At 42.4% G+C, this 115,343-nt stretch carries 112 protein-coding genes and 2 tRNA genes (2 of these 114 only partly in view); 41 read left to right on the top strand and 73 right to left on the bottom strand.

Annotated features, from left to right (window positions below):
* The 25 genes from E2K93_RS17235 to E2K93_RS17115 form a co-directional block, all read right to left on the bottom strand.
* Positions 1–535, bottom strand: the 5' portion of a protein-coding gene (locus E2K93_RS17235; RefSeq protein WP_189637806.1) for a M28 family peptidase. Its footprint begins 386 nt before the window's first position; only the first 535 of its 921 coding nucleotides appear in the window; it begins with the start codon at positions 533–535; the stop codon falls past the left edge of the window.
* A 2-nt stretch (positions 536–537) separates the two neighbouring features.
* Positions 538–1,698: a tetratricopeptide repeat protein gene (locus E2K93_RS17230; RefSeq protein WP_135440274.1), complete on the bottom strand. Its 1,161-nt coding sequence runs from the start codon at positions 1,696–1,698 to the stop codon at positions 538–540.
* Between the two features lie 581 nt (positions 1,699–2,279).
* Positions 2,280–2,370 (bottom strand) — tRNA-Ser (locus E2K93_RS17225).
* A gap of 180 nt (positions 2,371–2,550) precedes the next feature.
* On the bottom strand, positions 2,551–3,099 hold the full coding sequence (locus E2K93_RS17220; RefSeq protein WP_135440273.1) for a GNAT family N-acetyltransferase: 549 nt from the start codon (positions 3,097–3,099) through the stop codon (positions 2,551–2,553).
* A gap of 99 nt (positions 3,100–3,198) precedes the next feature.
* Positions 3,199–3,552 carry a DUF1428 domain-containing protein gene (locus E2K93_RS17215; protein ID WP_135440272.1) on the bottom strand — a complete coding sequence of 118 codons (354 nt, stop codon included), beginning with the start codon at positions 3,550–3,552 and terminating at the stop codon, positions 3,199–3,201.
* Between the two features lie 54 nt (positions 3,553–3,606).
* On the bottom strand, positions 3,607–4,587 hold the full coding sequence (locus tag E2K93_RS17210; protein WP_135440271.1) for an MBL fold metallo-hydrolase: 981 nt from the start codon (positions 4,585–4,587) through the stop codon (positions 3,607–3,609).
* A 51-nt stretch (positions 4,588–4,638) separates the two neighbouring features.
* A complete protein-coding gene (locus E2K93_RS17205) occupies positions 4,639–5,691 on the bottom strand; it encodes a serine hydrolase domain-containing protein (protein ID WP_135440270.1) in 1,053 nt (350 codons plus the stop codon).
* Positions 5,692–5,797: 106 nt separating this feature from the next.
* A complete protein-coding gene (locus E2K93_RS17200; RefSeq protein ID WP_135440269.1) occupies positions 5,798–6,004 on the bottom strand; it encodes a hypothetical protein in 207 nt (68 codons plus the stop codon).
* Between the two features lie 206 nt (positions 6,005–6,210).
* Entirely contained in the window at positions 6,211–6,570 is a 360-nt protein-coding gene (locus E2K93_RS17195) for a hypothetical protein (protein ID WP_135440268.1), read from the bottom strand.
* 21 nt (positions 6,571–6,591) lie between these two features.
* Entirely contained in the window at positions 6,592–7,236 is a 645-nt protein-coding gene (locus E2K93_RS17190; RefSeq protein ID WP_135440267.1) for a DUF4386 family protein, read from the bottom strand.
* A 47-nt stretch (positions 7,237–7,283) separates the two neighbouring features.
* Entirely contained in the window at positions 7,284–7,754 is a 471-nt protein-coding gene (locus tag E2K93_RS17185; RefSeq protein WP_135440266.1) for a GNAT family N-acetyltransferase, read from the bottom strand.
* Positions 7,755–7,874: 120 nt separating this feature from the next.
* The gene (locus tag E2K93_RS17180; RefSeq protein ID WP_135440265.1) at positions 7,875–8,297 is read right to left on the bottom strand and encodes a hypothetical protein; all 423 of its coding nucleotides are present in this window, start codon (positions 8,295–8,297) and stop codon (positions 7,875–7,877) included.
* 94 nt (positions 8,298–8,391) lie between these two features.
* On the bottom strand, positions 8,392–8,838 hold the full coding sequence (locus E2K93_RS17175) for a hypothetical protein (protein ID WP_135440264.1): 447 nt from the start codon (positions 8,836–8,838) through the stop codon (positions 8,392–8,394).
* 113 nt (positions 8,839–8,951) lie between these two features.
* On the bottom strand, positions 8,952–9,362 hold the full coding sequence (locus E2K93_RS17170) for a hypothetical protein (RefSeq protein WP_135440263.1): 411 nt from the start codon (positions 9,360–9,362) through the stop codon (positions 8,952–8,954).
* A gap of 114 nt (positions 9,363–9,476) precedes the next feature.
* The gene (locus tag E2K93_RS17165; RefSeq protein WP_135440262.1) at positions 9,477–9,776 is read right to left on the bottom strand and encodes a hypothetical protein; all 300 of its coding nucleotides are present in this window, start codon (positions 9,774–9,776) and stop codon (positions 9,477–9,479) included.
* A 105-nt stretch (positions 9,777–9,881) separates the two neighbouring features.
* Positions 9,882–10,121, bottom strand: a complete 240-nt coding sequence (locus E2K93_RS17160) for a hypothetical protein (RefSeq protein WP_135440261.1) — start codon at positions 10,119–10,121, stop codon at positions 9,882–9,884.
* Between the two features lie 109 nt (positions 10,122–10,230).
* Positions 10,231–10,518, bottom strand: coding sequence for a hypothetical protein (locus E2K93_RS17155; RefSeq protein ID WP_135439306.1), 288 nt, complete (start codon positions 10,516–10,518; stop codon positions 10,231–10,233).
* Between the two features lie 106 nt (positions 10,519–10,624).
* Entirely contained in the window at positions 10,625–10,960 is a 336-nt protein-coding gene (locus tag E2K93_RS17150) for a hypothetical protein (protein ID WP_189637805.1), read from the bottom strand.
* 120 nt (positions 10,961–11,080) lie between these two features.
* Positions 11,081–11,482, bottom strand: a complete 402-nt coding sequence (locus E2K93_RS17145; RefSeq protein WP_135440260.1) for a colicin immunity domain-containing protein — start codon at positions 11,480–11,482, stop codon at positions 11,081–11,083.
* The gene (locus E2K93_RS17140; protein ID WP_135439306.1) at positions 11,466–11,753 is read right to left on the bottom strand and encodes a hypothetical protein; all 288 of its coding nucleotides are present in this window, start codon (positions 11,751–11,753) and stop codon (positions 11,466–11,468) included. Before E2K93_RS17140 ends, E2K93_RS17145 begins: the two co-directional genes overlap by 17 nt.
* 100 nt (positions 11,754–11,853) lie before the next feature.
* The gene (locus E2K93_RS17135; protein ID WP_135439300.1) at positions 11,854–12,255 is read right to left on the bottom strand and encodes a hypothetical protein; all 402 of its coding nucleotides are present in this window, start codon (positions 12,253–12,255) and stop codon (positions 11,854–11,856) included.
* Positions 12,256–12,375: 120 nt separating this feature from the next.
* Positions 12,376–12,747 (bottom strand): SMI1/KNR4 family protein, encoded by a 372-nt coding sequence (locus E2K93_RS17130; RefSeq protein ID WP_135440259.1) that lies wholly within the window; start codon positions 12,745–12,747, stop codon positions 12,376–12,378.
* Between the two features lie 121 nt (positions 12,748–12,868).
* Positions 12,869–13,150, bottom strand: a complete 282-nt coding sequence (locus E2K93_RS17125; RefSeq protein WP_135440258.1) for a hypothetical protein — start codon at positions 13,148–13,150, stop codon at positions 12,869–12,871.
* Positions 13,151–13,246: 96 nt separating this feature from the next.
* Positions 13,247–13,651 carry a hypothetical protein gene (locus E2K93_RS17120; protein ID WP_135440257.1) on the bottom strand — a complete coding sequence of 135 codons (405 nt, stop codon included), beginning with the start codon at positions 13,649–13,651 and terminating at the stop codon, positions 13,247–13,249.
* 342 nt (positions 13,652–13,993) lie between these two features.
* Positions 13,994–14,084, bottom strand: a tRNA-Ser gene (locus E2K93_RS17115).
* Positions 14,085–14,235: 151 nt separating this feature from the next.
* Here E2K93_RS17115 and E2K93_RS17110 point away from each other — a divergent pair.
* The 8 genes from E2K93_RS17110 to E2K93_RS17075 all read left to right on the top strand — a co-directional run bounded on the left by E2K93_RS17110 (position 14,236) and on the right by E2K93_RS17075 (position 20,026).
* Positions 14,236–14,823, top strand: a complete 588-nt coding sequence (locus E2K93_RS17110) for a DNA-3-methyladenine glycosylase I (RefSeq protein ID WP_135440256.1) — start codon at positions 14,236–14,238, stop codon at positions 14,821–14,823.
* Between the two features lie 196 nt (positions 14,824–15,019).
* A complete protein-coding gene (locus tag E2K93_RS17105; protein WP_135440255.1) occupies positions 15,020–15,688 on the top strand; it encodes a Bax inhibitor-1/YccA family protein in 669 nt (222 codons plus the stop codon).
* An 86-nt stretch (positions 15,689–15,774) separates the two neighbouring features.
* A complete protein-coding gene (gene tusD, locus E2K93_RS17100; RefSeq protein WP_169127499.1) occupies positions 15,775–16,149 on the top strand; it encodes a sulfurtransferase complex subunit TusD in 375 nt (124 codons plus the stop codon).
* On the top strand, positions 16,146–16,514 hold the full coding sequence (gene tusC, locus E2K93_RS17095) for a sulfurtransferase complex subunit TusC (RefSeq protein ID WP_135440253.1): 369 nt from the start codon (positions 16,146–16,148) through the stop codon (positions 16,512–16,514). The genes tusD and tusC overlap by 4 nt, the downstream gene beginning before the upstream one ends.
* 8 nt (positions 16,515–16,522) lie before the next feature.
* Positions 16,523–16,810 (top strand): sulfurtransferase complex subunit TusB, encoded by a 288-nt coding sequence (gene tusB / locus E2K93_RS17090; protein WP_135440252.1) that lies wholly within the window; start codon positions 16,523–16,525, stop codon positions 16,808–16,810.
* Entirely contained in the window at positions 16,801–17,133 is a 333-nt protein-coding gene (locus E2K93_RS17085) for a TusE/DsrC/DsvC family sulfur relay protein (RefSeq protein WP_135440251.1), read from the top strand. Before tusB ends, E2K93_RS17085 begins: the two co-directional genes overlap by 10 nt.
* 185 nt (positions 17,134–17,318) lie before the next feature.
* Entirely contained in the window at positions 17,319–17,789 is a 471-nt protein-coding gene (locus E2K93_RS17080) for a (2Fe-2S)-binding protein (RefSeq protein ID WP_135440250.1), read from the top strand.
* Entirely contained in the window at positions 17,789–20,026 is a 2,238-nt protein-coding gene (locus E2K93_RS17075; RefSeq protein ID WP_135440249.1) for a xanthine dehydrogenase family protein molybdopterin-binding subunit, read from the top strand. Before E2K93_RS17080 ends, E2K93_RS17075 begins: the two co-directional genes overlap by 1 nt.
* Positions 20,027–20,268: 242 nt before the next feature.
* Here E2K93_RS17075 and E2K93_RS17070 read toward each other — a convergent pair whose 3' ends face one another.
* The 8 genes from E2K93_RS17070 to lrp form a co-directional block, all read right to left on the bottom strand.
* Positions 20,269–21,066, bottom strand: a complete 798-nt coding sequence (locus E2K93_RS17070; RefSeq protein ID WP_135440248.1) for a hypothetical protein — start codon at positions 21,064–21,066, stop codon at positions 20,269–20,271.
* A 90-nt stretch (positions 21,067–21,156) separates the two neighbouring features.
* Positions 21,157–21,885: a DNA alkylation repair protein gene (locus E2K93_RS17065; protein ID WP_135440247.1), complete on the bottom strand. Its 729-nt coding sequence runs from the start codon at positions 21,883–21,885 to the stop codon at positions 21,157–21,159.
* A gap of 183 nt (positions 21,886–22,068) precedes the next feature.
* Positions 22,069–23,349 (bottom strand): serine--tRNA ligase, encoded by a 1,281-nt coding sequence (gene serS / locus E2K93_RS17060; protein WP_135440246.1) that lies wholly within the window; start codon positions 23,347–23,349, stop codon positions 22,069–22,071.
* 13 nt (positions 23,350–23,362) lie between these two features.
* On the bottom strand, positions 23,363–23,746 hold the full coding sequence (crcB, locus tag E2K93_RS17055) for a fluoride efflux transporter CrcB (RefSeq protein WP_135440245.1): 384 nt from the start codon (positions 23,744–23,746) through the stop codon (positions 23,363–23,365).
* Positions 23,739–25,097, bottom strand: coding sequence for a replication-associated recombination protein A (locus tag E2K93_RS17050; RefSeq protein WP_135440244.1), 1,359 nt, complete (start codon positions 25,095–25,097; stop codon positions 23,739–23,741). The genes crcB and E2K93_RS17050 overlap by 8 nt, the downstream gene beginning before the upstream one ends.
* Complete coding sequence (gene lolA, locus E2K93_RS17045) at positions 25,084–25,725, bottom strand: outer membrane lipoprotein chaperone LolA (protein WP_135440243.1); 642 nt, start codon at positions 25,723–25,725, stop codon at positions 25,084–25,086. Before lolA ends, E2K93_RS17050 begins: the two co-directional genes overlap by 14 nt.
* A 7-nt stretch (positions 25,726–25,732) precedes the next feature.
* A complete protein-coding gene (locus E2K93_RS17040; RefSeq protein WP_135440242.1) occupies positions 25,733–28,420 on the bottom strand; it encodes a DNA translocase FtsK in 2,688 nt (895 codons plus the stop codon).
* A 140-nt stretch (positions 28,421–28,560) separates the two neighbouring features.
* Positions 28,561–29,043, bottom strand: coding sequence for a leucine-responsive transcriptional regulator Lrp (lrp, locus tag E2K93_RS17035; RefSeq protein ID WP_135440241.1), 483 nt, complete (start codon positions 29,041–29,043; stop codon positions 28,561–28,563).
* Positions 29,044–29,227: 184 nt separating this feature from the next.
* Here lrp and ald point away from each other — a divergent pair, with 184 nt between their 5' ends.
* The 5 genes from ald (at position 29,228) to infA (ending at position 33,444) form a co-directional block, all read left to right on the top strand.
* Positions 29,228–30,349 (top strand): alanine dehydrogenase, encoded by a 1,122-nt coding sequence (ald, locus tag E2K93_RS17030; protein ID WP_135440240.1) that lies wholly within the window; start codon positions 29,228–29,230, stop codon positions 30,347–30,349.
* 218 nt (positions 30,350–30,567) lie between these two features.
* On the top strand, positions 30,568–31,530 hold the full coding sequence (trxB, locus tag E2K93_RS17025; protein WP_135440239.1) for a thioredoxin-disulfide reductase: 963 nt from the start codon (positions 30,568–30,570) through the stop codon (positions 31,528–31,530).
* Between the two features lie 21 nt (positions 31,531–31,551).
* On the top strand, positions 31,552–32,262 hold the full coding sequence (gene aat / locus E2K93_RS17020; protein WP_135440238.1) for a leucyl/phenylalanyl-tRNA--protein transferase: 711 nt from the start codon (positions 31,552–31,554) through the stop codon (positions 32,260–32,262).
* A gap of 89 nt (positions 32,263–32,351) precedes the next feature.
* The gene (locus tag E2K93_RS17015; RefSeq protein WP_135440237.1) at positions 32,352–33,068 is read left to right on the top strand and encodes an arginyltransferase; all 717 of its coding nucleotides are present in this window, start codon (positions 32,352–32,354) and stop codon (positions 33,066–33,068) included.
* A 157-nt stretch (positions 33,069–33,225) separates the two neighbouring features.
* Positions 33,226–33,444: a translation initiation factor IF-1 gene (gene infA, locus E2K93_RS17010; protein WP_011043571.1), complete on the top strand. Its 219-nt coding sequence runs from the start codon at positions 33,226–33,228 to the stop codon at positions 33,442–33,444.
* A gap of 206 nt (positions 33,445–33,650) precedes the next feature.
* Here the strand turns inward: infA and E2K93_RS17005 are convergent, their stop codons facing one another.
* Positions 33,651–34,823: a multidrug effflux MFS transporter gene (locus E2K93_RS17005; protein WP_135440236.1), complete on the bottom strand. Its 1,173-nt coding sequence runs from the start codon at positions 34,821–34,823 to the stop codon at positions 33,651–33,653.
* A gap of 559 nt (positions 34,824–35,382) precedes the next feature.
* Between E2K93_RS17005 and E2K93_RS17000 the strand changes: the two genes are divergently transcribed.
* Positions 35,383–35,724 carry a hypothetical protein gene (locus tag E2K93_RS17000; RefSeq protein ID WP_135440235.1) on the top strand — a complete coding sequence of 114 codons (342 nt, stop codon included), beginning with the start codon at positions 35,383–35,385 and terminating at the stop codon, positions 35,722–35,724.
* 169 nt (positions 35,725–35,893) lie between these two features.
* Here the strand turns inward: E2K93_RS17000 and clpA are convergent, their stop codons facing one another.
* Complete coding sequence (gene clpA, locus E2K93_RS16995) at positions 35,894–38,155, bottom strand: ATP-dependent Clp protease ATP-binding subunit ClpA (protein ID WP_135440234.1); 2,262 nt, start codon at positions 38,153–38,155, stop codon at positions 35,894–35,896.
* Positions 38,156–38,224: 69 nt separating this feature from the next.
* Positions 38,225–38,545, bottom strand: coding sequence for an ATP-dependent Clp protease adapter ClpS (gene clpS / locus E2K93_RS16990; protein WP_135440233.1), 321 nt, complete (start codon positions 38,543–38,545; stop codon positions 38,225–38,227).
* Between the two features lie 300 nt (positions 38,546–38,845).
* Here clpS and cspD point away from each other — a divergent pair, with 300 nt between their 5' ends.
* Positions 38,846–39,058: a cold shock domain-containing protein CspD gene (gene cspD / locus E2K93_RS16985; RefSeq protein ID WP_135440232.1), complete on the top strand. Its 213-nt coding sequence runs from the start codon at positions 38,846–38,848 to the stop codon at positions 39,056–39,058.
* Positions 39,059–39,310: 252 nt separating this feature from the next.
* Here the strand turns inward: cspD and E2K93_RS16980 are convergent, their stop codons facing one another.
* Positions 39,311–41,539: an NADP-dependent isocitrate dehydrogenase gene (locus E2K93_RS16980; RefSeq protein ID WP_135440231.1), complete on the bottom strand. Its 2,229-nt coding sequence runs from the start codon at positions 41,537–41,539 to the stop codon at positions 39,311–39,313.
* A 354-nt stretch (positions 41,540–41,893) separates the two neighbouring features.
* On the opposite strand from E2K93_RS16980, the gene E2K93_RS16975 reads away from it, so the two are divergent.
* The 7 genes from E2K93_RS16975 (at position 41,894) to E2K93_RS16945 (ending at position 48,332) form a co-directional block, all read left to right on the top strand.
* Positions 41,894–42,601: a pseudouridine synthase gene (locus tag E2K93_RS16975; RefSeq protein ID WP_135440230.1), complete on the top strand. Its 708-nt coding sequence runs from the start codon at positions 41,894–41,896 to the stop codon at positions 42,599–42,601.
* A gap of 11 nt (positions 42,602–42,612) precedes the next feature.
* Positions 42,613–43,065 carry an NUDIX hydrolase gene (locus E2K93_RS16970; RefSeq protein ID WP_135440229.1) on the top strand — a complete coding sequence of 151 codons (453 nt, stop codon included), beginning with the start codon at positions 42,613–42,615 and terminating at the stop codon, positions 43,063–43,065.
* A 147-nt stretch (positions 43,066–43,212) separates the two neighbouring features.
* Positions 43,213–44,334: a tRNA 2-thiouridine(34) synthase MnmA gene (gene mnmA / locus E2K93_RS16965; protein WP_267128082.1), complete on the top strand. Its 1,122-nt coding sequence runs from the start codon at positions 43,213–43,215 to the stop codon at positions 44,332–44,334.
* 18 nt (positions 44,335–44,352) lie between these two features.
* Positions 44,353–44,976 (top strand): high frequency lysogenization protein HflD, encoded by a 624-nt coding sequence (hflD, locus tag E2K93_RS16960; protein WP_135440228.1) that lies wholly within the window; start codon positions 44,353–44,355, stop codon positions 44,974–44,976.
* Positions 44,977–44,992: 16 nt separating this feature from the next.
* Positions 44,993–46,360, top strand: coding sequence for an adenylosuccinate lyase (gene purB / locus E2K93_RS16955; protein WP_135440227.1), 1,368 nt, complete (start codon positions 44,993–44,995; stop codon positions 46,358–46,360).
* Positions 46,361–46,597: 237 nt separating this feature from the next.
* Entirely contained in the window at positions 46,598–47,740 is a 1,143-nt protein-coding gene (locus E2K93_RS16950; protein ID WP_135440226.1) for a cupin domain-containing protein, read from the top strand.
* A gap of 130 nt (positions 47,741–47,870) precedes the next feature.
* Positions 47,871–48,332, top strand: coding sequence for a GNAT family N-acetyltransferase (locus E2K93_RS16945; protein ID WP_135440225.1), 462 nt, complete (start codon positions 47,871–47,873; stop codon positions 48,330–48,332).
* Positions 48,333–48,384: 52 nt separating this feature from the next.
* Here E2K93_RS16945 and E2K93_RS16940 read toward each other — a convergent pair whose 3' ends face one another.
* The gene (locus tag E2K93_RS16940) at positions 48,385–48,807 is read right to left on the bottom strand and encodes a DUF4826 family protein (protein ID WP_135440224.1); all 423 of its coding nucleotides are present in this window, start codon (positions 48,805–48,807) and stop codon (positions 48,385–48,387) included.
* Positions 48,808–49,058: 251 nt separating this feature from the next.
* Between E2K93_RS16940 and E2K93_RS16935 the strand changes: the two genes are divergently transcribed.
* Positions 49,059–50,102 carry a Glu/Leu/Phe/Val family dehydrogenase gene (locus tag E2K93_RS16935; protein WP_135440223.1) on the top strand — a complete coding sequence of 348 codons (1,044 nt, stop codon included), beginning with the start codon at positions 49,059–49,061 and terminating at the stop codon, positions 50,100–50,102.
* A 90-nt stretch (positions 50,103–50,192) separates the two neighbouring features.
* On the opposite strand, the gene E2K93_RS16930 is transcribed toward E2K93_RS16935, so the two are convergent.
* From E2K93_RS16930 to ppsA, 4 genes are all read right to left on the bottom strand, one after another.
* Positions 50,193–51,176 carry an alcohol dehydrogenase catalytic domain-containing protein gene (locus E2K93_RS16930; RefSeq protein WP_135440222.1) on the bottom strand — a complete coding sequence of 328 codons (984 nt, stop codon included), beginning with the start codon at positions 51,174–51,176 and terminating at the stop codon, positions 50,193–50,195.
* 221 nt (positions 51,177–51,397) lie between these two features.
* On the bottom strand, positions 51,398–51,919 hold the full coding sequence (locus E2K93_RS16925) for a GNAT family N-acetyltransferase (protein WP_135440221.1): 522 nt from the start codon (positions 51,917–51,919) through the stop codon (positions 51,398–51,400).
* 18 nt (positions 51,920–51,937) lie between these two features.
* Positions 51,938–54,988 carry an FAD-binding and (Fe-S)-binding domain-containing protein gene (locus E2K93_RS16920; RefSeq protein WP_135440220.1) on the bottom strand — a complete coding sequence of 1,017 codons (3,051 nt, stop codon included), beginning with the start codon at positions 54,986–54,988 and terminating at the stop codon, positions 51,938–51,940.
* Positions 54,989–55,187: 199 nt separating this feature from the next.
* Positions 55,188–57,563 carry a phosphoenolpyruvate synthase gene (gene ppsA, locus E2K93_RS16915; RefSeq protein ID WP_135440219.1) on the bottom strand — a complete coding sequence of 792 codons (2,376 nt, stop codon included), beginning with the start codon at positions 57,561–57,563 and terminating at the stop codon, positions 55,188–55,190.
* Positions 57,564–57,717: 154 nt separating this feature from the next.
* Here ppsA and E2K93_RS16910 point away from each other — a divergent pair, with 154 nt between their 5' ends.
* Together E2K93_RS16910 and E2K93_RS16905 are read left to right on the top strand one after the other, a co-directional pair.
* The gene (locus E2K93_RS16910; protein ID WP_135440218.1) at positions 57,718–58,527 is read left to right on the top strand and encodes a pyruvate, water dikinase regulatory protein; all 810 of its coding nucleotides are present in this window, start codon (positions 57,718–57,720) and stop codon (positions 58,525–58,527) included.
* Between the two features lie 134 nt (positions 58,528–58,661).
* Positions 58,662–59,708, top strand: a complete 1,047-nt coding sequence (locus E2K93_RS16905) for a 3-deoxy-7-phosphoheptulonate synthase (RefSeq protein WP_135440217.1) — start codon at positions 58,662–58,664, stop codon at positions 59,706–59,708.
* A gap of 77 nt (positions 59,709–59,785) precedes the next feature.
* Here the strand turns inward: E2K93_RS16905 and E2K93_RS16900 are convergent, their stop codons facing one another.
* Positions 59,786–61,198 (bottom strand): PLP-dependent aminotransferase family protein, encoded by a 1,413-nt coding sequence (locus E2K93_RS16900; protein WP_135440216.1) that lies wholly within the window; start codon positions 61,196–61,198, stop codon positions 59,786–59,788.
* Positions 61,199–61,446: 248 nt separating this feature from the next.
* On the opposite strand from E2K93_RS16900, the gene ccoG reads away from it, so the two are divergent.
* Positions 61,447–62,859: a cytochrome c oxidase accessory protein CcoG gene (ccoG, locus tag E2K93_RS16895; protein ID WP_135440215.1), complete on the top strand. Its 1,413-nt coding sequence runs from the start codon at positions 61,447–61,449 to the stop codon at positions 62,857–62,859.
* A 46-nt stretch (positions 62,860–62,905) separates the two neighbouring features.
* Here ccoG and E2K93_RS16890 read toward each other — a convergent pair whose 3' ends face one another.
* The 3 genes from E2K93_RS16890 to E2K93_RS16880 form a co-directional block, all read right to left on the bottom strand.
* Positions 62,906–63,139, bottom strand: coding sequence for a hypothetical protein (locus tag E2K93_RS16890; protein WP_135440214.1), 234 nt, complete (start codon positions 63,137–63,139; stop codon positions 62,906–62,908).
* Between the two features lie 13 nt (positions 63,140–63,152).
* Positions 63,153–63,626 (bottom strand): low molecular weight protein-tyrosine-phosphatase, encoded by a 474-nt coding sequence (locus tag E2K93_RS16885; protein WP_135440213.1) that lies wholly within the window; start codon positions 63,624–63,626, stop codon positions 63,153–63,155.
* 196 nt (positions 63,627–63,822) lie between these two features.
* Positions 63,823–65,385 carry a Na/Pi cotransporter family protein gene (locus E2K93_RS16880; protein WP_228445388.1) on the bottom strand — a complete coding sequence of 521 codons (1,563 nt, stop codon included), beginning with the start codon at positions 65,383–65,385 and terminating at the stop codon, positions 63,823–63,825.
* Positions 65,386–65,500: 115 nt separating this feature from the next.
* Between E2K93_RS16880 and E2K93_RS16875 the strand changes: the two genes are divergently transcribed.
* On the top strand, positions 65,501–66,682 hold the full coding sequence (locus tag E2K93_RS16875; protein ID WP_135440212.1) for a cation:proton antiporter: 1,182 nt from the start codon (positions 65,501–65,503) through the stop codon (positions 66,680–66,682).
* 72 nt (positions 66,683–66,754) lie between these two features.
* Here E2K93_RS16875 and E2K93_RS16870 read toward each other — a convergent pair whose 3' ends face one another.
* The 5 genes from E2K93_RS16870 to imuA form a co-directional block, all read right to left on the bottom strand.
* Positions 66,755–67,039 (bottom strand): DUF1294 domain-containing protein, encoded by a 285-nt coding sequence (locus E2K93_RS16870; RefSeq protein ID WP_228445386.1) that lies wholly within the window; start codon positions 67,037–67,039, stop codon positions 66,755–66,757.
* Positions 67,040–67,066: 27 nt separating this feature from the next.
* Positions 67,067–67,468, bottom strand: a complete 402-nt coding sequence (locus tag E2K93_RS16865; RefSeq protein WP_135440210.1) for a hypothetical protein — start codon at positions 67,466–67,468, stop codon at positions 67,067–67,069.
* A gap of 102 nt (positions 67,469–67,570) precedes the next feature.
* Entirely contained in the window at positions 67,571–70,744 is a 3,174-nt protein-coding gene (locus E2K93_RS16860; protein WP_135440209.1) for an error-prone DNA polymerase, read from the bottom strand.
* Positions 70,745–70,787: 43 nt separating this feature from the next.
* On the bottom strand, positions 70,788–72,269 hold the full coding sequence (locus E2K93_RS16855; RefSeq protein ID WP_228445384.1) for a Y-family DNA polymerase: 1,482 nt from the start codon (positions 72,267–72,269) through the stop codon (positions 70,788–70,790).
* Positions 72,266–72,952, bottom strand: coding sequence for a translesion DNA synthesis-associated protein ImuA (gene imuA, locus E2K93_RS16850; RefSeq protein ID WP_135440208.1), 687 nt, complete (start codon positions 72,950–72,952; stop codon positions 72,266–72,268). The genes E2K93_RS16855 and imuA overlap by 4 nt, the downstream gene beginning before the upstream one ends.
* 306 nt (positions 72,953–73,258) lie before the next feature.
* On the opposite strand from imuA, the gene E2K93_RS16845 reads away from it, so the two are divergent.
* Complete coding sequence (locus E2K93_RS16845) at positions 73,259–73,954, top strand: SOS response-associated peptidase family protein (protein WP_135440207.1); 696 nt, start codon at positions 73,259–73,261, stop codon at positions 73,952–73,954.
* A 37-nt stretch (positions 73,955–73,991) separates the two neighbouring features.
* On the opposite strand, the gene udp is transcribed toward E2K93_RS16845, so the two are convergent.
* From udp to aroG, 3 genes are all read right to left on the bottom strand, one after another.
* Positions 73,992–74,762 carry a uridine phosphorylase gene (gene udp, locus E2K93_RS16840; RefSeq protein WP_135440206.1) on the bottom strand — a complete coding sequence of 257 codons (771 nt, stop codon included), beginning with the start codon at positions 74,760–74,762 and terminating at the stop codon, positions 73,992–73,994.
* A gap of 65 nt (positions 74,763–74,827) precedes the next feature.
* Positions 74,828–75,214, bottom strand: a complete 387-nt coding sequence (locus tag E2K93_RS16835; protein WP_135440205.1) for a DUF2750 domain-containing protein — start codon at positions 75,212–75,214, stop codon at positions 74,828–74,830.
* 52 nt (positions 75,215–75,266) lie between these two features.
* Entirely contained in the window at positions 75,267–76,328 is a 1,062-nt protein-coding gene (aroG, locus tag E2K93_RS16830; protein WP_135440204.1) for a 3-deoxy-7-phosphoheptulonate synthase AroG, read from the bottom strand.
* 217 nt (positions 76,329–76,545) lie between these two features.
* Here aroG and add point away from each other — a divergent pair, with 217 nt between their 5' ends.
* Positions 76,546–77,553 (top strand): adenosine deaminase, encoded by a 1,008-nt coding sequence (add, locus tag E2K93_RS16825; protein ID WP_135440203.1) that lies wholly within the window; start codon positions 76,546–76,548, stop codon positions 77,551–77,553.
* An 18-nt stretch (positions 77,554–77,571) separates the two neighbouring features.
* Positions 77,572–78,279: a purine-nucleoside phosphorylase gene (gene deoD, locus E2K93_RS16820; protein ID WP_135440202.1), complete on the top strand. Its 708-nt coding sequence runs from the start codon at positions 77,572–77,574 to the stop codon at positions 78,277–78,279.
* Between the two features lie 299 nt (positions 78,280–78,578).
* On the opposite strand, the gene E2K93_RS16815 is transcribed toward deoD, so the two are convergent.
* On the bottom strand, positions 78,579–79,793 hold the full coding sequence (locus tag E2K93_RS16815; protein WP_135440201.1) for a phosphopentomutase: 1,215 nt from the start codon (positions 79,791–79,793) through the stop codon (positions 78,579–78,581).
* Positions 79,794–79,977: 184 nt separating this feature from the next.
* On the opposite strand from E2K93_RS16815, the gene udk reads away from it, so the two are divergent.
* From udk to E2K93_RS16785, 6 genes are all read left to right on the top strand, one after another.
* Entirely contained in the window at positions 79,978–80,607 is a 630-nt protein-coding gene (gene udk / locus E2K93_RS16810) for a uridine kinase (protein ID WP_135440544.1), read from the top strand.
* A 33-nt stretch (positions 80,608–80,640) separates the two neighbouring features.
* Complete coding sequence (locus tag E2K93_RS16805; protein ID WP_135440200.1) at positions 80,641–81,891, top strand: NupC/NupG family nucleoside CNT transporter; 1,251 nt, start codon at positions 80,641–80,643, stop codon at positions 81,889–81,891.
* 46 nt (positions 81,892–81,937) lie between these two features.
* The gene (deoC, locus tag E2K93_RS16800; RefSeq protein WP_135440199.1) at positions 81,938–82,705 is read left to right on the top strand and encodes a deoxyribose-phosphate aldolase; all 768 of its coding nucleotides are present in this window, start codon (positions 81,938–81,940) and stop codon (positions 82,703–82,705) included.
* A gap of 103 nt (positions 82,706–82,808) precedes the next feature.
* Positions 82,809–83,393 carry a thymidine kinase gene (locus E2K93_RS16795; RefSeq protein ID WP_135440198.1) on the top strand — a complete coding sequence of 195 codons (585 nt, stop codon included), beginning with the start codon at positions 82,809–82,811 and terminating at the stop codon, positions 83,391–83,393.
* A 309-nt stretch (positions 83,394–83,702) separates the two neighbouring features.
* Entirely contained in the window at positions 83,703–85,010 is a 1,308-nt protein-coding gene (locus tag E2K93_RS16790) for an alkaline phosphatase (protein ID WP_228445382.1), read from the top strand.
* A 187-nt stretch (positions 85,011–85,197) separates the two neighbouring features.
* Positions 85,198–86,916, top strand: coding sequence for an IS1 family transposase (locus E2K93_RS16785; protein ID WP_135440196.1), 1,719 nt, complete (start codon positions 85,198–85,200; stop codon positions 86,914–86,916).
* Between the two features lie 225 nt (positions 86,917–87,141).
* On the opposite strand, the gene E2K93_RS16780 is transcribed toward E2K93_RS16785, so the two are convergent.
* The 5 genes from E2K93_RS16780 to E2K93_RS16755 form a co-directional block, all read right to left on the bottom strand.
* Entirely contained in the window at positions 87,142–90,342 is a 3,201-nt protein-coding gene (locus E2K93_RS16780; protein ID WP_135440195.1) for an efflux RND transporter permease subunit, read from the bottom strand.
* Positions 90,343–90,353: 11 nt separating this feature from the next.
* On the bottom strand, positions 90,354–91,643 hold the full coding sequence (locus E2K93_RS16775) for an efflux RND transporter periplasmic adaptor subunit (RefSeq protein WP_135440194.1): 1,290 nt from the start codon (positions 91,641–91,643) through the stop codon (positions 90,354–90,356).
* Between the two features lie 487 nt (positions 91,644–92,130).
* Positions 92,131–93,030, bottom strand: coding sequence for a cation diffusion facilitator family transporter (locus E2K93_RS16765; RefSeq protein ID WP_135440192.1), 900 nt, complete (start codon positions 93,028–93,030; stop codon positions 92,131–92,133).
* 1 nt (position 93,031) lies between these two features.
* On the bottom strand, positions 93,032–93,748 hold the full coding sequence (locus E2K93_RS16760; protein ID WP_135440191.1) for a transglutaminase-like domain-containing protein: 717 nt from the start codon (positions 93,746–93,748) through the stop codon (positions 93,032–93,034).
* Positions 93,749–93,758: 10 nt separating this feature from the next.
* On the bottom strand, positions 93,759–94,418 hold the full coding sequence (locus E2K93_RS16755) for a cation transporter (RefSeq protein WP_135440190.1): 660 nt from the start codon (positions 94,416–94,418) through the stop codon (positions 93,759–93,761).
* A 78-nt stretch (positions 94,419–94,496) separates the two neighbouring features.
* On the opposite strand from E2K93_RS16755, the gene cadR reads away from it, so the two are divergent.
* Positions 94,497–94,886 (top strand): Cd(II)/Pb(II)-responsive transcriptional regulator, encoded by a 390-nt coding sequence (gene cadR, locus E2K93_RS16750; RefSeq protein ID WP_135440189.1) that lies wholly within the window; start codon positions 94,497–94,499, stop codon positions 94,884–94,886.
* A gap of 231 nt (positions 94,887–95,117) precedes the next feature.
* Here the strand turns inward: cadR and nhaA are convergent, their stop codons facing one another.
* From nhaA to E2K93_RS16735, 3 genes are all read right to left on the bottom strand, one after another.
* The gene (gene nhaA, locus E2K93_RS16745; protein ID WP_135440188.1) at positions 95,118–96,338 is read right to left on the bottom strand and encodes a Na+/H+ antiporter NhaA; all 1,221 of its coding nucleotides are present in this window, start codon (positions 96,336–96,338) and stop codon (positions 95,118–95,120) included.
* Positions 96,339–96,556: 218 nt separating this feature from the next.
* Positions 96,557–97,735, bottom strand: coding sequence for a cystathionine beta-lyase (locus E2K93_RS16740; protein WP_135440187.1), 1,179 nt, complete (start codon positions 97,733–97,735; stop codon positions 96,557–96,559).
* Between the two features lie 232 nt (positions 97,736–97,967).
* Positions 97,968–100,361: a DNA polymerase II gene (locus E2K93_RS16735; RefSeq protein WP_135440186.1), complete on the bottom strand. Its 2,394-nt coding sequence runs from the start codon at positions 100,359–100,361 to the stop codon at positions 97,968–97,970.
* Positions 100,362–100,441: 80 nt separating this feature from the next.
* Here E2K93_RS16735 and dinG point away from each other — a divergent pair, with 80 nt between their 5' ends.
* Positions 100,442–102,526, top strand: coding sequence for an ATP-dependent DNA helicase DinG (dinG, locus tag E2K93_RS16730; RefSeq protein WP_135440185.1), 2,085 nt, complete (start codon positions 100,442–100,444; stop codon positions 102,524–102,526).
* Here the strand turns inward: dinG and E2K93_RS16725 are convergent.
* From E2K93_RS16725 to queE, 3 genes are read right to left on the bottom strand one after another with little or no spacing between them, the layout of a single operon-like run.
* On the bottom strand, positions 102,523–102,858 hold the full coding sequence (locus E2K93_RS16725) for a hypothetical protein (protein ID WP_135440184.1): 336 nt from the start codon (positions 102,856–102,858) through the stop codon (positions 102,523–102,525). The genes dinG and E2K93_RS16725 overlap by 4 nt on opposite strands.
* Before the next feature lie 46 nt (positions 102,859–102,904).
* The gene (locus E2K93_RS16720; protein ID WP_135440183.1) at positions 102,905–103,708 is read right to left on the bottom strand and encodes a sulfite exporter TauE/SafE family protein; all 804 of its coding nucleotides are present in this window, start codon (positions 103,706–103,708) and stop codon (positions 102,905–102,907) included.
* 44 nt (positions 103,709–103,752) lie between these two features.
* Complete coding sequence (queE, locus tag E2K93_RS16715) at positions 103,753–104,424, bottom strand: 7-carboxy-7-deazaguanine synthase QueE (RefSeq protein ID WP_135440182.1); 672 nt, start codon at positions 104,422–104,424, stop codon at positions 103,753–103,755.
* 96 nt (positions 104,425–104,520) lie between these two features.
* Here queE and queC point away from each other — a divergent pair, with 96 nt between their 5' ends.
* The 3 genes from queC to E2K93_RS16700 all read left to right on the top strand — a co-directional run bounded on the left by queC (position 104,521) and on the right by E2K93_RS16700 (position 108,279).
* Positions 104,521–105,189 carry a 7-cyano-7-deazaguanine synthase QueC gene (gene queC, locus E2K93_RS16710; RefSeq protein WP_267128076.1) on the top strand — a complete coding sequence of 223 codons (669 nt, stop codon included), beginning with the start codon at positions 104,521–104,523 and terminating at the stop codon, positions 105,187–105,189.
* 239 nt (positions 105,190–105,428) lie between these two features.
* Positions 105,429–106,421 carry a DUF4382 domain-containing protein gene (locus E2K93_RS16705; RefSeq protein ID WP_135440181.1) on the top strand — a complete coding sequence of 331 codons (993 nt, stop codon included), beginning with the start codon at positions 105,429–105,431 and terminating at the stop codon, positions 106,419–106,421.
* A 286-nt stretch (positions 106,422–106,707) separates the two neighbouring features.
* Positions 106,708–108,279, top strand: coding sequence for a hypothetical protein (locus E2K93_RS16700; RefSeq protein WP_135440180.1), 1,572 nt, complete (start codon positions 106,708–106,710; stop codon positions 108,277–108,279).
* A 240-nt stretch (positions 108,280–108,519) separates the two neighbouring features.
* Here E2K93_RS16700 and E2K93_RS16695 read toward each other — a convergent pair whose 3' ends face one another.
* The 7 genes from E2K93_RS16695 to E2K93_RS16665 form a co-directional block, all read right to left on the bottom strand.
* Positions 108,520–109,716, bottom strand: coding sequence for a hypothetical protein (locus tag E2K93_RS16695; RefSeq protein WP_135440179.1), 1,197 nt, complete (start codon positions 109,714–109,716; stop codon positions 108,520–108,522).
* Entirely contained in the window at positions 109,685–112,117 is a 2,433-nt protein-coding gene (locus tag E2K93_RS16690) for an EAL domain-containing protein (protein WP_135440178.1), read from the bottom strand. Before E2K93_RS16690 ends, E2K93_RS16695 begins: the two co-directional genes overlap by 32 nt.
* A complete protein-coding gene (locus E2K93_RS16685; RefSeq protein WP_135440177.1) occupies positions 112,118–112,765 on the bottom strand; it encodes a hypothetical protein in 648 nt (215 codons plus the stop codon).
* Positions 112,766–112,972: 207 nt separating this feature from the next.
* Positions 112,973–113,608, bottom strand: coding sequence for a class I SAM-dependent methyltransferase (locus E2K93_RS16680; RefSeq protein WP_135440176.1), 636 nt, complete (start codon positions 113,606–113,608; stop codon positions 112,973–112,975).
* Positions 113,608–114,150 carry a GNAT family N-acetyltransferase gene (locus E2K93_RS16675; protein ID WP_135440175.1) on the bottom strand — a complete coding sequence of 181 codons (543 nt, stop codon included), beginning with the start codon at positions 114,148–114,150 and terminating at the stop codon, positions 113,608–113,610. Before E2K93_RS16675 ends, E2K93_RS16680 begins: the two co-directional genes overlap by 1 nt.
* A gap of 363 nt (positions 114,151–114,513) precedes the next feature.
* The gene (locus E2K93_RS16670) at positions 114,514–114,747 is read right to left on the bottom strand and encodes a hypothetical protein (RefSeq protein ID WP_135440174.1); all 234 of its coding nucleotides are present in this window, start codon (positions 114,745–114,747) and stop codon (positions 114,514–114,516) included.
* A 247-nt stretch (positions 114,748–114,994) separates the two neighbouring features.
* Positions 114,995–115,343, bottom strand: the 3' portion of a protein-coding gene (locus E2K93_RS16665; protein ID WP_135440173.1) for a hypothetical protein. The gene runs 215 nt beyond the window's last position; only the last 349 of its 564 coding nucleotides appear in the window; its start codon lies beyond the right edge, outside the window; the stop codon is at positions 114,995–114,997.

Below are 115,343 nucleotides of genomic sequence, written 5' to 3'. Positions count from 1 at the left end.
TTTGATTAGGATCTATTACCGCATCATTTAAAAATGCCTTAGCGCCATGCATGCCCTTTTCTTCAGCGTCTGTAGCCAAAAACACCATGGAGTAACGTGTGTATTGATGCGCAAAGTAATGTGCTAACTCTAACAGTACCGATACGCCGGAGGCGTTATCATCAGCGCCATAATATACTTTGCCACCTTTAGTGCCTAAATGATCATAATGGGCAGTGATAACAATAAATTTATCGGCAAACACATTGCCTTTTTTAACGGCATAGATGTTTTGGCCAACATGTTCTGAAAAGCCATAATCAAAGCTGAAGTGGTGGTTAAATGTCGGTAGGTCGTTTTCCAAAGCGGCAAATATATACTGTTGCGCCTTACGATAGCCGTCACTATCGGCTTTTCGTCCTGCAAATTCTTTTGAGGCTAAAATATTTAAATGCTGAACGACACTCGAGACTTGTTTGGCTTCAGCCACTGTGAATGATGCGAGCACCACCCATAAAGCGACCACTATCCATAAAATAAGACGCGTTATTGTCACGTTTATAATTTACTCAGTAATTTTAACTTGCTCTGATATTGCTCTTTGATGTCTTTATAAGCCGCATGTTTTTTAGCTTTTGAAAGATAAAACTCAGCCAGTTCATAATCACCCATCATGTAAAACGAACGAGACAAGCCAAAATAAAACTCATGCTGATCATCTAACATCGATTTAGCGCGTTTATAGTAACGAATAGACTCTTCGTAATTGCCATTATGATAGGCTTCATCACCTAACAGTGCATAGTAATATGGGTTTTGGCGACGTTCCTTTTCAATAAAGCGATAAATTTTCGCGGCTTCAACGCTACGCCCTTGCTCACCGACCAAAATAGCTAGGTTATTCCATGCATTGTAATTTTTACCATCTAAGGTTACGGACGCCAAGTACGCTTGCTCTGCATGACTCTCATAGCCAACCTTCTTATATAACAAGCCTAAGTTGCCCCACACTGGCGCGAATGATTTATCTGCTTCAATGGATTTTTTAAAATAGGCATAAGACAAGTCATAGTCACCGCTAACCAGTGCTTGCGCGCCTTTGTTGTTGTAGAACATTGATGTCACTCTTTTGCGACCGATGACATCTTTAGGGAAATGTTTTTTAACAACGTACGGGTCAAAATCTATGGTGGTGGTTTTACCGCCCCACACCACACGGTAGCCATTATGGCTATCTCCTACGACCTTAAGGTTGACGTGCCCAGTCAGTAAGTTGAAATCGCCTTCTCGGATCCAATACTCGGGTATCTCTATCTCTTGAAATTGTATCTGTAAATGCGCTTCTCTGGCCAAGGCATAGGCCAAAATAGTTAATGATAAGCAATTAGCGGTGTTTTGATGAAACGCTTCTCTGGCAGTTAAATTGGCGCCATTCATGTAGCGTAAATCTGTTGGAGAGCTGTGAAACAGTTTTTTTAATAGTTTTCTAGAACGAGCAAACGGATCTTGTTCAGCCATTAAACTGCCGTGAACAAAATTGATCATGTCTTGATCTAAGGCATAGATATCTTTTTCTGACTCAATTTGATAAGTCTGGTAATTCGCAAAGGGTTGGTCATTCAGTAGCTTTGCTACCTCGATGTCGTTAACTTTGTCATCGTTAAAGGCACAGGCCGTTAATAAAATCGTGGATAGAACAATAATAACTTTCGTATACATAGCTTCCCCATATTTAAACGCTCCCTCATTTAAGCATAATCTGAATTCACGTATATTTCACATATATCGGTCTGATAGACATAGAATTTTACAAATTACTGATGTATTCGCTTGTTTAACAAAAGTGCATTACGTCGATAGGTAGAAGATACTGAGAATTACTGCGATTTAAGGCGTTAAACTCTTCAGTGTAAAGTAAGCCAATGGCATGCTTAAGCTTGCGAGCCAAAGCAGCAAATTCCAGACAAGAAAAAGCCCAGCGTAATGCTGGGCTTATCTTATATGTCTTTTTTAAGGATTTAATTCGCTTACGTCCGTGTAAACGACCTGACACTTAATGTCAGGCGCTAGGCGATTCAAATTGTTCCAAACAATTTGTGTACCAAATCCCAAAAAAGAAAAAGCCCAGCATAATGCTGGGCTTATCTTATATGTCTTTTTTAAGGATTTAATTCGCTTACGTCCGTGTAAACGACCTGACACCTAATGTCAGGCGCTAGGCGATTCAAATTCTTCCAAATAATTTGTGTACCAAATCCCAAAAAAGAAAAAGCCCAGCATAATGCTGGGCTTATCTTATATGGCGGTGAGATAGGGATTTGAACCCTAGATGGGCTACAAACCCATGCCGGTTTTCAAGACCGGTGCTTTCGACCACTCAGCCATCTCACCTGAAGTGGTGCGAATATTAAATACAGATGCCCTTGTTGTAAAGGGCTAAATGAAAAAAAATGGAATTTTTTACAATTAATTGCACTGTTCGAATGTTTTTTATTCAATTTGTTTAAACAAACGTCGTTAACTTGATGGCAAAACATTTTCTTACCACCATGATAAGGCAAATAATCTTTGTCATAGCGACTTTGTCATAAAGATGCTGTTGTCATCTAGTGTGTAATCAGCAAACGGATCACACTCTTTAAAGCCCTTGTTTAAATACAAGCGTCTAGCAGGCGCAAAAAACGCCATGGAACCGGTTTCAAGCCATAACTGTTTAATACCCTTTTGCATCGCTTGTGCTTCTATGTGCTCTAACATCAAGGCCGCTAAACCTTGTCCCCGATAAAGGTTGTCAATACGCATCGATTTTATCTCAGCATCGGTCGCTGATAATAGTTTAAAGGCACCACAGCCAATCAAGCGATTCTCGCTCTGATGTTTTTCACCTTGCTCGCTCTGTTTGCCAGCCCCCCGCTTTGCAGAACACTGTTTATCAGTCCACATAGTATAAAAATAAACTCCTTGTTGACGTAAACCATCAAGGTCTAACGCATGCTTACTTTCAGGCGGTGATACTGAGCGCATGTCATCGAGATGTTGTTGTAAAAAGTCAGCAATAGCCTGTGAACGTAAATCATCTAAACGAACATCAATGTGTGGTGGGTATGAATTCAAGGTCATATAAATCACAAAATAAACAAAAGCGATATTTTTGTTATAGATTAACAATTGCGGCGCCAATATAAAACGTCCGCAATAGCTTTGATACTAGCGGCGAGTCTAGCGTTCAACCACGACATTAAAACTGCCAAAAATCATGCGATTACCATCGAACGGCATTGGATTTACATCAGGCTGCAATCTAGGATCTGCCATCAGTTTTTCCATTGCCTCATCTCTAAATGATTTAGAGGGCCAAGTAACCCAAGAAAAACATACCGTTTCATTTGGTTGGCATTTTACCGCCATCGGGAACGAGGTTAACTGACCTTCTGGCACGTCATCACCCCAACATTCAACAAGTGAAAGCGCACCGTACTCCATAAACACATCCGCTGCGTCACTGACATGTTTTATATAATCTTGCTTTTTATCACTTGGCACCGCTAAAACAAAACCGTCTACATACTTCATATTTAACACCTCTCACACCTCTATGGATAAAACAGTAACTTAAATAACCACCCACTATTGCGTTATCCATCTCGCCGCATTACTGATCGTTTTTTGAAAACCACTCATAGGCTCAACAATAAAGTCGTTGAATATGATCTTAGTCGGTTCTTTATACATCTGTAATTGCTGGTTCAAGTTATTCATGCTCTGCACACTTAAATCAAGTTGTGTTTCATTTGGCTGATACGTTGCGCCAATCGGATAATACTCACCAGGCAATTGTTTCATTTCTATGTGAGCGCCCATAATTGCTGACACCGCATGATTATTTGCAAAGGTCACCAGTTTGGCAATGCTGTTACGATACGATTGCCAGTTTTTTACGTAGATATAACCGGGATATAAAGTATCACCGGTAAGCAACCATTTTGTGTGCTCATCATATACCGTGATAGCCTCTTCCTGATGACCAGGTGTCGGCAGTACAGTTATTTTTCGATCGCCCAAATCAATGGTTTTCTCGCCATCGGGCCAATTGGTGAACTCAAAAGCTTGTTGCACATCAGAGGCTGACGGTTTGACAATATGAACGTTTGATAGCGTCGCTAATGACGAATCACCTTGGTAATGATCGCTGTGACTGTGGCTATGCACAACCAGCAACTCTCTATCGGATAATACATCTTTGCCAACAATATCAGTAATTTGTTGTTGAAAAGAAAACTCGGAATTATCGCTTAACGCGCCAGTATCTAGCAGTAAGATCTTTTCCTTCCCGACCAGAATATACATAAACGGGGCTTCGAAATTCAGGCATTTATTTTGACGAACAATAAATGTTGTCGCGTTATGCTTATATACGTCTTGGGATGGGTCTGTATTGTCGTCACAATTAACTGAACCGTGCATCCAGTTTTGTTTCGTGAGCACTGATTCAAGCTGCATAGCTCCTGTTTGTTCGCTTACATCAATGGCCGGTTGGCTTGCACAAGCGGATACCACAAACAGTAACGCTATTGTTATATGAGACTTCATTGCAACTGCAATTGTCATTGGTATTCCCTTTTATCTAAGTGAATCTCGTTTTTCCAACCAATCATGCGCTCAATTTGCACCATATTGCTTATTAAATATTTTCACAATACGGCTATTTATGATTTGCGATAAGTTCCAATTAAGTAACTCAGAATCGGTCGTACTGTAAAATTGAATAACCACGGTATCTTGCTCTTGGTGATAGGTTGCAAAACTTTGATACCCAGGAACCCAACCCGTATGTTCGTATTCATACAAGCCCGAGTAAATCTCTCGTTCGTTGCCTTCAAACACCGAGCCATCATTTAGTGCCCGAATGAAAATACCAACATCTTCAGCTGTAGCAACCATACCACGGTCTTCAGTTTTTAAATCATAAGGATGACCTACATGATAACCACTCATAACATCGTTTAAATCAACGTCTTTAATAGAGCTGAAGGTATTCTTAAGGGCCAAAGGCGCTAAGATTCGTTGCTGAATAAATTGAAAATTTTGATACCCCAATACCTTATCCATGATCTGATTTAGCAGCAGGTAATTGGTATTACTGTATTCGTAGTCTTTACCAGGGGCAAAGCTGGCAGGTTTATCTAAGATCAATGACAGATTGTCTGTATAGTCTTCTGCAGAGCTGTCTGTAGGCTTTGCCCAAAAATTATCTGTGTCTGTAAAATTTGGGATACCACTGCGATGCTGAATCATCATGCGCAGCGTAATTTGCTTAGCATGCTCTATCCTCCCAACCAACTCTGGAAAATAATCAGCAAGGGTATTATCCAAAGATAGTCGACCATCACTGACCAATTTGGTTATAGCGACGGCATCGTAGAGCTTATTTATACTGGCGATTTTGAACAGAGCGTTTGTTTTAGCAGGCGTTTTACTGTCTCGATCGTGCCAGCCTGATGCAAACGACTGAGGGGGTATTCCTGCTTGGTCAATATAGACGACAACGCCATCAAAGCCCTGCTCTACAGCATCATTTAATTGCTGTTGAACGGTCTGTGGTAAAGGTAAAATCCAAGCTTTAACTAAACGCCATGGCACAAAATATAAAGAAATAACGGTACCAACCAACAACACAAATTGTAGAATTCGTTTTTTGGTGGTAGTTTTCATGTTATTCACTGCCTGCGCACATAGTCATTAACAAAATCCAGCTATAAACAATTTATTAAAACACTCTTAAACCTAGATGAACGAGTCATGCTTAAGTTAGGCTTAGTTAGGTTAAGTAATCTGCTAGTAAATGCCTTAACAACTGAACAATCCCTGCAAAAACGATTATTGAACCAATAATCAATATTGATTTGTTGCTTTCAATAGATTGTTGTTCATAGGCACTTGGTGCAAATCTACCTGTAGCAAAAAAACATATTAAACCACCACATACTATTAATACGATGGCGTCAGTGAGTAAACTAAAATCCATATATCTGTGATATCCTTTTTATCATTACTTGATCGGTAAGCTAGTTAGAGTTGTTCACAATTTGTTGTTCTTTTCGAGTAATTCTTCGAGTAACTGTTTTTGTTTTTACTTTTACAATTGTTTCGTTGATAAACATACGAATAACTTGCCCCAACAGTACAAACATCAGTGCTAACTTTAGCCATACTTATTTTGTGATTGCCTTGCTATATAAGTTTTACACTAATTTTATCGAGCGCTACTTTTGCAGACTCTATTACGTGTTGCCATTGATAAGTCTTTAACAATTCACTGATGCTTTGGACTTCACTTGAAATATTCTGAGTAAAAATATTAGTGAACTCACACAGCGTAAGCTTTTCAGATTTTGAAAAACTCTGATTGATTAAGTCTGTTCCTTTCGGTAATGATTCCATAGCTAAATCATCAAACCACCAACTAACAAATTCGCATTTATAGTCTGTGTACTCAACGTGTGACGCAAACTGTACTTGCTCTATAGGAGATGACAAAAATTTCAAGATTTCTAAACATGAATATCGAAATTCTATTGCTGTACTTTCCATAGCGACTTACCACTTAACACGTTAGCTTTTACGGCTTTTTAGCATGGCTGTTCCCAACCAACAAAACCATACAATTTGGCTTATCCCAAAAATCTCTGTGAGAACATCAGCTGGGTAAATCGTGAGAATACCAACCATACCAACGAAAAGGCCAAAGCCGTTGAGTATTTTAGGAAGCTCTTTCCCCTTTAAAGCAGCAACACTTAGCAACGCAACCCAGAGACCACCAACAACTTCGTTGCCACCTCCTAGCCCTTCAACGACAGAGTAGATAGCGCGCCAGACTGTCATCGCTTGGTCAGGATCTTTAACCGATAACTCCAGGGCTGCAGCTAAACCAATATTTGCAATCATGCCACTGGCAATAACTAAACCCACCCAAATAACCCCAAAAATAGCTGCGATTTGAGAAAGGATCGGGCTATTCACCTTTAAACGTTCATGCAGTGCCAGTACCAATACAGCCAAAAGAATGCCAAATAGTACGTACATGACAAGGTTTACGATGGACAGGATAACTTGATTCTCTGCTAAATAAGCAAATTGTCCGACAGAATCAGCATCTGCCGGGTAATTCCAGAACGCACCAAAAAACACGAAAGCTGATATGTAAATAACGGCCTGTAAAAGAGATGAGACACCCGCTATTTTTTGTAAATGATTCACGATATAAATTCCATGTTTATTAAATCCTCAAAAAGACACGACCCTAATTATGGGTTTACATTTTTTTCAAAAAACACTCGGACAAAACCAAATTCAGGATCTGCTTCTTTTTTACTGATCACCCAATTATTTTTTAAATAAAAATTAATTGCTTGTGTATTTCCCTCAAAAGTTTCTAATTTTATGATTGAATTACCAGACCGAGTTAATTCAGCTTCTGAAAATGTAAGTAACAATTTTCCTAAACCTGAACGATGAAACTTTTCGTCAATCATCATAAGATGAATAAAATTGTCGAAAACAATAGAAAAACCGAGTAGCTGTGTATCTTGCTCTAAAACAAAGGAATTTGATAAGTGCTTTTCAAGCTCTTTATCTGACTCTCCGCTATTGATATACCAATCCACACCACCATCTCCTAAAAAAGAACGATAGCATTTATCTATTGTTCTACGTGCTATAGATTGGATTTCACGTAAATCGCCAATAACAGCTTTTCTAATATTATGATTACTCATAGGAAATGGATTTTCTGACGTATAACGCTCTAATAATAGACTAAAAACAATTTGTTAAAATGTGAAGAAAAGCGGACTCAGACAACGGTTAAAAATCCTGCTTGATTGTCTTGTTATAGCTCATCGCTCAATCATCCAATAAACTAAAGCTGAACATGGAACTACTAATACGCAAAACGTCAATATACCAATGCTAGTTTGAATAATGGAATCAATATCGGAGACACCATGGATAAAGTAATTAAACAATAGAGCGAAACCTAAAACGGAAACAACACAAGATCCCGCACCAGCTATAAACAACTTGGAAATAGCTGATAATTTAAGCTTTTTAAATACATAACGAAACGTCGGATATCCAACAATCGATGATACTAGTGTTACGCCGACAGCGATAAAAAGTGAAAAAAATAAAATTGGTATTAACGCCAAAACCATTTCACTATCAAAGATAGAAACTAGTATCGCAGCTCCAACGAACGCTAACCAATATCCTGCAAATGATGAAACAATGTATGTTACGAATCTAGGCTCAATATTCATGTGGTCCATAACGCCCTACAGATTTTCTGGTTATATTTGCGATACACGAGCACCAGCCAGCGAGTATAGTTCCGGTTGAATGGTTTGTTATACGTCATTTTGTTAAACCTTGAAAGAAGCCCAAAACGTACTTTTTGTATATTGCTGCGCCTTGAGATAACCCCTCATCGTGCGAATTTAGAGAGGCCAATATGTATTCTCTTAATTCAGGAATATGATCCATTCGACCATTGGAGATAAGTTCTTTCTCGGCTGTAAGACCGTCGGAGTTATACCCTTTATAACCACCTTGCTCCCAAGCCTGTAAAATACGACAAGATATTTTGATAGCAGAACCATGATGGAGTAATTCATAATCTATAGGGTAACCCGTTTCACATTCACCACAGTCAATGAAATAATATGGGTCGAAATTTCCATCTTCGGTTCCCATGTCAGTGAACAAGGAGCTGTAATCAAAGCACGTGTAATACATATACAGAATATCTTTCAATGCTTCCTCAGTTTTTAAAAATCTCCGAAGCTTCTCATTGTCGTCCATTAAATCCCTCTTTGACGTATAACGCCCCAATAAGAGGCTGATAATGCTTGGCTAAAATGTGTAACGAAGTGGAACTGAGCCAAGCTTTAGCAGTCCCGCACTTAATTGGCTTGTTATAAGCCCTTTTTAATATTACAACTCATTAAATTGTTTTTAGGGGTGTTTTTGCATTGAGAGATAGGGTACTTAATAAAAAAATCATCAATAGCCATATTGGTTTTAATGGCATGGTGATTTGTTCCTAAGTATTCGTTAAACACCGATTTTAATCGAACATCATCTTCGTAAGTTAAAATTAAAGCTAACTTTATGTTCTTTTTAGCTAATTCTGGATCTTCTTCAATATTTTCATAAATTGCACTAAGTAAGCGAACTTTAGGTTGTTGATCATACATAAGCGATTGCATTGTTATGATCGCGCCTAAATTTTCATTTTGTTTATTGATAACTGCCTGTGAGTTGCCGAATTTGTAACTTACAAAACAGCTTAATAATAAGACAAGAACAATTAGTACATTTCGCAAGACCAGAATCCTTATGGGCTTATAACGCCTCAATAAGAGGCTTTTAATAGTTGGTTATAATGTGAAGCGAAGCGGAACCCTACCAACTGTTAAAATTCCTGCTTAATTGCCTTGTTAGGTGTTTTTACCCGCAACCATTTGTTCTTTAACGTTGTTTGGAATATTAACCCAAATAGTTTCACTATTTAAACTTAAATTAATACTGCAATTTTTTGCGACTTTGACAATATGATGAAACCAATCAGAATGACTCCACTCTCGTGGTGGTGGAGAAGTAAATGCTTTTAGATTAGTATCCCATTTTACTTCTGCGGCTTCGCGATAAATATGTTCATAACTAGGACTTCCACCACTAGCTAAAACTAATATCAATTGACCGTTTTCAAGTATTTCTACACTCTCGATTACTTCCATGTTCGATAAACACCTAACGCCCCAATAAGGGGAAATTTGTAGTTGGCTAAAATGTTGAGCGGAGCGAAAACAGCCAACTGTAAATTTTCCCGCTTGATTGACTTGTTATGTGTTGTTCGCGGGTAACTCACCCAAGACGGTTCCGGTTTTTATAAGCACAAATTGCCTAATTCCTGACTCAAGCTTAACTATTTCAACTAACTCATCACAATCATGCTTTTCTAATGCTTGAACAAAACTCGAAGTGAATTCTTTAACTTGCTCAGAAGGATTTGTGATTCCATCTTCTTGCATTGATTTTCTTAGCTGATAAATGTCTAAAAAATGTTGAACAGTTTGTGGCACTAGTTATCCCTAAACACATAACGCCCTGTTAACAGGCAAAATATAGTTGGCTAAAATAAGCGACCAAGGAGCAAAAGCCAACTGTATTTTGTCCTTGTTTAACAGCTTGTTATATGCACTTTTCAATTTTTAATCGGTGCTTTTTACAAGCCTGACCTAATTTACAAACTTTACTTGGCCAATCCCAGCCTTCAAAAGACTCTAGATAAAGATCCCCAAAAGCTTTCACATGACACAAGCCTTCGATCTCATTTAAAGCATTAATTTGATTGTCAGCTTGGTCAAGCAAATCTATTTGAGACTCAAGCATTAAAGCTTGTTCTAATAGATCATGCGTTCGCAAGTCTAAAGCAATTTCTGTGGCTAGTGATTTAATAGATTCGAGCATACTTTCCATGTGCATATAACGCCTCAATAAGAGGTTTTTAATAGTTGGTTATAATGTGAAGCGAAGCGGAACCTTACCAACTGTTAAAATTCCTGCTTGATTGACTTGTTATATTTTAAGCCCAGCTTTCTATACTAAATTTTTTATACTTAACAACAAACTCTTTGGCCTGCTCTAACGTTTTCGGGAAAGGAACCGTGTCATAATAATTGTCCGGGTTATTACGAATTTTTTGGAATCTAAAACCATGTTTGAACAAGAAACGAATCTTGTCCCATTGTTTTTTATCACTCTTTTTCGGTGGCTTAAAATGGCGTCCAAAGTTATAGCTATGGTTTCCACAATCAGGACACGTCATGGTTTCTGGATTTCTCTCTGGTTTAGGTAATTGACGCATAAAAGATTTGCAGCATTCAAAGCAAACATATGACATTGCGTATTCGTTAATCACCTATCCTCCTGAAAATATAACGCCTCAATAAGAGGCTTTTAATAGTTGGTTAAAATGTGAAGCGAAGCGGAACTCTACCAACTCTTAAAATTCCTGCTTGATTGTCTTGTTAGCTGTACTTTATAAACCCCAGGCTAAATAGGCCATGTCTTTAACTTCAGCTTTAAATTCTATTGCACCAATTTCAAATGGTGGTTCTGGGTTTAGCTCAAAAGCATCGCAACTAGTAAATATACGATCCAATATTCGAGTTACTACAGGATCAGAACCGCTTAGAGCACCTGAATCTCGACTTTCATTCCACAATTTAATAAAACTTGTCATGAATTCAGTTTCAGTTAACTGCTCTTTAAGAAAACTTATAACTAATGATTTGAAGTCATCTTCCATAGTCGAGAGGTATCCTTGTACAGCTAACGCCCTGTTAACAGGCAAAATATAGTTGGCTAAAATAAGCGACCAAGGAGCAAAAGCCAACTGTATTTTGTCCTTGTTTAACAGCTTGTTATATGCACTTTTCAATTTTTAATCGGTGCTTTTTACAAGCCTGACCTAATTTACAAACTTTACTTGGCCAATCCCAGCCTTCAAAAGACTCTAGATAAAGATCCCCAAAAGCTTTCACATGACACAAGCCTTCGATCTCATTTAAAGCATTAATTTGATTGTCAGCTTGGTCAAGCAAATCTATTTGAGACTCAAGCATTAAAGCTTGTTCTAATAGATCATGCGTTCGCAAGTCTAAAGCAATTTCTGTGGCTAGTGATTTAATAGATTCGAGCATACTTTCCATGTGCATATAACGCCCCGCTAAGGGGAAATTTATAAGTTGGCTAAAATAACGAACGGAGTGAGAAAAAGCCAACTGTAAATTTTCCCACTTGAGCGACTTGTTATATGCCTTTTTGCCAAACTTTTAACGTATACGGCTCCGCAACATCTGAAGTTTCAAAGTTAATATTTTTAATTAACTCATTAAGTTTGACATCGTGAATGATGCAACCAAACGGAAGCTTTCCATGGGACTCACTTACCGCCGATATCCTAATCTGCCCAGCCATATCATCGAACCACGAGTAAAAGATCATGGTTTTTTTCGTATTTTTTGAATTAAACAGTTCGGCACATTTACCAATGAAATCTTCAAGAGAGCCACGCCCCCATTCTTTAAGCAAGCTTTCGTTAATTCCAAAGGTTACTAAATTTGAATTAGCTTCTTCATTAATGTCAGTTGACTGGACTATTTCTGTTTCAACCTCTAGTTCATTGAGCCATTGATTTAGAGTGGTATGCATAATTCCTCAAGGCATATAACGCCCAAATAAGGGGCTGATTAACTGTTGGCTAAAATGTGAAGCGAAGCGAAACCGAGCCAACTGTTAGCAGTCCCGCTTAATTTACTTGTTATGTGTAATTTACTCTAAAGCCTCTGCAATCATTTGATTACGCCACTCTTTTGTATTTTGCCACATTTCATCAGTTAAGCCATTATGTGACCAAAAGACTACTTGCCCTGATTTATTCAGGCAGTAGTAATCAGAGTTGTCTTCACAAATTGGAAGCAATTCATCGGGAAGTTTATAGAATTTTTTAGCATCCGCAATTGCGGAATAGATATCAAGGTGACTTGAAGCGTTATTGATTTCTAGAGCTTCCATTGGAGCGTTTCCAAGGTCATAACCAGATTTGATAAAGTCGATATAATCGTTTGGAAACGTAAAACCTAATTTCTGTTGTGCCTCAGAAATTTCTATATCGCTTGGTGGTTTAAACTCAACCCTTTCCATTCACACCGAACCCTTGATTACACATAACGCCTCAATAAGAGGCTTTTAATAGTTGGTTATAATGTGAAGCGAAGCGGAACCTACCAACTTTAAAATTCCTGCTTGATTGTCTTGTTAGGTGTTACCACCACTGCATTACTTGACCCACTGAAGTTAAAACCACTATCACAATAGGAAAATAAGCCATTGCCGCTAAGATCTTCTTCTGTTTGCGATGTAACCAGCCTGCAATTAATAGAGGAATAGCCAAAGTTAAAATATAAGTTCCCACTAATGGCTCAACCATTCCACACGAATCTTTATTAAAGAAACAAAAATACGAATTTATAAAAAGAGCTACAGCAATAACTATAAGCATGCCGCTAATATAAAATTCTAATGTAGATAATGTGCGAGAATTCATTAACACCTAACGCCCTAATAATGGGCAAAAAATTGTTGGCTAAAATGTTGAGGAACGAAAACAGCCAACTGTTTTTTGTCCTTATTAATTAGCTTGTTATGTGCCGATATTACGCTTTAAACCGAAAAAAGCAAAGAGCGACATTATGCTAAATATAACACCTGAACCGAATTGCATTAAAGCCCACTTACTGTAAATATTTAGCCAGCCTTGAAAATTAAAGCCTGACTCAAATAAATATGAAATGGCTTGCCCAAATGGAACGAGGATACCAACAAACATTGCACTGTACATTGAATATGTAAGCATAATTTTAAAAGCTGCGATTTTATAATTCCGCTTTGAGGTTAACAAAGACAATAGAAATATAAAAATTAGCGCTAATGGAACGATATAAAGCGATAAAGACAATTCATGTTTTGACGGCAGATATGCGAAATCTATTGCCGTAATTCCAGCGGATAAAGTTATTATAAATTGATTAACCGAGCTTAGATTCATACTTTAGGCACATAACAGTTTATTAGAAGGAAAAATTCCATGTTTGCACAGGGCTAATTTCCATCTATTCAGTAAAAGAAAATAGGATAACTGTTTTAGTACAACTAAATCAACATGATAGAGGGTCTTGGAATGATCGGTAATGGGCAAAGGCGGAAAAATGCCGTATTTCACGCATTATTGATAAATGAGGTGTTTTTTTGGTCGGTTACAAAATAAATTTGCTGAAACTAATTCGAATGCTTGTGTTTCTGCTGAGTAAAATATAAATCTAGGACTCTTCTAGATTATTTTTTAAATAGAAAAAGAAAAAGCCCAGCGTAATGCTGGGCTTATCTTATATGGCGGTGAGATAGGGATTTGAACCCTAGATGGGCTACAAACCCATGCCGGTTTTCAAGACCGGTGCTTTCGACCACTCAGCCATCTCACCTGAAGTTGATGCGCATATTAAGGAGTCTTATTACGCTTGTAAAGCATTAATTTGAAAAAATAAATTGATTGCAAATAATTTGCGCACATCGTTTATTATTTCTGCTAAATTAACACTTAAATACATAAACTTAGCGGTATAAGGTGATTTTATGAGCGATGCCATTTGTCGTTGCCCCTGGCTCGATTTAAGCAAACCCGACTATGTTGAATACCACGACAAAGAATGGGGCGTGCCAGTATATGACGATCAAACAATGTTTGAGTACTTAACCTTAGAATCCGCGCAAGCGGGATTAAGTTGGTATACGGTATTAAAAAAGCGTGACAATTACCGTCGTTTGTTCGCCAACTTTGACGTCCAAGCTGTAGCAAAGTTTGATCAGCACAAAATTGAGCAACTGTTGACAGATCCTGGCATCATTCGCAATCGTTTAAAAGTACAAGCGGCGGTTAATAATGCGCAGCGCTTTATTGAAGTGCAGCAGGAGTTTGGTAGCTTTTGTGATTATATATGGGGCTTTGTTGATCATAAGCCTATCGTCAATACGTTAAACAGCGTCGACGACTACCCTGCTACCTCAGATATTTCAGATGCGCTAAGCAAAGATTTAAAAAAGCGCGGCTTTAAGTTTGTCGGTTCAACCATTGTTTATGCCCACATGCAGGCGTGCGGTATGGTTAATGACCACAGCGAAGATTGTTTTCGTCGACAACCTATCATCGAGCAATATTCGTAACAAAATGCGACCAACTCTACCTTTTTGGTGAGAGTATGTCATAATATGTCAAGGTTAGATGTTTACGCCATAGCAAATTTACGCTATAAAACGGTAAGTCAGGTTGGATTTAACAGCAATAATAACAATTGTCATTGAATTTTTTCGATTCAACCCCATCTAATAATTAGTAATTTACAAGTACGAAGGAAACTTTATGCAATCACAAATGGGTTTTTCAACAGCGACTCAAAGCTCTGCTATTGAAATTAACAAAGTATTACGTAACACCTATACACTACTGGGCATGACCTTGGTGTTTAGTGCGGCTGTTGCCATGCTTACCATCATGTTAAACCTACCTAGCCCTGGTTTAATCGTTACGCTTATCGGTGTATATGGTTTGATGTTCTTAACCTACAAAACCGCTAACTCAAGCATGGGTATTTTGTCGGTATTCGCCTTTACTGGCTTTTTGGGTTACACCATTGCGCCACTTGTAGGTTATGCCGTCGGCGCAGGCGCTGGTGACTTGGTTGTATTTTCTTTAGGTGCGACGGGTCTTATCTTCTTTGGTTTGTCAGCGTACGTATTGACCACCAAAAAAGACATGTCATTCTTAACAGGTATGCTTAACGTTGGTTTTTGGTTCTTATTAATCGCTATTGTTGCGAATTTATTCTTCCAAATCCCAGCAATGTCGCTAGCTATTAGCGCCCTGTTCATCCTATTTTCGTCAGCGATTATCTTGTACCAAACCAGTGAAATCATTCACGGTGGTGAGCGCAACTACATTCTAGCGACTGTGACGTTATTTGTGTCTCTTTACAATATTTTCAGTAGCTTACTGCACATCTTGTTAGCATTTGCTGGCGGAGACGATTAATTTTTTAAGCAAAATATTTTATACTATAAAGGCTCCGTATCTCGGAGCCTTTTTTATTTGTCAGTTTTTATGTGTTAGAGGTTGCATTGAGTACATTTGCTTTGGTTGTCAGTACCGGCCCCACGGATAATAAAACCGTGAGCGCTCTGAATTTTGCCCGAACCTTGTTGACCATGGGTCATCAAGTCAATGGCATATTCTTTTATCAAGATGGTGTGTTGAACGCCAATACCTTTGTGCAAACGCCGAGTGATGAAACAAACCTAACCAAAGAATGGCAACTGTTTAACCAGCAAACCGCAACGCCGTTGCACTTATGTATCTCTGCTGCCGAACGCCGTGGCTTAACCGACAGTAACGATGAGGACTTCTACCATAACATTGTTGCCGAATTTACCATTTCAGGATTAGGCGAGTTGGCGGTATTAACGGCAAAAGCCGATAAGGTCGTGCAATTATGAGCCATGCCAAAAAGCGCTATCTGATCATCAATACCAGCGCCAGTTTCGATCAATTGCATGCCCGTGAGTCATTAGATGCGGCACTGATTTTAGCCAGCTATGATCTGCCCGTGAGCCTTTGTTTTATCGGTGATGGCGTATATCAGACCCAAGCGGCACAAAATCCCGAATTAATTCACGCAAAAGATTTCATTGCATCGTTTAAAGCGGTACACTTCTACGATATAGAAGATATCTATGTAAGCGAGCCTTGCCTTGCCGAACGTAGCTTATCGGATAATTTTGCCTTTGCCGATGTCTCGGTTATATCGCAACAAAAAATATCGCAGCTAATTGCAGCTGCTGACGTCGTCCTTACTTTCTAAATAGATTTATGGCTGTATTACATATCGTGCGCAACAGCGCATTTAATGACAATAAATTGAACTTATGTTTGAGTTTATTAAGCGCAAAAGACACCTTGTTTCTAATGGACGATGGTGTGTATAACGTAGCGCACCCAAAACTCATCAGACGACTTCATGAATTTAAAGTGTTCGCGGTACAAGATCACCTTGCCGCTCGTGGTGTGCGCAGCGAAGAGCAAGCCATCGTCATGGCCGAGCTTAAAGACTTGGTTGAGCAGTCTGAAAAAGCAGACAAAGTGATCACATGGCAATAGAGTTTAATAATCAAACCTTTGAAACCGACAAAGAAGGTTACTTGCTCGATTTTACCCTGTGGTCTGAAGAATTAGCGCCAGAGCTTGCCAAGTTCGATAACATCGAGCTCACAGACGATCATTGGGATGTGGTGCGGTTTGTGCGCAACTTCTATTTAACCTATAAAACCTCCCCTGCTATTCGTGCGCTTATCAAAGCGATGAAAGACGAGTTCGGCGAGGAAAAAGCCAACAGTCGTTATCTGCATCGTTTATTCCCTAAAGGCGCGGCCAAGCAAGCAACTAAAATCGCTGGGTTACCTAAACCTAAGCGTTGCTTATAGTCTTGGCGGCTATTTGTCTATCCATAGCCGTATAACTTAACCAGGTAAACGAGCTAGCCTGACATTTGGTTATATTTTCTTACAGTTTTTTGATACCTGCCAATCGCTTACTGTCAATTTTAAGTGCGTTTTAACGCCCATCATGTATATTATTTGTTAACAACAATCATTGTGATGGGATACTTATGGCCAAATCCATAACAATCAACGGCGAAAAAATTGCCATTGATGTCGATGAAAACATGCCACTATTGTGGTTTCTACGTGACCGTTTAGAGTTTACTGGTACCAAGTTTGGTTGCGGTAGCGGTTTGTGCGGCGCCTGTACCGTTCATGTTGACGGCAATGCAACACGCTCTTGTATTACGCCTGTAGGCAGCCTTGAAGGCAAACAGATAACCACCATTGAAGGGTTGTCGGCAAACGGCGATCATGCCTTACAAAAAGCCTGGGTTGATAATAAAGTACCGCAATGCGGCTACTGCCAAGCGGGTCAAATCATGAATGCGGCAAGCTTGTTAAAAGCCAACCCTACACCAAGTGATGATGACATAGTCAATGCCATGCAAGGCAACATCTGTCGTTGTGGTACCTATCAGCGCATCAAAAAAGCGATTCGCCAAGCCGCAGACGATCTTGCCAAGGAGGTGTCATAATGCATCCTCATATTAAAAAAGAGCTCGAGCAGTTCTACCAATCGCAACAAGCGTCAACAACACCGACAAAAGATAGCAATTCAGGCATCAGTCGACGTAGTTTTTTAAAACTATCAAGTGTCGCCGGTGGCGGTTTATTAATTGGCGTAAATGTGCCGGCATTGGCATTCGCTGACAGCAAAACAGACACCTTTAACCCAAACGCATTCATTCATTTACATAGTAATGGTGACTTAACCATTTACTGTGGTCGTTGTGAAATGGGACAAGGTATTTCTACTGCATTACCGTCAGCCGTTGCCGATGAAATGGAGGCAGATTGGTCACGCGTAACCGTCAAGCAAGCCGACGGAGACCAGGATAAATACGGCCCTCAGGCCACCGGTGGGTCTGCCAGTATTCGAGTGATGTATGAACCGATGCGTAAAGCCGGTGCCGCAGCAAAAGAAATGTTAATGCTTGCTGCTGCGAAAGTTTGGTCAACCGATGTCGCCAATGTTGAAGCCGATAACCACTTTATCGTTAACAAAGACAATGGTAAAACACTTGCCTATGGCGATTTAGTCGACGTAGCGCAAAATATTGAAGTACCGCAAGAGCCAACCTTAAAAAGTAAAGATCAGTACCGTTATATTGGCAGTGACTTACAACGCCACGACTTAGACATGGTAGTGACCGGTCAACGCACTTACGGCGCTGATACTAAGGTTGCAGGTTTAAAATATGCGGCTATCGTTCACTGCCCCGTATTGGGCGGCAAACTCAAACGATTAGATAAAAGCAAAGCCATGGCGGTTAAAGGGGTTGTCGATGTTGTCGAGATAACACCTATTCAACACCCGTACAGCTCTGTCGGTGGTGTCGCCGTTGTAGCTGATAATTCATGGACCGCTCAACAAGCGGTTAAACAACTGGATATTGAATGGGAACTGGGCCCTAATAAAGTCTATAACACCGAACAATACCGCCAAGATCTGGTGAGTAACGTTGAAAAAACCGCCGAAAAAATGGGTGAGCGTGGCGATTTGCAAACCGCATTCAACAACGCTGAGACCATGGTTAAAGCAACGTACACTGGCGGTCATCTAAGTCATGCACCAATGGAGCCGAACGCGAGTGTGGTATCGGTCACCGATAATAGCTGTGAAGTATGGGCATCTACCCAAGCACCGGACGATATTCAAACAGTACTTGCCAGTGTATTAGGTAGAGAGAAAAAAGACATTATCGTTCATGTCATGATCAGCGGTGGTGCATTCGGGCGTAAATTTAAATGTGATTACGTTCATGAAGCAGCGGTGATCTCAAACAAAGTCAAAGCACCTGTGCAGCTGATCTGGAGCCGTGAAGAAGACATGCGTACCGGTTTTTATCATTCGATAAGTGCGCAACACCTTGAAGCGTCTATCAATAAAGACGGTGATGTCGACGGTTGGTTACAACGTGTCGCCTTCCCTTCAATAAGCTCATTGTTCCAACCAGGGCTTGAACGAGCACCAGAGCGCGCCTTTGGCGATGTAAATAGTCATCCATTCAATATCAGTAATTTTCGCAGTGAATCGGGCTTGGCGCCTGCGCACACGCGCATTGGCTGGTATCGCGCCGTGTATGCGATATTTTATGGTTTTGCTTATGGCAGTTTTGCTGATGAGCTGGCGATAACCAAAGGCATCGATACCGTTGCGATGTTGCATCAATTATACGATGCCAACAAAAACCCAGAGCAAGAGGAGCAGGTAAAACGCTCTAAAGACGTATTAGATCTGGTCGCTAAACAAGCTGGCTGGGGCAAAGAACTGCCAGAAGGCGAAGGTTTGGGTATTGCGGTGCATTACAGCTTCCAAAGTTATGTTGCTATGGCAGTACATGTCAAAGTCGATGGCGATAACATCAAGGTCTTGAATGTCGACTGCGCCATTGATTGTGGTCAAATTCTAAATACCGATGGCGCCACGGCACAAATGGAAGGTGCCGTGGTAATGGGTATGTCATTGTCGTTATATACCGAGATAAGCTTTAAAGATGGCGCGGTGGTTAACTCAAATTTCCACGACTACCCGGTACTGCGCATTAACGAAATGCCAAATGTGCGTGTGCATATTGTCGACTCAGATGCGAGTCCAACCGGTTTAGGTGAGCCAGGTGTAGCACCATTTGCACCGGCATTAACCAACGCCATTTACGCAGCCTCTGGTAAACGCTACCGTGATTTACCAATTAAGCCAATAAATGCCTAGACGTTAAACGCTTAGCCAGTGAATAATGTAATCTGGTTAATAACCTAGTCTCGTTAACAACACGACAAACCGTAAAACGCCCTGATGAATTAACATACAGGGCGTTTTTTATGGTTGTTGCAATGGTCATTCTAATGGCTATGCTGGAGCTCGTGCTTTGACGTTGTTAGTTGTTATTTGTTATTTGTTAGTTGTTATTTTAGGTTTTTAGCTCTCGTGTTAGCCAGCGATGCTACGCGTTATTACAAATCAGTGTCTGTCGCTTGTTGTGTGTCGGCGATATCCTTGCCAGCCTTATCTCGGTCTGCCTCAACCAACCATGCATACGTAAGCGATAAAATGCACAGTTCGATTACCGAAAATACCAAACCTAAGGCACTACCAACAAGGTGTGTTAGCGTCGGCGAGACGATAAAACTTAACATAAACTTGGTGAGCAGTGCTAAACCTACTGGCACAATACCAATCAAAAAAAACACCGATAACGCATGATGCTGTGTTAACGCCCACGCCCAGCCGCTACCACGTTTTTCGCCTACTGCCGCATCGGGTAAAATCATCGCCCAACGCGAAGAAAAATAAGCGACTGGCAGCATCATAATATAAAACAAGTAATTGCCCTGCTCTAAAGGCTCATGCATAGCGCGAGCATGACCATCGCCCAAGGCCGCGCCACTGATCATAATAAAGGGTACGCTTAACAAACCTGACATAATGGCAAACACCAGCGCTGCATAAGCGAATTTAACATGGCTTTTATTCAGTGAAAACGGCGATAAGCTATCTCGTTGTTGATCTGACAGTAGAAACACCTTATGACAATTAACCGCTGCCAACAGCAATAGCACCACGGAAATGGCGATATATAACATCATATTTGCTGAATAAGACTGAGACACTAAATCATCAATAAAAAGTGGCGCGACAAAGGAAAACGCAATGTATGGTGCACACAGGGTTAATAGCAATTTAAAATGAAACAACGGAAGAAGAATCGATTTCGCCAGAATATTGCCTAGCGGCAGTGTTCGAAATGTCATGTTCTGTGCGCCTTTATTATTATTGGATTGGGGTTCAGCGATGAAGCATTAATATACTGAAAAGCCTGACCAGGTACAATATGGTTCAGCTTAGATCGTGCCTTTTAAATAGCCTTGGCGTAGATCTTCATCAAACTTTTCGATTGCATAGCGCAACATGGTTCGTGGCATAGATTGGTAATGGTTGTTTAGAAATTCTATTTCTGTTTGCCTATCGCGATTGCCAATTTCTCTTAGCATCCAACCTACCGCCTTTTGGATCAGATCATGCTTGTCGTGTAACAGCAACTCACAGATTTCTAACGCGATAGTAAATTGCCCTTGGCGAATAAAATGATAACAGCTAACCATGGCAATTCGACGTTGCCACAAGTGCCCGGTCTTCGCCCAATAAAGCAAAGGTTGGCAATCGCTGTCTTGTAAATATGGTCCTACGATCCAATAGGCTGAACAATCCACCAGATCCCAATTGTTGATGTGATCGCAGTATTGCATGTAGGCCGAATAAATCGCTTGTCGCTGCTGTTGATTAAAGTGGCGTTTACCGCTGGCACGTTTAAATTGCTGAACCATCGCCAGCAAGGCAAACATGCGTACTTCATGATACGAATTGGCTAACAAGCAACACAAATCGTCTAAACTGACCGCATTAAAATGTTTCACTTGTTGTCGCAATATCGGCATAGAAATGCCAAGAAACTTATCCCCTTCACCGTATTCACCCTTGGCGGTTTTAAAAAAACGCATTGCCTGCTGGGCTTTTTGATGATCGGACAAATTAATTAGGCTTGTTAAAATAACATCAGCATTCATCACCATAGTATATGCTCATAAAGCGACAAGATGTAAGTATGCGACGGCTAAATTATATAAGACGAACGTAATCGAACTGCACAGTCCAAAAACAAAAAGGCCGGTATCAATACCAGCCTTTTTAATAACATCTTCGTTAACAGAACGGTTCGTTAAGAGAGCGCAGAGCAAGAGTTTTGCTCGACTGAGTTAACCAATCTTGGTTAAGCCACCCATATACGGTTGCAACACCTTTGGTACCTCAACAGTGCCATCGGCTTGTTGATAGTTCTCTAAGATAGCCACTAAGGTACGACCAACCGCCAAACCTGAACCATTAAGCGTGTGTAATAATTCTGGTTTCTTGCTGCCTGCAGGACGGAAACGACCTTGCATACGACGCGCCTGGAAATCGCCCATATTTGAACATGACGAAATTTCACGGTATGTGTCTTGTGCTGGTAACCAAACTTCTAAATCGTAAGTCTTAGTTGCACTAAAGCCCATATCGCCAGTACACAGAGTTACTTTACGGTATGGCAATTCTAATAACTGCAATACTTTTTCGGCGTGACCGGTTAACTCTTCCAACGCCGCAAATGACTTCTCTGGATGAACCAACTGTACTAACTCAACCTTGTCGAATTGGTGTTGACGGATCAAACCGCGAATATCACGACCAGAAGAACCGGCTTCTGAGCGGAAACAGCTCGATAGCGCGGTTAATTTTATTGGCAATGCATCTTCATCAAGAATTTCATCGCGCGCTAAGTTCGTCAGCGGCACTTCAGCGGTTGGGATCAAAGAAAACTTTTTGCTACCTAAATCGGTATGAAATAAGTCTTCACCAAACTTAGGAAGTTGGCCGGTGCCGTATAGCGAGTCGTGGTTAACCAATAATGGAACATTAGCTTCGGTGTAGCCATGTTGATCGGCGTGCAGATCCATCATGAATTGGCCAATCGCACGGTTAAGTCGCGCCATTTGGCCTTTAATAACGACAAAACGTGTACCACTTAATTTGGCGCCGCTTTCAAAGTCCAAACCTTTGTCTAAGGCGGTAGCGATATCAACGTGATCTTTTACTTCAAAGTCAAACTGACGAGGCGTACCCCAACGAGTGACTTCAACGTTATCATCTTCATCGTTACCACTTGGCACATCGTCTGCTGGTAAGTTTGGAATGGCCGAAACGATATGGTCAATTTTTGCCAATAACGTCGTCAACTCTTCTTTCGCTAAATCCAGTCGAGCGCCTAGTTGGCTAACTTCGTCCAGTAAAGGCTTGATGTCTTCACCACGTGCTTTAGCCTGGCCAATTGATTTCGAACGAACGTTACGCTCGTTTTGAAGTTCTTGTGTGCGAACTTGTAGTTCTTTACGCTCTTCTTCGAGCGCATTAAAGGTAGCGACATCCAGTTTAAAGCCACGCTCAGCCAATTTAGCGGCTACAGCGTTGATGTCGGCTCTTAACAATTTTGAATCTAGCATGAGTTATCACGTACTATTTATTGGTTACCAAAATAAGACCAATGGCGGCTGCACTTACGCATAACACAACGTTAAGTAATACATTTGCCATGGCTTTCACCAGAAATCCTTGCTGCAATAACAACACAGTATCCAGCGAGAATGTTGAAAAGGTCGTAAAAGCACCTAAAAAGCCTATGCCTACCAAGGTTCGGTAGATAGCCACTTCAATTACGCCCTGTTCTATTAATCCGTACAACACGCCCATGATGAGCGAGCCCGTTATATTAACGATCAAGGTCGCAAAAGGGAATCCCTTTCCAAGCCAAATTAACACTATTTCTGAAATAAAGAAGCGCATACTGGCACCAAGTGCGCCACCAGCGGCGACAAATAAGTACATTTGCACACTACTCATAGCGTCTTCTCACGGCCATTAAGTCTAAGCTGTGTAAATAATCTTGTTTTTCTTTCAGTTTTTTCTCTAACCCTCTGTCTGAAGGCTGATAAAAATTGGCGTGTTGGATCTCTTCAGGAAAATAATTTTCGCCAGCCGCATAGGCGCCGGCTTCGTCGTGAGCATAACGATACTCAGCACCGTGTCCAAGCGACTCGGTCAGTTTTGATGTGGCGTTTCTTAAATGCAATGGCACCGGTAATTGTCCGGTATCTTTTGCCATCTGCCTAGCCGCTTTAAACGCGCTATACACGGCGTTGCTTTTTGGTGCTAAGGCCATATAAACCGTCGCTTGAGCTATGGCGCGTTCGCCTTCGGTAGGACCAATTTTATGGTATGTGTCAAAGGCATTGACCGCCAATTGCATGGCGCGCGGGTCCGCATTACCGATATCTTCACTGGCTATAGCCAACAGTCGTCGAGCCACATACAGCGGTTCGCCACCACCTTCGAGAATTCGGCAATACCAGTACAGCGCCGCGTCGGCATTAGAGCCGCGCACCGATTTATGAAAGGCGCTGATCAAATCGTAAAAATGATCGCCGCTTTTATCGTACAGCGCTTGTTTTTCACCAGCGACCATATTAACGATATCAAGGCTGATCCGTGTTCCGGTGTCGTCGCCATCAGCAATATCAACGCAATTTTCCAGCAAATTCAATAAACGTCTGGCATCACCGTTGGCCAATGTTAACAATGATTCGCGGGCTTTATCGGCAAAGGTTATGTTGGCGCTGGCCAAACCATACTCGGTATCCGTTAGTGCGCGGTCTAAAACCTGCTGCAGTTCTTGTTCGCTATGGTTTTTTAGTAAATAAACACGGGCTCGCGATAACAACGCCTGATTTAATTCAAACGCGGGGTTTTCGGTGGTTGCGCCAATAAAGGTGATGGTGCCATCTTCAATATGCGGTAAAAAAGCATCTTGCTGAGATTTGTTAAAGCGATGCACCTCATCGACAAATAAGATGGTACGGCGATTGTGTGCTTGACTGGTTAACTTAGCTTGATCAATGGCTGCGCGAATGTCTTTAACCCCTGAGGTCACCGCAGAAATGCGCTGGATGTCAGCATCGGCATAGGTGGCAATTAATTCAGCTAAGGTCGTTTTACCGGTTCCAGGCGGGCCCCAAAATATCAATGAATGACACAAGCCTTGCTCGATTGCCAGGCGCAATGGTTTGCCCTTGGCAAGCAAGTGTTGCTGGCCAATGTATTGTTCTAATGTCTTTGGTCGCAATCTCGCCGCAAGCGGCGCAAATTGTTGCTGATGCTCAAAATCGAGCGACAAAGAACCGTTATCTTTGGTCATCTAAATCAACACCGTCCGGCAAGGTAAATTGAAACAAACTGGCATCTGGTAATGGTGACGTGGTGACATCATCAAGATCAAAGTGACTTAGCTGTCCGGTCGCATCCAATACGGTAAATTTTTCAATGTTATCGCCGTCAAACAACAAATGCAGTGATTTCACCTGCGCATCTTGCTGTTTGGCAACAATGGTATAATCGCTGTCGCTGGCTTTGTTAACGGTATAGTCTTGCCACGCCTGTTTATTTAAGCCGCTAAGCAACAAAATTGGCGTATTGGCAACGGCATTGTCAACACGAAACGCCGAGACTTGCTCTACGAATGGGTTGTAAAACCATAAGGTGTCACCATCACTGACCACTAAGGTTTCATCCGGCGCTAAGGTTTGCCAATGGATATAATTAGGACGTTTTACCGCTAAATTACCCGATGACTCCTGAATTTTATTGCCATCTGCGTCTATAACGTCTTGCTTAAAGCTGGCTTTAAATCCGGCTACTTTAGCCAATTTCGCCTGTAACTCTAGGCTGTTTTGCGGATTAGCATGGGCCAAATTGGCACTTGCTATAAAGGATAACGCCAGCATGGATGCTGGCATTAGTGTTTTATTAACGAGTTTTTTAATCATAATCCTATCAAACTTTTACTGGAGGTGGTGCCAGTACCTCGCGCTGACCGTTATGTGCCGGTGAGCTAACAATACCCGCCATTTCCATATCCTCTACGATACGTGCTGAGCGGTTATACCCTATTCTAAACTTTCGTTGTACACTTGAAATTGATACCCGTCTGCTTTCTGTGACAAACGCAACAACCTCATCGAATAACGGGTCGGACTCCGTTTCTTCTGAATCAGATGCTTCACCCGGTAACATATTATCTTCGGTGGTTTCACCTGATAAGATGTCTTCAACGTAATTTGGTTCCCCGCGAGATTTCCAGTCAGCCACCACGGCATGTACTTCATGGTCGTCAATAAACGCCCCTTGTGCACGTAGTGGAATACTTGTGCCCTGAGGTAAGTAAAGCATATCACCGTGGCCAAGCAACTGCTCCGCACCTTGTTGATCTAAGATGGTACGTGAGTCAATGCGTGATTGCACCGTCAATGCCATACGGGTTGGAATATTGGCTTTAATTAAACCGGTGATCACATCCACAGACGGTCGTTGTGTTGCTAATATCAAATGGATACCAGCAGCACGGGCTTTTTGTGCAATACGGGCAATAAGCTCTTCAACCTTTTTACCGACGATCATCATCATGTCAGCAAATTCATCGACGACAACCACAATCGACGGCAGTTTTTCTAATAATGGTGGTGTTTGGTCTAAACCATCTGTTGGCTGCCATAATGGGTCAATCAACGGCTCACCTTCTTCAATGGCCTTGCACACCTTTTGGTTGTAGCCTTTTAAGTTACGCACGCCAACCGCCGACATCAATTTATAACGACGCTCCATCTCACCAACACACCAACGCAATGCATTGGCGGCATCTTTCATGTCCGTCACAACTTCCGATAATAAATGCGGAATACCTTCATAGATTGAAAGCTCCAACATTTTCGGGTCAATCATAATAAAGCGCACATCTTCTGGTGTTGATTTATACAACATAGAGACGATCATCACGTTAACCACAACCGACTTACCTGAGCCCGTGGTACCGGCAACAAGAATATGTGGCATTTTGCCCAAATCTGCGACCACAGGATCACCGGCGATATCTTTACCGATAACCATGGCTAATGACGACTTGGCTTTATTAAACTCTTCACAGCTGATGATTTCAGACAAACGCACCATTTCGCGGTGCTTATTTGGAATTTCTAAACCAATAACCGACTTACCTGGGATCACTTCCACTACGCGGACACTCGCTGCCGACAACGCACGCGCTAAATCTTTAGATAAGTTACTGATTTTGCTTACCTTAACGCCAGGTGCCAGATCCAATTCAAAACGCGTGATAACCGGTCCAGGGAACACATCAGTAACCTGTACTTCAACGCCGTAGTCTAACAAACGCGCTTCAACTAAGCGGCTGACTTGATCGAGCTCTTCCTGACTGATTGGATTTTTTGCTTTATCGGCTCTGTCCAACAATTCAATGGTTGGCATACTCTCGTATTTTTCAGCTAATAATTCCGATGGCAATTTGTCTTTTGCAGGTTTGGCTGCAGCACTTGATAAAGGTACGGACTGTGAAGGCGCATCAAAATCGATAACATTGTCATCGCTTAGCTCTGGATTTAGATCTGGGTTTAGCTGTGGATTTAGCTCTGGGTTTAAATCAGAATCATTAAAATCACCAAACACAGGTTCATCGATATCATCGTCTATGGACGCTAAACCATGGTTAAATTCATCGTCAGCTTGGTCATCGCTTTGTGAGTTAGCATCGCTGGCATCACTGTGTTTTTTGCCGCTAAACATGCCAAACAAGCTGCTTACCAAATCCGCCTCTTTATCAGATTTAGATTTAGCGACAATGCCATCAGTGGCGTCTTCGCGGTGCATTTCATCGCCAACATCATCATGAATGGCTACATCCACATCGTCTACATCAACACTGCTCAGTACCGGTTGTTTAATCGCTTTTGCTCGTTTGCTGGTTTTTTTCGAATCATCAGCAACGCTATCGACATCGTTTTGAGCAATATCTGTTCCTACATCTTTGTAGTGCGATGTTGCCTTAGAGAACATACTCTTGACCAACAAATAGGCATTAATTGCCTGCTCACCTATGCTATCGATGATGCGAAACAGTGATACGCCACTGGTAAGCACAAAGCCTGTGCTCGCCATTATAATGTACAACAAAGAACTGCCGGTGTAGTTCAAATACGGCATCAAGCTGTAGGAGACATAATTACCAATCAAGCCACCAGATGAAAAACCGTAAAGGTCATCAACATTCATGCTAAAGATGGCGGTAAAACCAACCACCATCAACACCGCGCCGACCAACTTTAATGCTAAGGTGAAAAAGTCGATGTCGAGCAAAAGATGGACGCGTTGAAACAATAACCAACCGGTAAAGGCTAGACCAAACGGCAACGCATACGCTACTAAGCCGAAGGTAAACAATAAAATATCTGACAGGTACGCACCTAACGCGCCGGCTTTATTATTGACTGTGGCGTGATAAGCGGTTTGTGACCAACCGGGATCCGATGCATCAAACGAAAATAAGGCAACGATTAGGTATAAGGAAAAAATGCTGGTAAAGATTAACCCGGCTTCCAACAAACGTTGGCTGCCTGTCAATTTATGACCAGTTACTGGTGAAGACTCTTTAGCGCTCAAACTCGAATCCATTATTATTATCTTGGTGTTAACTAAATTTTAAATTAGTTTTATTGAGTTAATGTCGTTATCGACATTCTCTTTATATTATATACGATTTAAATTAGCAGAAATACCGGCGCGGTTAAACCATTTGTCGGGCTTTAACTGCGTTAATCAAACTGAATGGGTAATTTATTATCAGTTTTCACTTCTTCCATCACCACATAGGTACGACTTTCCGCTACCGCCGGTAACTTTAATAAGGTATCACCCAATAAGTTGCGATAGGCTTGCATATCTGACACGCGGGTTTTTAATAAGAAATCAAAATTACCAGACACCAGATGACATTCTTGGATGACATCGACCTTCATCACCGCTTTAGAAAACTCTTCAAACACATCGGGCGAGGTACGAGTAAGCGTTATCTCAACAAATACCAATAACGCAGCGTCTAGAAATTTAGGGTCAAGATTGGCACTGTAGCCCGTGATCACCCCTTCCGTCTCGAGTTTTTTAACCCGTTCTAAACACGGTGTCGGGCTTAAGCCAACACGCTTTGACAACTCAACGTTAGACAGTCGGCCATTAATTTGTAACTCCTTTAGGATGTTTCTATCGATACGATCAAGTTTTTTTTCTTGGTTCCACATGTCAAAGAATATTTATCTGTTTTAATGGGCTGTAACGATATTTTCTACTAGCTATCGACAAAATACAACAAGTAACTCTAATAAAAGCCAACTATAATTGGCACAAAATAAAAAACAGTATCGGTTTGAATCATCTTATCCATCATACCGACTTACTAACCTTAACCATTTCGAGAGATAAATTATGATTATTGGTGTACCTAAAGAAATTAAAAACCACGAGTACCGCGTTGGTATGGTTCCAGCAAGTGTTCGTGAGTTAATTAACCACGGTCACGAAGTATTTGTTGAAACAAACGCTGGTATTGGTATCGGTTTTACCGACCAAGACTACGTTGAAGCAGGCGCGGAAATCCTAACTACCGCGGCAGAAGTTTTTGCTAAAGCAGAAATGATCGTTAAGGTTAAAGAGCCGCAAGCCGTTGAACGTGCCATGTTACGTGAAGGTCAAATCCTATTCACTTACCTTCACCTTGCCCCAGACCTGCCACAAACTGAAGACCTAGTTAAATCAAAAGCTATCTGTATTGCCTACGAAACCGTTACTGACCGTACCGGTGGCTTACCATTATTAGCGCCTATGTCTGAAGTTGCTGGTCGTATGTCAATTCAAGCCGGTGCACAGGCACTTGAAAAATCAAACGCAGGTCGCGGTATGTTACTTGGTGGCGTACCAGGTGTTGAGCCAGCGAAAGTGGTTGTTATCGGTGGTGGTATGGTTGGTAACAACGCCGCACAAATGGCCGTTGGCATGGGTGCAGATGTTGTCATCCTAGACCGCAACATTAATGTATTACGTAAGCTAGACGCGCAGTTTGGTAACAAGGTTAAAGCGATTTACTCAACCGCTGATGCCCTAGAGAAACACGTTCTTGATGCTGACTTGGTTATCGGTGGTGTCTTGATCCCAGGTGCTGCTGCGCCAAAACTTGTTACTGCAGAGCACATCAAAAACATGAAGCCTGGTTCAGCAATCGTTGATGTTGCCATTGACCAAGGTGGTTGTATCGCAACATCTAAGGCGACAACCCACGCAGAGCCAACCTTTATTGTTGATGACGTTGTTCATTACTGTGTTGCTAACATGCCTGGTGCTGTGCCACGCACATCAACGTTCGCTCTAAATAACGCGACATTGCCGTTTATCATTAACCTTGCGAACAAAGGTTACAAAGATGCGTTGTTATCAGATGATAACTTCCTTAACGGTTTGAACGTGATTAATGGTCAGGTAACCGTACGTGAAGTTGCTGAAAACCTAGGTTTTGATTACGTTGACCCGAAACAAGCTTTAGCCAACGCATAAGCGTCAGTATAAGTTAGTTTACAAATCCTCCTTTTTTAAGAACGCAGTCGCATAAGACTGCGTTTTTTTATTCTTGTTACCCTTGTTTTATTGCCTTATCATCCCAATCATTGTTTTTAACGTAATCAATTGGTATTGATGCAATCATTTAAGCGCTTGAACGGTCTGAACTGACACCATGCTTTCGATTGCCATTATTAATATTTTTGGAGTAATTCATGAGTGATGTAAGACACTGCCCTCTTCTTATCCTTGGCTCAGGCCCGGCAGGCTACACCGCAGCAGTATATGCTGCACGCGCAAACCTAAAACCAGTTCTCATTACCGGTATGCAACAAGGTGGTCAATTAACCACAACGACGGAAGTTGAAAACTGGCCTGGTGATGCCAATGACTTAACCGGTCCAGACCTTATGGTTCGTATGCAACAGCACGCGGAGAAATTTGATACTGAGATTGTATTCGATCACATTGACGACGTTGACTTCTCACAAAAGCCATACCGCTTAAAAGGCAGCTCTGGTGAGTACACATGTGATGCGTTGATCATTTGTACCGGTGCATCAGCACAATACCTAGGCCTAGAATCTGAAACCGCATTTATGGGTAAAGGTATCTCGGCTTGTGCAACCTGTGACGGTTTCTTTTATCGTAACCAAAAAGTTGCGGTTGTTGGTGGTGGTAACACCGCTGTTGAAGAAGCCTTGTACTTGGCGAACATCGCCTCAGAAGTGCACCTAATTCACCGTCGTGATACGTTCCGTAGTGAAAAGATCCTAACCAAGCGCCTAATGGATAAAGTTGAAAACGGTAATATCGTTTTACACCTTGATCGTACCCTAGACGAAGTACTTGGTGACAACATGGGTGTGACCGGTTTACGTCTTAAAGACGCGAAATCTGATGCCACAGAAGAAATCGATGTTGCTGGTTGTTTCATCGCCATCGGTCACAAGCCAAACACTGACCTATTCAAAGACCAGTTGGATATGAAAGATGGTTACTTGACCATCAATAGCGGTACCAACGGTAACGCAACACAAACCAGCAAAGAAGGTGTTTTTGCTGCTGGTGATGTGGCTGACCATATCTACCGCCAAGCGATCACTTCAGCTGGCTCAGGTTGTATGGCCGCGCTAGACGCTGAACGTTACCTTGATGCCTTGCCATCGAGCAAGTAAGCAGCCCAGGTAAGTAAACATATGAGCCAGCAACTGTATGCATTAGACGACAGCTTGCTGGCTTTTCCTCCTACTGAATTTGCCTTAACCGATCCAAACGGTTTACTCGCTGTCGGCGGCGACTTAAGCCCAGAACGCCTAGTGGTTGCCTACCAAAATGGCATATTCCCTTGGTATAGCGAACACGATCCTATTCTATGGTGGTCCCCTAACCCACGCGCTATCATCAAAACCGATGCGGTTAAAATCAATCGTAGCTTGGCAAAGTTTATCCGCAAATGTGACTATCAAGTTACCGTCAATCATGCCTTTGAAGAAGTCATCGACTTTTGTGCTGACGCGCCGTTTCGTGACGACGACACCTGGATACTGCCTGAGATGTTAGAGGCATACGTCAGGTTGCATCATCAAGGGCATGCGCATTCGGTAGAAGTATGGCAACACGGCGAACTTATTGGTGGTTTGTATGGTGTGGCTGTTAATGGTTTTTTCAGCGGTGAATCGATGTTCTACCGCAAAGACAACGCCTCTAAAATTGCGCTTATTGCCTTAGCCAACAAACTGCGTTCAATAGGGGTTGGCTTGATTGACTGTCAGATCCAAAATCCGTTTTTGCAATCCATGGGCGCGGTAGAAATATCTCGCGAGCGTTTTATGCAAATGAAACACAGCGCATTAAACATTATTCCTGATCATAAATTTTGGCTTGCAACCGAGATAGCTGTTTCGTAAGCTGAAATGGCGAGCGTCACAATGACGACGAGCAGCAAGAAACCAACTCTTCTAAAAAAACCTAATAAGGCAGGCACTATACTTAAGCTATGACCGAGTCCAAGAAGTATTTCCAATTTGGCTTAACCCGCTCGTTCGATTGTAATTATTTAGCTGAACAGCAAGAGCGTTTAATCGTTATCACCAACAGTGAAGACGTTAATGCCGAAAACTACCAACGTTTGATGATGGCAGGTTTTAGACGCAGTGGCGATCAAGTCTATCGCCCTCATTGTGAAACGTGCCAAGCCTGTGAGTCATTGCGCATTCCGGTGCGGTTATTTAAATCCAGTAAGAGTCAAAAGCGACTGCTTAATGCCAATAAAGACTTAACGGTACGCATTGCTCAGACCGAAAAAGCAGAGTACTTTGCCTTATATCAAAAATACATCGACACCAATCATCATGATGGTTCAATGTATCCAGCAAACCAAGAGCAATACCGCGCGTTTATATTTTCTAAACAGGTACCGCAACTGTTTCTTGAGCTCTATGACAAGGATAAACTGATATCGGTGGCGGTGTGCGATAACCTGCCGCGAGCCCTATCGGCGCTGTATACCTTCTACGATCCGGATTATCAAAAACGTTCGTTAGGACGCTATTCAATCTTGCAGCAAATAGAGTTAGCAATGAAGCTAAATAAGCATTACTTATATTTGGGATATCAAATAGATGCTTGTAAGAAAATGAACTATAAGAGTCAATATTACCCGCATGAGCGTCTGGTAAACGATAATTGGCAACGAATCGAAAGAAAAAGCTAAAATTGCTTAAATAAATCACGCATTTTCTTTACAAAGCCAACCGTTTTCGGCATTATCTCGTCAGCAAATTTTTATCACTTGCCAAATTGACTAAACGATAGCAAACACTATCATATGATTTGGTACTTTAATTAATGTTTAGAGGTTTAACAGCCAAATGGCGAAAGAAGAAAATATTGAAATGCAAGGTACGGTGTTGGATACGTTACCAAACACCATGTTCCGCGTAGAGTTAGAAAACGGTCACGTTGTTACGGCTCACATCTCAGGTAAAATGCGTAAAAACTACATCCGTATCCTTACTGGTGATAAAGTAACTGTAGAACTAACGCCATACGACTTGTCTAAAGGTCGCATTATTTTCCGCGCCAGATAATCTATTAAATGGCTGTTTGGTGATTGCCAGACAGGTTCCAGTCTTATTAAGCCTCGTTATGACGAGGCTTTTTTGTGTCTGTTATTTATGTTGGGTATTTGTGCCTGGTATTTGTGTCGGGAATTTGTGCTGTTATTGGTATCGGGCATTTGTATCTATTTGAACAGAGACGCTATCTGAATATAGCGCCTTTCTAAACGTGGCTATTAGGCTTCAGCAACGGCACGCAATTTTGAGCCAGGCCAAAACCAAATCAGCGCAAACACCACAAACGACAACATCAACAACGCCACTTGTATAGGTACCGACACAGGGATCTGTTGAACAATTCCCACCAACACCGCACTACCTGCCATCTGCAAAAAGCCCAATAGTGCCGAGGCTGTACCTGCTTTTTCACCAAACGGCGCTAACGCTTGACCGGCGCAGGTCCCCATCAATAAAGAAAAACCTATCGAGCTGAGCATAATTGGCAGCATAAACGCCACGGGTGTGTGTAACGCTTGCATAGCTACCATAAGCACGCCACCGGCGAACAAGGTAATAAAGCCAGCACTGATGGTATTGGCGACACCAAACACTTTTAAACACTTTGGTGCCAACACGCATGCGGCGATATTAAAAATGGCATTCAAGCTAAACCAAAAAATGAACATTTGGCTGCTTAGACCAAGTTCAACCATTAGCCATGCAGGTGCACTGCTGACATAAGCGATGATCACCGCCATTGCGACCAATACCGCTAACGAATGAAATTGAAACACACGATTTAAGGCAATACTGGTGTAACGATTAAAATGCAGTAATTTCACCGAGCTGGCATCTTTGGTTGTATTGGTTTCTTTTAAAAACACCGCCACTAACGTACCTGCACCAACGGCGTACGCTGCCATAAACATAAAAGTACTTTGCCAACCGTACTCGCTGGCTAACCAACCGCCCAAAATAGGCGCTAGCGCAGGGATACAGCAAATCACCCCATTAAGGTAGCTGTACATCATACCGCTTTGTCTCGCATCATACTTGTCGCGCACAATGGCAAATGCACTGACCACAATGGCGCAGGTTCCCAAGCCGTGTATAAAGCGAGAAAGCAAGTGCAACTCTATGGTGTTGGCAACGACACAGGCTAAACAGGCGAGAAAATAAATGACGATGCCGAACAACGCCACAGGTTTACGGCCATATTTATCAGCAACTGGACCTGCAAATAACTGCCCTATACCCATGGCTAAAAGGAAACCGCTAATTGACCATTGCAATAACGTCAGATCGGATTGAAAGTCATTTGCCATGTCGGGTAAAGACGGCAAAAAGATGTCGATGGCCAGTGGACTAAACACCACCATTAACATCAAAATTGGTAAAAATGACCACATCGTATAATCAACTACTCGGTTAAAAAAGGGTCGCACATTCTACAGGGCTTTCAGCGCTTAACAAAGACATTAAATGTTATCTAAATGTAATCATCGAGTTAGCATACGCCCTAGCAAAGCCTATTTTCATGCCGTTAAGGTAATAGCTGATTTTGCTTACTCGGTGCATTTTCGAGTCACTGCTAACGCATTTCTAACGCATTCCTAAAGACTTCCTAACGCATTCTCTCGACATTCTTTAAGCATTATTAACGCAATAGTATGGCATACGTTTTGCGCAACTCTGATGCGTCTATGACAACAATCTTGGCTGAAATCTTATGTTTTTTTACACGTTTTTGGCAAAAAGTTGGCAATTTATTGCTGTCTGCCAAGGCACTATCACTGACAACCTTTGTCCTTAATTTTATCAAACAGTTATTGCAGTATCGCGGTGCAATTTCATCTATTTTAGTGGCCTGCAGCTCCGCTTTATTGCACTTCAGACCAACTAGGAAATTGCGATAACGGCAATCGCTTACTACAATATTTTGAACTGCTTATAATATGGTGGGTAACAATGACACTTATACTTAAGGGATTAACATTGGGTACGGTAACTGTTTTAACAGTCACTGGATTCAATGTATTTCAAGACAATGAAACACAACAAGCAGAAATCTGTTTAGAACAAGCTAAGCGCTTAATTAAACATCCAGAGTCAGTTCATTTTCAAGAGCATAAAGCCGTTGATGTTAAAGATGGTAGCTTGCGTATCCAGGTGATCTACACCGTAAAAAAAGACAATGGTAAACGCTATAAAGAAAATTCGGTGTGTGGTTTTATAAATCGCGACTCACTTGAACTGAACCCTAATGACAAATTTAATCAATCAAGAGAATTAGCGTTAGCTGAGCGCTGAGCATATTATTCTCTCTAAGAGCTAAGGGCTAAGTGCTAAGGTCTAAGTGCTAGGAGCTAAGAGTTAAGGGCTTAAGGCTAAGGGCTTTAAGCCAATAAAAAACGGAGCCTAAGCTCCGTTTTATCTGAATTGCGAATATAAACGCTAAGCGGGCACTAAGTGCTAAGTACTAAGACACCAACTCTTCTTTCTCTTCGTAGCAGAACGTCAATTGCTCACTGTCTTCATCCAAATCAACTCGGGCAATACCGCCTTGCATTAACTCACCAAACAATAGCTCGTTGGCCAACTGCTTTTTCACTTGCTCTTGAATCAAGCGCGCCATTGGTCTTGCGCCCATGGTTTTATCATATCCACGACTCGCCAACCATTTACGGGCTTTTTCACTGATTTCCAGAGACACGCCTTTGCTGTCGAGTTGCGCTTGAAGTTCAACGATGAACTTATCAACCACTTGTTCGATAACCTCTTCAGGTAGGTGGTTAAACCAAATAATCGAATCAAGGCGGTTTCTAAACTCCGGTGAAAACACGCGGTTAATTTCTGACATCGCATCATGCGAATGATCTTGCTGCTTGAAACCAATCGATTTACGGGTAGTTTCCTGTACACCCGCATTGGTTGTTAGCACCAGAATAATGTTACGGAAATCCGCTTTACGTCCATTATTATCGGTTAGTGTACCGTGGTCCATAACCTGCAATAAGATGTTGTAAATATCACTGTGAGCTTTTTCGATCTCATCCAGTAACACCACTGAATGCGGGTGTTTAATAACCGAATCGGTCAGCAAACCACCCTGCTCATAACCTACATAACCAGGAGGCGCACCAATTAGACGACTTACCGCATGTTTCTCCATGTATTCCGACATATCAAAACGCAGTAATTCTACGCCCAATTGATTGGCTAACTGCTTGGTTACCTCGGTTTTACCGACGCCGGTAGGACCAGAGAATAAGAAAGAGCCAACTGGCTTCTCTTCCTGACCAAGGCCTGCGCGAGACAAACGAATCACTGAAGTTAAACTATCGATAGCCTCATCTTGGCCGAACACCACCATTTTTAAATTGCGGTCAATGTTCATTAAGTTGTCTTTCTCAGTAGACGATACCGATTTCTCAGGAATACGAGCGATATTGGCTACCACAGATTCAATATCGCCAATGTTGATCACCTTTTTACGTTTCGACGGCACAACTAACTGTTGTTTCGCACCGGCTTCGTCAATGACATCAATCGCCTTATCTGGCAAAAATCGATCATTGATGTATTTGCTTGATAGCTCCGCCGCCGCTCTTAACGCTTTATTGGTGTATTTAACACTGTGATGTTCTTCGTACTTATCTTTCAAGCCGATAAGAATCTTGGTGGTCTCATCAATCGTCGGCTCTTTAATGTCTATTTTTTGGAAACGACGCGCTAGTGCGCGATCTTTCTCGAAAATGGTTGAAAATTCTTGATACGTGGTCGAGCCCATGCAACGTAATTTGCCAGACGATAACAAAGGTTTAATTAGGTTCGACGCATCCATCATACCGCCGGATGCTGCACCAGCACCAATGATGGTATGAATTTCATCAATAAATAAAATCGCGTGTTTGTCTTTTTCCAAATCTTTAAGCAGTGATTTAAAGCGTTTCTCAAAATCACCACGGTATTTGGTACCGGCCAGTAACGCGCCCATATCTAAAGAGTAAATGGTTGCATCCGATAAAACCTCTGGCGCATCACCATCAACAATTTTCTTCGCTAAGCCTTCAGCAATAGCGGTTTTACCTACCCCGGCTTCACCGACAAACAAAGGATTGTTTTTACGACGACGGGATAGTACTTGAACGGTTCGTTCTAATTCGCGGGTTCGACCTATCATAGGGTCGATTTCACCTTTTTGCGCCAATACATTTAAATTGGTGGCATAGGTATCGACGGTTTTTGCCTCTTCTGGGGCAACGGTTTGTTGCTCTAAACCAGCCGGCGCATCATTTTGTGAGCCCGTTTTGGCAATACCATGAGAAATATAATTAACAATATCAAGACGGGTGATGTCTGATTTTTTCAGAAAATAGGCTGCCTGAGATTCTTGCTCAGAAAATATCGCAACCAATACATTGGCACCGTTGACTTCGGTTTTACCTGACGACTGCACATGAAATACCGCGCGTTGTAATACGCGTTGAAACCCTAAGGTCGGTTGTGTTTCACGTTCCTCATCGCCCTGAGGGATAACTGGCGTTGTTTCGCCAATAAAGTTTAGTAATTCCATTTTTAACTTTGGAATATCGCCGCCACAGGCATTGATCGCTTCCACAGCTTCTGGATTTTCCAGTAGTGCGAGCAACAAATGTTCGACCGTCATAAATTCATGACGCGAATCTTTCGCCTGACGAAACGCCAAATTTAACGAAATTTCTAAATCTTTATTCAACATAGGCGTACTCCTGATACTACTTACTTATAATTCTGAGAACTGTTATTTCTCATTCTTGTATCGAAAACTCTATACCTTTTCCATGGTACACATGAGTGGGTGTTGATGTTTGCGCGCATATTTGCAAACTTGATCAACCTTGGTTTCTGCAACATCGACGGTAAAAATTCCACAACTGCCTTTACCCTTATAATGTATTGTAAGCATAATCTGCGTTGCTTGATCACTATCCATGTTAAAAAATCGAGATAATATTTCTACCACAAAGTCCATTGGGGTGTAATCGTCGTTTAAAAGAATAACACGGTACATCGGCGGACGTTTGACCTTTTCCTTGTCCTCTTTTAGGGCTTCTTGACCAGTTCCGATCTCTTCTTTTACCTTACCCATAAAGTAATAATAGCCTCATAGTTGATTAATGGAGAACTGTTTTTAAAAAAAATTTATTAAAAAAAACCAATAATTTACCTTGACTAATCGCTCAAATTATCTAAATTTTTAAAAGTGACTAAATTTTAGACACGCAATTTATTTAAGAAGTTTCAATGCCTCTTAATTTGAATTTGTCTAAGCAAGTTTATATGTGGCTATATTAACGCTGATACAGTGAAAATAACAGTGCCAAAATAAACGCAAGGTTGGTCACTTATTATAACAAGATACCGAATCAGAAAGAAGGAAGTAGGAAGTATGGCACACGGCACAGTAAAATGGTTTAACAATGCCAAGGGTTTCGGTTTTATTCGTCCAGAAGAAGGTGGTGAAGACATTTTTGCTCATTACTCTACCATTCAAATGGAAGGCTATCGAACTCTAAAAGCGGGTCAGTCAGTTGATTACGAACTAAATCAAGGACCAAAAGGCCAACATGCAGCAAGTATTAAACCAGTAGAAGACGAATAATTCGTTTAATACAGTGGGCATAGCAAATTAGATATCGTTATACGATATGTGATTTGCGCCCTCGCGTTTACTTCCTACATCTTATTTTCTGGTGATTTTTTAATTGCCGGGTGTTTTTGTCATCTATTAAATCCGACGAGTCGCACAGGTGCGCTAAGCGTTAGATGAAAAAACTGGATGCATTAGAATAGAAAAAAGCTGAAAGCATTACGCTTTCAGCTTTTTTTATGGTTCTAAAGTCGAATCAGAAAATTATAAAGACTCGATTGTAGAATTTAATGTCGCACTTGGACGCATTGCTACCGCAGTAGCCTCGTTACTTGGCATGTAGTAACCGCCAATTTCATTGGCTACGCCCTGGGCTGAATTCAATTCATTCACAATTGCCGCTTCGTTAGATGTTAATGCGTCAGCTAAAGGAGCGAAACGCGCCTTCAATTCTGCATCTTTATCTTGTGCCGCCAATTCCTGTGCCCAGTACATGGTTAGATAAAAGTGTGAACCACGGTTATCAATCTGACCTAGCTTACGTGCAGGAGACTTGTTTTCTGCAAGGAATGTCGCAGTCGCTGCATCTAAGGTATCCGCTAAGATTTGTGCTTTTGCATTACCGGCAAAATTACCTAAGTGCTCAAATGACGCCGCAAGTGCTAAGAATTCACCTAGTGAATCCCAGCGTAAGTAGTTTTCTTTTTCAAACTGTTGAACGTGCTTAGGCGCAGAACCACCAGCACCGGTCTCGAACAAACCACCGCCATTCATTAATGGTACGATTGATAGCATTTTCGCTGATGTACCCAATTCTAGGATTGGGAACAAGTCTGTAAGGTAATCACGCAATACGTTACCGGTAACAGAAATCGTGTCTTCACCATTTTTCATGCGCTCAAGTGAGAACTCAGTAGCTTCTAATGGTGCCAAAATACGAATATCCAAACCATCAGTGTCATGGTTAGGTAAGTATGCTTCAACTTTCTTGATAAGTTGAGCATCGTGAGCACGTTCTGAATTTAACCAGAATACCGCTGGTGTATTGCTCAAACGAGCACGGTTAACAGCTAGCTTAACCCAGTCTTGAACAGGTGCATCTTTCACCTGACACATACGCCAGATATCGCCTTGCTCAACATCGTGTTGCATTAACACGGTGCCGTCTTTGTCTTCTACACGCATGGTTCCGTTCGCTGCAACTTCAAACGTTTTGTCGTGTGAACCGTACTCTTCAGCTTTTTTCGCCATTAGACCAACGTTAGGGATGGTACCCATAGTACGAGGATCAAATGCACCGTGTTTCTTACAAAAATCGATGGTTGCTTGGTAAACGCCGGCATAACAACGATCAGGAATAACCGCAATGGTATCTTGTAATTCGTCGTTTTTATTCCACATGCAACCAGATGAACGAATCATGGCTGGCATTGACGCGTCAATGATTACGTCAGATGGCACGTGAAGGTTGGTAATACCTTTGTGTGAGTTAACCATGGCCATGTCTGGGCGCTCTTGGTATAGCGCAACGAAATCAGCTTCGATTTCAGCTTGCTTGTCAGCAGGCAGGCTGGCGATTTTAGCGTAAACGTCACCGATACCGTTGTTTACATCAACACCTAACTCAGCGAATAGCTCAGCGTGTTTCTCTAATACGTCTTGGTAGAATACCGACACACAGTGACCGAAAATGATTGGGTCAGAAACCTTCATCATGGTCGCTTTCATGTGTAATGAGAACAAAATGCCCTGCTCTTTAGCTGCAGCGATTTGCTCAACTAAGAAAGTACGTAATTTGTTTTTGTTCATGCTTGATGAATCAATGATCTCACCAGACTCAAGCGCTAAACCTGATTTTAATACGGTGTCATTACCATCGGCATCACGATGAATGATGTTCACAGATGTGGCATCAGCAATTGTTACTGATTGCTCTGAACCGAAGAAATCACCGTCAGTCATGCTGGCAACGTATGATTTAGAGTCTGCTGACCACTCACCCATTGAGTGTGGGTTGTTTCTAGCGTACTGCTTAACTGACGCTGGCGCACGACGGTCTGAGTTACCTTCACGTAATACTGGGTTAACAGCTGAGCCCAGTACTTTCGCGTACTGTGCCTTGATAGCCGCTTCTTCATCATTCTTTGCTTCTTCAGGGAAATCAGGTAACGCGTAACCCTTTTCTTGCAATTCTTTAATCGCTGCTTGCAATTGTGGAATCGATGCACTGATGTTTGGCAGTTTAATGATGTTCGCTTCTGGCGTTTTTGCCAATTCACCTAACTCAGCTAGAGCATCACCGATGCGTTGCTCTTCAGTAAGGTATTCTGGGAAGTGCGCTAAAATACGACCTGCTAATGAAATATCTTTCGTTGTTACGTTGATGCCAGCGGTTGCAGCATACGCTTGAACGATAGGTAAAAATGAGTACGTTGCTAACGCTGGCGCCTCATCAGTGATGGTGTAAATGATGTTAGAATTATCAGTTGTCATGTGATTTCCTATTTTATGCGTTGGCCATCTGTTGTGACCGGAATTCTTTTTGCCGACTTTGCCGAAACGAATTGAACCACGCCATAATACAGTGGCATGTAGACTGGCAAAACGACGAGTCTGTCATTGTCTGAGGGCCGATTGATAACCGCCGATTTAGGCCTATCTGAGCAGGCGTAAATAGTCAGACATAAAGCGTCTAAAGAGTCATTATTTTAATCGGGCGCTAGTATAGCAATATGCGATAGATTAAAATAGTACTCTTATTTATATAGGGTATTCATCAGGCTTATATTGGTCATTGACCAAAGTCATTCAACGGAACCTTAATCAATACCGACATGGACCAGATAATTGACTGATTCAACACACAAAACGCGTTCAAACAAGAGACCAAATAAATCTCAGTTTACTGCTGCAGGCAGTCAAACCAAGCATCGAGATACAAACAAACCAGGTAAAAGAGCGCCGTACAATAAGGTTGGCAAAAAGACAGCGGCGAAACCTAGGCCGTCAAAGCAAGTCATTGTTTTATTTAATAAGCCTTTTGATGTATTAACCCAATTTACCGATGACGCGAATCGCGCCACATTAAAAGACTACATCACAGTCAAAGATGTCTACGCTGCAGGACGATTAGATAAAGACTCTGAAGGCCTCTTGGTATTGACCAATGACGGCCAATTGCAACACAAGCTCGCCAGCCCCAAATACAACAAACGCAAAACCTATTGGGTGCAAGTCGAAGGTGACGTAACTGAGCAGGCCATTGCCCAGTTATGCAAAGGTGTTGAACTCAAAGACGGCTTAACCAAACCCGCAACGGTCAAGCGATTATCTGAACCAGATTTATGGCCAAGGACGCCACCGATTAGAGAACGTAAGAATATTCCAACCAGTTGGTTAGAAATCATATTAACCGAGGGCAAAAATCGTCAGGTTCGCCGTATGACTGCGCATGTTGGCTTTCCAACCTTGCGCTTAATACGAGTGAGTCTAGGCCCCTATCAACTAGGTGATATAAAACCCGGCGAGTTTCGTATAATCGAAAACACACAATAAAGAGTCCCTACATGAGCCAGTTTAAACCCAATACAACCGTCGCCGGCATTATTCATTGCCAAGGTAAGTTTTTGATGGTGGAAGAGATAGACAGTGATCAGGTTGTCTACAATCAGCCAGCAGGACACATCGAAGCCAATGAAACCATCTATGACGCGTTTGTACGCGAAGTAAAAGAAGAAACAGGTTTAAGCGTTACCCCGTCAGGGCTCAGCGGTATTTACTACAACCACCGCGCCGATCTCGACATTTACTATGTCCGCTTCTGTTTTATTGTCGAGTTAGATCAGTGCCTTAACGCAACGCCAGAAGACGACGATATCATTGCTTGTCATTGGCTGAGCTATCAACAAATCATCGACAAACAAGCGCAATTACGCAGCGTTATGGTAAAAAAATGTTTAGATGATTACGTTAATGGCGCCAGATTCAGTCTCGATATTCTGCAAGAAGACATCAGCTAATCGATGATTCGCGCTAACTCGCTTGATTCATTGACAATAAGGCAACGAAAATTAACCAAATAGTCGCTAAATTTTAATGTTGTTTTAAGGTTTTCATGTTAAAATGCGCGCCATTTTTAACAGCTGTGGAAATTTACATCCTTGAACATCGAATCCAACACAGATAACAGTAACATCAAAGTCATCGTCGGCATGTCCGGTGGTGTTGACTCTTCTGTATCCGCTTACTTGCTACAACAGCAAGGCTATCAAGTGGAAGGCCTGTTTATGAAAAACTGGGAAGAAGACGATGATGATGAATATTGCGCTGCTGCTGAAGATTTAAAAGATGCACAACAAGTGTGTGAAAAACTCGGCATAGAACTGCACACCATAAACTTTGCTGCAGAATACTGGGACAATGTCTTTGAATACTTCCTTGAAGAGTACAAAGCCGGTCGCACACCAAACCCAGATATCATGTGCAACAAAGAAATCAAGTTCAAAGCATTTTTAGAATTTGCCTGTGAAGACTTAGGTGCAGATTACATTGCAACCGGTCATTATGTTGATCGTCGACTCAATGACAATGGCAAATATGAAATGCTACGTGGTCTTGATGCCAATAAAGATCAAAGCTATTTCTTATACACCTTAAGCCATGAGCAAGTTGGTCGTACCCTATTTCCCGTTGGTGGCATCGAAAAGCCAGAAGTACGCGCTATCGCTGAACGTGAAGGTTTAGTCACTCACGATAAAAAAGACTCGACCGGTATCTGCTTTATCGGTGAGCGTAAGTTTCGTGATTTTCTTGGCCGTTACCTGCCAGCACAACCTGGTAAGATTGAAACCGCTGAAGGTAAAGTCATCGGTGAGCATCAAGGTTTGATGTATCACACGCTAGGGCAACGTAAAGGTTTGCATATCGGTGGTATGGCAGACGCTGGCGAAGAGCCATGGTATGTGGTCGAAAAAGATCTAAAACGTAATGTCTTGATCGTAGGCCAAGGCAAAAATCACCCTCGCCTGTTTTCAAACGGATTACTTGCTTCGCAATTGCATTGGGTCGACCGTCATGATGTTGCCGTGGGCGAGACATTCAATTGCACGGTTAAGACCCGTTATCGCCAAAACGATGTGCCGTGTCAGGTAACACGACTTGATCAAGATAACTATCAGATCCTATTTAACAACGCACAAAGCTCCGTCACGCCAGGTCAGTCTGTGGTGTTTTATCAAGACGAAGTATGTTTAGGTGGCGGTATTATAGATACCCTTATTCGAGATTAAACGGTTAATTAGCAGCGTATGAGTATTGAACAACAATCACTAACCTTTGCAGGCATATGCCAATCTGCGGCGATGGTGCAAGGTATTGCTCGTAAAAACCAATTGGATGACCAACAGTTCGTTGTGATGTTGCAAAGTATTATCAATACCAATCCAAGCGATGCCATTGACGTATATGGCGGACAGTTCGATAACATACAACAAGGTTTATCGCTTATTGTCACGCAACTGGGTGATGGCTCGGTACAAAAAGACCCAGAGATAACACGCTACATCGTCAGCTTGTTAAATCTAGAGCGTCGACTTCAAGGTAAGCCTAAGATTATGGCCGAGCTCGGTAATCGCATTGAACAATGCCAACGCCAATTGCAACACTACGATATCAATAGCGATACCATGCTGAACGCATTTGCCAGCATCTATTCCGATCTTATCAGCCCGTTGGCAACGCGCATTCAAATAGCCGGTGAACCCAACATATTAAAACAAGTGGGTAATCAACACCGCATTCGCGCCCTACTATTAGCCGGCATTCGCAGTGCCGTGCTTTGGCGTCAAGTTGGCGGAAAACGCCGCAACATATTATTTGGTCGACGCAAATTTGTCAGCGCCGCCCAGCAACTATTAAAAAATGAACCTTAACTTTTTGGGAAAACCTATGGAACTTTCAAGCATCAGTGCTATTTCACCAGTAGATGGTCGTTACGGCAGTAAAGTAAAAGCTTTGCGTCCTATCTTTAGTGAGTTTGGTCTAATCAAATACCGCGTAACTGTAGAAGTTCGCTGGTTACAAAAACTGGCTGAAACTGACGGCATTAATGAAGTACCTGCTTTTTCAGCAGACGCTAACGCCGTGCTTAACGCTATCGTTGATAACTTCTCTGAACAAGACGCGGCTCGCGTTAAAGAAATCGAAGCAACGACCAACCACGATGTGAAAGCCGTGGAATACCTATTGAAAGAAAAAGTTGCTGGCAATGAAGAACTTGCAGCAGTTTCTGAATTCATTCACTTTGCTTGTACATCAGAAGATATCAATAACCTATCGCACGCGCTAATGCTAAAAGAAGCCCGTGAACAGGTTATTTTACCGGCTATGGATGACGTTCTAGCGGCAATCAAAAACTTGGCGGTAGAGTATCAAACCATTCCAATGATGGCGCGTACCCACGGTCAGCCAGCTAGCCCATCTACCATGGGTAAAGAAATGGCCAATGTGTATGTACGTTTACGTCGTCAACGTGATCAAATCGCCAATGTTGAATTGTTAGGTAAAATCAATGGTGCTGTTGGTAACTACAATGCACACCTATCGGCATACCCTGAAGTAAACTGGCATGAGTTTTCAGAAACCTTCGTTACCTCGTTAGGTGTAACTTGGAACGCGTTTACAACGCAAATCGAACCACATGACTACATTGCCGAGCTATTTGATGCGGTTGCCCGTTTCAACACCATCTTGATTGACTTTGATCGTGATGTTTGGGGCTATATTGCCATGGGTCACTTTAAGCAAAAGACTATTGCTGGTGAAATTGGCTCGTCGACAATGCCGCACAAAGTTAACCCAATCGACTTTGAAAACTCTGAAGGTAACTTAGGTATTGCCAACGCTATCATGGCTCACTTGGCACAAAAACTACCGGTTTCTCGCTGGCAACGTGACCTAACTGACTCAACCGTACTACGTAACTTAGGTGTTGGTTTTGCCCACTCATTGATTTCATATCAAGCCACCTTAAAAGGTATCAGCAAGTTAGAAGTCAATGAGCAATCATTACTTAACGAGTTAGACGCTAACTGGGAACTATTGGCAGAGCCAATTCAAACAGTAATGCGCCGTTACGGTATCGAAAAGCCATACGAGAAACTAAAAGAGTTAACTCGTGGTAAGCGAGTTGATGCAGAGTCTATGCGTGCCTTTATCGATGGCCTTGATATGCCACAAGAAGCACGAGACGAATTGAAAAAAATGACACCAGCGAGCTATATCGGTCGTGCCATTGAGTTCATCAACGAATTATAAGTAGCGACGTTTACCCTGTTGTATTGCGGCAGACTATTAGCGTTATAGCCGCCGTTAGCAACATTTAACGACACTGCTTAATGCAAACCTGTAAAAGCCCAACATCCGTTGGGCTTTTTTGTGTGTTATCAAACATTATCCGAGTGCTTAGTGTTGTTCACTCTATAGTTCTTACTCCGCTGTGGTTTTAAGGCTATAATAGCCGACAACAACCTCTAATCGTTTTAAACTCATACCATGCAAATACAATTTAACGACCTTACCCCTGAGTTATTCCTCGAAAAGTATTGGCAAAAGCAGCCATTGATCATCAAAAACGCGTTTAAAGATTTCACCGATCCGATTGATGCGAATGAACTAGCAGGCCTTGCTATGGAAGAGTTTATCGAGTCTCGCATCGTATCCAGCCATAATGACAGATGGGATGTAAAACATGGTCCATTCGAGGATTTTAGTGAATTCGGTGATGCTAATTGGACATTATTGGTACAGGCAGTAAATAATTGGTTTGCCGGCGTTAATCAATTAATTGAGCCATTTACGTTTATTCCAAACTGGCGAATAGACGATGTGATGGTCAGTTTTTCCACACCTGGTGGCGGTGTTGGCCCACACCTAGATCAATACGATGTATTCATAATTCAAGGCGAAGGTAAACGACGCTGGCGCGTTGGCAATCCGGATGCCAGTTTACAACAATTACTGCCCCATGAAGATCTAAAACAAGTCAGTGAGTTTGAGGCTGTAATTGACGAAATTACCGAGCCTGGTGACTTGCTGTACATTCCACCAAACCACCCTCATGATGGCGTAGCAATCGATCATTCTGTCAATTACTCGGTTGGTTTTCAGGCTCCGAATCCACAAGAGTTAATTTCTGGTTTAGCTGACTATCTTATTGATAATCAATTACTTGAAGACAGGTTTGATGACAGTCAACGAAAGACAACCAGCGCACCCAATATACTAGCTGACGACGATGTGACCTTGTTGCAACAAGTGATGCACAGCGCCATCAACGATAAGCATATATTGCAAGACTTTCTTGGTAAGCAAATGACTCAAGTACATCATACCTTGAACCTATTAGTGCCAACAGAAGAGTTAACTTGGCCGGTGATCGAATCGATATTTTCCGAGGGTGAAACCCTGCAACCAGTGCTTGGTTTAAAATGCTTATTAATTAACGAAAATGACCATCAAGCGATGTATGCAAATGGCGAGGCTTTTGCTCTAGACGAGGACACCCTTGCGCTTGCACAAAAATTGACAAGCAAGCACCCTTTGACATCCGATGACTTAGAAAGTTCCTCCGACTGTTTGAAAAACACCCAGTTGTTAACTAGCCTTATAAATAAGGGGCTCTGGACATTTGAGTAGGCGAGTTAGTGGTATTTATTAACGCACGTTAATAGCAAACACCATAACCTGTGTTTTCAAACTGACTAGAGTGTGCGTCGATGCTTTGTATTGACGCCGTTACTCTTTGGTTAATGATGCGGAACAGGTTATGTCTTACCAAATTAATATCGTCAATTGGCGCGATGCGGAACAGCAATTAAAAGCTGTTCGTGAGAAGGTGTTCGTATTTGAACGTCGTATCCCACGAAATGTCGAATTTGATCGTCATGATCGCCGAGCATTTCACGTATTAGTCGTCGATAAGAGCACCGCAGAGCCCATCGCCACAGGACGTATTACCAGTCAGGGCGAGATATCGAGAATATGCGTGGTTATCTCGAAGCGAAAGACCCCCGTCGGTAAAGACGTTATCAACACCCTCCTCAACATTGCCCGCCGAAAAAAATTAAAAGAAGTTTTCATCAACAGTTCATTAGACGCCGTCGATTATTTTGCAAAACACAATTTTAGGCCGATAGGCGGTGTATTTATGGAGGCTGGTGTGCCAAGGCAGAGGATGATATGCAGTCTTTCGGATGTAAGTCTTAAGCGCTTTTACTTATCTCACTAACCGTTGTGAAGTCAGCTCAAGGGGATAAAAGCGCTTATTGTCGCGGTAGCAGTTATTGCTCTTCTTTCCAGAAGTGATCATTTTCAAATAATTGATATAAGCCTTCCGCTCTAGATACCAAGTATGAAGCAAATACCAAATGACTTTTGTCTTTTGCTGTATGACGAATGTTTTCCGCCTGTACTTGCCACTTCATTGAGAAATTACGCAATACGTCACGTACGCTGCTCTCGGCGTCTGCGGTTATATGATCGCAAGGAACATCACCACTGATCACCCACACTTTTTCATTGTTGGTGGTTTGCAATTTCCAAACCGCAACCACAGGTGGTAAGTAACGACTTGATTCAGGTGCAACACTATTGGTTACCACACCTTTTTGTGCCAGATACTTGGTTGCTTTTTGATATTGTTCTCTAACCCATGCAGAGCGTTGCTCTTCGCTCATAGGCGGTTGTTGGTTTGTTTCTGTCATAGTACTTCTCTGAGAATCTGAATCTGCTCAATTTCGCAGAATTGCAACATAAAAACAAGCATTATTGATACAGATGCTGAAAAATTACACTGTAATTTTATCTGAACAATTATAGACGTTGAAATTGCCATTAATTACGGTAGAAAAGATAGAGTCTTGCGCACGAAAATGCTATGTTTGCCCATTATTTTCATCTGTGCACAACAGTCTTCAATATTAAGCACACAAATAACAAACATCGGGAGAATATTGTGGCGCTATTTAACTTAACCGACTTTGATCACCACGAACAGGTTGTTTACTGTTCTGATGAACAAACCGGATTGAAAGCCATCATTGCAGTACACAATACCAACCTAGGCCCTGCGGCTGGCGGTTGTCGTTTTTGGGATTATGAAAACGAAGAGAACGCCTTAAAAGATGTATTGCGTCTTTCAAAAGGTATGACGTATAAAAATGCTATGGCCGGTTTAAGACTTGGCGGTGGTAAAGCGGTTATCATTGGTAACCCAAAACAACTTAAATCAGACGCTTTATTTAAGGCGTTCGGTCGCGCGGTAAACCGTGTCGGTGGTCGTTATATCACTGCCGAAGATGTTAATATCACGACCGCAGACATGGCCATGGTTAATACCGAAACAGAGTTTGTTTCTGGTCTAGAAGGTAAAAGTGGTAACCCTGGTCCATTTACCGCACTTGGTACATTCCTAGGTATTAAAGCCGCGGTTAAACATAAACTGGGTAAAGATGATTTGAACGGCATTCGTGTCGCTGTGCAAGGCTTAGGCAGTGTTGGTTACTCTTTATGTGAAAAGCTTCATGCAGCCGGTGCAAGCCTGATCGTTACCGACATCAATGAACACACATTACAAAGAGCGGCTAGCGAACTGAACGCGACCGTCGTTGGTCTAGACGAGATATACAGCCAAGATGTTGATGTGTTTTCACCATGTGCGTTAGGCTCAAGCATTAACGATGATACCATTGCTCAATTAAAAGCCGTGATTATCGCCGGTTGTGCCAATAATCAGCTGGCCGAATACCGTCACGATCAAATCGTTAAAGACAAAGGCATTTTGTACGCACCAGATTATGTGATAAACGCTGGCGGCATTATTAACGTTGCCTTAGAAATCTATCCAGAGCCTTACTGTGCCGACGAAGCGACACGCTTGGTAGAGAATATTTATCACACAATGATGACGGTGTTTACTAAGGCAGACGAGTTGGATCTACCAACGGGACAGGTTGCCGATCAAATGGCGCGCGAGATCATCGCCAACGGTCACCAATAAAAAACAGCAAAAGCAAAAGTAAATAAACAAAAAAGGTAAGCCAATGGCTTACCTTTTTATTTTGCGAGTTAGATTCGATAGCAGCACTGGCTACAAACACATGACGATTTTACCAACCGTCCTCTGACTAAGCATATCGTTTAACGCCGTAGGTACTTGCTCAATTGTAATTGACGCAAGTGAAGGCACTGCAATCTTACCCGCCTCAACAAGTTGACTAAATTGTTGACCCGCAAAAACGATACTGGCCTTACCCAACCGGCCATGGCCATGACCGGCTCCTAATGACAATTGATGAAAGCCAAGCCCCATTAAAAACGCATTGTCATAGGCATCAGGTCTAACGACATCGACTATCTCGACCATTTGCCCATCAAAACGAAGACTATTGGCGACAATAATATCGTTATCTGCACCAACGGTATCCAAGCCGATATCGACGCCCTGTTGATTGGTTATTTGTTTTACTCGAGCAACAACATCATCACTTTGATAGTCAATAACATCAGTCGCACCAAGCTGAGATACGAATGCTGCATTTTTTGCCAAGCATGTGGCGATAATGGTGTCTAACTGAAAGTAACGTGCCAATTGCACCGCAAAAGAACCAACCCCGCCAGCACCACCAGTAATTAGCACGCTGTTACGGTCTGCAACATTAAGTTTGTCAACTAGAGCACGCCATGCAGTCCAACCAGCGCACGGTGTCGCAGCCGCGATTGCGACATCCACAGCGGGTAAAGGCAATAAGACTTCTGAGTCTTGTATACAATACTCGGCAAAACCGCCATAAGCTCTGAGCATATTGCCATGACATAGCACCATATCTCCGGCCTTAAATTTATCGACCTTGCTGCCAACGTCAACGACCTCTCCTACTACGTCTAATCCAGGCACCCATTGCGCTGACATGTCATTAACCATTGCTTTCCATAAATGGATTTTTGCATCGACCGGGTTAAGGCCACAGGCGTGGGTTTTAAGCAAGACATCGGTCTCGTATTGTAATTTGGGGATCTCGATGTTGGACAATGCGAAAGTATCGCTGTGCGGATCAAAGGTAACGGCTTTCATGTTTTAGCACCGCCTATCTCTAGGAACTATTGTTTACATAACACGACTATGGTTTACATAACACTATAGACAAGGCTAATGGAACCGCAATAAGAGCGAATAAGCTGACGTTAAGCGCCATAAACTTGGCAGCTTAACAGGCTATGATTTACAACGAGATAGGTACGCTAAGCTAACAAAGATAATCGCGCTAACCGCGCTCACAGCGTATTTTTGTTAAATTATGCTACGGTGATCAAATAACGGTTAATGACAGTGCCAGATGCATCTTCAACCACTGAGTCAAGTTGTCCCTGACAGGCACGGATCATATTATTCGATGCTAGATTGTGTTGATAACAATGCAGGTGCACACAGCTGATACCGAGTTGCTCGGCTTTGTCTAGGGTCAATTGCAATAATCGTTTTGATAATCCTTGGCCACGCAATTCAGGGCTGATACCAAGGCCAATGTGGCCACCAATCTCGCGAATACTGTCATCGAGGTAATGGCGTAGGTTACTCACCCCAAGGATCTGCTCACCATCCATAAGCCAAAACGTTGAGCTGGCAACTTTGCCCGTTACCTTACCGTCTTTTAGGTCTTGCATTAACGCAATGTATTGAGCAAAGTCAGTAGAGTCATAATCGAGTACAAACGGGTAGCGCTCTTCATCACCTAAACGCTCAATATAATGCTGATAAGCCTGCTGGTATTGCAGGCTGGGCTCTATAATTTTTACGGCAGTGTGACAAACAATCATTATTAGTGTGCTCTGATATTAAATGTGGCTAAGCAATGCTTGAACCGGGTGTCGTAGTCGTTTTTGGCCAAAACGTTTTACTTGTGAGCGACAAGAAAAGCCAGTGGCGAGTTGGTAATTGGTGTCACCGGAGGCAACCGGTTTCTGCCAACTTAATTTATACAAGCCTTTTGAGTTATCGTAATGACTCGCTTCATGTCCATAGGTGCCTGCCATACCACAACAGCCGACCGCCATAGGTTGCAGTTTTAAACCAAAGAATTCAAAAATGGTTTGCCAATGTTGCTCACTCGCAGGTAATGCAGTTTTCTCGGTACAATGGCTAAACAATTGATAAATCGGTAGATATTTCTGTTCCGGCTGATCCATATCAGCAATGATCTGAGTTAGCCATTCGTGTGCCAACAGCACCTCAAAATCCCCCCGTTCATCCGCCAGAATTTGCTTGTATTCATCGCGGTAACACAACACTAATGACGCATCAGAGCCGACCATGGTAATATCAAGTTGAGCAATCTGATTCAGTAAATCGCTGCTGGTTTTGGCGGTTTTAGCAAATTTCTCTAAAAAGCCTTTCACGTGTTGCGGCTTACCATTTGGCATAAACGGTAACAACACAGGATCAAAGCCCAGCCCTTTAATAAGTGCCATAAAGTCACTGACCACTTCAGCATCATAAAAACTGGTGAACGGGTCTTGCACCACGACAACCAGTTTATTACGTTCCTCATCGGTTAATTTGGCAAAACCAGCAAGATCAAATTTACGATAGTCATGGCTTTTAATATTGTTTTTCAAACTCGGAACCGACAGCAAAGGCGTATCAACATAGCCTAGAACCTGCTTGGAGAATATTGAAAACAACTTATTATCGACGGTTAGATTTACCAATGATGGCAACATCGCCATCTTCGGTGCCATAGATTCGATGTTACTTACAAAGTGATCTTTTAAAGGGCGCAAATAGCGTGAGTAATAAACTTCACTGAATCTGGCTTTAAACTCTGGCACATCAACTTTAACCGGACATTGACTGGCACACGCTTTACACGCGAGACAACCACTCATTGCCTCCATCACTTCGTTGGAAAAGTCGTATTGCCCTACCTTGCCCTTAACACTATTGACTGTTTTTATCGCCAATGATTTGATGCTAAAGCCTTTTGCTTGACGGCTTAGATCATTAAAATCAACGCCTTTGTCCGCCAGCAATCGCAACCATTCACGCATTAATCCGGCACGACCTTTAGGAGAATGTCGTCTATCACCGGTGATTTTGCTCGATGGGCACATTGGCGATTTCGGATCAAAATTAAAGCACAGGCCATTACCATTACAGTTGGTCACTGATGGCAGTGACTCTCGAATTCGAACCGGTATTTGTCTATCGTAAAAGCCACGTTTCACACCATCGACACTGACCAATTGCTCTGTTGAGTCTAATGGCGTGCAAATTTTACCGGGATTCATTTTGTTTAACGGGTCAAACGCGCTTTTGATGCGACGTAATTGCATAAACAATTCATCACCAAAGAATTCAGGTCCATACTCACTGCGATAGCCTTTGCCATGCTCACCCCACATTAAACCACCATATTTGGCCGTCAATGCGACAACCTGATCGGAGATTTCTCGCATGGTTTGCTCTTGTTGCGGATCGCACATATCTAACGCAGGTCGAACGTGCAATACACCGGCATCGATGTGGCCAAACATGCCGTAATCTAACTGGTAGCTGTCAAGTAATTGTCTGAACTCAAGTATAAAGTCGGCTAAGTTTTCCGGTGGTACCGCAGTATCTTCGGCAAATGCGATAGGTTTGGCTTTGCCTTCGGTATTACCGAGCAAACCAACGGCCTTTTTGCGCATACCGTACAAACGATTAATAGAGGCTAAATCGTAGGTTACTTGATAGCCAATAACACCTTGTTGTTGCTGTTCAATATTGTCATTTAGGCGCAATTGTAATTGCTCTATCAGTTCAACAACTTCCTGCTCACTGTCGCCGGCAAATTCAACTATGTTCAGGCCATCCATAACCTTGCCTGCAACATCGGTGATCAAATCTGATACCGAATACCAAACCACATCCGATTTAGCGAGATTAAGCACTCGACTGTCAACGGTTTCCACCGATAGCGCGTTGGCTTTAACCAAATCAGGCGCATGACGCAACGCCGACTCAAAACTGTCGTATTTGATGTTCAGCAAGGCGCGGATTTTGGGAATGGGGGTAATATTTAGCTTGGCCTCGGTGACCATTGCCAATGAGCCTTCGGAGCCGGTGATCAAACGACCAATATCAAACCTAGATAAATCATCGTTAAACACATTTTCAAGATCATAGCCCGTCAAAAAACGATTCAAGCGAGGAAATTTAGCCAAGATCTTTTCACGATTATCAAAACACGCTGAAAATGCGGTTTGATATACTTTAGCTTCACTGTCTTGGCGAGCAATTATCGCCTCAACTTCGTCACGAGATTTACTTTCGGTATGCATCTCATCGCCGTTGGCGAGTACGCAACGTAATGACAATACATGATCAGAGGTTTTGCCATAAAGCAGTGAGCCCTGGCCTGATGCGTCGGTATTGACCATACCACCAATGGTTGCTCTGTTACTGGTCGACAAGTCTGGCGAAAAGAAAAACCCCAAAGGTTTAAGAAATTCATTCAGCTGATCTTTTACCACACCCGCTTGAACTTTGACCCAATGCTGTTCGGTATTTACTTCTAGGATTTGCTTCATATGGCGCGACATGTCAACAACGATACCCGGTGTCAATGACTGGCCATTTGTGCCCGTACCACCGCCACGTGCGCTGAATTTTATCTCTTGAAACTTATCGCTTGTTGCCACCGCATTGATGATTTTGACATCTTCCACGGTTTTTGGGTGGATCACCGCTTGCGGGACTTGTTGATAGACACTGTTATCGGTCGCCACCGCTAAACGTGACGAATAACTGGTTTCAATATCACCTTTAAAACCGGCTTTCTTTAACGCTTTAGCGTAGGTTTGATACAAAGGTAAGGTTATATCTGTGCTATCTAAACGAGGCAACATATCCTAGATTCATTCTGTTTATTACGGCAGGCATTAATAATGCTAAAAATTTGTTATAAAAACAATGGGTTTATCCAGTAATTTAGCGACATTGAGCGAATTGTATAAGCAGATGACTATTAATTCATAATTGGCGAATATTAACCATTAAAAAAGGGCCCGAAGGCCCTTTTACACATTATTGCCGTTAAGCAGCTAACTATTTGTTGTTTTGCTCAGCAAGGTATAACCAGGTATCAAGTACAGTATCTGGGTTAAGAGAAACCGAATCGATGCCCTGTTCAACTAACCAGTGGGCAAAGTCTTTGTGATCCGATGGACCCTGACCACAAATACCAACGTATTTACCACGTGCCTTACACGCGTTAATGGCCATCTCAAGTAGTGCTTTGATGGCTGGGTTGCGCTCATCAAATAAGTGAGCAATCAAACCAGAGTCGCGGTCAAGCCCTAGGGTTAGCTGGGTCAAATCATTTGAGCCAATCGAGAAACCGTCAAAGTGATCTAGGAACTGGTCCGCTAAAATGGCGTTAGATGGTAGCTCGCACATCATGATAACTTTTAAGCCATCTTTGCCACGCTCTAGGCCGTTTTCAGCGAGAATCGCAATCACTTGCTCAGCTTCTTCTAACGTACGTACAAATGGGATCATGATTTCAACGTTGGTCAAGCCCATGTCATTGCGAACCCGTTTGATGGCTTCACATTCCATCGCGAAACATTCACGGAAATCTTCAGAGATATAACGAGACGCACCACGGTAGCCGATCATTGGGTTTTCTTCTTCCGGCTCGTAGATATCGCCACCAACTAAATTGGCGTATTCGTTAGACTTAAAGTCTGACATACGAACGATAACACGCTCTGGAGAGAACGCCGCTGCTAAGGTTGAAACACCTTCGGTAAGCTTTGTGATGTAGAATTCACGCGGCGACTCGTAGCCTGCCATGATTTCTTTGATCTCTTGCTGTAAATCCGCTGATTCGTTATCAAAGTTCAATAACGCTTTAGGGTGCACGCCGATCATTTTGTTGATAACAAATTCTACGCGAGCTAAGCCGATACCAGCATGAGGTAGACGGGCAAAGCTAAACGCACGATCTGGGTTACCAACGTTCATCATGACTTTCATTGGAATACTTGGCATGTTGTCGATTTCAGACGTCGACACAGAGTACTCAAGTTGACCTTCATAGATAAAACCGGTATCGCCTTCCGCACACGATACGGTGACATCACTGCCGTCACTGATTTTAGCGGTGGCATCACCACAACCAACAACCGCTGGAATACCCATTTCACGGGCGATAATCGCCGCGTGACAAGTACGACCGCCACGGTTAGTGACAATCGCTGATGCGCGTTTCATGATAGGTTCCCAATCAGGGTCAGTCATATCTGTGACCAGAACATCGCCTTCTTGAACCTTGTCCATTTCATCAATTGAGTCCAGTACTTTTACTTTACCTTTACCAATTTTGTTACCAATTGCACGACCTTCACAAACAACTTTAGACTTGTCTTGCAGTTGGAATTGCTCAATTACGTTAGCACTTTCACGGCTACGGACTGTTTCAGGACGCGCCTGGACAATGTATAGCTTACCGTCTAGGCCATCTTTGGCCCATTCGATGTCCATAGGACGACCGTAATGCTTTTCAATGATTACCGCTTGCTTTGCTAGCTCTTCAATCTCGGCATCGTTAATCGAGAAGGTATCAGATACAGCTTCGTCGATATCAACGATTTCAACTTGCTTGCCGTGCTCTTGCGTGTCAGCGTAAATCATCTTAATGGCTTTTGAACCGATGTTACGGCGCAATACCGCAGGACGACCAGCAGCTAGAGTTGGTTTGTGTACGTAGAACTCGTCCGGGTTAACCGCACCTTGTACAACCATTTCACCCAAACCAAAGCTCGAGGTGATAAACACCACATCTTCAAAGCCAGATTCGGTATCAATACTGAACATAACACCGCTTGACGCGATATCTGAACGAACCATGCGTTGAATACCAGCAGATAAGGCAACACCGCGATGGTCGTAACCAGAATGCACACGATAAGAGATCGCACGGTCGTTAAATAAAGAGGCAAAGACATGTTTGATGGCCGTCATCACCGCATCTAAGCCACGTACATTTAAGAACGTTTCCTGCTGACCGGCAAATGACGCGTCAGGCATATCTTCGGCGGTTGCAGACGAGCGTACAGCGAATGACGCTTCTGCACTAAATTCACCGGCTAGTTGCGCGTAAGCATCTTCGATATCTTTTTGCATTTCAGGAAGAAACGGCGTATCGATAATCCATTGACGAATTTTCGCGCCACACTCGGTTAGAGCACTGATGTCATCAACGTCTAAATTATCTAATTCAGCATAGATTTTTTCATTGATACCTGATTGCTCAAGAAAGTGATTAAATGCAAAGGAAGTGGTCGCGAAACCACCTGGTACTTGAACCCCGACGTTAGCCAGGTTTGAAATCATTTCACCTAATGATGCGTTTTTACCGCCAACGCGGTCCACATCGCCCATACCCAGGTCTTGGTACCAAAGTACATTTTCTTGCACGTCGTTCTCCTAACAAGAATTAAGCTTATTGTAATAATGGGGACTGACTTATATTTTCAGCCTCCCTTAAAATTCATCGACATTTTACACATTAACAAGATAAACTAAAACCCAACATGTAAGTTTTTAAATGACATTTCACAAGAGTTACCAAATGCGCACAGCTTTTTACATTTCCGACGGTACCGCAATCACTTCTGAAGTCTTTGGACACGCCCTACTTTCGTTGTTCCCTATGGAATTTGAGCATGTCACCATTCCCTTTGTAGAGACCGTGGATAAAGCCGAAGAGGTCAAAAAACAGATCAATTTAACCGCCAAACGCAGCGGCGAAAAACCGTTCGTTTTTCACACCTTTGTCAAGCCCGAAACCCGTGAGATCATTGACTCTAGCGATGCGGTTATCTATAACTTTCTCGAGCATTTTGTAAACCCTGTTGAACAAGAGCTGGGAATTACCGCAAAACCTAAATCACATCGTACCCATTCTATCCATGAAAATAGCTACGATTATCGCATCGATGCCGTGAATTTTGCCTTAGCAAATGACGATGGCAGCAAAGTAACAGATTACGAACACGCTGATGTAATTCTAGTTGGCGTATCTCGTTCAGGCAAAACCCCAACCTCGTTGTACCTTGCGTTGCAATATGGCATTAAAGCCGCAAACTACCCATTTACCGACGATGATATGGACGATTTAGCTCTGCCTGAGTTTCTTAAAAAACATAAGAAAAAATTATTTGGTTTAACCATAGAACCACTGCGATTGCGGGAGATCAGAGACGGTCGCATGGCGAACTCAAAGTATTCCTCGTCACGCCAGTGTCGCATGGAGGTTCGCGAAGTTGAAAAGCTATATAAGAAGGAACGCATTCCTTATATCAATACCACCAGTTTTTCGGTAGAAGAGATCTCGGCGAAAATCATCTCTGAAGCGGGTTTACAACGCTACAAATACTAGTAACGATGTTATTACATACTACAATAGTGTAATTAATCCTTTAATAGTCGTTATTTATATAAGCAAAACGGTTCCAAAGAGAGCCGTTTTTGATATAGTTAGCGCCTTTATTTTTTGTAAGCTCAAGAATTTACATGACAATTAAAACCGATGAGTTTCGCACCTCGCTGATCGATCACTTGATCTCACCAGCGCAATTGGCTCGCGATATTCCTTTGTCTGATGAAAATGCGCAATTTATCATCAACTCACGTTCTGTCATTGAAGATATCATCAGTGGTAAAGACAAACGTTTGTTAGTGATAATCGGCCCGTGTTCTATTCATGACACTGAAGCCGCGTTGGATTACGCTCGCAAACTTAAGACGTTACACGATAAATACATTAATGAAATGTATATCGTTATGCGCGTTTATTTTGAAAAGCCACGCACTACGGTTGGCTGGAAAGGCCTTATTTCAGATCCTGATTTAGATAAATCGTTTAATGTTGAGAAAGGCTTGCACCTGGCTCGCAACCTGTTGATGCAAATCAACGACATGGGATTGCCTACTGCCACTGAATTCTTAGACATGGTTACCGGTCAATATATTTCCGATCTGATCAGTTGGGGAGCCATTGGCGCTCGTACCACCGAATCACAGGTTCACCGTGAACTTGCCTCGGCACTGTCTTGCCCTGTTGGCTTTAAAAACGGTACCGATGGTAATGTTAAAATCGCTATGGACGCCATTAAAGCGTCTAGTGTTCCACATGTATTGTATTCACCTGATAAAACCGGACAAATGTGTATCTACCGCACCGCGGGCAATCCATATGCGCACGTTATATTGCGTGGTGGTAAACAGCCAAATTATGGTGAACAGCACATCGATGCGGCATGTGAACAATTAACCAGCGCCGGCATTACCGCCAGTGTGATGGTCGATTGCAGTCACGGTAATTCAAGCAAAGATCATAATCGTCAAATCAATGTAGCCGAAGATATCGCCACCCAAATCAGCAATGGGTCTGATAAAATCTTTGGTGTTATGATTGAAAGCTTTTTGGTTGCCGGAAACCAAAAAGTCATTGAGGGTGAAGAAGACAAGCTTGTTTATGGACAAAGCATTACCGATGCTTGTGTCAACTTAGAACAAAGCGAAACCATTCTCGATATATTACAAGCCGCTAAGCAATAAACGCGACGCGCTTAATCAATACCGCAAAAGCCTTGTCTGATGACAAGGCTTTTTTTATGGTCAATGGCTGGCGGTTACTAAACTAGATGCTTGTTAATATGCTCCCCTATGTGCTTAATAACCACTTTACGTTTGTCATCAAAAGCATGCTGAAAGCTTAGCCGCAGGCATTGCTGATAGTCGTTTTTATGAGAGAACAACATCCCTGGGGTGATCACAATATCGTCAGCGAGTAATTGTTGATACAACGCTTGCGTATTAAACGATTGAGGCAACTCGACCCATAAACAAATACCGCCATCTGGATTGGTGTAACGACTTTCATGCGGCCAATACTGCTCCAACAATGATAGTAACTGCCGTTTTTGCTGCGCTAACTGCAGGCACATTATGTTGATGTGCTTGCGGTAATCACCAGATTGCATAAAAGCAGCGACCCCAGCCTGAATCGAACTGCTGCAAGCCAGCAGACTGCTTAGCTTTAACTGCTCTACTTGTTTTTGCCAACGCCCTGCTACGATCCAGCCAACACGAATATCTCGAGACAGGCTTTTAGAAACTGACGAGGACAAAATCACCCGTTGTTGGCTGTCTAGCGTTTTTAATGCGCTGACCGAATCATTAAACGCCAACTCACCATAAATATCGTCTTCAATTACCGCAATATCGTGTTTATTAGCAAGGTCAATCAATGCTTGCCTGTGATGATTTGGCATCAAGCTGCCCGTTGGTGTGGCAAAATTAGGCGTAACCACACACGCTTTCACTGGCCATGTCTGCAACGCTTGTTGCAGTTGATCTATGTCTAATCCCGTTACAGGGTTGGTCGACACCTCTATCACATTAAGCTTAAGTTGCGCTAACAGCTGCAATACGCCATAAAAGGCAGGACTTTCAACAATAATCGTGTCATCCGCTTGGCATACGGCCATTAGCGCCAACATAAGGCCATGTTGGCAGCCAGCGGTGATACACAAGTCATCGGCATTAATGCTTACACCACGTAAACGGTACCTAAGACTGATTTGCTCACGCAGTGTTTGATTGCCTTTGGGCGTGTCGTAGTGACTGGTGCGGTAATGCAGATCTTCTCTAAACGCTCGACGAATATGTTTGTTTAACGAGAGTATGGCGTTACTTGGCGTATGGTGTTTATCAGTCGGTAAAATATCGAATGCCGCCTCTTTAGCCATTACCTTATGAAATACATCAGACAACGAGATACTTTGTCGGCTAAGCTCTGGGAAATGTTGTTTAGGCACATTGTTATTGGCGTGCTCTGGCGGTTTAACAAAATAGCCAATCTTGGGTTTCGCCTCGATAACCCCTGTGGCCTCTAAATCATTGAGTGCGCTAATCACGGTATTTTTAGCCAACTGATGCTCTGCCATCAATGCTCTAATCGACGGCAGTTTTTCACCGGGCTGAATCAAACCAGATTGTATTTGCTCTGTTAGTTTACGACTCAATTGTTGATACAAGGTCGCCATTACATAGTCTGTCCTATAAACGCGCTGTCCTATAAACGCGCTAACCAATAAACACGCTATCTAATAAAAACACGACCCTATAAACATGCCAAGCACACACACTTAAAAGTTCTCTTCATTTATATTAGAAAAACCATCTGTACCCATAGTAATACAATTTTCTGTACCTGTAACCATTAAGGCGGAACAAATAAAATACGCCCCAACACAGCGCCATAATTTGCACGCCATTACACAGAGGTTCAGCTATGAGTCGAGGCACCCAACCTAACCAGATCATTTTCCAAACCGCCAATATTGATGACAAAATATATATCAAGGAACAAACCGGTAAGTTTCAAAAAATAAGACGTTATTTGGCAAGCATATTAACCATCATCTTTATCGGCCTACCGTTTGTGCCATACCAAGGTCAACAAGCGATTCTATTTGATGTTGGTGCGCAAAAGTTGCACTTGTTTTCCTGGATTTTGTACCCTCACGATCTGCTGATTTTCGTTTATCTGTTTATCATTGCTGCATTCGCGTTGTTTTATATTTCCAACCGATACGGGCGCATTTGGTGTGGTTATTTATGTCCGCAAACAATTTGGAGCCTGTTGTTCTTTTGGTTGCAGTTTCGAGTCGAAGGTAATGCTCAAGCGCAAAAACGCCTTGATAAGTTGCCGTTTGGTGCCTCTAAAGTGATCCGCAAAGGCATCAAACATGGCCTTTGGTTGCTTGTCTCCTTGTTTACCGCAACCACATTTATGTCTTACTTTTTGCCCGCCACACAGCTTTACAGTGAGTTATTCACTGGTCAATTAGCCGCTTTATATTGGGGTTGGATCCTGACCTTTATGGCCTGTACCTATATTAATGCTGGCTGGATCAAAGAGAAGATGTGCGAACATATGTGCCCTTATTCTCGTTTTCAATCTGCCATGGTCAATGAAGCGACCAAACAAATAACCTACGACAACAGCCGAGGTGAACCAAGAGGCCCCCGTAAACTATCTAAACCTAACGCTCAGGTTCAAATTCATGATGCAGCGCACGAAAAATTACACAAGCTATCTCAAAATAAGCAACGCACTAATTCCCTTGGTGATTGCGTTGATTGTAATTTGTGCGTGCAAGTTTGCCCGGTCGGTATCGATATAAGACAAGGTTTTCAGTACGAATGCATAAGTTGCGGTTTGTGTATTGATGCTTGTGACCAAGTCATGAGTCGCTTTAACTATGCCAAAGGCTTGATTCGCTATCATGGCAAAGTTAAAGGCAAACGTTCTCACTCTCTGGCCTATATCGGTTTGATTGGCATCTTCTCGGTACTCTTTATCATCTGGATGGCAAACCGACCTATGTTTGAGTTAAACATCATCAAAGATCGTAATGTCTTATACCGTGTGGTTGATGATCAACGAATCGAAAATACCTTTGAGCTAAAACTGATCAATAAAACCCAACTCAAAGAAACCTTCACGCTATCACTTAAAGGTGTGCAAGGCTTTGAGCTTGTCAGTGATAAACCGATAGAAATTGATGCCGACTCAAGGACATCGGTGTTGGTCAATGTGTTGTCACCCATCGATCATAAGGCAAAGTTTGTACCGTTTGAGTTTGTCTTACGCTCTGATAATCACGCCATTAGCAGTAAATCTGTTTTTCATGGGAAATAGCGAGCACCCGCTAATAAATCCATTTATTAAACAGCGAAAAGGCAGACTATGATCTGCCTTTTTTAATCACCCTAAACAGCCAGTAGCCCAGTGCGGCACCGACAGCAAGCGAGATAGCAAGTGGCATAAACCAACTAAAAAAGGTTTGCCAAATCATTTGCCATTCGATACCTGCTTCACTGACAAACAATTGATTAGGGTTTAGATACGCATCATAGCCTGTCATTAACAACGCCATAACCAGGGCAATGAGCAAGGCGTAATTGATCATATGGCGCATGTCTAAGACCTTGTTATCGCATTATCTTATTGAGTAAGCCATCGCTGGCGTCTTCGATAAGATCAAGCACCAATTCAAAGCCACGGCTGCCACCGTAATATGGGTCTGGAACTTCTCGATGCTCATAGTTGTCAGCATAATCGAGAAACAGTTTTACTTTATGTTGGTGCTCTTCGGGAGCAAGTTTCATCAAGCCACGAAGGTTATCGTTATCCATGGCTAAAATCAGAGAGAATTGTTGAAAGTCATCAACAACGACTTTGCGGGCTCGGATACCGGTAAAATCATAGCCCCTTGCTTGACCGGCTTTTTGTGAGCGAGGATCAGGCTGCTCGCCAACATGATTGGCTATGGTGCCTGCCGATTCAATCTCTATGTCAAAGCCATAAGCACGGGCTTTTTGTCGAAAAACAGCTTCTGCAGAGGGTGAACGACATATATTGCCCATACAGACAAACAATACCGAACTTACTTCATTGTGATTCATTGACGCTCCTGAGAATGTAATAACCGAACAACTAGACTACTCAATAGACTATTAATAGTGACATCTAATCCCGACTCTCGCCAACCTACATTGGTAATCGTTTTAAGTGAGAAAACGTCAACCGTTACAATTACATGCTAGCATGAATTAAATCAATTGCTTATTCGTCTTGGCAAGTATTGGCTGCAATGAGTATTTATGATTTGGCTTTTATTTCAGGCAGCTTGGTCGCGTGTATTTGCAACAAATAATAGCTCACTCTTTGCAAATTATTGAGCAGCCTCGATAAGTCTCTAACCGACTCTAATGTCGTGCTTCCCTGGGGCACATCCTTTTCCCCTTTGGCAATTTGGTTCATAACGTTATCACGGTACTGCTCGAGTACGCCGACATTATGTTCTTTGCATGCCAGCAACAACACATTGGCCTGTGTAAAGTTTTTAAGCTCAATGGCATCAATCACCAAATCAATGGTGTAGGTAATTTCTGCGGCGACGCTGATCAAGGTTTTATCTTTGCTGCTATTGATGCTGACGATATCTTTGTCGAGACAACGCTCGTGCAACCTTTGCATGTGATCAAGCAAGTGAATAAGCGATACCAGTGTCGGCCAATTTTGCTTGTCTTGTTTATTAAGGTGGATCAGATCCAAATACTCGTGGGTTTGATCTAGCGCCATTTCTAACTGACTAAATTCAACTTTTGCGTCTTTGTCTGCCGGGTTAAAGAGGTATTTTATATAATCAAGTAAATCCACCAATTGCGGTAACAAAGCGGCGTTGGTGGCGGTCAATGCAACATCTGGATGGCGCACCAAGGATTTATCTAAAGTGTCGGTATATCTAGGTGCTTTGCCCCCCACCAAAGTCATCATCATTAAGGCAAATTGCTTAGTGAACGGCAATACAATGAACACACCAAGGCAGTTAAACACAGTATGAAATGCCACTAATGCTATTTCACCATTTGCTTGTAATTGGCCGGGAAAAAAATACTGATAGGCTTGAGTAAATGGCGTCAGTAAGATCAACGCACCAATGGCGGTAAACAAGTTATATACGACGTGGGAATATCCCGTGCGCCGTGCGCCTAACGAGCCGCCAACGGTGACCATTAAGGCGGTTATTGTTGTACCAACGTCCATGCCAATAACCAAAGCTGCGGCTTGGTTAAAATTGATTGCTCCGGCATACAAAGCGGTGATTGCCGTTGCAACGCCGGCACTCGATGACTGGGTGACGAGTGTAATAGCAATACCTATGGCAACAAGCTGTAATCGGCCGAGCAGATCATCATCAGGAAATTGTTGTGGCGTAATATATTGCTCAAGCTCGGCCATACCAAACTGCATTTGCCCAATGCCAACAAAGATCAAACCAAACCCGGCTAATACCAAACCGGCGCTGGCCAAGCGGCCTTTACCAAACAGTTTCATCAACGCACCGATAAAAATCACCGGTAACAGCACGGTTCCAAGTTTAAGCTTGAAGCCAAGCAAAGCCACCATCCAGCCAGTAATTGTGGTACCAATATTGGCACCAAAGATAATACCTAAACTTTCAGAAAAACTAATGATACCAGCACCAACAAACCCCACCGCGGCAACGGTCGTCGCACTAGACGATTGCAGCACAGCGGTGCTTATAGCGCCGGTAATAGCACCACTTGTTGGGCTTTTGGTAAAACGAATTAACGCAGTTCGCAAAGCACTGCCGGCAAGTTGCTGCAAGGCATTGGTCATAATGATCATGCCAAGCAAAAATATGCCAAGACCACCGATAGCGTTAATTAAGGTAAAGTTATCAATAATCGTCTACATTTTAATTGCTTAACTCCTATTATTAGAATAGTTTGTCCAATCAAAAATAACAGTCATGAAAGATTTATCAGCGTTGCCGTTAACCATCTTAGGTGGCATGTTATTGCTGTCGTTAGTGATATCACCAATAGCCAATAGGTTTAAGATTCCCAGAGTGTCACTGTTTATACTTTGTGGCTTGTGTATTGGCTACCTTAGTCCTGCTGGTGTGCATAGTCTTGCGCAAGAATGGTTTATTAGCATTTCAAACGTAACCTTGCTGATCATTAGTTATTTATTAGGAACGCGACTGACTCGCGATTATGTAAGTCACTACGCAAAAGCTGCATCCATCAGCACATTTGTCATCACCTTTTGTACGTTTTTCATCGTTTGTCTAGGACTGATATTGATTGGTTTCAGTCTTGAGTTAGCGGCAATAATGGCGGCAATTGCGATAGCCACAGATCCCGCTGCCACGTTGGATGTAATAAAAGAGTCGAAAGTAGAAAACCAATTCACTAAAGTCTTAGAGGGTATTGTCGCCTTAGACGATGCGATAGCCTTAATCGTGTTCTCAGTCGTGCTCTCTATCGTTAGTACCTTATTGATCCCAACTGATATAACCCCACCTATAGTGCATTTATTAAGAGAGCTTATTGGTGCTATTTTATTAGGGATAATCGTCGGTGCCATGCTGGTTGTATTATTAAATATGAAAAAACATGTTAAACGGCAAAACAAGTCTGTTTTAGTTGAATCTTTGGGCTTAATATTCCTAACAGGTGGGCTAGCATTAACGTTTGAATTTTCGTTTTTATTATCGGCAATGGTTATGGGGATCGTCGTGGTAAACTTTGCAGATGACTCGATTGATCATTTTCATGAACTTGAGTTTATCGAAAGCCCATTATTAGTGCTGTTTTTTATTCTTGCCGGAGCGTCAGTTTCCTGGAAAATAGAGCAGAACGTTGTATGGTTAGTGGTAAGTTACATCGTTTTACGCATTGCTGGGCGATTTATCTCGGGTTATTTAATACCAAGAAACACCATAGCTTCGCCTTCTCAACAATTACTTGGCATCGCGCTATTACCACAAGCGGGAATCGCTTTAGGCATGGCGCTCGTTGCTAGCCATCATTTTCCGCAACATGCAAACACCATCATTTCAACCACCATCGCTGTGACCATTTTTTTTGAAGTCGTAGGACCTTTTTTTACCGGCTATGCGATCAATCGTATTAAACGAGACAGTTAATCTCTAACATAAAAAAGGCTATATTGTTTAGCCTTATCTGCTGCGATTTGATTTGGTTTAGTTTGGGTTATATTAAAAGCCAATATAATGGCGAAACACAAACAAACAAATCGCAGTGATGTTAAACACTATGGTGATATAAAAGATCACCACGAAAGGTTGTTTTTGAGTTTTGTGGCGAAACAACTGTCTTGCCAACAGTGCCCCAGGCCAACCTCCTAGTAACGCCAACAAATGCAGCGAGGCTTCATTGGTACGCCACTTGCCCGTTTTGGCTTTATATTTGTCATGCCAATAAACCAAGAAAGTAACCAAGGAAATGATTAAAAAATAACTAATAATAATGCGAGTATTCAATATGTTAACTTAATAGTTAGGTTGCTATTAAAATAACACTGAAATGTCATCAATGGTACCTATCGCACCAGCATTAATGGCCTGTTGTCTCTCGTGTTCATTTAGAATACCAACAAACGGTGTCTTGCGGCGCAAACGGCGCATTTTAGCATCATCGCGAGTCATCTCTTTGATAAACACATCGGGTTGATGATACATCTCCAAAATGCTGACCCATGTAATGTACGCACCATAGCCTATACGCCCTGTTTCGCGACGCTGCTCCAACGTCTGCTGTACCTGTTCAAGTAATTGCGGTTCAGACAATAGTTTATGCGCCATCGCAGCATGCAGCACAATAATTTGCTTATCGATATATTCGTCTTTAATACCGCTTTTTTTAACCTGGTAAGGACGATGCTTTTTGTTTCGATTATGCTGACTGGTCACTTTACTCTCTTTGTTTACTTGCTGTCTTTGCTTTATGTTCTGTTCGCTTTATATTCTCTTCACTTTATATTATCTTCACTTTGTCTGCTCTCGACGCCTTGGCTAATGAAAATCTCGAGACTTACTGTCTAGCTCTAACAAGCAGTCACTAAGATCAATAAGCTTACCCGCGATAACATGCACCACATCCCCCTCGCGCTCTAATATGCCCTTTACCTTTAATATTTTACCACGCATGTAGGCTTTTTTCTGAGCCCGAGCCGTTGCCGCCCAAACAACCACGTTGATATTACCGCTGTCGTCTTCCAAAGTCACAAAGGTCACACCGCCTGCGGTTCCTGGAGATTGTTTGCCCGTGACTAAGCCCACCACAGTGACAAACGACTTATGATTTTTGCTAGCCAGATCTTGCATACGGGTAAAGTCACCAAGCAACCCTGATTGTGCTAACAAAGTAATAGGATGCTTATTTAAGGTCAGCCCTAGTGCCTGATAATCTTCATTTAACGTATCAAACTCAGACGGACTAATCAGGAACTCCGGCGACGGCTTGTCAGCAACCTGCGCGGCAGCAAATAGTGGTAAGTCGCTATCCTTATCCATCATTAACCAACGGCTTTGATAACGATCACCAGCAATGGATTTAAACGCATCACTGCTGGCCAACTGTTGTAAGTCTTTTTGGTTAATCGCTAACGCTCTGATTTGCTGCATATGCTGATAACCATGCTCAGGACGTTCAGCAAGTAAAGTCATCGCCGCTTGCTTTGATAAACCTTTCACCAAGCGAAAGCCCAGCCGTATGGCCAGATTATGTGGCTTGTCTTGTGGTTTGTCTTGTGGCTTGTTTTGTGGCTTATTGCGTTGTTCGTTTGGTTGGCAGTTTTGCTGATCGGGTAGCAAAACATGTTCGTATTCGGATTGATTAACACACACAGGCAACACCGTTATGCCATGGCGTTTGGCATCCTGAACTAACTGTGAGGCACTGTAAAACCCCATCGGTAAGCTGTTTAAAATTGACGCATAAAAGGCGTGCGGGTAATGATACTTTAACCACGCCGAGACATAAGCCAGCACTGCAAATGACGCCGAATGGCTTTCTGGGAACCCATACTCACCAAAGCCACAAATTTGTTCAAAAATACGCTCTGCAAAGTCCGTTTTATAGCCACGCTGTTGCATGCCATTGATCAGCTTCTCCTTAAACTGCATTAATTTGCCATTTTTCTTCCAGCTTGCCATCGCTCGTCGCAATTGGTCGGCTTCACCACCACTAAAGCCAGCAGCAACCATCGCCAGTTTAATCACCTGCTCTTGAAAAATAGGGACACCTAATGTGCGTTGCAGCACTTCTTTTACGGCATCAGAAGGATATTCAATGCGCTCCTCGCCATTGCGGCGCTTTAAAAATGGGTGCACCATATCCCCTTGAATGGGCCCTGGACGAACAATGGCGATTTGAATAACCAAGTCATAGTAGCTGTTTGGCTTTAATCTTGGCAGCATACTCATTTGCGCGCGTGATTCAATTTGAAAGACGCCAACGGTATCGGCACGTTGGATCATGTTATACACCTGTGCATCATCTGGCATACGAGTGATATCGGCAATGGATAAATGGCGCTGATAATGCTTGCTGATCATGGCAAAGCACTTACGAATAGCGCTGAGCATCCCCAACGCCAGTACATCGACTTTTAATAAACCAAGAGATTCTAGATCGTCTTTGTCCCACTGGATAACCGTTCGATCCTGCATCGCCGCGTTCTCTACCGGCACAAGCTCATATAATGGTCCTCGAGAGATCACAAAACCGCCGACGTGTTGCGACAAATGACGCGGGAAGCCGAGGATCTCCTGCACCAAAGCAATGAAATTTTGCCCTTGTCGTGAGCCAGGCTCCAATCCAAGTTCAACAATTTGCGCTTGCCAAGGCAGCGACTTATCCCGACGATTAATGTTCTTAATAAAAAACTCTAATTGCGTCACATTAATGCCTAATGCCTTACCCACCTCTCGAATCGCACTTTTCAGACGGTAACTGATCACCGTTGCTGCGATGGCGGTACGCTCTCGACCGTACTTGTTATAAATGTACTGGATCACTTCCTCACGGCGCTGGTGTTCAAAATCAACATCAATATCTGGTGGCTCGTTACGTTCCTTGGAAATAAAGCGCTCAAACAATACCGATATTTGTCGAGGATCAACCGAGGTGATTTCAAGGCAATAACAGACAATAGAATTGGCCGCAGAGCCGCGGCCTTGGTAAAGAATTTTTTGTTGCTGGGCAAACTGCACCACATCAAAGATGGTTAAAAAGTAATAGGCATAATCTAACTCTTCTATCAACCTCAACTCTTTATCTATGGTTTGTTGTATGGCTTTGGGCACCCCTTCCTTAAAGCGTTTTGTACTGCCAACAACAACCAGCTCCTTAAGGTAGTTAATCGCCGATTTGCCTTTGGGCACCAACTCTTGAGGGTATTCATAACGAAGACTGGCCAAATCAAATTGACAGCGGCGGGCGATATGCTCTGACTCAGCCAACCATTCTAGGGGAAACAGCTTTGCCAACTTATTGATTGGACGCAGGCAGCGTTCGGCATTCACCAACAAATCACGACCAAGTTGGTTAACCGCTTTGCCGTGTTCAATCGCCGTTAAAGTATGCTGCAGGCGCAAACGTGATGAGACGTGCATTAACGCACCACCGCAGGCGGTGATGGGTATCGCCAGATCTGCCGCCAATGTTTGACAGTAATGACGGTAACTGCTGTCATCCGCAGCCAAATAACGGGTATAGCCTAACCATAAGCGCGAACGGTGATATTTACACAACCATCGCCCCCATTCGCTGTCATTCTTATCAACGCTGCCACTGACAACCCCTTGCCCTTGTGGTAACCAAATCAACAAACAATGCTTTATGGACATCAGATCCCAATCTGACAATTGATAGCTGCCCTTTTCACTGCGTCGTCTGGCATTACTGATAATACGGCACAGCTCAGCGTAACCGCGGCGATCAGGGCACAGGAGAATCAGTTTTAAGCCTTGGTATTGAAATAAACTGCCAACAATCAACTCAACCGACAAGCTGTTGGCTTTTATTTCACTAAAGGCTCGAACAACACCAGCAACCGAACACTCATCGGTAATCGCCAACGAACGATAACCAAGAAACTCCGCCTGATTAACCAACTCTTCAGGGTGAGATGCGCCTTTGAGAAAGGAAAAATTGCTTTGACAATAAAGCTCAGCGTAAGCCACTTAGCCTCTCCTGATAGGTTTGAATGCGTTTATGACGCTCATGTCAACTGAACAAACCATGCACAAACCATTCTTGCTCAGGGGTGCGAAACAACCATAACCAACGCCCTTGTTCAGAGCAGGCAATAAAATAATCTCGCGCCATATATTGCTCATCCCACCAACCGCTAATAATGCGCTCAGGACCATGCTGTAATGTGACTTGTTCATCGAGTGGTAATGGTTGCGGTAATAACACACTGGGTCGATGACTTAACCCGCTGTTCTTTGTAATCTGTTGCTTGCCTCGCTTAGTATTGCCGTCTTGGCTGCGATTTAACAAAGGCTGGCAACAACGTACCGCCCGCTCAGGACGATGTTCATTGATGCTTTGCACTCCAACAATGGCGTTTTCTCCCAACTTGGCCTGTAACCTAGATACCAACTCATTCGCCGACACCGCGCCTTGCTTACCAGAGAATAAATCGGCCTTTTGGTAGTCATTGGCGTGCACTTGTTTGGCATCGACGGTTAAGGCAACGATAGGCGCTTCAATGCGCAGTGACTCTAACGTTAATTGACTCAACTCCAACCAACTTTGCGCACGATACTCACCATAAGCACTGCTAATCGATACGACTTTCGGTTCGACCTCATCATCACGAAAATGCAGTGTCAGTAATACTTGCTGACAACGTTTATCCCGTAACGATAAAAATCGTTCCAATAGCTCATATACCTTCAACAACGGTTTTTGCAGATACTGTAAATTACGGATTTCAAACAAGAGTTCAAGGAAATGACTGAATTGTTCACTGGGGTGAAAAAAACTCACCGGATGTTGTAACTGTGCCGTAAAGCGGCCCACATAGTTGACCAAGTCAATATCAAACCGTTTGGCAATCTCTGTTAAAGGCAACGCCAGTAGTTGATGCAACTGTTCAATACCAACACGTTTAAGGTTCTCTATGTTTTTTTTGCTAAGCCCGGTTTGCGCTAATGTGAGGGGTCGTAATGCCCGCTCAAGATACGGTTTATCCGCACTGATAATATCGCCATGATTTTTTGCCAACAGCATCGAACTGTATACGGAAAAACCTGTGCCATAGTGATAATCCACATCCAATTGTGCCAAATGGCTTGATAGCGCCAACCAATAATTATCCAGACCATGATAAAGCGTGAGCATATTGCTGACTTTCAGCAATAAACCGTTTGGCGGATATAAACAAATATCCGCGCTTAGCAGATATAACCAACGCGCTATGTGTTGCAAACGCTGTTGTTCAATGGCTTGATCATAAGGGTAGACTTTTAAATCTTGGCACAAAGAGGCTGCGCTGCCGAGCCCCATGCCGACATCGATGCCCTGCTGTAACGCACTGTGATTAACTTGCACCGCCGCATGAGTTTTCTCATCGACAATAATAATCGGGGTGCTGTCGTCATCAGCATACAACGAATTAAGCTGCAATTTAGGAAAGTGTAAATACAACCATAACGGCGGGCCACTATTGGCCACGGTGTTCTCCATTAATGAGCTCATGAAACGACGCGAACATCTGGGAACATAACGACATTATCGGCTTCAGGCACCGTAACTAACCATGGCCAAGATCGCCCTAAATGCACCACAAATGCTGCCGATGGCCAACCACGTTTACGTTTATTAATGGTCACTTCAAGGCCCTGCTGATGCGACGCTAAGGACAGGCTTAAATCAACAGGTAAGGCGATATCATCCGCTTTTTGTTGGCGCAATAAAAATTGCCGACAATCCCCGGTTTGAGCGGCCAGCTGCAATCGTTTGATTTGATGCACTTGTAACGGCTCGTCAAACCACAACAAGACATCACTGCAACAACCGCTTTGTAAACATTGCTCAGCAGCCCACAAAGCTTGATGCGCCTGCTCAGGATAAAGACATAGCAAGCGACTTTCATCAACATTGGCATATTGCAATGAAGGGCTATTTATAAGCCCAGGAGGGTTTATAAACACCAGCAATTGCTGTGCATCAGCATTCGCCATTAATGGCATCAGCAAGCGCAACTCACCAATACCGGGCTGAGTCAGTAACTCAATAACCCCGGATTTAGGGAAGCCGCCGCCTAATTTGCTGTCCAGCTGCTCATAGCCCGATGCACTAAACCCCTGGTTGTCATGATGTTCATCATTGCCATGCCATACCAGCTGTTTGTGCTTTAGAAGATCGATTAATTCATTCATAACTTTAAACCTGTATATTTATACAGTATAGTTACTGTGTTAACAGGGATCAAGAGCATTACAACAAATTAAAATGCATTACAGGTTAAGCAACCACCAAGTAAATTAAGATAAGCATATGAATTTTAAATGTTAAAATTTATATTAAGGTAAGTATTAAAACATTATCTAAAGACAGGTTATAAAGACGTCATGCAACATTGCAGCTAACGGCTATCGACACCAATAGCCTCATAACCATGACGTTAGCTGGTAAACTAAACTGAAATAGCCAAGTCAACACCTAACCATAGGAACCATAGCGACATGTGTGGACGATTAAATATAAGCGACGATCCTTTTGTAGAGCAGTTATTGCTTGAGTTGGGTATTGAAAACCCAAGGCAAAGAATGAATTTCTCGCGCTTTAAGCGTGCCACAGACAGCATATCAATTGTACGTGAGCACAATGGAGAACGACGTCTGGATGATGCCACTTGGTGGTTACTATTGGATAAAGACGAGCAAGGTTTTAAGCCATCTAAGTACACGTCGTTTAATACCCGTTACGATAAACTCAACGTGCCCCGTAGCGCCGGTTTTAAAGCATTTAGAGAATCACGCTGCGTCGTGGTGGCCAAAGGTTTTGGCGAAACAGAATTTGTTAATCGCAAACCCATTCATTACTTTGATATGACCGCTGAAGATGGAAGCGCGCTAGCCCTTGGTGGATTATACCGTCAGTGGTATCACCCACAAACCGGACAAACGGCACTCAGTTGCTCGGTTATTACCTTACCGCCGCACCCTAAGCTCAGTCATATCCACTCGAAAGCCATGCCATTAATTTTGCCTCAAGACGATGACAGCATTGCCATGTGGTTAAATGCTAACTTGCATAACGTCGAGGTATTTAACGATTTATTAAAGGCCAGATTGCCGCAAAACTTACTCGCTTGGCCTATCGACAAGCCCAGCCTGCATAACGCGATAGGTGAGCAACAGTTACTTGTCGCCGATTAAGTCGCTGTCCTGATCATCAAGACAGCGCTTGGTTTTGCTAATTGATATCGGCCAATAATAATTGTGCAGCACGAATCACGGCTTTTATTGACCGCGACTCGACCAGCTTATGGGTTTCTGCATTAGGGGTTTCACTCTTATGGCGGTTGACGATCACCCCTGCCAAACAACCGGCTTGCAAGCCAGAGCTGGCGCACATGGTCAGTAACGTCGCCGATTCCATTTCAAAGTTCAGCACCCCCATGTCTTGCCACTCTTTGGCGGAACCAACAAAGCGTCTGACGACACGGCCGGTATAGGTGTCATAGCGCTCCTGCCCTGGATAAAAGGTATCGCTTGAGGCAGTGACACCAGTATATACACCACAATCTTGCTCTTTCGCGGCATTAACCATGGCATGACTGATTTGAAAATCGGCAACCGCTGGGAACTCCATTGGTGCAAAATGTAAGCTGGCACCATCGAGTCTGACAGAACCTGTAGTGACAATAATATCACCAACGTTAATGTCCGGTTGGATCGCCCCCGTTGTACCAATGCGTAAAAAGTAACGCACGCCAATTTGCGCTAATTCTTCTACGGCAATAGACGTTGATGGGCCACCAATACCCGTTGAACAGATCACCACTTGGTGCCCGTCAATAGTCCCGGTGTATAAGGTATATTCGCGTTGTGAGATAAGAAATTTTGGATTATCAAGATATTCGGCGATGCGCTCTACTCTATTTGGATCGCCGGGTAAAATGGCCAACACAGCCGAGTCGATATCTTCTTTGTTAACCCCTAAATGAAAAACAGCGTCTGACATAAAACCACCTTTAAATGAACCATGGTTTTAGTCTAGACGCTGCTTCGAAAAACGCTTGTGAAAAACTAATTTTTACGCGCTAATTTCGCTAATTTTTTATCGATAATATCGGCAAATTGCCAAGGGTAAAAAATTTGCCCTGTGAGATTCTGATTTGGAAAGATAATCAAGCAAAGATCATCCTCTTCCATACCAGGCAACCACCGCTCGCGAATTTCATCCAAGGTCAACTTTACCGGCTTACAATGATCCCATTCATCGGTAGCCCAGCATGCCGCGGTTTCTTCATTTGGCCAAAACGGCACAAAATCTTCTTCATTTTCAGTCAACATAACGGCACCATGTTCATCGGTTAAGATCCATGCTTCCCGTTGCGACATCAACTGTTGAATAAATAATTCATAGCGTTGCGTGTCGGTTAAATGCAAACTGTTTTTATCTATAGTCACCATAATAAAACAACCTTTACTGTGCCTATTACATTAAGCCAATAAGCACGTGAACCTACGAGGCATTTGCGCCGCGAGTTGCTGATGCTTGAGCGAGTTTTTCCAATAATACCTCAGTATCTTGCCAGCCAATACAGGCATCGGTGATACTTTGGCCATAAGTTTCTGCTTTATTGTCTACCAAATCTTGACGACCTTCAACCAAATGACTTTCAACCATAACGCCAAAGATAGACTCATTACCGCCTTTCATTTGCTCACACACGTCATCACAGACCAACATTTGATTTTCAAATTTCTTGCTTGAATTGGCATGCGAGAAATCAACCATAACCTTAGCGGCTACATTCGCCCCTTGTAATTGCTCAGTGATCGCATCAACATGTTTTTTCGAGTAATTTGGCTCTTTACCGCCACGTAATATGATATGGCAATCTGGGTTACCTTTGGTCTCGACGATCGCCGAGTGACCTAATTTGGTTACCGATAAAAAGTGATGTGGTGCGCTCGCCGCACCTACCGCATCTATGGCAACCTTAATGGTGCCATCGGTGCCATTCTTAAAGCCGACCGGACACGATAAACCCGATGCCAATTCGCGGTGAACTTGCGACTCAGTGGTACGTGCACCAATCGCGCCCCAACACATAAGATCCGCCATATATTGCGGCGTGATCATATCCAGATATTCACCCGCTGTTGGTAAACCCATATCATTTAAATCGAGTAACAGTTTACGACCAATGCGCAAACCTTCGTTTATTTTAAAGCTGCCATCGAGATCAGGGTCATTGATTAAGCCTTTCCAGCCTACGGTGGTACGTGGCTTTTCAAAATACACGCGCATAACAATTTCTAAGCTGTCTTTGTATTTGTTTCGCAATTTATTTAGACGCGAACCGTATTCTAAGGCGGCAATAGGATCATGAATAGAACATGGGCCAATAACCACTAATAAACGGTCGTCTTTTCCGTTAAAAATGTCACTGATAGCTTGTCTTGCTTCAAATACATTACGCGAGATTTTTTCATTGTTGCGGTAACGTTCTAATAACGCAACCGGAGGAAGAAGTTGTTTTAATTGATTTATTCTGACGTCGTCAGTTTGATACAGCATTGCGAACTCTAGCTTGGATTAAACAAAAAGATAAAGATAATCTAGCAGTGTTTTTACATGTTGCCAATGATATTCCAGTAAATACTCTAATAAATTACAGTTGGTTACGTAACAAAGCCAAGATCAGCGGCCTTACGATAACTTTTCTTGCTTTTGTGGTAAAAAATATCAAATTTTAACCTATATTTATAAACACCAGAAAATGAATGAAAACCCTATGCCTGCAATCGATCTACCACTGATAGACCTGCATCGTCATCTTGATGGCAATATACGTCCAGCAACGATTTGGCGTCTTGCGCAACATTACGGTATAGCCTTGCCGTGTGATTCTTTTGCTGATTTTATCCCCCACGTCACCATCCAAGATAAAGCCAGCGATTTGATGGAGTTTTTACAAAAGCTCGATTGGGGCGTAAAAGTTCTTAAAAGCCTTGATGATATAAAGCAAGTGGCTTATGAAAATGTTGAAGACATGAAAACCGCAGGTATCGATTACGCCGAGCTGCGTTTTTCGCCCTATTATATGGGCATGACCCATCATCTCAACACCACAGAAGTGGTGGCTGCGGTAATTGAAGGCGTGCACAACGGTGTGAAAGACTTTGGCGTCAAAGCCAATCTTATCGGCATTATGTCTCGAACCTTTGGCGTGCAGACCTGCCAACATGAATTAGACGCCCTGCTTGCTCATAAGGAGCAATTGGTTGCCATCGATTTGGCCGGCGATGAACTTGGCAAACCCGCCGACTTATTTGTTGATCATTTTAAACAAGTCCACCAAGCAGATTTACAAGTCACCGTTCATGCCGGTGAAGCAGATGGCCCGCAAAGTATGTGGCATGCGATTAAGTTATTAGGTGCTAAACGCATTGGTCATGGTGTGAATTGTTATAAAGATCCTGAATTAATGGCGTACTTAGCGAAACACGATATTTTTCTCGAAACCTGCCTAACGTCTAATTATCAAACCGGTACCATCAATAACATCAGTGACCACCCTATTCATACCTTTATCGAAAACGGCGTTAGGGCGTGCTTGAACACTGACGACCCAGCGGTTGAAGCGATTGAGCTAAAACATGAGTATGCCATCGCTCGCGAGCAACTCGGTTTAGATGATAAGCAATTAAGACAATTACAACTAAATGCGCTTGATGCGGCTTTTATAAGCGACAGTGAGCGTAGTGATTTAAAAAACTCGAAACTAACAGCAAACCAATAAACTACAGGAATATTGACTATGGCTACTCCTCATATAGAAGCGAAAGAAGGTGAAATCGCTGAGACCGTCCTTTTACCTGGTGACCCACTGCGCGCCAAGTTTATCGCCGATAACTTTCTTGATGACCCGGTACAATTTAACGCTGTACGTAACATGTTCGGTTTTACCGGTAGCTATAAAGGGCAAAGAGTATCGGTAATGGGTTCAGGTATGGGTATTCCTTCTGCCTCTATTTATGCCACTGAGTTGTATAAAGATTACGGCGTTGAAAACATCATTCGTATTGGTAGTTGTGGCGCCGTGCGTGAGGACATCAATGTAATGGATGTGGTTATCGGTATGGGTGCCTGTACCGATTCAAAATGTAATCGCATGCGCTTTAATGACCACGACTTTTCTGCCATCGCCGACTATGGCTTATTAAAAAATGTTGTTACTGCCGCTGAAAATCTAAATATAGATGTCAAAGTAGGTAATATTTTTAGCGCCGACTTGTTTTATACGCCTGATTTTGAATTTTTCCACACCATGGCCAAACTGGGTATTCTTGGTGTCGAAATGGAAGCTGCCGGTCTATATGGTGCCGCCGCTGAATACAACAAAAAGGCGTTATGTGTGGCAACGGTAAGTGACCATATTATTCGTGGTGAAGCGTTATCAGCAGAAGATCGTCAAACCAGTTTTAAAGATATGATGATCATGACACTCGATTCACTGTTGTTATAACAGCTGGTCATTGAATACAGCAATGCTAAGCAGATGCAGATAAAGCCTAATATACGACGGTTTTGACTCGTATTTTAACTGCCAATAAAACAAAATCTTTAAGACAGAAAAAGGGTTCTGAATAGTCAGAACCCTTTTTTAATGAAAACAGTTAACTGGGACAGCTTACCACGTTAACTATGCGTTTTGCGTTTAACGTTTGCCGTGTGAACGCGAGTGACAAAGCAAGTGCAAAGCTACCGTATTCTACTCAGTGTTTTACTCGATACTTTACTCTGTCCTTTACTATCGTTGCGACTCTAGCCCAGTTTAGCGGCTAAGGATTTACCGTAATCCGGAGCACTCACGCCAAAGATATCCGCTACCGTCGCTCCAATATCGGCAAAGGTGTCACTCTCACCTAAATTAATCGATGGCATATCGCGTTTGTAAAATATAACCGGCACGTACTCTCGGGTGTGATCACTGCCATGCCATGTTGGGTCACAGCCATGATCTGCGGTCAACACAACGTAATCATCATCTTTTAATTCAGGACCAATATCCGTCAATCGCTGATCGAGATACTCTAACGCTTTACCATAACCGACAGGGTCACGACGATGGCCGTAATCTTGGTCAAAGTTCACTAAGTTGGTAAAGATTAAGGTATTATCAGGTTGGTTCTGCAACTGCTCAATACTGGTATCAACCAAGGCTTCTAGACCTGTCGCCTTGTATTTTTCACTGATCCCTTGATGCGCAAATATATCTGCTATTTTGCCGACACTGACAACCTTACCGCCGGCATCAACGATTTTATCTAATACCGTAGGTGCAGGTGGTAATATCGAGTAATCACGACGATTACCGGTACGCTCAAAATCATCCGGGCCACTGCCAATAAACGGTCTGGCAATCACTCGACCTATATTTAAATCCATTTCATTTAACAGTTCGCGAACTTGTTCGCAATACTTATGTAAGTTATCTAATCCGAACGTTTCTTCATGAGCAGCTACCTGAAACACACTGTCGGCTGATGTATAACAAATCGGAATACCGGTCTTCATATGCTCTTCGCCAAGCTCTGCGATAATTGTGGTACCGGAAGAATGGCAATTACCTAAACTGCCTTGGATTCCGGTTTTCTTATAAACATTGGTCAGAAGCTCTTCAGAGAATGAGTTTTCTTTATCGGCAAAATAGCCCCAATCAAACAGCACAGGTACGCCCATCATTTCCCAATGGCCACTTGGGGTATCTTTACCGGAGCTAATTTCAGCTGCATAACCGTATGCACCGGTTAACGGCGCCACCGCATTGACCGCCGGTGACTTATTACCGGCTGCGGTTGCAGCGCTTATTAAACCTAACTTAGACAACGTAGGTAAATCCAATTTTCGCCCACTTTGCTCATAAAATTCATCTGCCAAATTAGCAAATGTATTCGCACCAATATCGCCAAAATCCTTAGCATCTGGTGCTGCGCCTAAACCAAAACCATCTATAACTAAAATCAATACACGCGCCATATCACTACCTTTTTTCGGGGTTTGTAACCCGCCTGTAAACCAGAGAATCGAAGTTTGTAACTTTATTATAGAATGAATTAGTAAATTGTACGGAAAAAGACTTTTTACTCCACAGTGACTAGTTTTTGAGCAAAAATAGGCAATACTATTTACAAGTAAAAACAGTTTGAGATACGTTTTGTCTATCAATAACCTTACAATAATTGCGGTCGTTGGTGCCTCAGCCTCCGGTAAGTCGTTATTCGCTCAAACCATCTATGATGAGCTTGTCGAAGAATTAGGTCAGCAATCGATGACCATAATTAAAGAAGACTCCTACTATCGATGTCAGGATCATCTTGAATTCGAAGATAGAACGAAAACAAACTATGATCATCCGAAGGCCTTTGAGCATGAATTACTCGCTCATCATCTGTTTCAATTAAGTGAAGGCCACCCTATTGAAGTTCCCGTCTATAATTATAAAGAACATACACGTAGTAAAGAAGTTGAAGTCGTAAAACCAGCGAAAGTTGTCTTGGTTGAAGGTATTTTATTGTTGACCGATAAACAATTGCGTCAGCGTTTTGATATCAATATCTTTATGGATACTGCTCTTGATATCTGTCTTATCCGCCGAATAAAGCGTGACCTTGAAGAACGAGGTCGCGATCTCGATTCTGTCGTCCATCAGTACCAAACGACAGTGAGACCCATGTATTACCGATTCATCGAGCCCTCCAGAGAGCACGCTGATATCGTAATAACTAAAGGGGGTCGTAACCGTATGGCTCTCGAACTAATCAAAGCAAAGGTTCGCGAATTAGCGAACTAAAAAGCACAACTTTAACAAACCATAGGTGTAATGATGGATTTTAATATGTTACGTGGTGTGTTGGGTATATTTGTTATATTAGGCGTCGCCTATTTAGCGAGCTCACACAGAAAAAGTATAAATTGGCGGACCGTTGGCGGTGCCTTCGCAATTCAAATCACACTCGCAGCGTTAGTTCTGTACAGCGATACAGGTCGAATTGCTCTTGAAGGTATATCTGCTGCCGTTGGCAGTGTTATCGACTACTCTGCTGCGGGTATTGCCTTTTTGTTTGGTGGCTTAGGTACAGATGCCATGTTTGCAAATGGCGTTGGCTTTGTTTTTGCCATTCGCGTTCTGCCCGTCATCGTATTCTTCTCTTCATTAATTGCGGTACTCTACTATCTAGGAATAATGGATAAAATCGTTACCTTCCTAGGTGGTGCATTAGCGAAGTTTCTTAAAACATCGGATCCGGAATCACTATCGGCGACAGCAAATATATTTGTTGGTCAAACCGAAGCACCGTTGGTTGTGCGCCCGTTCCTACCAACCATGACCCGTTCTGAGTTATTTGCGGTAATGACCGGTGGCCTGGCATCTGTTGCTGGTGCGGTATTGGTCGGCTATGCCGGCATGGGTATTGAACTTAAATACCTTATTGCGGCATCGTTCATGGCGGCACCGGGTGGTTTATTGATGGCTAAATTTATTATGCCAGAGGTTGATGAACCGAAAAACGACATCTCTGAGCTCGAAGAGCCTGAAGAAGATAAAAAACCCGTTAACGTTATTGACGCCGCTGCAGAAGGTGCCTCTAAAGGTATGATGCTGGCGCTCAATGTTGGTGCTATGTTAATGGCATTCGTTGCATTAATCGCATTACTCAATGGCCTAATTGGTTGGGTTGGTGGCTTTTTTGGCGCAGATTACCTTACTCTCGAGATGATTCTTGGCTATGTGTTGCAACCTGTTGCTTGGATACTCGGTGTACCATGGGAAGAAGCATTCCGTGCTGGTAGCTTCCTTGGCCAAAAGGTTGTGGTTAATGAATTTGTCGCTTACGTCGACTTTATTAAGTACAAAGACGAATTAAGTGCAGGTACTCAAGCTATCATCACTTTTGCCTTGTGTGGTTTTGCAAACCTTTCTTCTATCGCGATTTTATTAGGTGGTTTAGGTACCTTAGCACCAAACCGTCGACACGATATAGCGCAGATGGGTATGAAAGCAGTATTTGCGGCAACACTAGCAAACTTAATGAGTGCTGCGATAGCGGGTGTGTTTATTTCACTTGCAAGTTAATTAACCAGCCCGCAAACGCGGGCTTTTAATTTAAATGGGTATGTTTATGACTGAACAAGATTTACAAGCCGTCGCGAAAGAAGCCATCAGTTATATGGATTTGACGACGCTTAATGATACCGACACCGATGAAATTGTCGCTAAACTTTGCGATCAAGCCAGCTCGCCTGGTGGTAACACTGCGGCCATTTGTATTTATCCTCGTTTTATTCCCGCAGCGAAAAAGCGTTTGGCTGGCACCGGCATCAAGATTGCCACTGTCACTAACTTTCCGCACGGAAATGACGATGTCGATATAGCCGTCGCTGAAACCAAGGCATCGGTGGAATACGGTGCCGATGAAGTCGATGTGGTATTCCCTTACCGGGCGTTAATGGCGGGTAATGAACAAATCGGTTTTGATTTGGTTAAAGCCTGTAAACAAGCATTACCAGACAGCGTACAGTTAAAAGTTATCATTGAAACCGGTGAACTGAAAACCGAAGAGTTGATTCGTAAAGCGAGTGAGATCTCAATTAAAGCGGGTGCTGATTTTATTAAAACATCAACCGGTAAAGTTGCGGTTAATGCTACCCCAGAGTCGGCTCGTATCATGATGGAAGTCATTCGTGACATGGATAAAAACGTTGGTTTTAAACCCGCTGGTGGTGTGCGCACAACCGAAGATGCGAAACACTATTTGGATATGGCACGGGAGATCCTAGGCGATGACTGGTTGTCTCCGGCCAAGTTCCGCTTTGGTGCAAGTGGCTTGCTTGGTAACTTACTCGCAACACTGGGCCACGGTGAAGTGAAAAAAAGTAGCGGCTACTAATCATACCGCTTGTTAATCCCTATTCGATTTAAATCAAAGCCCGCAGATGCGGGCTTTTCTATACTTGACTCATCAATTCAGCTAAAGAATCCAGATATCCACTATGGCACAATTATATTTTTACTACTCAGCAATGAACGCCGGAAAATCAACGTCGTTACTGCAGTCATCATACAATTATCTTGAACGCGGTATGAAAACGGTGATATTCACCGCACAACTTGATGATCGTTTTGGCCAAGGCAAAGTAACCTCTCGTATCGGATTAAGCAGTGATGCACGCCAATTTAATAAAGACAGCAATCTATACCAGGAAATCAATCAACTGTTAGCCGCAGAGACTATCGATTGCATATTGATCGATGAATCACAATTTTTAAGTGAAGAGCAAGTCAAACAACTGACCGATGTCGTTGATTATTTGGGCATTCCGGTGCTTGCCTATGGCATTCGCACCGACTTTCTTGGTCAAACCTTTAGCGGCAGTGCGGCATTAATGGCCTGGGCCGACAAGCTCATTGAGTTAAAAACCGTATGCCATTGTGGCCGTAAGGCAAACTTCATTATCCGCTTTAATGAGCAAGGCAAACCGGTTACCAGCGGTTCACAAGTACAAATTGGTGGCAATGACATGTATGAATCTGTTTGTCGTAAACATTTTAAAGCCGCGGTTTGGGATAAAACGTAAAACCAGGCTCTAACTGGTTTACCTAAGGGCTCACTTAACGGCTAGATTAAGGGCTAGCTTAAGCGCTAAGTTAAGAGCTAAGTTAAGAGCTAAGTAAAGCGCTAACTGATGAGATTCTAGTGCTTAGAGTTAGGGTTTATGAATAGCCAATTCTTTGTGCTAACATCATGGCTCTTCAGATTAGATAAAGATGAGTAAAGCAAGTTGAAATACCTATTATCTGGCTTAGCCCTTTGCGTCGCGACTGCATCAACACAGGCCAAACAACAAACAAAAACAGATACTCCCCCTTTACCAAAAAATATCATTATGATCGTTGCCGATGGGATGGGCCCAGTGTATCCCAGTGCCTATCGATTTTGGCAAGACGATGCCAATACTGCCAAGGTTGAATCCACCATCTTTGATAAAGTCTTAGTTGGCAGTTCGAGTACCACACCGTCTAGCTACGCCAAAAATCAAGCCATTGATGGCCAACACACGCCAGCAAACAGTTATGTCACGGATTCAGCAGCCAGCGCCACAGCGCTCGCTACAGGTGTTAAAACCTACAATGGTGCCATTGGTGTAGATGTGCATCTAAAGCCGCAGTTAACCGTACTAGAGTACGCTAAGCAACGTGGCAAACGCACCGGCATTGCTGTTACCTCACAAATTGTTCATGCAACCCCTGCATCGTACATCGCAAAAAATGAAAGCCGTAGAAATTATAATGCCATCGCCGATGACTATCTTGACTCCACCATCGACGGTGAACTGAAAGCGGATGTTATGTTAGGTGGTGGTGTAAGTTACTTTCAGCGTGAAGACCGCAACTTAATTGCTGAGTTTAGCGAACAAGGTTATCAATACCTCAGCGACTTTACGCAGCTCAACAAAGTGCAATCAGGTGATAAATTATTGGGTTTATTCGCACCTGTCGCGATTGATAATAATGTCGACCTGAATTATCAAAACCCATTAACACAGATGACCAAAGCGGCGGTAAAAGCTTTAGACAATAGCAATGGCTACTTTTTGTTAGTCGAGGCGTCTCAGGTTGATTGGGGCGGACATGCCAATGATATGGCTTATGCGATGGGTGAAATGCATGATCTGGCAATGACGATGGAGTATTTACACGCCTATGTTGCTGAACACCCGAACACCCTAGTGGTGCTAACGGCTGATCACAATACCGGCGGTATGAGCATCGGCAGTAGCGGCAAGTATAACTGGCAACCTAAAGTCATCAACAAACTCAGCAAGTCGCCTTTGGCCTTAGCAAAACAATTGGCAAGTGATGAACTAAGCATCGATGCGCTTTCATCATCGCTCGGATTTAAGCTGTCTGATTCTGAGCAAAGTCATTTTGTTACCTTGCGTCTGGAAAATCAGCAAGAAGCGCTAGAAAAGCAGCTAAGTAAAACAAAAACCAACGAAAAACTGGTTACGCGTTACTATGGTTTTATTAAAGAAATCATAGACTTAAAAACTGGCACCGGTTGGACGAGTACAGGCCATACCGGTCTTGATGTCCCCGTATACGCCTTCGGAAATGGCGCAGAAAACTTCATTGGTCATCAGGATAACACGGACATTGCCGATAAAATATTTACGTTACTCGGTAAAAAGTAGCTATTTTAAAACGTCCTCTTTTGTTATAGAGAGCGTGTCACATCACTGCACTTACCACGGTACAACAACACACAAAAAAAGGCGGGATAATCCCAAGCTATTGACCTTTCGTGTGCATGAAAGTTAGTTGAAAATTTAAAGATCCTATATATACTGTACATAAAAACAGTATGTGTAGGATTTTTTATTGGGACAAATATCTGGCCAGCAAATAAACCCAAGGGTTCCATGGGATGTAGAAGGGGTGAATGTAAACTGCTGCACAGACCCTGAATGCGAAAATTTCAATGTGCCTGCCATACCAACTGGTAAGGATCAAAACTATATAGTCACAGGTATTGGTAAGTTTACATCAGCTATTCGCTGTAAAGCTTGCGGAAAGCATGTGTCTGTTAAAAGTAATCAGGCCTTAGTAGATGAAATGTTAAGGTTTCGTCATTTAGACATCAACCAAAAAATTATTCGTCAAGACGGCAAAGGGTGTAGCCAAGTCGATTGTGTAAATTACGGCCTACCTATAAACAAGAAGAAAACATATAGGAAACGCGGAAAAACAAGTAAAGGGCATCAGCGTTACGAATGTCTGGGCTGCAACAAAACTTTCACCGTTGGTTCAGAAAAGAGAAAAAATCACCCCGAAAATAAGACGTTTAAAAATGAATTCCTATTTAAGCTCCTTGTCAATCAGACAGCACTAAATAGAGCTATGGAGCTTACATCTCTTTCTGGAAAGGCTATATACAAAAAGATTGATATGTTCTACGAGAGAAGCATCTCATTTCTAAATGAAAGAGAAGAAAGGCTTAAAAAATTACCTTTGAATAAGTTGCAATTATCTACAGACCGCCAGGAATACAACGTCAATTGGACACGACGTAAAGATAAAAGAAATGTTGTTTTATCTGGTGTCGGAACCGCAGACAAAGTTAGCAGGTATGTATTTGGAATGAATGTTAATTACGACGATACTGTGGATCTTGAGGCTGTATCTACCTCACCAGAATATAACCAAGATAGCAGACTTAAAATGCACAACCGCCATTTCGCAAGAATCTGGACATTAAGAGACTATTTCGATGACAAGAAAAATGCGAATACAAAAGAATTGGAATTAGACGAAGACGACAGGTTTGTAGTAAGTAAAAATAGACAATTACCAGATACCGGAACCCAAGTTCGTTCAGAATTCACGATGTTGGCTCATTTTAAGCTATTAGAAGAGCTTATAGGCCACTGTGAGGACATAACGTTTCATTTAGACCAAGACTCGGGCATTAACCGAGCGTGCTGCCTAGCCTTTGCGAATCAGATTTCTGATGGGAAGTGTCATGCGATGTATGTGAAGATTGATAAGTCTCTAACTGTAGACGAGCGCCGAAATTTAGTTAACGAAACCGAAACTCTGATCGACGAAATTATTGAAACTGGTGTTGCCAACAATAGAAACGATGCGCTACGGGCGATTGCGTTGAATGGCCTCAATGATTCAATACATCAGGATAAGTATCCATTTGTTTGGCATCCAGTGGATATTCATAAGATTAACGAAGCCAATAAGTGGGTATCCTTCATTACTGACACAAACTTTATGGACGTTGAGGAACAAATAAATCTACTACTGCGCTCAACACTTCAGCCAATAGATAACTTTTTTCAAATTGTTAGACGGCGGCTATCCTTGTTAGAGCGTCCGATTCAATCGTCTTCTAATGCGGGGCGTGTTTGGGGAGGTAAGCAGCCTTATAACCCATCAATGGTCAATAAGATGCTTCAAATACTTAGAGTGTATTTCAACTTTTGCCTTACAGGCAAAGACGGTAAAACACCTGCCCAGAGATTAGGGCTAGCTAAAGGGCCTGTTGAAATAAGGAAGATTCTTTATCCTTCAACCAAACCAACCAATTGACAATAACCTACAAATCATTAGGATGGAGTAATGTAAGCGGTTGATTAACTTCCGCTTTGAGCGATTAGCGAACATTCAGCGTAAATAATTTTAAATATATTATTTCTACAAAGCAGTCGTTGCTTTTGCCTTTAATCTTGGAGTTTGTTCTAGGGTATATAAGAAATCAATAACCCCACACAAACGCAAGTTTAGTGTGGGGTTAAAGCTCTTGTTCAATTTATTTTATCTAGATAGTTCTTCTATTTTTTTCTTAGAGAACCATTTATACAGTACAGGCAATACAAATAATGTTAAAAGTGTTGCTGTTACCAATCCACCAACGATAACACTCGCTAGAGGTCGCTGTATTTCTGCCCCAACACCATTTGACATTAACATCGGAATTAACCCTAATGCCGAAGTGATGGCAGTCATTAGCACAGGTCTCAATCTTGAGGTTGCACCTTCAAATATTGCTTTAGAAGCGTCTAGACCATCTCTAACGCGTTGATTGATGCTTTCTACCATCACAACGCCGTTTAAAACAGCTACACCAAATAAAGTAATAAAACCTACCGAACTTGGTACAGATAAATATTGCCCTGACAAGTACAGAGAAAATACACCACCGATTGCGGCAAGTGGCACATTTACTAAAATAAGCATTGCTTGACCTACAGAGCCAAAAGCAAAATAAAGTAGCAGAGCTATTAAAGCTAATGATAAAGGTACAATAATAGCTAATTTATTTTGAGCACGTTGTTGGCTTTCAAACTGTCCACCAATTGCAATAGAGTACCCCGACGGTAAGTCAACTTTATCAGCTATGACTTCTCTAATATCAGCCACCACACTACCCATATCACGGTTTTGGACATTAGCTTGAATTACCACCCGCCTTTGTACATCGTCTCGTCTAACTTGTGGTGGGCCAGATTCATACGAAACTGATGCAACATCGCCTAAACGAACCCAAGCACCTGTTGGTGACTGAATACGAATATCTGCAATCGCTTCTTTATTGCGTCGATATTGTTCTTCAATGCGCACATAAATATCATATCGTTCATTGCCATTGATTATTTGCCCAGCACTAACACCACCGATACCATCACGTACAATGGCCATTATGTCCCCCACTGAAAGCCCAAAACGTGATAATTCTTGTCTATCTGGTTTTACGACCAATTGTGCTTCCCCAGCAATTTGTTCAAGGGCGACATCTCTAGCACCATCGACACCTTTTATCGCGTTTTCAATTTCTTGCCCTTTAGCCGCAAGTACATCGAGTTCAGGACCAAACAGTTTTATTGCCAATTGAGCCTTTACACCAGATAAAAGCTCATCAACGCGAGTCGCTATAGGCTGTGAAAAGTTAAGCAACAGGCCAGGAAACTCTTCCAATGATCTTTCCATCTTATCTTGTAGTTCATATCGATCAGAGGCGCTTGTCCATTCAGATACAGGTTTCAAGCCAATATATATCTCAATGTTATTTACTGGCTCTGGATCACCACCGATTTCAGCGCGACCAATTCGGCTTAACGCGTAAGTTACTTCGGGAAATGCCATTAACTTTTCTTCTAAAATTGGTCCAACTGTTAAAGCTGTATCTAAGCTAGAAGACGGTGCCAGTGTAACCCTTAAATTAATTGTCCCTTCCTCTAACTCGGGAACGAACTCCGTGCCAATATATGGAACAATAGCAACGGCTGACGCAACCAACAGTAACGATGTTGTAATAATCAACTTAGTACGCACTAATGCAAATTTGAGCGTTTTTTTATAGAGAAGATCTAAAGGTTTTAGAACAAAACTCTCTCTTTCTTTAACACCAGACTTGAACATATATGTTGCTAACGCTGGTACGATAAACAACGCAACAATGATTGCTGATACTACAGCTAAAATAATACTTACAGCCATTGGTTGAAACAGTTTAGCTTCTACCCCTTCAAAGCTAAACAGCGGCATGAATACAACCAGAATAATCGAGGCTGCAAAGAAGACTGGACGAGCAACTTCTTTACCCGCTTGTTTAAGCCGTAACCTAATACCATGATCATCCAATTCTGCGGCATGAGGATCGGCAGATACATTTTGCAGTTGATTTTTAACATTTTTTGAATGCGTAGGATCAGGTTGATTTAAGTGCTTGAACATATTTTCAACCATAACTACTGAACCATCTACAAGCATACCTATGGCTACAGCTATTCCTCCTAGTGACATAAGGTTGGCAGAAATTCCCAACCAAGCCATGATCATCAAAGCAATAGCGATAGAAATTGGAATTGAGATCAAAACTAGAAATGTTGCACGTAAATTCATTAAGAACAGAGCAAGTACAATACAAATAAAAATAAATGCTAGTGTTAATGCATCAACAACCGTATTTACCGCTTTGTCGATTAAGTCAGCCTGATCATAAAAAGGTTCGAAACGGACACCTTTAGGTAAAGCTTGGTTGATCAATGGAATTCGTGCATTGATGCCGTCAATGGTCGCTTTGGTATTCGAGCCCATACGTTTTAACACGATACCAGAGACTACTTCACCGAGTTGTTTGGTCTTTCCGTCGGCTGTTTTCTGGGTCATAGTGACTGCGCCTTGACGAATATCACTGCCCATATTTACCTTGGCAATATCAGATACCGTTACTACGGCACCGCCAACTGTTTTTACTGGTACTTGTTTGATATTAGCAATGCCAGCTTCGCCACTTTCAAACCAGCCAGTACCTCTAATAACGAGCTGCTCTTGACCTCGATTCATATACCAACCACCAACATTGGCATTATTACTATCGAGGGCATTAACGATGTCTTCTTGCGTTAGGTCATATGCCAAAAGTTTGGATGGGTCGACATTAACTTGGTATTGCCTTACATGGCCTCCAAACGATAAAACATCAGTAACGCCATCAACGGGCATGATCAGTAATTTAACAATCCAATCGTTTAAGCTCCTTAGCGCCATTGAATCATATTCAGTATCATCATCTGAAATAAGTAAATATTGAAAAACCTGCCCCAAGCCAGATGTATTCGGCCCCATTTCAGGAGTACCTACGCCTTGAGGTATTAACTCTTTTGCTTCCTGAAGACGTTCAAAAACGAGTTGCCTCGCAAAATAAATATCAGTACCTTCTTTAAAGACTACCGTGACCCCTGACAAGCCTGTTTTTGAAATTGAACGCACTTGCTCAACATCAGGCATAGCATACATTACAGCTTCTATTGGGTAAGTAATAAGCTGCTCAACCTCTACCGCTGCAAGCCCAGGTGCTTCGGTATTCACTGCTACTTGAACATTGGTTACATCAGGAAATGCATCTAAATTTAATTTCGGTATCACCATTATAGCGCTAACGATAGTGGCAAATAACGCAATTAATATCAGCAATCGATTATTAACCGACCAATCAATTATTCTATTAAACATAGTTAGCTCCTTTAATGGTTATGCGGATCAAATCCGCCTTTTGCAATTTCAGAAGCTACGAAAAATGCGCCTTTAGTAACAATGCGTGTACCCGTTTCTATACCTTTAATTTCTCGAAAGTCACCCAAAGAACGGCCTAATTCTACTTCAGCGGCTGTAAACTCCCCAGGGTGATCTTCAACAAATACCGTCCAATCCCCATCAGCACTACGAATTAATGCATCTTCTGGTACAGCCAATACTTTCTGCTCGGTTGCAAATAGAAAGTGAACTTTCACAAACATACCTGAATGGAGTTTGTCGTCCGTATTTTCTACAGCGAGCCTGATAATACGGGTACGAGTTTTTGAATCTATCGTATGAGCTTCTTGGATAACCTTGGCGTTGTATTTTTCCTCTTCAAGCATTACGACTGCTGGAGAGTTAATTGATAGATTAAGTTCTTTGTTGGGTGATATTTTAGCTTCAACCCATAATTGCTTCTCATCTGCCAATAACATCACGGTATCTCCAGCGTCAACACGTTGTCCTTGAACAAAGCTATCTAGGAGCACCACACCCGCTATCTCGGCGATTAATGTATACTGCCCAAACGCTTTGATGTCTTGATTGGAAATGCTCTTTATAGATTCCTCTGTTAATCCTAACGCGATAAGCTTTCCATACGCGGCGTTGTATGTAGTTTCAGATCTAAGCATGACACTTTCACTGACAGTTTTATTGCCGAGTTTTTTTACGCGCAGCCACTCTGTTGCGGCAATCAAGTAATCAGCTTGAGCTTGAGCCATAGCTTCACTGAAAAGGGTGACTAATTTTTGACCTTTTTCTACATGTTCCCCAAGGGTTGCGTGTCGGTTAATGATCACTGATTCTGTGCGAGGAGAAACGACATAACTGCTATAACCGTTAGCCTTTATTTCTCCTGGCGCATATACGGTTCTGTAGTGAACCTTGGCTTCTAAGCTTTCTACCTTTATGTTGGCAAGTGACATCTTCTTAGGGCTAAGTGTTATACCTTCCTCGTGCTCCGCTTGCTCTTCCTGCACTTCATGATCATCAACTTGGTCGTGCTCACTATGTTCTTCGTGCTCACTATGTTCTTCGTGCTCACTATGTTCTTCGTGCTCACTATGTTCTTCGTGCTCACTATGTTCTTCGTGCTCTCTATGTTCTTCGTGCTCTCTATTTATTTGGTGGTCGGTCGATGAAATGATTTTGTCCGTGCCATTCGATGCGTTTGAATAAAAAGCAGCGAAGCTCAGAGACAGGGCTAAACCTGCATTTTTTAAATATGTATACATTTGAAACTCTTAAATTATTAATTAATAACGGCAATCTATTTATCCGCATTAGGGATAGCTAGATTTTACAAATCAAATAAATTAAGAGATGGGTGGGCGAAGTATTATGCTTAAAATCTCGTCAGTTTGGCTAAACTGATAAGGAGGTTGATTAAAGTTGTACAGCTTGATATCGCTGATTAAATTGTTAACTAATATCCAAGACATATGAGTGCCACTGCAATGACCGCAGTGATGGCAATCATTTACATCATGGTGCTCATCACGCGTATTGTCATTAAAGGTATTTAGGTCGTCTTGATGATCATGCTGAGTCTGAAGGTGTTCGACATCTACTTGGTGGGATTGAGAAGTTGCAGACACAACTGTAGTAAACGATTGTAAAACAATCGAAACAACTAAGAGTATCTTTAAAGCAACAGTGAAATTCAAAGTAACAACCTACAAGAACAAGAATAGCGAGTTTAACAAAATGGGCTTATGTGATCTAGTCATGATTACGCTCGTCACGACAGGCTTCTGTAGGAAACTCAAACTCAATTGTCGTATGAGATAAGTTGTATATAGAAAGAGCTTCAGCCACTTTTCGTTTCAATACGATTAAATCGTCTACGTCGCTGGCCTGCACTAACTCTAAATGCGCTGTTAATACGTGACTCTCTCCATCCAATGACCAAAAATGCAAATGATGAACCCCTTGGATATTTGGAAGCCTCATCAATACTTTTTCAATACTTTTTTGTTGCTCTTGATCTGGCGATGCTTGGAGAAACAGCACAATCGTTGATTTAAGGTTTTTGATCACATTGAACAGTATGAAAAGTGTAAACCATATAGACAGTAACGGGTCCAATATAGGCAGTTCAACAAAAAGTAATACAACAGAAACAATAAGTACGGCAACCCAACCGAGTACATCTTCAAGTAGGTGCCATGTAAGCACCTTTTCATTTAGTGTCTTTCCAGCTTTAAGTTTAACTACCGCATACCCATTAACAGCAACGCCAAGTAACGCAAGCCCTAGCATACCTTCAGCCATAGGCATCACTGGATTAGATAATCTTGGGATGGCCTCAAATAAAATCCAAATTGAGCCCGCAACCAACACAATACTATTAACGAATGCGCCAAACAGAGATAAGCGGCGGTAGCCATAACTGAAATTATCGGACGCTTTTTTATCAGAAAAACGACTTAGTATCCATGCAAATCCTATAGAGATGCTGTCACCAAGGTCGTGCACTGCATCAGCCATAATGGCCGTACTGTTAGTTAAAAAACCACCAATAAATTCAATGATTGTAAATGAAACATTCAGGAAAAAAGCCCAACCAATTCGGTCGTCTTTTGCATGCTCATGACTGTGACTGTGATTGTGGTTGTGCATGTTATGCTTCCGTTACTCTTTTATTTCTTAACATGGCAACATTCCTGTTGATTAAGTGTCGAATAATACGTTGATAGAGCCATCGTTTCACTCCCGATAAATTTGTGCCTTTTTCAAGATAGAATTTATCTGGGGAATCATAAAGCCCGAAGTCGTCATGGATGCCTTCCTTTTGAATGTACGTATCCTCTCCACGCCAACTTGTACCTGGTGATGAAAAGCACTTTGTTGCTACTCCAAAACCACAGAAACCTTCTTTTTCTTGGTTAAATTTCTGCTGTATTGCGGTCAAGTATTGCTCATCCAATATAAAGCCCTCTAAGTTTATCCAACGTCCTTCGAAATAAACTTCGACCCAACTATGAATGATGTATTTAGGTGCTAGCCAAAATACATAAGTTGGAATCGCGCCTTTTTGTAATTGCTGCTCAATTGTAAAGCCATGGAAACGACATTTGATACCTAAACCTCGTAATAATGCCATTAGCAAGTTACCTTTAGTGTTGCATTGGCCGTAACCGTCTTTCAACACATCACTAGCGGGGATATCATCGCTTTCATTATAGCCAAACAAAATTTCATCTTTGACAAACTGATAAGCGGCACCAATTTTATTGTACTCATCGAGCTTTAGCCACTGACGCTTTGAAACGAGAGCTTGAATGGCCTTATGTTCAAAATTGACTATGGCTGTACTTTGTAAATATTGTTCACTCAAACTAACCTCCTTATTTAGAACAACAGGAAGTTGATTGCTTATCTTCGCTAAGTATTTCGTCAGGTTTTTGAATTGTTCTTAATTCCTGTTTCGCATCAGTCAATATTAGGTAAGCGCCACGAAGAATTAAAACAGAAATTATGCTACCAATAACGATATCAGGCCATCGTTGCTCAAGCGTCATAACTAATACACCTGCGATGATAACGCCGAGGTTCGCAATTACGTCATTTGCAGAGAAAATCCAGCTTGCTCGCATGTGCACGTCGTCATTGTTGTGCTTGCGAATAAGAATAAGACATATAACGTTAGCGACTAAAGCAACCATTCCTATGCTAATCATAAACCAAGAGTGTGGCTCACTCTCACCGTAGAGTCTTCTACCGATATCTAGGAGAATTAGAACACCTAATGCGAGTTGACAATAACCACTTACTAAGGCTGCGTTTGCTTTGTGTTTAATTGATTTTCCAACTGCGTAAAGGGCTATCGCGTACACAATAGCATCCGCTAACATATCTAACGAGTCAGCGATCAATGCCGTTGACTCGGATATCCAACCAAAACCAATTTCAAATACAAACATTATTGCATTGATCGCCAATAACCAATAGAGAACCGTTTTTTGTTGGTTATCTTTTAACTCTACTTCACAGCCACATCCACTCATTTTTAAACTCCAAATAACTTGTATGACATAACTATAAACCCTATAGTAACTATAGGGTCAAGTTTGTGGAGTGCTTTTATGAAAATAGGCGAGTTATCGAAAACATCGGGATGTTCAGTACAAACAATTAGGTACTACGAAAAAGAAGGCTTACTCTCTTCTCCTGGGCGCTCTGAAGGGAATTTCAGGGTATATGATAACAATTCCTTAAAAGAACTAGAGTTCGTAAAACACTGTCGTAGCTTAGACATAGCACTGTCAGATATTAAGCGCCTAATTGAATTAAAAAATAGACCTGAAGAGAGTTGCGCAAGTGTAAATGCGTTGATTGATCAACAACTAGAATTAGTAAACCAACGAATGCGAGAGTTAAAGGCTCTCAAAAAAGATCTGCAAAATATGGCAAGCTCTTGTGCTTCTGGAAGTATTATAGAAGCCTGCGGTATTATTAAATCATTGGATAGTTAAATAGATAGACCCCAACGTCTGCTTTAATCAAAAATCCTTTAATATTTGAGTCTTGACCCAAGGGCTAATTTTGGCACTAAGCAGCCATACAAATAAAGGGCTATGAATAAACTATTCATAGCCCTTTATGTTAATATTCACCTTTTCCTTGATGCATCAAAAATATGCACACGAAAGGTCAATAGCTTGGGATAATCCCGCCTTTTTATTTTTAATGTGGTGTAAAACAGCTTAGCTTTTTGCCCCAGTTACGGCATTAACATCTGCATCAGCATCAGGCTTCTTTAACGAATACGATAAAATAAGATAGCCAATGATGCCAGATAGCAACGAGCCAACAACAATACCTAATCGCTCATCAAACAGTTTGTCCATATCGGTGGCTTCGAACGTCAAAGAACCGATAAACAAACTCATGGTGAAACCAATACCACACAATGCCGCTGTACCGTATAACGTTTTGAAATTCATGCCTTTTGGTAATTCGGTTAATTTCATCTTGACCGCAAGATAACACATGCCAAAGACCCCGACCTGCTTACCGATTAATAATCCCATAGCAATACCCATAGGTACCGGGTGCAACACATCTTCCGCCGATACCCCTGATAAGTTTAAACCGGCATTAGCAAACGCAAATACAGGCAACACAAAGAATGCCACGACGGAATGCAAATCATGTTCTAACGATTTCAGAGGAGAAAAGTCAGGGTCAGTTTGAGATTTTAATGGGATAAATAACGCCACTAACACACCCGCTAACGTCGCATGTACACCGGACTTCAACATCGCAACCCACATCACAACACCGATCATCAAATACAAACTGCGTGCCTCCACTTTGCGATGGTTCAAAAGCCATAATATTGGTACGCAAACCGCGACGATCACTAATGAGGTAAACGAGATATCATCGGTATAGAAACAAGCGATAATAATAATCGCGCCGATGTCATCAAAAATGGCTAATGAAGTAAGGAAAATCTTAACTGTAGCCGGAACACGCGAGCCGAGTAATGTTAATACACCTAAAGCAAAGGCAATATCCGTTGCTGCTGGGATCGCCCAACCTTTGATATTGACTGGATCTTGGTAATTAAAATACACATAAACCAGCGCAGGAACTAACATACCACCTATTGCGCCAACACCAGGTAATATAATATTTTTACGTTCTTTTAATTCGCCTTCTATGAGCTCTCGTTTTAGCTCAAGACCGACCAAGAAAAAGAATATCGCCATTAAGCCATCGTTGATCCACAGCAATAATGGTTTAGCCACTTCAAGTGGCCCTACTCTGACTTCGACCGGGGTGTCGAGGATTAAATCATAATACACAGATAACGACGTATTGGCGCAAATCATTGCCAACACGGCCGCCATCATCAAAATAATACCACCGGCGGATTCTAGCTTGAAAAAGCTGCCGATAAAGTTTTGTTCAGTTTTCATAGAACTCCTGTAATCTAGAACTGACTATGGCTTTATAAAAGATCCTGCTTTAAAAATCAAAAGCTTTGCGTTGTCAGGACCTTATCAAAGGGAATAACGTGAATTAACGCAAATCATGCATTAGATAGTGGCTTAAAGAATCGGTTCCCTGTTTAGCGTTGAATGTAGGAGAAAATCCGATGAATGCCAAATTTTCAAGGTGATATTGCCAGACAACATTAAAGTTGTGCGTTTAATCGACTAAATCCGGCGTCTAAATCAGCAATTAAGTCTTCGACATCTTCTAAACCAATATGCAAACGAACTAATGGTGTACTGTACGGCCAATTGGTCGCTGTGCGCATCGATTTAATATTCGAATTAGCTAAAATCAAGCTTTCATAGCCGCCCCACGAAAACCCCATTTTAAAATGATGCATGCCGTCTAACATCGCATTTAACGCCTGTGGATTAGACTGTTTCAAGACAAAGGAAAACAATCCATTACCACCAACAAAGTCACGTTTAAAATGCTCATGCCCTGGGCATGAATCTAAGGCTGGGTGCAACACGGTTTCAACTTCTGGGCGAGTCTGCAACCATGATGCTACTTTTAATGACGCCTGTTGATGCTGATTTAATCGCACACCCAATGTACGAATACCGCGCATGGCTAAATATATGTCATCCGGTGATGCACATTGGCCCAATAAATACGAGTTTTCTCGCAGCACAGGCCAACATTTTTCATTAGCCGTGGCTGTTCCCAACATACAGTCCGAATGACCGACCACATATTTGGTTGCAGCTTGTACAGACACATCAACGCCGTATTCAAACGGCTGGAAGTGTATTGGTGAGGCCCAAGTATTATCAAGCATGACCACAATGTCTTCGTTCTTTTGATGCGCTACCTGACATATACCCGGTACGTCTTGTACTTCCATGGTTAGTGAACCCGGCGATTCTAAAAATACAATACTGGTATTGTCTTGAATTAAATCGCCAATATCACGGCCAATCATCGGATCATAATAAGTAACCTCAACGCCAATACGAGCCAGCGTTTTGCTACAAAAATCACGGGTCGGTTCATAAGCGGTATCGACCATTAAAATATGATCGCCACTTTTAACAAAAGATAAAATCGCACTGGTAATCGCCGCGGTGCCACAAGGGTAGACATAACAACCTGCGCCACCTTCTAACTCCGTCATTGCATCAGCAAAGGCGAAGGTTGTTGGCGTGCCACGACGGCCATAAAACGGCACTTGTTTGGCTCGGTTTAGTGCCGCATGTTTCATCTCTTTAACGGAATCAAATACGATTGTAGAGGCACGGTATACCGGCGGGTTTACCATACCTTGGGTCCATTTTGACTTGCGACCGGCATTAACGATTTTAGTATCTTTTTTCATATGCTTGTTACTTGTGTTTATTCGTTGCACTACTGACTTTGCTTGTTTTACTGATTTGCATAATCAGCCAAGCTGTTAACGGTACTTGCTAAGCAAAAACGTTATTTATCGAACGTTTATAATGGCTTGTATGCTCGACTTACACTGTACGTGTTAGTACCAACGCTATAGGTTTTAGCAATCTAGCCATCTAAACATGGTATACCATGTCAGTCATAAATGGCAGATATTTTTAAAACAACTGCATTTGATCGTCGATGATATTGCTAAAGTGTTTACCAATAAACGGTAGAATGCCATCGGCAACCGCGCCCAATTGACGTTCAATGTACAACGGATAGTCTATTTTACTGCGTAAGTATTCCAATGCCTGTGGCCCTTCTTTGGTATAGACATATTCAATCCAGGTACGTTGTTGATAGCGCAACGGTTTGCCTTGTTGTTGGTTTTGTTGATCCGCGTCTCTTGCCGCTCTAACATGTGGAGGGACATTTTTTTGGTATTGCTCTAACTGTCGTCTAATGCGCTTTCGATACACTAATTTGTCATCAAACTCCCCTGCTAAGGTTCGTTCGACAATATCTCGAATGTACTCTTCAACAGGCTCGCCCTTAAAAACCTTAAGATACAAAGTCCGCTGAAAGTCTTTTGCCAATTGGGTCCAATCGGTGCGTACGCTCTCTAAGCCTTTAAAAATAAGCTTTTCTTGTTCATCTCTACCCACAAGGCCAGCATAGCGTTTTTTAGTACCAATATCCTGACCTCGTACCGTTGGCATTAGGAAGGTGTGAAAATGGGTTTCAAATTCAATTTCTAGCGATGATTCAATGTGGAACGCTTGACGCAGATGGTGTTGCATTTTGTCATTGATTAAATGCATCATCTCTTTGCCAATTTGCTGACTTTGTTGGTCGTCTTTATCGTCACCAATACTGACAAAAATCGAATCGGTATCACCATATATAACCCGATAATCCAGTTCTTCGATCCAGTCTTTGGTTAAATTTAATAGCTCATGGGAACGCTTAGTAATCGCCCCTGATAAACGAGGATCGAAAAAGCGACAACCATTGGAGCCCAAGACACCATAAAAGCTATTCATGATGATCTTAATGGCCTGAGATAGTGGCGCGTTGTTTTGCGCTTTTGCCTTATCACGCTCTTTCCATAACGAGGTAATAATGTCAGGTAAAAAATGTTTCTCTCGTGAAAACCACGCACCATCAAAGCCGGGAATAACCTGCTCATCCAGACCTTTCAGGTGATCGCTAATACCTTCAACCATGCCCATAGGGTCAATGTTAAAGGTGCGGATAATGCTTGGGTATAGGCTTTTAAAATCAAGTACCAAGACGTTTTGGTACAGACCCGGCGTCGAGTCCATGACGAAACCGCCTGGGGATACCAAATCACTGCGGCCATCCCCCATGTTTGGCGCGACATACCCTGCTCGATGTAACCTAGGCAAGTACAAATTAGTGAATGCGGCAACACTGCCGCCAATTCGATCCAGTTCAAGACCCGTTAGCTGGGTACGTAAAATGGCGTAATCAAGCAATTGGGTTTTCTCAAAAATCAGCCACACCAAGCGGCAATCTTCGAGGTTGTAACTGGCGAGTTGTTGTTTTTGGTAGAGAAACTTTCGAGTGATTTCTGCAGCTCGATTATCAACATCGTCAATATCTTTGCCGATTCCCAATAATGTTTGTGCGACGTTTTCTAGGGCAAAGCTTGGAAAACTATAGGTTGCCGAGCGCAGCATATCGATACCATCGATAACCACTCGCCCAGCAATATCGATAAAATGCTGTTCTTGAGATTGTCGATTTTTACGCCAATGAGGATTGCTGCCATCTCGGCCTATGGCAAATTTTATATTGTTTAGATCACATCGTTTTTGCAATAACTTAAAATCAAAATTTATGACATTCCAACCAATAAGCACATCCGGATCGACGTCATTAATAAAACCGATAAAGCGCATTAGCAATTCGTATTCATCATCGATCCATTCGATGTAATCGTCGCTGTCTTGTTCTGGTTCGCCAATCATCAGCACTTTTTTTATCACCGAACCATCCGCGCTTTCACCATAGGCGCCAATAGAATATAGCTCGCCATCAAAGGAACACTCGATGTCTACCGACAACATTCGCAAGTTTGGCGTAAACTCACAACTGCGCACTTGCGCGTTAGCGGCATGCAAAAACCCATGGGCGTGACTGAAATTACCGGTGAATTCACACGCACCATTAATAAATCGTTCCATGATAAAACGATCTTCAGGACGTACGTCGTCTTCGTAGCATTTAATGCCAGCATCATTGAGCACTTCTCGTGCACGATAAAACGCCGCTATGGAGCTAAAATAAAAGCCCGCAACGGTCTCACCGGCAAAGGACTTTAACGATAGATGTTTACTAAGAAAGTTGATACCAGCTTGTTTTAGGTAGGTTTTAGCGCTCTCAACGCTTGTGGTTTCAACAAAGAAAATGGCTTTTTCACCGTCGACGGTTAACTTAACCGGGCCATCTTCGGTCTGTAACCAATAGGTCAACTGCATCATTCTCGCCACATCACGACTTTGACGGGTGAGAACAAATCCTTTTTTGATTGTGTTTGCCATTATTTAGGTGTAATTACTAATAAACCTGTTAATATATACAGCAGTATATTCGAGACATGCGCCGTTGGAAATAATTATTTATGCTAGGTGACAAAACCAAGGAGTTAATTCGCTCTGCCTACAAGCGAATTGGCGAAAGTCTAGACAATTTTAGCCCTCGTAAAGAACAAGCATACCTGATAGCCGAAATCGCTAAAACCATTGCTGGCGAGTACGATAAAAATACCCGTCATATCGTCATTGAAGCCGGTACAGGTACGGGTAAATCATTAGCCTATTGCCTTGGTGCCATCCCCTTGGCGAAAAAGCGTAAAAAGAAAGTCATTATTTCTACGGCAACGGTTGCCTTGCAAGAGCAATTGGTCAATAAAGATTTGCCGTTTATTTTAAAGCACGCAGGTTTTGTTTTCGACTTTTGCTTGGTAAAAGGTCGCCAACGTTATGTCTGTGCGCAAAAGCTAGCCTTAGCAAACCACAATGACAGTGATGCCGGCCAAGTTGCTATGTTTGAGCAAAAGCCAACCAAACAAGATACCGACCTATTAAAGCGTCTCGACAAGGCTTTGGCCAATGGTAAATGGCAAGGCGATAGAGATTCTTGGCCAACGCCAATTCCAAATCATATATGGCAATTTATACAAAGTGATAAACACAGTTGTTTGCGCCACCTGAATGAACACACTCAATGTCCATTTCATAAGGCGCGCGAGCGCATGGACGTTGCCGATGTGTTGGTGGTGAATCACAGTTTGTTGCTTGCCGATCTTGAGTTAGGTGGCGGTAAGATTCTCACTGAACCCGAAGATAGCGTCTATATCATTGACGAAGCGCACCACTTACCGGATATTACCCGAGATCATGCCAGTGCCATGGCAACGGTTAAAGGCGCAATCGAATGGTTGCAACGCTTAAGTCCTACCGCGGATAAAATCAATAAATTATCAACCACAGATCGCACCATATCCCCTTCACTAAAAATTGCTGATTTAAGTGAGGAGATCATTACCGATCTCAAAAAGGTCAATGAATTTTTCGATGCCAACCAAAACCTGTTTTTTTCACAAGATAAGCAATTTCGTTTTGAAAACGGCGTCGTGCCCGACGAATTGCGACACCTCGGTGAAGACATTGCCAGCGCCAGTAAAAAATCGTTAAGCGAAATCAATAAGCTATACAATTTACTGCTTGAAGAAGTCAAAGATGGCAACGTGCAAATGTACCGTGCTGAGCCCTTGCTTGCTGAGGCAGGGTTTGAAATACAACGGGTAGAAAACCTCGAAAAAATCTGGTCGATGTACGCCAAACAAGACAGCGACAAAGGTGCGCCTTTAGCGCGATGGATAGAAAAAACATCCGGTAAGCGCGATGATTATATGGTCAGTGCCTCACCTATTGAGGTCGGCTTTATGCTGCAGGATAATTTATGGGATAAGTGTGATGCTGCGGTATTATGCTCGGCCACCATATGCGCGCTAAATTCATTTGAACATTTTCGCCGTCAAGCGGGCTTGGGCATCAATGATGGTACCCAATATAAAAAGTTAAATTCACCGTTTAACTACCAAGAAAATGCAGTTTTAACGATACCGAAAATGCAATACGAGCCGAACGTAAGTGATGCGTTCACCAAAGAAGTCATTGAAAAACTACCCAGTCTATTACGAGAAAACCAAGGTAATTTGGTGTTATTTTCCTCATATTGGCAAATGGAGCAAGTGGCTGACGCTTTGCGTAAAAAAGCCAAATATAAAGCCATTCAAGTGCAAGGTGAACAATCAAGACAGCAAATCATTGAAGTGCATAAACAGCGTTGTGACAAAGGTGACACCAGCATCATATTTGGTAGTCAAAGTTTCAGCGAGGGCCTAGATTTACCTGGTAAGTATCTAACAAACTTAATCATTACTAAATTGCCTTTTTCGGTGCCGACCTCACCTGTTGATCAAGCGCAATCAGAATACATTAAACTCAAAGGCGGAAACCCGTTTATGCAAATCAGCGTGCCCGATGCCTCGAAAAAACTGGTACAAGCCTGCGGTCGTTTACTGCGTAATGAGAAAGATACCGGTATGATCACCATTTTGGACAGAAGATTGGTCAGTAAACGCTATGGCAAGGAATTGATTGATTCATTACCGCCCTTTCGTTTGAATGTGGTGAATTAGACCTTTTGTCTCACCAGCACCAGCGTTAAGACACCAATGATGCCAAATAACGCAAAAACCACCGGCGAGATGGCGTCATATTCATGACCAAAGAAGGTAGACATAAACATGGTCAGCGCCAGTAAGCCACAAGCGATAAACAAGCCAACACAGATATAACACAGCACCAGTGCCAGTTTGCCCCCTTTGTTATTGAGTGCCGCCGCTGTGCCCAGATACAGCACAACGATCACTAGCGCGTAAGGTGATAGTTTGCCTAATATTATCGATGCCAAGCCTAATGCGGCAAAGATGCAAAACAGTGCCGTCAGTAGAATGTTTAAAACCTTCATTGAAAATCCTTCTCTAGCAACCTTATAAATCACAGCTTTGTGTCAGTTAAGCTAACACTGTCATCACCATTTTGATGGAAATGATCACCACAAACACAGCAAACACTTTCTTTAACATCGCTACCGGTAAAGTGTGCGCCAGGCGAACGCCAATCGGCGCGGTAAAATAACTGGTCAGTGATATCAGCACTACTGCTGGCCAGTAAACAAAGCCAAAGGTGTATTCTAGATTGATTGCTTCATTGTAGCCGTTAAGGATGTAACCCAAGGTGCCTGCTAAAGCGATAGGTAAACCACAGGCAGCGGATGTGCCGATGGCTTTGGTTATATTAATATTACGCCACAACAAATAAGGCACCGTCAAAGTACCACCGCCAATAGAAACCAATGCTGAAATAGCGCCAATACCGGAGCCTGCGGCGATTAATTCACCTTGACCACCAATGCTTTTTTCAGGCTTTGGTTGCTTATTAATAAACATTTGCAACGACACATAGCTCATGAAAAGGGCAAAAAACAAGGCCAGATATAAAGGTTCTGTTTTCGCCGCTACGAATGTCGCGGCAAAGGTGCCAATCAAAATCCCCGGAACCATGGATTTAACGATAGGCCAAATCACCCCACCGCGTTTATGATGTGCGGTTAGTGACGACATTGAGGTGACAATAATGCACGCCATAGACGTGCCTAAGGCCAAATGGACAATAACTTCGTTGGCGAACCCCATTACGGCAAAGATACTGGTTAACATGGGTACCATCAAGGCACCGCCACCAATACCCAGTAATCCGGCCATCACACCGACAAAACCACCAAGTAATAAAAATGCCAAGATGTATTCTAAAGCCACACTCGATCCTGTTAATTATTATTATCTGATCACATCAAAAACGGTTATTCAATGCCAATGTATTTATGTACTTGCACCGACAGGCGCCAATTATTGTCGATACAGGTATCGATGGCTAACTTGGTCGCTCTATCTTTTTGGCTGATGGGCTGCAAGTACACTGGCGTTTCGGTAATTTGGTGCTGGTTTAATAGCGCCTTTAAATCATCGACATGCTGCTCAGTCGCCACAGGGTGCTTGATTTCATTGGCCCTTAACATCGCCGACGATAACACTTTATAGCCACCGCGCATGTTCACTTTTGGAGACACGGTAACCCAACAAGACTCTGTGGTAAGAATTTCAAATGTACCCGAGGTTTCAATCTGAGTGCTATAACCGTGCTCTTCGAATAACTGGCACAGCGGTGTTAAGTCGTACATACAAGGCTCACCGCCGGTGATCACAATATGACGCGCCTTAAACCCTTGGCCTTGCACGGTACGTAAAATCTCTTCCGGCTCTAATTCGACCCATTCATCGGTCTCAGCAGATTTCGTTAAAACCGTTTGCGTACTCACTTGAGATTCTAAATTGATATCCCATGTATGTTTGGTATCGCACCAACTGCAACCCACTGGGCAGCCCTGCAGACGGATAAAAACTGAGGGTTGTCCCGTAAAAGAGCCTTCGCCCTGAATGGTTTCAAACAATTCGTTAATTTTGTAATGACTCATAATAAACTTTGGAGATGTGAGATTTTCGAGTAAAATTAAGGTTTTAAATAGAAGTAAGATAAGTATACCTCATCTTGTCAGACAAAAGGCTTAAAAATGTCAGAAAATATCTCCAACAAAGTCGTCGTCATATACTCCGGTGGCATGGATTCTTTTACCGTATTAAACAAAGCGTTGCGTGACGGTAAAGAAGTTTATGCCCTCACCTTCGATTACGGACAAAAGCACGTCAAAGAAATCGCCTACGCCGCCAATGTCTGTAAAGAGCTGAACATCGCTCATAAAGTGATCGACATCACTGCCATAAACCAATTATTAGCCGGCTCATCATTAACCGATGAAATCGACATTCCAGAAGGTCATTACGAAGAAGAATCAATGAAGTCAACGGTGGTGCCGAACCGTAATATGATTTTATTGTCGCTAGCGGTGGGTTATGCGGTATCGGTTGAAGCGAGCCAAGTTTATTATGGCGCTCATTCTGGTGATCATGCGATTTATCCAGATTGTCGTCCCGAGTTTGTTGAAAAGATGAATGACGTTTGTCAAATCGCCAATTACCAAGCAGTAGAAATCTACAGTCCGTATTTAAAAGTTAGCAAAATAGATATTCTTACTGATGGCTTAAACATGGGCTTAGATTATGGCAAGTCTTGGACCTGTTATAACGGTCGAGAAAAAGCCTGTGGTAAATGCGGTGCCTGCCAAGAGCGCTTAGAAGCCTTTGAAAAGAACAATGCCATCGATCCTTTGCCATACGAGTAATGTGGTAAACGCAAACAAAATAGCCGAGAAAAACTCTATGGTATTGTTTATTTAAACTCTGTTAGAATGCGTGCAGCGGCCTAGGTTTATGCACGTTTGTTTCTGCACGTTTGCTTTTTAACCGCCGCAATAAAAAAACTATAAGCTTATGTTTTGCATGTATTATTCTACAATTAACTAACATAAGTAACTTACTATCTAGTCCTTATAGATAATAATAATTGATCAGAGGATCCCCTATGTCAGCGTTTAAAAAATCCGCAATTGCCCTTTTATTTACCTCTCCTTTGCTACTTACCGCGTGTGGCGGCAGTAGCGATAGCGACAATGATTCCATGGTAGCTTTTAATTTAGCCGTTTCTGATGCGCCAGTAGATCATGCCGTATCTGTGGTTGCTTGTTTTAATGAAGTCGAACTTAAAGGCGGCGACAACAGCCAAATATTTATCGTCGGTGGAGACAACGGCGAAGTTGCTGCAAACGATGTTTGTAAAGATGAAACCGGTAACGTTGTGCCTAACACGCATGGCATCGATTTAATGCAATTTACCGGTGATGATGCTGCTGTACTTATTGAAGGAACGATGATTCCGGTTGGCCAATACACACAAATGCGCTTAAGCATTACCCCTGAGTCTTACGCTGAAGTAAAAGTAATGGATGAAGAAACTGGTGAGTACACGGAACAAACCAAAATGGTAAGCGTTAGCGTGCCTTCAAATGAATTGAAACTCGACGGTTTTGTGGCAACCCAAGGCAATGAAGTGAGCCTAACGGTTGAGTTTGATTTACGTAAGTCTATGGTAAACCCACAAAACAGTGAAGATTTGGTATTAAAACCGCGCGGTGTACGCTTAGTCGATAACAACACCGCGGGTCACATTGAAGGTGACGTGAACGAGTTACGAATTCAAGGTGAAAGCTGTGATAATAATGGCGCCTTCGTCTACTTGTACGAAGGCACTATCGCCGTCGCTGACATGGGCGATTTACACTACGATGCAAACTCAAACTACGCTGGTGTTAAAACCGAGCCGCTAGCATCCGTTGCCGTGGTAATGGAAGAGCAAGGTGGGTACGAATACGAAATTGGCTACGTACAAGCGGGTCAATATACCCTTGCCCTGACTTGTTCTGCCGATAACAGTGAACAGAGTGATGAATTAACCTTTATCATGGCAAAAACAGCCGACGTTGCAGACAAGCAAACCTCTGAAGTTAATTTTAACTAACAACTGACAGGCTTTAATAGCAAACAGTTTATTAGTCAAAACAGCCAGGCATTGCCTGGCTGTTTCATTTCAATCCAGATAAAAACCGCTACCCCGCCGGATTGCACTTTCCCACTCTAGCTATTTTATCGATAGATTACATCAACATAGCCATGGCTTTGGCACTTTTTAAATTTTCTAAAAACTGATCTTCAACGACCCGTTACTGCGTTTAAGCAAGTGAACTATGAGTGTGTCTTTTTTAGACACTTTAATGTTTGATCATTTTTTAGGAAAACAAAAAGTTATGAAATACATAAAAAAACTCGTTGGTACCGGGCTTCTAGCATCGACAGCCATGTGTACGGTTTCAACAGCAGTAGCAAATGACTTAGAGGCTATCACCAGTCTTCCTGTTATTACTGACGACTGTGGTTCAACATCGTGTCAAGATCGCCGTGGCCTTAATGTCGAACAAACCTTAGCGGTATTGTCTGCTGCTACGGCCAATGAACGAGCAGCAAAAGCTCAGGCTATGGCCAAAATGAAAGATGGCGATAGCGGCTCGAACGGCTCAGGTTTAGCGCTAGGCCAACTGGATAACAGCACCCAAGTGGTGTTTTTAAATTTTGAGCAAAGCTCAGATACCTTTGAAGCCATCACCTTTAACCCTGGCGTTCCAGAAACCTTTAACAGCCACATATATACCCAGCAAGAACGCGATGCCGTGCAAGCGAATATCGAAAGCCGTTATCAAGGTTTTAATATGTCGTTTACGCAAGTAGAACCAAGCGAAGGCGAATATTCTACGCTTAACTTTGAATGTCGTGACTCTGATGGTATTTGTATCGATTTTGGTGGCGGCATTTTATTTGGTCGCGCGCAATCAATCGACATCCGCAATAGTCTGCGCGATGACAGTGCCTTTGTAGATGCAAATTTATGGCAAGTATTGGTTCAAGTTGATCCTAGCGGTGCTTTTTTCTCAAGAATATCTGGGATTGAAATTATTGATGGCGATGTGCAAGGTGCGCTATCAACGGCCATTGTTAACCAAGCGTCCAATACCGGTGCACACGAGTTAGGACACAACCTAGGCTTACGCCACCATGACAGCTTTGGTGCACCAGGCGACGGTGTAACACCAGGTACAGGTGATTTCTTTCCCGTCTTTGATGGACCATTAGTTGCCTTGGAATCGTTTGATCACACCATGGCCTCTGGCGCGAGTGTTGGTACAGGCTTTACTGACAGTACGGTCGATTTACGTTTTTTCTCTGAACGTTCTGCATTAAAACTTGCCGCTAATCAACGCCCTCGTTTATTGCAAGAAGCTGCGGTTTCAGGTGGTAATAAAACCGTCAAGATGCGACGTGTTTTAGCACCAAACACCTTGTTTGATGGCGAAAATTCAGCTGGTCAACTTGAACTGCTCGAAGCCAGAGTTGTAGGTCGTATTGATGAGGTTGATGAAGTTGACAGTTATCGCTTTAACGCCAAAGCGGGTCAATTTTTGAGTGCTGAGTTATTTGGTTTTGATACACCGTCTGCAGAGCAATTTGCGACCGCTGATTTCATGATCGGAGCTATTGCCTTGTATTATGTCGAACAAGATCAATCGTTAACCTTGGTTCAACAGAACTTCCAAAACTTTGAAGGTTATGACGCATTTATGGTTGACGCACCACTGGCCATGGATGGAGAGTACATTCTTATGGTCTCTGCACCAGATATCCTATTGATTCCAGGCTTTGGCTTTTTATCTTTGGATGGTTCAGGCAATGGCGACCTTCGTACCGGTAATTATGAAGTAAGCATGTATGTGACCAATGGCCGTTCTGGTAACGGTGTGTCTAGAGTTCCAGGTAAAAACGAATAAAGCGCTGTAGCTTAGCTATTTTATCTCGTTTCTATGAATTAGTTTCTCTGCATTAGAAACGATTCATTACGCGCAAGCGGCCACGTTTAAAGCGGCCATGTTTAGTGAATGTTGTCTAAGGCAACGGAATCGCTGCACATCGGCCGCTTTTTATCGACTTTAAGATCATGACGCTGAGTAATAATGTTAAGTCCGTATATTGCTGTGACCTAGGGGATGTGCATTCATCCGCAACATGCACTACCAAAAATAGCGTACCGCGACTTGGTATTGATGTTCGCTTAGGCTTTCATCAGCGTTATCATATAAACGTGACGGTCGGTCACTGTCGATATAATTGAATTCACTATGAAACTGCCAATGCTTATCAAACTGGTATTGGTAATTGAGGGTGATCGATTTACCGTATTCATCATTATCATCCCCTGGTGTTTGATCCTTATCCGTCACCGAGAATTCTTCTATTCGCCCAGTAAAACGGTGCTGGTTCAACTTGTAGGTCAATAAGGCATAGGCCGTGTGGTAATCGTTGTCGACGACAACTCGCCCAAACGGTGATGTCATTAACGTATCACCGACTAAATATTGACTGATTAAGGTAAGGTTTTTACTCAGTTTGGCTTTAACGCCGACATGGTCAAAAATAGTTTCCCAAGCATACTGGCCATGCTTGAAAACTTTGGTATCGACATTATTATCGTAATGCCCTACATGCACAATGACGCGGTTATCCCATGTCCATCTGGCATTGATTTCTGTCCCATATCGATGATCGAGTTCGATAAATGGATCGGTGTATTCGGCCTGAAATCGTAACATGCCACCAAAGCGAGCTTCAATGGGTGGTAAATCTCGTCTTTCATGCCACAAGGTTTGCCTACTACTGACAGTCCAACCTCGCCAAGACAACAAGGTGCCCGCCGTATCATTGTGTTTAAAAAACGTACCATTGATAGCAAAGTTGTGTTTACTGTTAGCAAATCGGCCCAGTTTTTCCCAACCAAATTCAATACCCGTATGCCTGACTTCTTCGCCGATCCAACTGTTCATCGTTGAGAACGACAAAGTATAAGGTGAGTTCCAACCTATGATTGGGTTTTCCAGAGAAATGTGTGGATAGATGATACCCGCACGGGCTTTATAACGATGACCATCACGGTTAGGTAAACCGGTATAATTGATATGTGCGGTTAAAATACCGACTTCATTATCTATATCGTCACTTACCGCCATGGCATTAACATGAATAGAAAATGGATTATCGAAATCCATTTGGTAATTAATCAGCGCTTGCGCCAGTGATGCATTGCTGCCGTCATTAAAGCGAAATTTACCGTAATGAGCATCAAGGTGTGATTCTTCGCCGTCAGTTTGCGTTACTCGAGCATCAATCAAGCCACGAAAATTATGTTCCAATGCTGACGCGGGCGTCAGCATCAGCGCACTCAGACATACTGCTGTTATTGTTTTTATTATCATTATCTGTTTGTTTACTAGTTTGTTTTTCTTGTTTGCTATGATCAAAATATACCGACTGTATTAGCCACTGACTAAATTGTTCTGCAGATAACGGGCGACTGATAAAATAGCCTTGTGCTTTTTCACATTGATTCTCTGTCAACCAATCAAGGGTTTGCTGATCCTCAACGCCTTCAGCAACAACCACTAAGCCGAGTTGATGCGCTAACTGCAAAGTCGAGCGAACGATCATCTGATCCGTGGTATCGGTGAACAGTTTTTGCACGAAACAACGATCTATTTTTAGCTCTTCTACTGTTAGGTTTTTTAGCTGGGCCAGCGACGAATAGCCCGTACCGTAATCATCGATGGACAAGCGTACGCTATGCTCTTTTAATCGATTAATGTTTTCCACGGCTTTTGAATTGTGGTCAATAAAGGCATCTTCGGTTATTTCAAAAACCAGCACATCACAAAGTTTATTGTTGTCTGTCAGTAACGATATCAATTGATCACAAAAATCGTCATCCAACAAATTACCCGGTGAGATGTTAATGGCTATTTTTATATCTAAGCCTTGTTCTTTCCAGCGGTAATACTGTTCAATAGCGTGTTCTATCACCCACAAGCTTAAGGTTTTCATTTGACCGGTTTGCTCAGTGATTTGAATAAATCTGTCCGGGCCAAGTAATCCGTGCACTGGGTGTTGCCAACGAACTAATGCTTCCACTTCTTCAACGCGTTTACTATGCAAATTAAGCTTAGGTTGAAAATGTAAGATAAATTCGTCATTTTCCAGCGCGGGTTTAATACGACTTAATAACTGCAAACGATCTAAGGTATTCAAATCAATCTGCTCGTCATAAACTTGGAAAGGTGAATTCAAGCGCTTAGCCAATTGCATGGCTGAATCGACCTCTTTGAGCAATTCAATGGCATTGACCTTGCCCTTACAAATCGTCACACCGGCGTGGACTTGCAAATGCAAGGCAATGTTTTGCACCACAAATGACGATTCAACGTGTTCAGTCAATTGTTGTATGCAATGACTTATATCTTCATGGCATCGGTTGAAATAGACGACGATAAAACCATTGCCTGAGGTTTTATACAATGACAGTTGCATTTGTTGCAGACGGTTAGCAACTTCACAGATCACTTCATCGCCAACTTTATGACCTAAGGTGTCATTGATTTGCGAGAGACGGCAAATACTTATTTGGCAGACAACCAAAGGGCCATGTTTGTCCTGCATATCGCGATAAAACTGATTACGGTTGGGCAATTTAGTCAAATTATCAAAATAAGCCTGGCGTGATATTTCTTGTTCGCGTTGGTAAATAGCATTTTGCATCGAATCCAACTGGTTAGCCAATTGGTTTAGCTCTTTACTCTGGCCAACATCGACTTTACTGTCATACTCACCTTGAGCGATTGCTTTGCTAAATCTCAGTAACTTTGACAATGGTCGGGTAACCACAATGGCAATATAATAAGCTGCGACGACTGACAACACCGCCATCAGTCCTATCATCATTAACAGTTGGATGCTGTCTTTTTTAACTGACTCGGTCAAGCTTGAACGAAGTTGGTAGGTAGTCGCCATTAATGATTGGCCATCAACACGACCTAGGCGATAATTAGAGAATACAAAATCTTGATCAATTGTTTGCGCTAATGGTAAGAAATCTGATTGCTGATTTATTGACTTATTGGTCTCGCTATTGGCCAGCCATTGCCAATTGTCTGCTTCTATCAAGCCAAAGCCAACGTGAAAATCACTCAATTGCGCCAGTTCGCCCACCAATTTTTCATCAATATTATAGCCAAAGCTAATATAGCCGATGACCATATCGCCATTACGAATTGGTGCGATAACCAACTGATAAACCGTATCTTTATATTGCCAAAACTGGGCTTTAGATTGTTCAGTTAACCACGAGCGCTGGGCAAATATTTGACCAATTTGAGCGCCCTTTACCACTTTGCTTTGACCATCTTCTCGAATCGTCAATAATTGACCAATGATGGTGGCTTCTTTATCGATGGCGATAGCGATATCGGCATCAATTCGTTGGCGATGATTATTAAGGGCAAACAAGATGCTGCGAGTATCTTCCATCAATACTTGCTTAAGACCATAATCTTTGGCCACCGTTTCCGCGAACGCGGTTATATAGTAATTGCGGTTATCCAATTCATTTTGCAACAAGGTTTCTGCTCTGAGGAGCTGCAAATTGAGTTGTTGCTCTTCCAACCGTTCATTAGCCAATTTGGTGGTAAAAAAAGAAACGCCCTGCACGATAATTAACAACAACACGAAAAAGAACACAATGGTCTTTTTTAAACTATCAAATTGTAATGTCAATTTGCCTGGCATTTATTCATAGCCTTCTGCAAAGTCAAACTCGTCAATATGCTGTTGTGGATCATTTTCCGGTTTATCACCAGTAATTTCGACTGTAAATTGTGTTAAATCACTACTGAATGGGTATCGCTGTTGCTGGTCTTGAGTTGACATTTTAGGGTGGTAGATGCGGATTTGATAATCACCCGATGGTAGTTCATTAAGCTGCGCTTGGCCGGATGCATCGGTCATTGCAAAATACGGTGTATCAACGACAAACAGGTGCCCTGCCATCCAATCATGGATATTGCATCCCATGGCAATCTCATTGCTGGTGTCGACGCTAATTTGCTTTGGCTGGCCTTGAGTCTTTAGCTTAAAATCAAAACGCGTGGTTTCGTTTACGGTATATATGTGATGCGTTATATCGTCATGGTTATCAAAGATAACCGGCGTGCCTTTGGCGACAACGGTTAAATATGGCGTAAACTTTTTGTCTTTTTGACTGATGACAACAGGTTCACCTAGGTACTCTTTAATATTCGCTTGATGTGTTAACGGTTCGAGATAAACAACTATCCCAGAAACCGGTTGTTGTTGTTTTGTGACGACGGTAATGGTTGTCGCCATGCTAACCGCACTCATGCCTAAGGTAACAATCAAACAGATTAAACGTCGCACCATATCCTCTTTATTATTGTTATTATGATCGAATCATCATTGGTAAAATAACCTTTTGTTTACAATGACAAATAATTATAGATTGGGCAAGTGTTTTAGCCATTGTTGATGATGCGATTTTGTCAGGCGGGGCACCAATAAAATCAGCTGTCGATGAAGCCATAAATAGCGTTATTTATTAAGTGTAATGTCGCTTAGATAGCCAGACTATATGGCTCGGGCGTAAATAAACATATCGGTGGTATTGGCAGCGTCTTTATCAATAGTAAACTGCTTGCGCTTAACACTTATCACCTCAAATTGATTGCTCTGTAGCACATCGACAATGACATTTTCTTGATGATAGTGAATAAAGACTTGATCCCCTGCGCTTGAGGTTTGGTAACCAGAGTGCTGGTCATCCCCTTCCATGGTACTCAGGTAGAAAATGCCGCCAGGTACTAATCGTTGACGTGCCTCTTTGATCAACGTTGCCACATCTTCTGCGCTTAAATACGGTGTGCAAAAACCACAAAGTAGTGCGTCGAATGTCCCTTGAACCTGACTAATGGAGCGGCTATCCATGACATCAAAGACTGCACCTGGATTATTTTTTTTAGCCAAAGCCACCATGTTTGGTGCTAAATCAATACCGTACAGTTGATAATCCGGGCGTTTTTGCAAAATATATTGGCTAATATTTCCCGGACCACAGCCTATCTCAAATATTTTTGCGTTGGCTTTGCTTACCAGTTCACAAAAATCATCATAGGTATCCATATAGAACTCAAAGTTCATGTATTTGTCTTGGTATCGCTCTGCCAATTTGTTAAACGTTGCGACGGTGGTTTTATATTTATCCATCACCAATATTTTTGCTCGTTTAATGCCTTAACACACTGACACTGAGTTGCTAGTGAAGCTAAATTAGTGTCGTCCAAACTTTGCGCTAACCAGCCATGAGGAAAGCTTAACGTTAACGGCGCTTTTATTTGTTGTTCTGTTATTTGCTCAAAGCCGACTTTGCCATAATATTTTGGGTCGCCATAAGTTAATGCCAAACTTATGCCCTGTGCTTTAAGTTGATCTAGCCCATGATTAATCAAACCTTGCCCGACCCCCTTAACTTGTGCGCTCGTGGCAATGGCAACGGGAGACAATATAAAAGCGCTTATATCGTTGGTTAATGTCAAACGACTGAAAAAAATACAGCCTATTAATGTATCCTCGTCAAATGCCATAAAACCTTGTAAGTCATCTGTTGCCGTGGTCGCAATTAAATCTTTAACTAATTCACCAATAAGCTGCCCCTCTTGTTCATTTTCAGATGCGCTAAACACCTCAATAAACAGGGTGACGACTTGGTTTTTATGTTGCTGATGAAATGGCAGAAAAGTCGTTGTCATTTTCGCTCCAGATACCCTCTTGCATGGCACAAATTTGGTTAACTTTTACAATCAGTGTAATCGTTATATTTGTTCAGTCAAAGACATTTTCTTTACGGCATAGGCAGTGAAAATCAGCAGAAAACTAAGCCGAAGAAAACTAAACAGGCGCAAACAAGAAGCAAAGGAATGGAAACCACAACAAAAACACAAAGGCAAAGCGTAGGTGACGTAAGCACGTTATTAATTAAACGACATAACACAAGCTTTGCGACTGTTTATCTCTAAACGCGTATACCTAACTTATACCTAAATATGTATACCGAAAAACCAACACCTATAAGCGGACAACCACAAACTTTTACCTAACGATGTATGGCTTTGCTATAGGGTTCGCATCACGTCCATACTGTAGCTAATACTCAATAGCAAACAACACATGGCGAGCAAAATAAATCGCTGTTTTCTGCTACTACGATGAACCCGAGATCGTTGCTCTGTATTTTGTTGCTCTGTATTTTGTTGCTCTGTATTTTGTACTTTAAAGTAGCCGAGCACTTGAACGACGCTATAGACCGCCATTGCAGATGTTAAGACCATCATGAACATTTTGAACATATTCGCTCCATGTTTATCCAAAGTGAAACACCAACTTAAAACTTTTATACGGCATTAAACTTATTTGTTTTTATTATTATTTTTGTTTTGGTCAAAAAATAAACTACCTTATTTTTGTACACTATTTCAACAACATATCAAATATCTTTAAAGCGGATTGGCATTCCTTGCGCCCACTAAAATGCAAAAAGCCAGAAAACATCTGCTTTCTGGCTAAGTAACGCGAGCAACAATAATGTGTACTGACTTATAAGGTCTCGGCAATCTCAATCAGCAGGTTCTCATACTCATCGGCTTTATCTTCAATATCTCGAATAACCGCTTCGTCAATTTCAATCAATTGCTTTTCTAAGGCGAGCATTTCTGCTTCTTTTGCCAGCATATTGGCTTCTTCTTTCTCCAGCAATGGTTGCAGTTTTTGTTGCTGCTCTTCAATCTCTTTAATGGTCTTTTCTTCGAATTCCATCTTCTTTACTTGCTCTTCTATGCGCTCAGCGATTTTTGTCATCTCTTTTGCTTTTACATCCATACGTTGCGCCACGTCGCGTATTTTCTTTTCATCTATACGAATCGCTTGCTCAAGAACGTGTAATTCA

Origin of the sequence: Thalassotalea sp. HSM 43 (assembly GCF_004752005.1) — a bacterium.
Lineage (GTDB): Bacteria > Pseudomonadota > Gammaproteobacteria > Enterobacterales > Alteromonadaceae > Thalassotalea_A.
This window is presented reverse-complemented; position numbering and strand designations above follow the sequence as displayed.

Coding starts and splice junctions, on each gene's coding strand:
- E2K93_RS17230 (WP_135440274.1), bottom strand. CDS start 1,698: ATGTATACGAAAGTTATTATTGTTCTATCCACGATTTTATTAACGGCC.
- E2K93_RS17220 (WP_135440273.1), bottom strand. CDS start 3,099: ATGACCTTGAATTCATACCCACCACACATTGATGTTCGTTTAGATGAT.
- E2K93_RS17215 (WP_135440272.1), bottom strand. CDS start 3,552: ATGAAGTATGTAGACGGTTTTGTTTTAGCGGTGCCAAGTGATAAAAAG.
- E2K93_RS17210 (WP_135440271.1), bottom strand. CDS start 4,587: ATGACAATTGCAGTTGCAATGAAGTCTCATATAACAATAGCGTTACTG.
- E2K93_RS17205 (WP_135440270.1), bottom strand. CDS start 5,691: ATGAAAACTACCACCAAAAAACGAATTCTACAATTTGTGTTGTTGGTT.
- E2K93_RS17200 (WP_135440269.1), bottom strand. CDS start 6,004: ATGGATTTTAGTTTACTCACTGACGCCATCGTATTAATAGTATGTGGT.
- E2K93_RS17195 (WP_135440268.1), bottom strand. CDS start 6,570: ATGGAAAGTACAGCAATAGAATTTCGATATTCATGTTTAGAAATCTTG.
- E2K93_RS17185 (WP_135440266.1), bottom strand. CDS start 7,754: ATGAGTAATCATAATATTAGAAAAGCTGTTATTGGCGATTTACGTGAA.
- E2K93_RS17180 (WP_135440265.1), bottom strand. CDS start 8,297: ATGAATATTGAGCCTAGATTCGTAACATACATTGTTTCATCATTTGCA.
- E2K93_RS17175 (WP_135440264.1), bottom strand. CDS start 8,838: ATGGACGACAATGAGAAGCTTCGGAGATTTTTAAAAACTGAGGAAGCA.
- E2K93_RS17165 (WP_135440262.1), bottom strand. CDS start 9,776: ATGGAAGTAATCGAGAGTGTAGAAATACTTGAAAACGGTCAATTGATA.
- E2K93_RS17155 (WP_135439306.1), bottom strand. CDS start 10,518: ATGGAAAGTATGCTCGAATCTATTAAATCACTAGCCACAGAAATTGCT.
- E2K93_RS17140 (WP_135439306.1), bottom strand. CDS start 11,753: ATGGAAAGTATGCTCGAATCTATTAAATCACTAGCCACAGAAATTGCT.
- E2K93_RS17135 (WP_135439300.1), bottom strand. CDS start 12,255: ATGCATACCACTCTAAATCAATGGCTCAATGAACTAGAGGTTGAAACA.
- E2K93_RS17130 (WP_135440259.1), bottom strand. CDS start 12,747: ATGGAAAGGGTTGAGTTTAAACCACCAAGCGATATAGAAATTTCTGAG.
- E2K93_RS17125 (WP_135440258.1), bottom strand. CDS start 13,150: ATGAATTCTCGCACATTATCTACATTAGAATTTTATATTAGCGGCATG.
- E2K93_RS17120 (WP_135440257.1), bottom strand. CDS start 13,651: ATGAATCTAAGCTCGGTTAATCAATTTATAATAACTTTATCCGCTGGA.
- E2K93_RS17110 (WP_135440256.1), top strand. CDS start 14,236: ATGAGCGATGCCATTTGTCGTTGCCCCTGGCTCGATTTAAGCAAACCC.
- E2K93_RS17105 (WP_135440255.1), top strand. CDS start 15,020: ATGCAATCACAAATGGGTTTTTCAACAGCGACTCAAAGCTCTGCTATT.
- tusC (WP_135440253.1), top strand. CDS start 16,146: ATGAGCCATGCCAAAAAGCGCTATCTGATCATCAATACCAGCGCCAGT.
- tusB (WP_135440252.1), top strand. CDS start 16,523: ATGGCTGTATTACATATCGTGCGCAACAGCGCATTTAATGACAATAAA.
- E2K93_RS17085 (WP_135440251.1), top strand. CDS start 16,801: ATGGCAATAGAGTTTAATAATCAAACCTTTGAAACCGACAAAGAAGGT.
- E2K93_RS17080 (WP_135440250.1), top strand. CDS start 17,319: ATGGCCAAATCCATAACAATCAACGGCGAAAAAATTGCCATTGATGTC.
- E2K93_RS17075 (WP_135440249.1), top strand. CDS start 17,789: ATGCATCCTCATATTAAAAAAGAGCTCGAGCAGTTCTACCAATCGCAA.
- E2K93_RS17070 (WP_135440248.1), bottom strand. CDS start 21,066: ATGACATTTCGAACACTGCCGCTAGGCAATATTCTGGCGAAATCGATT.
- E2K93_RS17065 (WP_135440247.1), bottom strand. CDS start 21,885: ATGGTGATGAATGCTGATGTTATTTTAACAAGCCTAATTAATTTGTCC.
- serS (WP_135440246.1), bottom strand. CDS start 23,349: ATGCTAGATTCAAAATTGTTAAGAGCCGACATCAACGCTGTAGCCGCT.
- crcB (WP_135440245.1), bottom strand. CDS start 23,746: ATGAGTAGTGTGCAAATGTACTTATTTGTCGCCGCTGGTGGCGCACTT.
- E2K93_RS17050 (WP_135440244.1), bottom strand. CDS start 25,097: ATGACCAAAGATAACGGTTCTTTGTCGCTCGATTTTGAGCATCAGCAA.
- lolA (WP_135440243.1), bottom strand. CDS start 25,725: ATGATTAAAAAACTCGTTAATAAAACACTAATGCCAGCATCCATGCTG.
- E2K93_RS17040 (WP_135440242.1), bottom strand. CDS start 28,420: ATGGATTCGAGTTTGAGCGCTAAAGAGTCTTCACCAGTAACTGGTCAT.
- lrp (WP_135440241.1), bottom strand. CDS start 29,043: ATGTGGAACCAAGAAAAAAAACTTGATCGTATCGATAGAAACATCCTA.
- ald (WP_135440240.1), top strand. CDS start 29,228: ATGATTATTGGTGTACCTAAAGAAATTAAAAACCACGAGTACCGCGTT.
- trxB (WP_135440239.1), top strand. CDS start 30,568: ATGAGTGATGTAAGACACTGCCCTCTTCTTATCCTTGGCTCAGGCCCG.
- aat (WP_135440238.1), top strand. CDS start 31,552: ATGAGCCAGCAACTGTATGCATTAGACGACAGCTTGCTGGCTTTTCCT.
- E2K93_RS17015 (WP_135440237.1), top strand. CDS start 32,352: ATGACCGAGTCCAAGAAGTATTTCCAATTTGGCTTAACCCGCTCGTTC.
- infA (WP_011043571.1), top strand. CDS start 33,226: ATGGCGAAAGAAGAAAATATTGAAATGCAAGGTACGGTGTTGGATACG.
- E2K93_RS17005 (WP_135440236.1), bottom strand. CDS start 34,823: ATGTGGTCATTTTTACCAATTTTGATGTTAATGGTGGTGTTTAGTCCA.
- E2K93_RS17000 (WP_135440235.1), top strand. CDS start 35,383: ATGACACTTATACTTAAGGGATTAACATTGGGTACGGTAACTGTTTTA.
- clpA (WP_135440234.1), bottom strand. CDS start 38,155: ATGTTGAATAAAGATTTAGAAATTTCGTTAAATTTGGCGTTTCGTCAG.
- clpS (WP_135440233.1), bottom strand. CDS start 38,545: ATGGGTAAGGTAAAAGAAGAGATCGGAACTGGTCAAGAAGCCCTAAAA.
- cspD (WP_135440232.1), top strand. CDS start 38,846: ATGGCACACGGCACAGTAAAATGGTTTAACAATGCCAAGGGTTTCGGT.
- E2K93_RS16980 (WP_135440231.1), bottom strand. CDS start 41,539: ATGACAACTGATAATTCTAACATCATTTACACCATCACTGATGAGGCG.
- E2K93_RS16970 (WP_135440229.1), top strand. CDS start 42,613: ATGAGCCAGTTTAAACCCAATACAACCGTCGCCGGCATTATTCATTGC.
- hflD (WP_135440228.1), top strand. CDS start 44,353: ATGAGTATTGAACAACAATCACTAACCTTTGCAGGCATATGCCAATCT.
- purB (WP_135440227.1), top strand. CDS start 44,993: ATGGAACTTTCAAGCATCAGTGCTATTTCACCAGTAGATGGTCGTTAC.
- E2K93_RS16950 (WP_135440226.1), top strand. CDS start 46,598: ATGCAAATACAATTTAACGACCTTACCCCTGAGTTATTCCTCGAAAAG.
- E2K93_RS16945 (WP_135440225.1), top strand. CDS start 47,871: ATGTCTTACCAAATTAATATCGTCAATTGGCGCGATGCGGAACAGCAA.
- E2K93_RS16940 (WP_135440224.1), bottom strand. CDS start 48,807: ATGACAGAAACAAACCAACAACCGCCTATGAGCGAAGAGCAACGCTCT.
- E2K93_RS16930 (WP_135440222.1), bottom strand. CDS start 51,176: ATGAAAGCCGTTACCTTTGATCCGCACAGCGATACTTTCGCATTGTCC.
- E2K93_RS16925 (WP_135440221.1), bottom strand. CDS start 51,919: ATGATTGTTTGTCACACTGCCGTAAAAATTATAGAGCCCAGCCTGCAA.
- E2K93_RS16920 (WP_135440220.1), bottom strand. CDS start 54,988: ATGTTGCCTCGTTTAGATAGCACAGATATAACCTTACCTTTGTATCAA.
- E2K93_RS16910 (WP_135440218.1), top strand. CDS start 57,718: ATGCGCACAGCTTTTTACATTTCCGACGGTACCGCAATCACTTCTGAA.
- E2K93_RS16905 (WP_135440217.1), top strand. CDS start 58,662: ATGACAATTAAAACCGATGAGTTTCGCACCTCGCTGATCGATCACTTG.
- E2K93_RS16900 (WP_135440216.1), bottom strand. CDS start 61,198: ATGGCGACCTTGTATCAACAATTGAGTCGTAAACTAACAGAGCAAATA.
- ccoG (WP_135440215.1), top strand. CDS start 61,447: ATGAGTCGAGGCACCCAACCTAACCAGATCATTTTCCAAACCGCCAAT.
- E2K93_RS16890 (WP_135440214.1), bottom strand. CDS start 63,139: ATGCGCCATATGATCAATTACGCCTTGCTCATTGCCCTGGTTATGGCG.
- E2K93_RS16885 (WP_135440213.1), bottom strand. CDS start 63,626: ATGAATCACAATGAAGTAAGTTCGGTATTGTTTGTCTGTATGGGCAAT.
- E2K93_RS16875 (WP_135440212.1), top strand. CDS start 65,501: ATGAAAGATTTATCAGCGTTGCCGTTAACCATCTTAGGTGGCATGTTA.
- E2K93_RS16855 (WP_228445384.1), bottom strand. CDS start 72,269: ATGAGCTCATTAATGGAGAACACCGTGGCCAATAGTGGCCCGCCGTTA.
- imuA (WP_135440208.1), bottom strand. CDS start 72,952: ATGAATGAATTAATCGATCTTCTAAAGCACAAACAGCTGGTATGGCAT.
- E2K93_RS16845 (WP_135440207.1), top strand. CDS start 73,259: ATGTGTGGACGATTAAATATAAGCGACGATCCTTTTGTAGAGCAGTTA.
- udp (WP_135440206.1), bottom strand. CDS start 74,762: ATGTCAGACGCTGTTTTTCATTTAGGGGTTAACAAAGAAGATATCGAC.
- E2K93_RS16835 (WP_135440205.1), bottom strand. CDS start 75,214: ATGGTGACTATAGATAAAAACAGTTTGCATTTAACCGACACGCAACGC.
- aroG (WP_135440204.1), bottom strand. CDS start 76,328: ATGCTGTATCAAACTGACGACGTCAGAATAAATCAATTAAAACAACTT.
- add (WP_135440203.1), top strand. CDS start 76,546: ATGCCTGCAATCGATCTACCACTGATAGACCTGCATCGTCATCTTGAT.
- deoD (WP_135440202.1), top strand. CDS start 77,572: ATGGCTACTCCTCATATAGAAGCGAAAGAAGGTGAAATCGCTGAGACC.
- E2K93_RS16815 (WP_135440201.1), bottom strand. CDS start 79,793: ATGGCGCGTGTATTGATTTTAGTTATAGATGGTTTTGGTTTAGGCGCA.
- E2K93_RS16805 (WP_135440200.1), top strand. CDS start 80,641: ATGGATTTTAATATGTTACGTGGTGTGTTGGGTATATTTGTTATATTA.
- deoC (WP_135440199.1), top strand. CDS start 81,938: ATGACTGAACAAGATTTACAAGCCGTCGCGAAAGAAGCCATCAGTTAT.
- E2K93_RS16795 (WP_135440198.1), top strand. CDS start 82,809: ATGGCACAATTATATTTTTACTACTCAGCAATGAACGCCGGAAAATCA.
- E2K93_RS16790 (WP_228445382.1), top strand. CDS start 83,703: ATGATCGTTGCCGATGGGATGGGCCCAGTGTATCCCAGTGCCTATCGA.
- E2K93_RS16780 (WP_135440195.1), bottom strand. CDS start 90,342: ATGTTTAATAGAATAATTGATTGGTCGGTTAATAATCGATTGCTGATA.
- E2K93_RS16775 (WP_135440194.1), bottom strand. CDS start 91,643: ATGTATACATATTTAAAAAATGCAGGTTTAGCCCTGTCTCTGAGCTTC.
- E2K93_RS16765 (WP_135440192.1), bottom strand. CDS start 93,030: ATGCACAACCACAATCACAGTCACAGTCATGAGCATGCAAAAGACGAC.
- E2K93_RS16755 (WP_135440190.1), bottom strand. CDS start 94,418: ATGAGTGGATGTGGCTGTGAAGTAGAGTTAAAAGATAACCAACAAAAA.
- cadR (WP_135440189.1), top strand. CDS start 94,497: ATGAAAATAGGCGAGTTATCGAAAACATCGGGATGTTCAGTACAAACA.
- nhaA (WP_135440188.1), bottom strand. CDS start 96,338: ATGAAAACTGAACAAAACTTTATCGGCAGCTTTTTCAAGCTAGAATCC.
- E2K93_RS16740 (WP_135440187.1), bottom strand. CDS start 97,735: ATGAAAAAAGATACTAAAATCGTTAATGCCGGTCGCAAGTCAAAATGG.
- E2K93_RS16735 (WP_135440186.1), bottom strand. CDS start 100,361: ATGGCAAACACAATCAAAAAAGGATTTGTTCTCACCCGTCAAAGTCGT.
- dinG (WP_135440185.1), top strand. CDS start 100,442: ATGCTAGGTGACAAAACCAAGGAGTTAATTCGCTCTGCCTACAAGCGA.
- E2K93_RS16725 (WP_135440184.1), bottom strand. CDS start 102,858: ATGAAGGTTTTAAACATTCTACTGACGGCACTGTTTTGCATCTTTGCC.
- queE (WP_135440182.1), bottom strand. CDS start 104,424: ATGAGTCATTACAAAATTAACGAATTGTTTGAAACCATTCAGGGCGAA.
- queC (WP_267128076.1), top strand. CDS start 104,521: ATGTCAGAAAATATCTCCAACAAAGTCGTCGTCATATACTCCGGTGGC.
- E2K93_RS16705 (WP_135440181.1), top strand. CDS start 105,429: ATGTCAGCGTTTAAAAAATCCGCAATTGCCCTTTTATTTACCTCTCCT.
- E2K93_RS16700 (WP_135440180.1), top strand. CDS start 106,708: ATGAAATACATAAAAAAACTCGTTGGTACCGGGCTTCTAGCATCGACA.
- E2K93_RS16695 (WP_135440179.1), bottom strand. CDS start 109,716: ATGCTGACGCCCGCGTCAGCATTGGAACATAATTTTCGTGGCTTGATT.
- E2K93_RS16690 (WP_135440178.1), bottom strand. CDS start 112,117: ATGCCAGGCAAATTGACATTACAATTTGATAGTTTAAAAAAGACCATT.
- E2K93_RS16680 (WP_135440176.1), bottom strand. CDS start 113,608: ATGGATAAATATAAAACCACCGTCGCAACGTTTAACAAATTGGCAGAG.
- E2K93_RS16675 (WP_135440175.1), bottom strand. CDS start 114,150: ATGACAACGACTTTTCTGCCATTTCATCAGCAACATAAAAACCAAGTC.
- E2K93_RS16670 (WP_135440174.1), bottom strand. CDS start 114,747: ATGTTCAAAATGTTCATGATGGTCTTAACATCTGCAATGGCGGTCTAT.